Genomic DNA, 115,343 nt, shown 5'->3' on the forward strand with positions numbered 1-115,343 from the left:
CGCGCTGAAGCCGACCACGACGTTGTCGACCGTCGCGAATCGCACGACATTCTCGATCGGAATGCCGTCGGAACCGGTCACGCTCGCGGAGCGCGTGGTCACCGTGTACGCCCCCGGCGCCGGGCTGACCGCGCTCGGCACGACCTCGTACGTCCGCAGGACCTGCTCCTTCGGGCCGACCAGCCACACCCGCCGGGCGTCCAGCGCGTACACGACCCGCTGGCCCGTGCCGGAGTGCGCCGGTACCGCGGTCTCCCGCCGCTCCTTCTCCTTCGCCGAGTCCTTGGGCGCGGGGTGCCCCGACGGCGCGGGCGAGACCGCGGCGCCGCCCTTGGCCGAGCGGACCGGCTCCAGCGGGTCGGTGGCGTCCGCCGACGCCTGGAAGGCCAGGAAGCCGACCGCGGCCAGCGCGGCCACAGTGAGAGCCGTCACGATCGAGCTGCTCCTAGCGGCCACCGCCGTGCCACCTTTCCGTACGGTCCGTACGCGTCAGAAGTCCGAAGTCCCGGCACGTGGCGTGCCGGAGTCCCCGCACGCAGCGTACCGGCGAGTGCGGTACCCGGCAGGGCGGTGTCCGCCGCGCCGTAGTCTTGAGGGCGTGCTGCTGCTTGCCCTTGACACCGCGACCCCCGCCGTTTCCGCCGCCCTGCTCAGTTGCGACCCCGCCCCGGAGGGCGGCCCGGCCGCTCCCCGCGTGCTCGCCGAGGCGCGCGAGGTGGACGCGCGCCGCCACGGCGAACTGCTGCTGCCCGCCGTCGACCGGGTGCTCGGCGAGGCCGGCGTGAAGCTCGACGCGGTCACCGACATCGTCGTCGGCGTCGGCCCCGGCCCGTACACGGGCCTGCGCGTCGGCCTGGTCACCGCCGCCACCTTCGGCGCCGCCCTGGACGTGCCGGTGCACGGCCTGTGCACGCTGGACGGCATCGCGTACGCCTCCGGGATCGAGGAGCCGTTCGTGGTCGCCACGGACGCGCGCCGCAAGGAGGTCTACTGGGCCCGGTACGAAAACTTCCGTACCCGGCTGACCGACCCGGCCGTCGACCGCCCGGCCGACATCGCCGAGCAGGTCGCCGGGGTGCTGGCCGTGGGCGCGGGCGCGCTCCTGTACGCCGACACGTTCGACGGCGTACGCACGGACGGGCCCGAGTACCAGTCGGCGGCCGCCCTCGGCACGCTCGCCGCCGAGAAGCTGGCCCGAGGCGAGGAGCTGCTGCCGCCGCGGCCGCTGTACCTGCGCCGCCCCGACGCCCAGGTGCCCGCCAACTACAAGGTGGTCACCCCCAAGTGACCGCCCATGCCGACCAGCCCACCGGCCGGCCCGGGAGCACGCCCCCGGGCGCGCCGGCCGCTACAGCGCCCGCCGCCACAGCGCCGGCCGCCACGCTGCGCGAGATGCGCTGGTGGGACATCGAGCCGGTGCTGGCGCTGGAGGAAGAGCTGTTCCCGGAGGACGCCTGGTCCCGGGGCATGTTCTGGTCCGAGCTGGCACACACGCGCGGGCCCGGCGCCAACCGGCACTACACCGTCGCCGAGCGGGACGGCCGGCTCGTCGGCTACGGCGGCCTCGCCGCCGTGGACGGCACCGGCGACGTCCAGACCATCGCCACCGCGCGCGACCAGTGGGGCACCGGGCTCGGCGGCCGGCTGCTGACCGACCTGCTCACCGCCGCGAACACCTTCGAGTGCCACGAAGTGCTCCTCGAAGTACGCGTCGACAACCACCGGGCCCAGCGGCTGTACGAACGCTTCGGCTTCGAGCCCATCGGCTTCCGCCGCGGCTACTACCAGCCGGGCAACATCGACGCCCTGGTCATGCGCTACACCACCGAATCCCTCGTACAAGGAACACCGATCAATGGCTGACGAACCGCTCGTCCTCGGCATCGAGACCTCCTGCGACGAAACCGGTGTCGGCATCGTCCGCGGCCACACCCTCCTGGCCGACGCGGTCGCCTCCAGCGTCGACGAACACGCCCGCTTCGGCGGCGTCGTCCCCGAGGTCGCTTCCCGCGCCCACCTGGAGGCCATGGTCCCCACGATCCAGCGCGCCCTGAAGGAGGCCGGCGTCGCCGCCTCCGACCTGGACGGCATCGCGGTCACGGCCGGTCCGGGCCTCGCCGGCGCCCTCCTCGTCGGTACCTCGGCGGCCAAGGCGTACGCGTACGCCCTCGGCAAGCCGCTGTACGGCGTCAACCACCTCGCCTCGCACATCTGCGTCGACCAGCTCGAACACGGCGCGCTGCCCGAGCCGACGATGGCCCTGCTGGTCTCCGGCGGCCACTCCTCGCTGCTGCTGGCGCCGGACATCACCTCCGACGTGCGGCCGCTGGGCTCGACGATCGACGACGCGGCGGGCGAGGCGTTCGACAAGGTCGCCCGGGTGCTGAACCTCGGCTTCCCCGGCGGCCCGGTCATCGACCGCATGGCCCGCGAGGGCGACCCGGAGGCGATCGCGTTCCCGCGTGGCCTGACCGGCTCGCGCGACCCGAAGTACGACTTCTCCTTCTCCGGCCTGAAGACCGCCGTGGCCCGCTGGATCGAGGCCAAGCGCGCGGCCGGTGAAGAGGTGCCGGTGGCGGACGTCTCCGCGTCCTTCCAGGAGGCGGTCGTGGACGTCCTCACCCGTAAGGCCGTACGGGCCTGCAAGGACCACGGCGTGGATCACCTGATGATCGGCGGCGGCGTCGCGGCCAACTCGCGGCTGCGCGCGATGGCCGAGCGGCGCTGCGAGGACGCGGGCATCACGCTGCGCGTGCCGCGCCCGAAGCTGTGCACGGACAACGGCGCGATGGTCGCGGCCCTGGGCGCCGAGATGGTCGCCCGGAACCGCCCGCACTCCGCCTGGGAGCTGTCCGCCGACTCCTCCCTCCCGGTCACCGAGCCGCACGTCCCGGCCCCGGGCCACGAGCACCGGCACGGCGTCCCGCACTCCCACCAGCACGGCCACGATCACGTGCACGAGGTCAGCAAGGACAACCTGTACTCGTGATCAGCCGCTGACCGGTGTCGCGGGCTGTCCGACGAGCATCGTCGGGGCGCCCGCGACGCGGGTGAGGAGGACCGTGGCCGCGTTCGGGCCGCGGAGCTTCACCTTGCGGCGGATCTCCTCCGGCTCGACGGCGGAGCCGCGCTTCTTGACCGTCAACACGCCGATCTCGCGTTCCCGAAGGAGTGCCTTCAGCTTCTTGAGGTTGAAGGGCAGCTCATCGGTGATCTCGTAGGCGGCGGCGTACGGGGTGGGGCGCAGCTCGTCGGCGGTGATGTACGCGATGGTCTCGTCGATCAGTCCGCCGTCCAGCTCGGCCGCGACCTCCGCGACCAGGTGCGCGCGGATGACGGCACCGTCCGGCTCGTAGAGGTAACGGCCGACGGGACGTACGGACGGGTCCGGGAGTGGCGCCGTGGTGCCGAGCGAGGCACCCGAAGGCAGCAGGGTCGCCCGCATCGCGCCGGGCTCCGTGCCGAACCAGAGCACGGCCTCCTTCACGTCGCCGCCGTCCGAGATCCACTCCGCGGCGGCGTCCTCGGGGATCGCCTCGTGCGGGATGCCGGGGGCGATCTTCAGCGCGGCGTGCGGGGCCTTGCGGGCCGCCTCGATCGCCCAGGAGAGGGGCGGGGAGTACGCCTCGGGGTCGAAGACGCGGCCGCGGCCGCCCCGCCGCGCCGGGTCCACGAAGACGGCGTCGTACGGGCTCGTGTCGATCTCCGTGACGTCCGCGCAGCGCACCTCGATGAGGTCGGCCAGGCCCAGCACCTCGGCGTTCGCGCGCGCCACCTCTGCGGTCAGCGGGTCGCGGTCCACCGCCAGGACGCTGATGCCCGCCCGGGCGTACGCGATGGCGTCGCCGCCGATGCCGCAGCACAGGTCGGCGACGGACCGTACGCCGAGCGCGGCCAGCCGCGCGGCGCGGTGGACGGCGACGGTGCGGCGGGTGGACTGCTCGACGCCGTTCGGGGTGAAGAACATCCGGTACGCGTCCTCGGCACCGAACTTCGCGACCGCCCGCTGCCGCAGCCGGGCCTGCCCGAGTGCCGCCGACACCAGCTCTGCGGGGTGCTCGCGGCGCAGCCGGGTGGCGGTGGCGAGTTCCTGGGCGGGGTCGTGGTCGCGGAGGCCGGCCAGCAGGGCCCGGCCCTCGTCGGTGAGCAGCGCGGAGAAGGAGTCGAGAGGGTTCACCCGGCCCATTCTGGGGCAGTCACGGAACCGCCGACCGGACAGGCCACGGAACTCCTGACCGACAGGTCACGGATCTCTTTCCAAGCCACGTTGGCACTCCGCTTGACCGAGTGCTAACCGCGTCATAGTCTCGCTGCTGGCACTCACCACTGGAGAGTGCCAAACACAGCGACGGGCAGGTCCGGCACCCGCGACGACGGATCCACCTGGTCGCCACCTCAGACAGTTAACCCCGTGAGATCTCCGAAGGGGGAGGTCGGATCGTGACGACCGCCAGCTCCAAGGTTGCCATCAAGCCGCTCGAGGACCGCATTGTGGTCCAGCCGCTCGACGCCGAGCAGACCACGGCTTCGGGCCTGGTCATTCCGGACACCGCCAAGGAGAAGCCCCAGGAGGGCGTTGTCCTGGCCGTGGGCCCGGGCCGCTTCGAGGACGGTAACCGTCTTCCGCTCGACGTTTCCGTCGGCGACGTCGTGCTCTACAGCAAGTACGGCGGCACCGAGGTGAAGTACAACGGCGAGGAGTACCTCGTCCTCTCGGCCCGCGACGTTCTCGCGATCGTCGAGAAGTAAGCCGGGACCTGGGATTTCCCAGGCCGACGCTTCACCCCAGCTGTTCTGATCTGCGCCCCTGGTTCCCGCGTCTCACCACCCGGGGCAGGGGCGCATTTCGTTGAGAGTACGACTAAGGACACGTAACTCATGGCGAAGATTCTGAAGTTCGACGAGGACGCCCGTCGCGCCCTCGAGCGCGGCGTCAACAAGCTTGCCGACACGGTCAAGGTGACGATCGGCCCCAAGGGCCGCAACGTCGTCATCGACAAGAAGTTCGGCGCCCCGACCATCACCAACGACGGTGTCACCATCGCCCGCGAGGTCGAGGTCGACGACCCGTACGAGAACCTCGGCGCCCAGCTGGTGAAGGAGGTGGCGACCAAGACCAACGACATCGCGGGTGACGGTACGACCACCGCCACCGTGCTGGCCCAGGCGCTGGTCCGCGAGGGCCTGCGCAACGTCGCCGCCGGTGCCTCCCCGGCCGCCCTGAAGAAGGGCATCGACGCCGCCGTCAAGGCCGTGTCCGACGACCTCCTCGCGATCGCCAGCCCGATCGACTCCAAGGAGGACATCGCCGCCGTGGCCGGCCTGTCCGCCCAGGACAAGCAGGTCGGCGAGCTCATCGCCGAGGCGATGGACAAGGTCGGCAAGGACGGTGTCATCACCGTCGAGGAGTCCAACACCTTCGGCCTGGAGCTCGACTTCACCGAGGGCATGGCCTTCGACAAGGGCTACCTCTCCCCGTACATGGTCACCGACCAGGAGCGGATGGAGGCCGTCCTCGAGGACCCGTACATCCTGATCCACCAGGGCAAGATCGGCTCGATCCAGGACCTGCTGCCGCTGCTGGAGAAGGTCATCCAGGCCGGTGGCTCCAAGCCGCTGCTGATCATCGCCGAGGACGTCGAGGGCGAGGCCCTGTCGACCCTGGTCGTGAACAAGATCCGCGGCACCTTCAACGCCGTTGCCGTGAAGGCCCCCGGCTTCGGCGACCGCCGCAAGGCGATGCTCGGCGACATGGCCACCCTGACCGGTGCGACCGTCATCGCCGAGGAGGTCGGCCTCAAGCTCGACCAGGCCGGTCTGGACGTGCTGGGCACCGCCCGCCGCGTGACCGTCACCAAGGACGACACCACCATCGTCGACGGTGGCGGCAACTCCGAGGACGTGCAGGGCCGCGTCAACCAGATCAAGGCCGAGATCGAGTCCACCGACTCGGACTGGGACCGCGAGAAGCTCCAGGAGCGCCTCGCCAAGCTCGCCGGTGGCGTCTGCGTCATCCGCGTGGGTGCGGCCACCGAGGTCGAGCTCAAGGAGAAGAAGCACCGTCTGGAGGACGCCATCTCCGCGACCCGCGCCGCGGTCGAGGAGGGCATCGTCTCCGGTGGTGGCTCCGCGCTGGTCCACGCCGTCAAGGTGCTCGAGGGCAACCTCGGCAAGGAGGGCGACGAGGCCACCGGTGTCGCCGTCGTCCGCCGCGCCGCCGTCGAGCCGCTGCGCTGGATCGCCGAGAACGCCGGTCTTGAGGGCTACGTCATCACCTCGAAGGTCGCCGAGCTCGACAAGGGCCAGGGCTTCAACGCCGCGACCGGCGAGTACGGCGACCTGGTGAAGGCCGGCGTCATCGACCCGGTCAAGGTCACCCGCTCCGCCCTGGAGAACGCCGCGTCGATCGCTTCGCTGCTGCTGACGACCGAGACCCTGGTCGTCGAGAAGCCGGCCGAGGAAGAGGCCGAGGCCGGTCACGGCCACGGTCACGGCCACTCCCACTGAGTGTGAGCTGACTCCGCAACGAGGCCCGGCCCCCGTCCGTGACGGGAGCCGGGCCTCGGGCTTTTCCGGTACGTGAGGGCTACTGCGGCCCGTACTTGCGCCCCGTCCGGGACGTGACCCCGCCCAGCAGGTTGCGCGGGGCGAGCTTTACGACGCCCATCAGGGCCTTGTAGCGCGGGTCGGGGATGGAGAGGGACTTGCCGCGGGCGAGGTCCTTCATGGCCGCGTCGACCAGGTTGTCCGCGTCCAGCCACATCCAGTCCGGGATGTTGTCCGTGCCCATCCCGGCCCGCTCGTGGAATTCCGTACGGACGAAGCCCGGGCACAGGGCCATCAGCCGCACCCCGCTCCCCGCCAGGTCGCGCGCCGCGCCCTGGGTGAACTGCACGACCCACGCCTTGCTCGCGCCGTACGTGCCGCGCGGCACGAAGGCCGCGACCGAGGCGACGTTGACCACGCCGCCGCGCCGCCGCTCGCGCATCCCCTTCACCGCCGCCGAGGTCAGCCGCAGCACCGCCTCGCAGTGCACCTTCAGCATCGTCAGCTCGTCGGCCATCGGTACTTCGAGGAACTCGCCCTTGTTGCCGAAGCCCGCGTTGTTCACCAGCAGGTCGACCGGGTTCTTGCGGTCGGCGAGCCGTTCCTCGACGGCCGCGATGCCCTCCTCCGTCGCCAGATCGGCGACCAGCACACCGGCCTCGATGCCGTGCCGGTCGTGCAGCTCGGCCGCGTGCTCGCGCAGCTTCTCCTCATTACGGGCCACCAGCACCAGGTTGTGTCCGTCGGCCGCCAGCCGGCGCGCGAACGCCGCCCCGATCCCTGCCGTCGCTCCCGTGACCAATGCAGTCGTCATAAGAGAACGCTATCGGCACCGTGAACCGCTCACATCCGGCCCATTGTTGGTGCGATTCGCGCCGGTTGTCCGCGTCGTACGGCCGCCACAGCGCCAAAGTGGCGAGTGAATTATCCGTGCTCGCCCCAAGTGGTGCTTATGCTTGAGACATGATCGAGGCCCGTCATCTCCGCGTGCTGCGCGCCGTCGCGCGGACCGACTCCTTCTCCGCCGCCGCGCGCGAGCTCGGCTGCACTCAGCCCGCCGTCTCCCAGCAGATGAAGGCGCTCGAACAGTCGGCGGGCACGCCGCTGATCATCCGCGCCGGCCGCGAGATGCGGCTCACCGAGGCCGGCCAGGCCCTCGTGCGGCACGCCGCCGGCATCCTCGCCGGGCTCACCGCCGCCGAGGAGGAGGTCGCGGCGATCGCCGGGCTGCGCGCCGGGCGGGTCCGGCTGGTCTCCTTCCCGTCCGGCAGCTCCACGCTGGTGCCGACCGCGCTGGCCGCGATGCGGGCCGCGCACCCCGGCACGGCGGTTTCGCTGGACGAGGCGGAGCCGCCGCGCTCCATCGAGATGCTGCGCGGCGGCGACTGCGAGATCGCGCTGGCCTTCCGGTATCCGGAGGTGCCGGGCGCCGACCCGGCCGCCGAGGCCGAGTGGGACGACCTGGTCGTGCGCCCAGTACTGAGCGACCGGCTGGTGGGGCTGGTGCCCGAGGAGCACCGGCTCGCCGACAAGGGGCAGGCGGGCTTCGCCGACCTGGCGGCCGAGCCGTGGATCGCGGGCTGCCCGCGCTGCCGCCGGCACCTGGTCACGGTGTGCGAGCGCGCCGGTTTCACGCCGCGCATCGACTTCGCCACCGACGACTACCCGGCGGTGATCGGGCTGGTGGGCGCGGGCCTGGGCGTCGCCGCGCTCCCGGAGCTGGCGCTGGCCTCGGTACGGCCCAAGGGGGCGCGCACGATCCGGCTGGAGCCGGTCGTGCAGCGCGAGATCGTGGCGCTCACGCTGCCGGACCTGGCGCAGGTACCGGCGGTGGCGGCCATGCTCGATCAGCTGGCGGCCGCGGGCCGTCGCTGACCCTCAACCGCCGCGGGCAGCAGCGGCGGCAGTAGCGCAGAAACGTTACGTCTGTTCGGGTGTACGGCGTCAGCCTCTGGACAGCGTCGCCGGATTCGAGCCGCCGGCCGGTACCAGGCGGTGCCGGGCCCGGCCCATCAGCTCTTCCCGCTCGTCCTCGGTCAGTCCTCCCCATACGCCATAGGGCTCACGGACGGCCAGGGCATGAGCCGCGCATTCGGCGCGTACAGGGCAGCGCATGCAGACCTCTTTCGCGGACGTCTCGCGCGCGCTGCGGGCCGCGCCGCGTTCGCCCTCGGGGTGGAAGAAGAGCGAACTGTCCACGCCGCGGCAGGCGGCGAGCAGCTGCCAGTCCCAGAGGTCCGCGTTCGGGCCCGGAAGGCGGGAGAAATCTGCCATTGCTAGTCCCCTCGAAGCGTGGCGGTACGGGCTCCTGTTCAAGACCGTACATCTACCGTCTAAGCAGATGTAAATATGACTCATCTCGAATCTTGCCCCAGATAACTAGCAAACGGAAGAAAAGCCACCGAACAGGGCAAAGTGGACTCGCCAGAGGAAGTGGAGCACCAAGGGGCGCGGGTCTTGCTGCTGCGTGTCCGGCCCCTCACATAGAGTGTCGAAAACGGCTCCTCAGCCCGTAACTCTTTCGGGTGACCGTCGTTGAGAGTGCGGAAGCGGTTGACAGAGGGACTCCCCGGGCAGGTGTCCGAGGCCGTCAATCGCACAGGTGACGATACGTACCAGCCTGGAGGCACAACGTGACGCGCATCAGCTGCGGAGGACGGCCATGACTTCCGTCCTCGTCTGCGACGACTCCCCGCTTGCCCGAGAGGCGCTCCGTCGGGCGGTTGCGACCGTCCCCGGCGTCGAGCGCGTGACGACCGCGGCCAACGGCGAGGAAGTCCTCCGCCGCTGGGGTGCCGATCGCTCGGACCTGATTCTGATGGACGTACGGATGCCCGGCCTCGGCGGCGTCGAGACCGTGCGCCGGCTGCTGTCCGCCGACCCGGGCGCCCGGATCATCATGCTCACCGTCGCCGAGGATCTCGACGGCGTGGCGCTCGCCGTCGCCGCCGGCGCCCGCGGCTATCTGCACAAGGACGCCTCGCGCGCCGAGCTGCGCGCGACGGTCACCCAGGCGCTCGCCGACCCGACCTGGCGGCTCGCCCCGCGCCGGCTGCGGTCCGCCGAGATGGGCGCCGCTCCGACGCTCACCGCGCGGGAGATCCAGGTGCTGGAAGGCATGAGCCACGGCCGCTCCAACGCCGAGATCGGGCGCGAGCTGTTCCTCTCCGAGGACACGGTCAAGACGCACGCCCGGCGTCTCTTCAAGAAGCTCGGCGCCTCCGACCGCGCACACGCGGTGGCGCTCGGCTTCCGCTGGGGCCTGGTCCGCTGAGCAGTCGGCCGCCAGGGCACCGCGGCGCGCGCCCTCCCGCAGGGGTGGCGCGTGCCACGGCCCCGTTGTGCCGCCGTCCGGCGCCGAAACCTCACGCGATGCCGCATGCTTGAGGTGTGACTCCTCCCCGGCTCCAGGGCCGGGGCTTCTCACTCGGCCAGAAGAGACCTCATGACGGACATGCCCTGCCCGGTGCCCCAAGGCGCCGAAGAACGCCATGGGCGACGTCTCGGGGGGTCCGGCATGGGCAACACCCGAAAGGGGGAGGCGTGGGACGTGAGTGCTGGCACACCGACGCATAACACTTCGGTGCACAACTACGGGGGCGATGCCGCGAACCGCGCGGCATCAAGGCACCATGGACCGATGCGCGAGGACGGGACCCAGGAGATCGGCGGGCTCGTCGCACGTGCCGTCGAGGGGGACCGGCAGGCCACGCACGACCTCCTCGCGCATGTGCACCCGCTCGCACTGCGCTATTGCCGTACGCGGCTGTCGCGACTGCCGGGTGACGCCCGCCACTTCGTCGAGGACCTCGCACAGGAGGTCTGCGTGGCGGTGCTCTGCGCGCTGCCGCGGTACCGGGACACCGGCAAGCCGTTCGAGGCGTTCGTCTTCGCCATCGCCGGGCACAAGGTCGCCGACCTGCAGCGGGCCGCCATGCGCGGCCCCGGCAGTACGGCCGTGCCCTCGGACGAGATGCCGGAGCAGCCGGACGACTCGCTCGGGCCCGAGGAGCGGGCGCTGCTCAGCAGTGACGCGGAGTGGGCCAAGAAGCTGCTGGCCAGCCTGCCGGAGAACCAACGGGAGCTGGTGCTGCTGCGGGTCGCGGTCGGGCTGACGGCGGAGGAGACCGGGCAGATGCTGGGGATGTCGCCGGGGGCCGTGCGGGTGGCGCAGCATCGTGCGCTGAGCCGGTTGCGGGCGCTGGCGGAGCAGTAATCGGCGGCGCCCGGGGCGCGGTACGTACGAACGCACAAAGTGTGCGGGTGATCTTGCTCGTGGAATGGGACACCGGTCATTCCCGTTAGCATGGACATCCGCACTGATCAAGGCCATTGGGAAGGTGTCATGACCAACGTCGACGGAGTCCCCGGAAAATTCGCGACACTCGGGCTGACCTACGACGATGTGCTGCTGCTGCCGGGCGCGTCGGACATGGCGCCCGACCAGATCGACACCTCCTCGTACATCTCGAAGAACGTCCGGGTGAACGTCCCGCTGCTGTCCGCGGCGATGGACAAGGTCACCGAGGCCCGGATGGCCATCGCCATGGCCCGTCAGGGCGGCGTCGGCGTGCTGCACCGCAACCTCTCCATCGAGGACCAGGCCAACCAGGTCGACCTGGTCAAGCGCTCCGAGTCCGGCATGGTCACGGACCCGATCACGGTGCACCCGGACGCGACCCTGGCCGAGGCCGACGATCTGTGCGCGCGCTTCCGTATCAGCGGTGTCCCGGTGACCGACGCGGCGGGCAAGCTGCTCGGCATCGTCACCAACCGCGACATGGCCTTCGAGACCGACCGCGGCCGCCAGGTGCGGGACGTCATGACGCCGATGCCGCTGGTCACGGGCAAGGTCGGGATCTCCGGCGTGGACGCCATGGAGCTGCTGCGCCGCCACAAGATCGAGAAGCTGCCGCTGGTCGACGACTCGGGCGTCCTCAAGGGCCTGATCACGGTCAAGGACTTCGTCAAGGCCGAGCAGTACCCGAACGCGGCCAAGGACACCGAGGGCCGGCTGCTGGTCGGCGCGGCCGTCGGCGTGGCGGGCGACGCGTACGAGCGGGCCCAGGCGCTGATCGAGTCCGGTGTGGACTTCATCGTCGTGGACACCGCGCACGGCCACTCCCGGCTGGTCGGCGACATGGTCGCCAAGATCAAGTCGAACTCCTCCGTCGACGTCGTCGGCGGCAACGTCGCCACCCGCGACGGCGCCCAGGCGCTCATCGACTCCGGCGTGGACGGCATCAAGGTCGGCGTCGGCCCCGGCTCCATCTGCACCACCCGCGTCGTCGCCGGCATCGGCGTCCCGCAGGTCACCGCGATCTACGAGGCGTCGCTCGCGGCCAAGGCGGCGGGCGTCCCGGTCATCGGCGACGGTGGCCTGCAGTACTCCGGTGACATCGCGAAGGCCCTGGTCGCGGGCGCCGACACGGTCATGCTCGGCTCCCTCCTCGCGGGCTGCGAGGAGTCCCCGGGCGAGCTGATGTTCATCAACGGCAAGCAGTTCAAGTCGTACCGCGGCATGGGCTCGCTCGGCGCGATGCAGACCCGCGGCGGCAGCAAGTCCTTCTCCAAGGACCGGTACTTCCAGGAGGGCGTCGCCTCCGACGAGAAGCTGGTGCCCGAGGGCATCGAGGGCCAGGTACCGTACCGCGGCCCGCTCTCCTCGGTCGTCCACCAGCTCGCCGGCGGCCTGCGCCAGTCGATGTTCTACGTCGGCGGCCGGACGGTCCCGGAGCTGCAGGAGAAGGGCCGGTTCGTCCGGATCACCTCGGCGGGCCTCAAGGAGAGCCACCCGCACGACATCCAGATGACGGTCGAGGCACCGAACTACAACGCTCGCTGACCAGCGACGATACGAAGTGCCGGAGGAGCCCGCGGACGCCCGTCCGCGGGCATCCGCATGTCGGGGATACTGGAAACGGCAGACGAAGCCGCGAAGTAAGCGAAAGGCCACATAGTGACTGAGATCGAAATCGGGCGCGGCAAGCGCGGCCGCCGGGCGTACGCCTTCGACGACATCGCCGTCGTACCGAGTCGGCGGACCCGCGACCCGAAGGAGGTCTCGATCGCCTGGCAGATCGACGCCTACCGTTTCGAGCTGCCGTTCCTGGCCGCCCCGATGGACTCCGTCGTCTCGCCGCAGACCGCCATCCGCATCGGTGAGCTGGGCGGCCTCGGCGTCCTGAACCTTGAGGGCCTGTGGACCCGGTACGAGGACCCGGAGCCGCTGCTCGCCGAGATCGCCGAGCTGGACGAGGAGACCGCGACCCGCCGCCTCCAGGAGATCTACGCCGCGCCGATCAAGGAAGAGCTGATCGGCCAGCGCATCAAGGAGGTGCGCGACTCCGGCGTGGTCACCGCCGCCGCGCTCTCCCCGCAGCGCACCGCCCAGTTCTCCAAGGCCGTCGTGGACGCGGGCGTGGACATCTTCGTGATCCGCGGCACCACCGTCTCCGCCGAGCACGTCTCCTCCGCCGCCGAGCCGCTGAACCTCAAGCAGTTCATCTACGAGCTCGACGTCCCGGTCATCGTCGGCGGCTGCGCGACCTACACCGCGGCCCTGCACCTGATGCGTACCGGCGCGGCCGGCGTACTGGTGGGCTTCGGCGGCGGCGCCGCGCACACCACCCGTAACGTGCTGGGCATCCAGGTCCCGATGGCCACCGCCGTCGCGGACGTCGCGGCCGCGCGCCGGGACTACATGGACGAGTCCGGCGGCCGGTACGTGCACGTCATCGCCGACGGCGGCGTGGGCTGGTCCGGCGACCTGCCCAAGGCGATCGCCTGCGGCGCGGACGCCGTGATGATGGGCTCCCCGCTGGCTCGCGCCACCGACGCGCCCGGCCGCGGCCACCACTGGGGCATGGAGGCCGTCCACGAGGACGTGCCGCGCGGCAAGCGCATGGACCTCGGTGCGGTCGGCACGACCGAGGAGGTGCTGCTCGGCCCGTCGCACACCCCGGACGGTTCGATGAACTTCTTCGGCGCGCTGCGCCGTGCGATGGCCACGACCGGCTACTCCGACCTGAAGGAGTTCCAGCGGGTCGAGGTCACGGTCACTGCCTGATCCGTGGTTACTTCGTGCAAGGGGCCCTGCCGGTGCGGCGGGGCCCCTTCGCGTTACAGCCGGTGCGCCGCCCCCGTAGGTGTCGCGCCGCGCGTGTCCAGCAGTAGCTGGGCCTTCACGGCCAGGCCCTGGAGGTCGTAGGTGCGGTGGTGCTGGAGGAGCAGGGTGAGGTCGGCGGCGGAGGCGGCCTCGTACAGGGAGTCCGCGCGCGGGACCGGGCGGCCCAGTACCTGCCAGTGGGGGACGTACGGGTCGTGGTACGTCAGATGGGCGCCCAGCTCCAGGAGGCGGGAGGCGATCTCGCGGGCCGGTGAGCCCTCCTCGTCGCCGATGTCCGGCTTGTACGTCACGCCCAGCAGCAGTACGCGCGCGCCGCGCGCCGATTTGCCGTGCTCGTTGAGGAGCGTGGCGCAGCGCTGGATGACGTACCGGGGCATCCGGCCGTTGACCTCCTGGGCGAGTTCGACCATGCGGAGCGGGTAGCCGGGGGAGCGGCCCTTGTGGGCGAGGCAGTTGGGGTCGATGGGCGCGGCGTGGCCGCCGACGCCGGGGCCTGGCCGGAACGCCTGGAAGCCGAAGGGCTTGGTCTCGGCGCAGCGGATGACGTCCCAGAGGTCCACGCCGATGTCGTGGCAGAGGACGGCCATCTCGTTCATCAGGGCGATGTTGACGTGCCGGTAGTTGGTCTCCAGGAGCCCGGCGGTCTCCGCTTCCTTTGGGCCGCGGGCGCGGACGACCTTGTCGGTGAGCCGGCCGTAGAAGGCGGCGGCCGCTTCGGTGCAGGCGGGGGTGAGGCCGCCGATGACCTTCGGGGTGTTGGCGTGGCCGTAACGGCGGTTGCCGGGGTCGTACCGGGCGGGGGAGCAGGCGAGGTGGAAGTCGCGTCCCGCGGTGAGCCCCGAACCCGCTTCCAGGAGCGGGCGGAGGAATTCCTCGGTGGTGCCGGGGTACCCCGGGGACTCCAGGATCACCGTGGTGTGGGGGCGCAGATGTGCGGCGAGGGTGCGGGCGGCGTCGGCCACCGCGCGCAGATCCAGGGCGCCGTCCTCGCCGAGCGGGGTGGGGGCGCAGATGACGGCCGTACGGACCCGGCCGAGTACGGCCGGGTCGGTGGTGGTGCGGAAGCCGGCGGTGAGCAGCCGGCGCACTTCGGTGGGGGAGAGCGGGCCGTCGGCGCCGAGGCCGGCGGCGGTGTGCGGTCCGGGGGTGTAGCCGAGGGTGCCGAGGCCGGCGGCGACGGCGGCCTGGGCGAGGGGGAGGCCGATGTGGCCGAGTCCGATGACGGCGAGGTCTGCGGGCATGCTGGCCGTCCTTCCCGAGCGATTCCAGGTAGCGCATAAGTAGACTAAGCCGACATTTGACCCAGAATGGGGATTGGCGGATCAAGGGTGTGGAGTGGCGTCTTCCCGACCGGTAAGCGTGCGGAGGGTGGCTGGCCCGGCTGCCTGCGGACAGAATCAACAACGGGGTGTGGCACCGATCACAGCACCGACCGAAGCGGGAGGCAGTGGTGAGGACAGCGACACTGGGACCGGCCGAGCGCGCCGGAGCACTGGCACGGATGGCGGAACGCGAGCTGGACGTGCTGGTCATCGGCGGCGGCGTCGTCGGCGCCGGCACCGCACTGGACGCGGTGACGCGCGGACTGTCCACGGGCCTGGTCGAGGCGCGGGACTGGGCCTCGGGCACGTCATCGCGCTCCAGCAAGCTGATCCACGGAGGGCTGCGCTATCTGGAGATGCTGGACTTCGCGCTCGTACGGGAAGCGCTGAAGGAACGCGGGCTGCTGCTGGAGCGGATCGCGCCGCATCTGGTGAAGCCGGTGCCCTTCCTCTATCCCCTCCAGCACAAGGGCTGGGAGCGTTGGTACGCGGGCACGGGCGTGGCGATGTACGACGCGATGTCGCTCTCCTCGGGGCACGGGCGCGGACTTCCGGCGCACCGACACCTCTCGCGCGGGCGTGCGCTCCGGGTCGCGCCCTGCCTGAAGAAGGACGCGCTGGTGGGCGCGTTGCAGTACTACGACGCGCAGATGGACGACGCGCGGTACGTCGCCACCATCGTGCGCACCGCTGCCGCCTACGGGGCGCACGCGGCCAACCGCGCGCGGGTCATCGGCTTTCTGCGCGAGGGCGAGCGGGTGGTCGGCGCGCGGGTGCAGGACGTGGAGGCCGGCGGCGAGTACGAGGTGCGCGCCCGGCAGATCGTCAACGCCACGGGCGTGTGGACCGACGACACCCAGGCCCTGATCGGCGAGCGCGGCCAGTTCCACGTCCGCGCCTCCAAGGGCATCCATCTGGTCGTACCGAAGGACCGCATCCACTCCTCGACCGGGCTGATCCTGCGCACCGAGAAGAGCGTGCTGTTCGTCATCCCCTGGGGACGGCACTGGATCATCGGCACGACGGACACCGATTGGGACTTGGACAAGGCGCACCCCGCCGCTTCCAGCGCCGACATCGACTACCTCCTCGAACACGTCAACTCCGTCCTCTCCACCCCGCTCACCAGGGACGACGTGGAAGGCGTGTACGCGGGTCTGCGGCCGCTGCTGGCGGGTGAGTCCGACGCGACGAGCAAGCTGTCCCGCGAGCACACCGTCGCGCACCCGGTGCCGGGCCTGGTCGTGGTCGCGGGCGGCAAGTACACGACGTACCGGGTCATGGCCAAGGACGCGGTGGACGAGGCGGTGCACGGGCTGGACCAGCGGGTCGCGGACTGCGTGACCGAGGACGTGCCGCTGGTGGGCGCGGAGGGCTACAAGGCGCTGTGGAACGCGCGGGCGCACATCGCGGCGCGCACCGGTCTGCACGTCGCCCGGATAGAGCATCTGCTGAACCGCTACGGCTCGCTGGCGGAGGAAGTACTGGAGCTGATCACCGACGATCCGTCACTCGGCGCCCCGCTGGCGGCCGCCGACGACTACCTCCGCGCCGAGGTCGTCTACGCCTGCACCCACGAGGGCGCCCGCCACCTGGACGACGTACTGACGAGGCGCACCCGGATCTCCATCGAGACCTTCGACCGGGGCACCCGCAGCGCCCGCGAGGTCGCCGAGCTGATGGCGCCCGCGCTGGGCTGGGACCAGGACCAGGTCGACCGGGAGATCGAGCACTACGAGAAGCGGGTCGAGGCCGAACGGGAGTCCCAGCGGCAGCCGGACGACCTGACGGCGGACGCGGCGCGGCTGGGCGCGCCGGACATCGTGTCGCGGTAGCGCGCGCCCCGGCGGCGGGCGCGTCAGCCGCCGCCGGGGCTCGCGAGTCCTACGGGCTCCGCGGGCAGAACTCCGCCGTCAGCAGGGCCTGTATCCGCTGGGGCGCGTCCGGCTGGTCCGTGTTCAGCCGCAGCGTCAGCACGTGCCGGCCGTCCTCGGTGGCGGCGGTCTGCGCGTACGAGCCGTTGATGTCGCCGTCGTGGCCCCATACCGTCACGCCGCACGGCAGCCGCGTCCCGTAGAGGCCCAGCCCGTACACCCCGTTCGTGTCCTTTTCGTCCCGCATCTGGGCGAGCTGACGGGGCGGCAGCAGCCGGCCGCCGAGCAGCGCCGCGAAGAAACGATTCAGGTCGCCGAGCGTGGTGACCAGCTCGCCCGCCGCGCCCGCCCGGCTGGGGTCGAGCGTCGTACTGTCCACGCGCTCCTCGCCGACCTGCGAGTACCCACGCCCGTACGGCTGCGGCAGCCGCGGGTCGGTCCCGGGGAAGGACGTCCCCGACAGCCCCAGTGGCGCGATGATCCGGCGCCCGGCCTCCTCGGCGTACGAATGCCCGGTCACCGCCTCGATGATCTGCCCCAGTACGAGGTAGTTGGTGTTGGAGTACGCGTACCGGGTGCCGGGGGCGGCCTCCGGCGGATGGGCGAGCGCCGTCAGCAGCAGCTCGTCCGGGGCGTAGGTGTCGTATCGATGGGCGGTGAAGCCGGCGCCGTGCAGCTCCCGCGACAGCGCCGGGTCGGCGGTGTAGTTGTACAGGCCGCTGGTGTGGTCCAGCAGTTCGCGGACGGTGACCGGGCGCGGGTCCGTCCGGCCGGGGGCGAGATCCGGCAGCAGCTTGCCGACGGTGTCGTCCAGGGAGAGCCGGTGCTCGGCGGTCAGCTGCAGTACAACCGTGGCGATGAAGGTCTTGGTGAGGCTGCCGGCGCGGAAGTGGTCGGCGGGCGTAATGGGCCGGTCGGTCCGCAGATCGGCCACGCCCGCCGCGGCGAACCGCGAGGCATACGAACGGCCGTCACGGGTCGTCAGTGCCGCCGCGCCCGGCGCATCCCCGTCCGCCAGCGCGCGGACCGCCCGTGCGGTCGCGGGCTTCGGCGCGTGCCGGTCGGACGGCGAGGGGCGCGCATCGGGGCGCGGCGTACGGGCGGTGGGCGGCGGCGCGCCCGTTCCGGGGCCCGGCGCACCTGTTGCGGAGCGGCGCGCGCCGGGCGCATCCGCCGCCGCGGAGTGCGCCGGAGCGCGGTCACGGGCGGTGCATCCGGCCGTGAGCAGCACGCCGAAGGCAGCCGCCAGCGCCGCCGCACGGCTAAAATTCACGGATCGCAAGGTCAATCGGGACTCCCGGTCATCGGGCCCATCATGACGGGTGCCCAGCGCGTACTCCTCCTGGCCCCGGGCCTTCCCCGTTGCCGCGGATGAGGGAGAATGAAGGCTCTGCCAGGGTGGGTTGTCCGAGTTGGGGCAGTTTGGTGTTTCGGTTGCCAACTCGGCTGGATTGCAGAGGGGATTCAGTGGGCGACGAGGACGCCAAGGACGGCGAGACGGGCAGGCTGCTCGCGGGCCGTTACCGGCTGGGCGATGTCCTCGGCCGGGGCGGGATGGGCACGGTCTGGCGGGCACGGGACGAGGTCCTGGGCCGCACGGTCGCGGTCAAGGAGCTGCGCTTCCCGGGCGGGGTCGAAGAGGACGAGAAGCGCCGCCTGATCACCCGTACGCTGCGCGAGGCCAAGGCGATCGCCCGCATCCGCAACAACGGGGCCGTCACGGTCTACGACGTGGTCGACGAGGACGACCGCCCGTGGATCGTCATGGAGCTGGTCGAGGGCCGCTCGCTCGCCGAGGTCATCCGCGACGACGGCGCGCTCACCCCGCGCCGCGCCGCCGAGGTCGGCCTCGCGGTCCTGGACGTACTGCGCGCCGCGCACCGCGAGGGCATCCTGCACCGCGACGTGAAGCCGTCCAACGTCCTGATCGCCGACGACGGCCGCGTCGTCCTCACCGACTTCGGCATCGCCCAGGTCGAGGGCGACCCCTCGGTCACCTCCACCGGCATGCTCGTCGGCGCGCCCTCGTACATCTCCCCCGAGCGGGCCCGCGGCCAGAAGCCCGGCCCGCCGTCCGACCTGTGGTCGCTGGGCGGCCTGCTGTACGCCTGCGTCGAGGGCGTGCCCCCGTACGACAAGGGTTCCGCGATCGCCACCCTGACCGCGGTGATGACCGAGCCGGTGGACCCGCCCAAGAGCGCCGGCGGCCTCGAAGAGGTCATCTACGGGCTGCTGGTGAAGGACCCGGCCGGGCGGCTGAGCGACGAGGCCGCCCGCGCGCTGCTGACGGCCGCGGTCAACGCGCCCGAGGACACCGGCGCCGAGACGGCCGAGAAGCCCGCCGAGGCCACCCGCATGATGGCGCTGCCGGCCCTGCCGCCGAAGCCCGCGGCACCGCCAAGACCCTCCGCCGCCACCGCGGGCGCGGCCGCAGAGCCGGCCAGGGAGCGGATGCGCGGCGCCCTGAAGTCCGTACGCAGCGCCGCCGCGGCCGCCTCGGCCGCCCGCTCCGCGCAGAAGCCGGACGGCACGCCCGCGTCCGGCCGGCCGGTGTCGGGCACGACCCGGGCCTCGCTGACCGACGTCGTACCGAAGCGCACGCTCGTCATCGTCGCGGTGGTCGCCGTTCTCGCGGTTCTCGGTACGGTGCTGGCCATTGCGCTGAGCGAGGACGACACTCCGGGCAAGAACACGGCCCAGGGGGCCAGGCCGAGCGCCGACGCGGCCCCCGCGTCCGACGAGCCCCAGGGCGAGCGCAACGCCAGCCCGGAGGCCGACAGCGGGACGCCGGCCGAGAAGCCGAGCGCGACGCCCGAGGACGGCGCGAGCGACGGCAAGGGCGACGAGGACAAGGGCGACGACAAGGACGGCGACGCCCTCCCGGACGGCTTCAAGAAGATCTCCAGCGGCCGGTTCCACTTCACGATGGCGATGCCGCAGGGCTGGAAGCAGACCGGCACGGCGGGCCAGAACTCGGGCGGCATCTACAGCGCCTCCGGGGGCTTCCCGCGCATTCAGGTCGACTTCAACTCCAAGCCGAGCGACGACGCCGCCGCGGCCTGGCGCAGCCTGGAGCCCGCGGTGCGCGGCAGCAGCTCCGGCTACGACCTCATCGGCATCAAGAAGGCCGACTGGCGGGACTACCCGACCGTCGCCGACTGGTCGTTCACCCGTGAGCAGCGCGGCCAGAAGATGCGCATACTGAACCGCGGCTTCAAGGTCGACGGCGGCCACGGTTACGCGATCATGATCACCTGCAAGGCCGGGACCTGGCCGGACAAGGAGTGCCGCCAGCTCCGGGAGACGGCGTTCCGCACGTTCAAGGTGAAGGACTGAGGGGCTGCGGGGCTGCGGCCTTCGGGGGCTGCGGGGCGCCGGCCTTCGGGGGCGGCGGGCCCGTGGCCCTGTGCGGCAGTGGCGCGCCGGCCTTCGGGGCAGAGGGGTTGCTCTCGGCACCCGAGTAACTGCTGTCCCCCGCGTCCGTATGAGGGACTGATCATTCCGCCCGCTCCGGTGGCAGAAAGCCGCCGGGGCGGGTGAGTGCTGTTGCGCCGAGCGGTCCCCAGGCGGACCCGGGACACGTATCGTGGCCTCACATAGACCGTACGCGGCCGCATTTCGGCAGTATTGCGACTGGAACCGACCACGGACCGCTGTGCCGGGGGGTAGGAACGGTCCAGCGGTTGGCCGCGGGTATCGCGCGCACTGGGGAGGCGTCGTGGACGAGTACGCGGGGCGAGTGCTCGCCGAGCGCTACCGCCTTCCGGTGCCGCCGCCGGATGCGCCCGAGCCGGTCCTGACGCGCGCGCTGGACACGCACAGCGGACAGGAAGTGCTGATCCGTCAGGTGCCGCTCCCGGAGGTCGTGGACGCGGAGCTGGTGGACGAGTACGACACGGGCGCGGGCCGTGGGCGGCGTGCGGGCGCCGGCTCCGGCGCGGGCGCGGGCGCGGGCGCGCGGGCCGACCGCGATCCGTCCGATCCCATGGTGCGGCGCGCCCTGGAGGCCGCGACGGCCGCCGCGCGCATCCCGGATCACCCTCGGCTCGACCAGGTTTTCGACGTCTTCGCGCAGGACGGCAGCCTGTGGATCGTCAGCGAACGGATCCCGGCCCGCCCGCTGTCGGCGCTGCTCGCCGACCGCACGCTGTCCCCGCACCGCGCGGCGGAGATCGCCGCCGACATCCTCACCGCACTGCGCACGCTGCACGCGCACGGCTGGACGCACCGCAACATCACCCCGCGCACGGTCCTGGTCTGCGACGACGGCCGAGTCGTCCTCACCGGCCTGGCCGCCGGCGCCGCGGAAGAGGCCCTGTGCGGCTACGACCCGGTGCCCCGAGAGGCGACGGACCCGCCACCGGGGGCGGTGCGCCCGGGGGTTGTACGGGAGTGGCGTGCGGGGGGTGGGGGTGCGCCTATGGCTGCGCCTATGGCTGCGCCTACGGCTGCGCCTGGTGGGGGTGTGTCGGGTGGGGCTGCGCGCGGCGGCTCTTCTGGGGTGCCTGGGGCGCGTACGCCTTCGGGGGCGGCCGGAGGGCGCACGCCTTCGGAGGCCGGCGCTGCTGGCGCAGATGCGGGTCGGGGCGGGGCTCCGGGAGCGTCCGGCGGGGCGAGGCCGGGGTCAGGGCCGCGGGTGTCTGCTGCGTCCGGTGGAGGACGAGGTGGCGTGACGCAGGCGGTGCCGGGGCCTTCTGGGGGGCCTGAGCGCGGTGAGTCGGGGCGCGGCGCCCCGGGGGCCGGGGCGGCCGAGGACGATCCGCGGCGGGCACGTGCCGGGGCGATCGCCGCCTACCGGGCGGGCGCCAGGGCCGCGGCGGCGCGCACGGCCGGTACGGGGAACCGTTCCGCCTTGCCTCCGGGCCCTCCCGGCGTACCGGGCCGCCCCGGTACGCCTCAGGGGGAGCCCGCCGCTACACAGGACCAGCCCGGCTCGCCTCATGGGCAGGCCGCCGCAACACAGGGGCGCTCCGCCGTCCCGCCGGGCCCTCCGGGCGTACAGCCGGGGCCTTCGGGTGCGCCCCGCCAGGGCCAGCCCGGTGTCGTCCCGCCGCGCCCGCCCGCCGCGCCGCCCGTTCCTCGGCAGCCGGCCGCGCCGGGCAGTGCCGCGTACGGTGGCGGGCTGCCGGGCCCGGTGCGCAGGCCGCAGGGCGGCTCGTACGCGCTGCCGGCCGGCCCGCAGAACCGCCCCACGGGACCGGCCGTCCCGCCGAGCAACCCAGTCGGGCCGGCCGTTCCGCCGGTTCACCCAGCCGGCCTGGCTGGACCGCAGAGCCGCCCCGCCGGCCCGCCCGGGCCCGGTACCCGGCCCGCCGGTGCGGCGGCCGGCGTGCAAGGAGGGCCGGGCACCGGCGTGTACCCCGGCGTGGCGCCGGGGAACGCGCTGGCGGCCGAGCGGGCGCGTCAGGCGCGGATCACGATGGTCGGCGCGGTCACCGAGCGCTGGGCGCCCGAACAGGCCGGCCCCGTCCACGCGAACTGGCAGCTCGCGCCGCCCGTCGGCCCGGCCGCCGACCTCTGGGCGCTCGGCGCGCTGCTCTTCCGAAGCGTGCAGGGGCACGCCCCGTACCCGGAGGAGAGCGCCGCCGAACTGGTCCAGCTGGTCTGCGCCCGCCCGCCCGCGCACGCGGAGGAGTGCGGCGCGCTGCGCCCGGTCGTGGAGTCGCTGCTGCGCCAGGACCCCACCGAACGCCCCGACTTCGAGGAGCTGCGCGGCTGGCTGCGCTCCCTCGTACGCGCGGCACCGGAGCCGGAGGCCGGCCGCGCGGTCGTGACCGTACCGGCCCTGGAGCGGGACAGCGACCCGCGCCGGCTGCCGATCGTGCGCCGCCGCGGCGAGCTCGTACGGCGCGGCCGGCACAAAAAGCCGCGCCCGCGCCGGGATCGCCAGCACGGGCCTGCAGCGCCCACAGCGCACCCCGCACCGCCCACCGCGCACCCCGCACCGCCCCCGCCGCCCACCGCGCACCCCGCACCGCCCCCGCCGCCTTCGGCGCGCCCCGCACCGCCCCCGCCGCCTTCGGCGCGCCCCGCACCGCCCCCGCCGCCTTCGGCGCGCCCCGCACCGCCCCCGCCGCCTTCGGCGCGCCCCGCACCGCCCCCGCGCGCCAGCGACGGCTTCGGCGACCACGGCGGCTTCGGCGACCACGGCGGCACCCGCGGCCACGACAGCACCCGCGCCCACGACCGCGCCCGCAGCCACGACCGCGCGCGGCAGCCGGAGCCGCGGCCGAACCGCGACCGGACACCCCGCGACCGAACCCCCCGCGGCGGCCCCCGCCGCCTAGGCATGCTGCTGCTAGGCCTCGTGCTCCTGCTCGTCGTCGGCGCGGTCGTGGTCGCCGCGGTCTTCCTGCCCAAGAACGGCACGGACCCGGACGACTCCGGAAACGCGCGGAGCAGCGTGCCCACCGGTACCGAGACCGGCACGCCCGCGCCCGACCCGGCGCAATCGCAGCCGGACGGCGCGGACCCGACCGGCACGCACCCCCGGACCACCGCACCGGACGGCCTGGCCGACGGCTTCGAGATGCGCGACGACCCCGAGGGCTTCCGGATCGCCGTGCACAAGGGCTGGCAGCGGCACGCCAGGAACGCCGAGGGCCAGGTGCGCTACACCAAGGGCGCCTTCACGCTGCTGGTGGTGCCGGGCCGGGACACCGCGAAGCGGTTCGGCTCCGACCCGATGGCGTACCAGCAGGACAAGGAGGCCGAGCTGGCGCCGTTCCGCGACGCGAACTGGACCTCGTCCTCCGGGTTGCGGCGCACCGATGTCGGCCGGACGGCCATGGCGGAGGGCACGTTCACCTGGGGCGAGGACAGCGCCTCCGCTACGTACGCGCGCAACATGGCGCTCCTGGAGGACGGCCGCTACCACCTCGTCCTGGTGATCGGCCCGGACCGCGACCGGGCCGAGGTGGACCGCTTCTACGAGCAGGCGTCGACGTCCTTCCGCCCCTGAGCGGAGCCGGGGCCAGAGCCGTGGCCGGAGCCGGGACGGGCGGCGTCGCACGCGCCCGGCGCGAAGCGGGCGCGCAGCTCACCCTTGAGCACCTTGCGCAGCGTCGCGCCCCGGGGGAGCGCGTCCACCACCTCCACCCGTTCGGGCACCTTGTGCGGCGCCAGCCCGCGCTCCCGTAGCCACGCGCCCAGCGCCTCCAGCGTCACCGGGGGCGCGCCGTTCCGCTGTTCCACCACCGCGCACACCAGTTCCCCGCGCGCGGCGTCCGGAAGCCCGATGACCGCGGCGTCCCGGACGTCCGGATGCAGAGAGAGCAGGTCCTCGACCTCCTTGGCCGAGACGTTCTCGCCCTTACGGATGATGATGTCCTTCAGCCGCCCGGTGACGACGAGGCGCCCTTCGGGGGTGAGGTGCCCGAGGTCCCCGGTGGGCAGGAACCCGTCGGCGTCGAACGGGTCCGGCTCGCCGAGGTACCCCTGGCACACGGCGGGGCCGCGCAGCCGTATCTCGCCGTCCGCGCCGATGCGGATCTCCATGCCGGCCGGCGGGCGGCCGTCGGCCGTGGCCAGGTCCGCATCGCTGTCCAGCGGGTCGCCCATGGTCACCATCGGGGCCTCGGTCAGCGCGTACCCATGGGTGAGGGCGCAGCCCAGCTCGCGGACCACCTCGTAGTACAGCCCGGGAGGTTTGGGCGCGCCGCCGCCCGCCAACAGACGCAGGTCGGGGAGGAGCGGACCGGAGCCGGTCTGCCGCCGCTGTTCGGTAAGGAAGAGCTGGTAGAAGGCGGTGGAGCCGCCCGCGATCGTGACGCCGTGCCGGCGGTACGCGCCCAGCGCACCGGGCAGCGCGAAGTGTTCGAACAGGACGGCCGGGATGCCGTGCCGCAGCAGCATGACGGTGTAATCGGGGCCCGCGACGTGCGCGTACGGGAACGCCATCGAGCCCACGTCACGCGGGTGCACGCGCAGCGCGCGCCCGAGGTCGGTGCCCGCCGCGAGCAGCGCCCGGTCGCAGTGCAGGACGCCCCTGGGGCCCGCGGTGGTGCCCGAGGTCCAGTAGATCCAGCGGGTCTCCCCGGGGTCGGCGGGCGGCGGCGGCAGGCTGCCGGGGTCGCCGTCGGGCAGGGTGCCGTACACGTCGGCGACCGTGAGCGGGCCGGGGAGCCGGGCGGCGATCCGGTGACCCATGGCGGTGTGGTCGAAGCCGCGCCACGTACCGGGCGTGAGGAAGAACTCCGCTTCGGTGCGGCGCAGTACGTGTGCCACCTCGTGGTCGCGGTAGAGCGGGACGATCGGGCTCTGGACCGCGCCGAGCCTGGCCAGGGCGAGGCAGAGCAGGACCGTTTCGATACGGGTCGGCAGCTGCCAGACGACCCGGGTGCCGGCGCGCACGCCCCGCGCGTGCAGCCCGGCCGCGACCCGTTCCGCGCGGGCGCGCAGCGCGCCGAACCCGATGCGGCGCTCGTCTTCCGGTGTGTCCCCCGCCTGTATGAGCGCGGTGGCCTCCGGAGTGCGGTCGGCACGGTCCACGACCAGCCCCCACAGGGTCTCGCTCGCCATACATCCTCCCTGCGCCCAACAGAACTGACGAACCATCAGGTGCGTACCGGAGCGTAGAGGCGTGTGCCTTGTCGGTCCAGGGGGCGGGGGCTAGCCTGCGTCCAGTAACTGACTATCCGTCAGGTAACGAGGGGACAGGGGACTCCCATGGAGCTACCGCGCATCATCAGCGTCGACGACCACGTGATCGAGCCCGCGCACCTCTTCGAGACCTGGCTGCCGGCCAAGTACCGGGACCGCGGCCCCAAGCCGCTGACCGCCGGCATCGGCGAGCTGGCGTACGTCGGCGGCAAGTACGTCATCACCATGGACCCGGACGGCCCGCCCACCGACTGGTGGCTCTACGAGGACCTGAAGTTCCCGTACAAGCGCAACATCGCCGCCGTCGGCTTCGACCGCGACGACATGACGCTGGAGGGCATCACCCGCGCGCAGATGCGCCCCGGCTGCTGGGACCCCGCCGAGCGCCTGAAGGACATGGACCTCAACCACGTCGAGGCGTCCCTCTGCTTCCCGACCTTCCCGCGTTTCTGCGGCCAGACCTTTGCGGAGGCGCACGACAAGGAGGTCGCGCTGGCGTGCGTGCGGGCGTACAACGACTGGATGGTCGAGGAGTGGTGCGGCGACAGCGGCGGCCGGCTGATCCCGCTCTGCATCGTGCCCCTCTGGGACATCGGGCTCGCCGTCCAAGAGGTGCGGCGCAACGCCGCGCGTGGAGTGCGCGCCGTGACGTTCAGCGAGATCCCCACATACCTCGGACTGCCCTCCATCCACAGCGGCTACTGGGACCCCTTCTTCGCGGCCTGTGAGGAGACCGGCACGGTCGTCAACATGCACATCGGGTCCAGCTCCCAGATGCCGGCCGCGTCCCCCGATGCGCCGCCCGCCGTGCAGGCCGCCCTCTCGTTCAACAATGCGATGGCCTCGATGATGGACTTCTTGTTCAGCGGCATCCTGGTGAAGTTCCCACGGCTGAAACTCGCGTACAGCGAGGGGCAGATGGGCTGGATACCGTACGCGCTGGAACGGGCGGACGACGTGTGGGAGGAGCACCGGGCCTGGGGCGGGGTGCGCGACCTGATCCCCGAGCCGCCCTCGACGTACTACTACCGGCAGATCTTCTGCTGCTTCTTCCGGGACAAGCACGGCGTCGCCTCACTGGACGCGGTCGGCCGGGACAACGCGACCTTCGAGACGGACTACCCGCACGTGGACTCGACCTTCCCGCACACCAAGGAGGTCGCGCTCGACCACGTGAAGGGGCTGGACGAGGAGACCGTGTACAAGCTGATGCGGGGCAACGCCATCCGGATGCTCGGCCTCGGCCTGGACACGTGAGGCCCCGGTGGACCTCACGTACACGGACGAGGAGGAGGACTTCCGGGCCCGGCTGCGCGCCTGGCTGCGCGAGGTGCTGCCGAAGCTCCCCGACCGGCCCGCCGCCACCGACTGGCCCGGCCGCAGGGCCTACGACACGGCCTGGCAGCGGCTGCTGTACGACGCCGGGTACGCGGGGCTGCACTGGCCCGCCGACGCCGGCGGACGGGGCGCGACGCCCACCCAGCACCTGATCTTCCTGGAGGAGACCGAGCTGGCCGGCGCACCGTACGTGGGCGCGAACTTCGTCGGGCTGCTGCACGCCGGGCCCACCATCGCTGCCGAGGGCACCGCCGACCAGCGCGCCCGCTGGCTGCCGCCGATCCTGCGCGGCGAGGAGATCTGGTGCCAGGGCTTCAGCGAGCCGGACGCCGGTTCGGACCTGGCGGCGCTGCGTACGAAGGCGGTGCGGGACGGCGACACCTACGTGGTCAGCGGCAGCAAGATCTGGACCTCGCACGCCGAGGTCGCCGACTGGTGCGAGCTGCTGGTGCGCACCGACCCCGAAGCGCCGCGGCACAGAGGTATCAGCTGGCTCGCAATGCCCATGGACGCGCCCGGCATTATGGTACGGCCGCTGCGCACGCTCACAGGGACCGCCGAGTTCGCGGAGGTCTTCCTCGACGAGGTGCGGGTGCCGGTGGCGAACCGCCTCGGGGCCGAGCACGACGGCTGGCGGGTGACGATGGTGACGCTCTCCTTCGAGCGCGGCACCGCCTTCGTGGGCGAGGTGGTGGCCTGCCATCGGGTGCTGGCCGCGCTGGCCCGTAAGGCGCGCGACAACGGCCGCTGGGACGACCCGGTACTGCGGCGCAGGCTGGGGCGGTTGGCGGCGGAGTTCACCGCACTGTGGCGACTCACACAGTGGAACGTCAGTGAGGCGCAGCGCGGGGGCGGCGTTCCGGGAGCGGGTGGCTCGGTCTTCAAGCTGCGGTACTCGCACGCCCGCCAGGAGCTGTACGACGCGGCCGCCGAGGTGCTGGGCGCCGGGGCGCTCGACGCGGACCAGGAGTGGATTACCGACCGGCTCTCGTCCCTCTCGTACACGATCGCGGCCGGTACCTCCCAGATCCAGCAGAACATCGTGGCCGAGCGGCTCCTCGGCCTCCCGAAGGGACGCTGACCGTGGACTTCCACCTCTCCGACGACCAACAGGCGCTGCGCGCGGGCGTGCACGAACTGCTGGCCGGACGCTTCCCCAGAGAGCGGCTGCGCGCGGCGGTGGACGCCTACGAAGCGGCGGACGACGAGCCTGTACTGGACCGCGCCCTGTGGCGCGAGCTGGCGGACGCGGGCTTCTTCTCGCTGCTGCTGCCCGAGGCGGACGGCGGCGCGGGGCTCGGGCTGCCGGAGGCCGTCCTCGTGCTGGAGGAGGCCGGGCGGGCGCTGCTGCCGGGGCCCCTGGTGGCCGGGATGCTGCTCGCGGGCGCGGTGGACGGGGCGGCGGCCGGCGAGCGGGTCGCGGGGCTGTGCGACGCCGCCGCGACCCCGGCGCTCTGGGAGCATCCGTCCGACTGCGATGAGGTCATCGTGGTGACCGAGCACGCTGCATGCAGGTATGCGCCCGACGGCCTCCGTAGGGCCGCGGTGCGCTCGGTGGACCCGCTGACCCCGCTCGCCCGGCTCCTCGATAGCCCGTCCGGTGCGCCGCACGCGGCGGACGTCCCCCGGCTCCGCCGCGAGGCCGTCCTGCTGACCGCCGCGCAGCAGCTGGGCGGCGCCGTGCGCGCCCTGGAGGCGGCGGTGGCGTACGCGCGGCAGCGGGAGCAGTTCGGGGCCCCGATCGGCTCCTTCCAGGCGGTCAAGCACCTGTGTGCGCAGATGCTGGTACGAGTGGAGCTCGCCCGAAGTGCCGTCTATGCGGCCTCTGTCACCGAAGATCCGGTCGAGGTGTCCGGTGCGAAGCTGCTCGCCGACGAGGCCGCCGTGCGCAACGCCCGCGACTCCCTACAAGTGCACGGCGGCATGGGATTCACCTGGGAGGCGGACGTGCACCTCCTCCTGAAGCGGGCGTGGCTGCGTGCCGAGAGCTGGCAGTCGGCGGCCGCGGGCGAGGAGGCGCTGGCGGAGGCGTTGGCCGACGGTCATATCGCTGTGTGACGGCAGTTGAGCGGAATATCGGACTCCGCACGGATGAGCGGTCACGCTGCGTCGATATCGGGTTGTGTCCTTCGCGTGACTCGTTACGCGGGGGAGTCGGCGCGGCGCTCGGGTACGCTCGCTCGGGTGCGAGTGGTTCTGAGGCGCAACCGGCCCGGCGTTGCCTGCGAGGCGCCTCCGGGCTACGGGATGCGTCCCGCTCGCACCGGGCGGGGGCCCGCGAAACCCCTGCGTTCGACTCCCCGCATTGCGCGTCGCACAGTATGCAGCACGCATACTCCCTTCCGCTGGAATATGCCTGAAGCGCTTGTTGGGGTGACTGAACGTCAACCATGCTGTGCTTCGCCGGGATCACGCACCGTGATCCCGTGGAGGCGCGAGGCGATGTTTCCGCCGGTTCGGATGGTGTGAGCGGTGCAGGTGCTTCAGGTGCAGTTGGAGGTGCGGCCCGACCCCGCTGAGGTGGGGCGGGCCCGCAGGTGGGCCCGGTCGCGGCTGGCCGGGTCCGGCATAGGGGCCGACGAGCCGCTGGCGGAGACGCTGATCCTGCTGGTCTCCGAGCTCGTCACCAACGCCGTGGTGCACGCCGGCTCGCACGCCGAGCTGCGGCTGCGCTTCTCCGGTGCGGGGCCCGTGGTCGGGACGGTGCGGCTGGAGGTCGTGGACGGCAGCGCCCGCCCGCCGCGGCCGCGCCGCGCGGACGGTGACGACACCAACGGCCGCGGCCTGGAGCTGGTCGACGGGCTGGCCGACCGCTGGGGCTGGCAGCCCGAAGGGCCGGGCAAGCGCATCTGGTGCGAGGTGGACCGCGGCCGGTCGCTGCTGATGGCGACGGGCGCAGAACCGGGCGCACTGGGGGCGTACGAGCAGCCGTGTGCCGTCACAAACAGGATGTAACGGAAAAAGTCCAGACCAGGTGTTGACGTGACGTGGCACCTTGATCACGCTTGGGGCAGCGATTCGCCGCGAGGGGACGCCGAGGGTTCGGGAGACGCCCCCTTGGCGAGTGCGGGTCGCGCCCGGAGCCGGGTGGCGGTCCGCGGTGCCGCGCTCGGGGTGCGCATGAGCGCACCGCCACCTTGGCCGGGCGGCCCTTCTGTGGTGCCGCCGTGGACGGCTCCTAGAGCACCGCTACGGACGGCTCCTCTAGAGCACCGCTACGGGAGCGACCGGCGCCCCGGAGCCGCCGACGAACGGCTCCGCCACCGCCGAGAGCAGGAAGGCGTAGCGCCCCTCTGCGGCGCAGGCCGCCGACAGCTCCTCCAGGTTCCAGTTCTGCCCCTGCAGCAGCCCCATCTCCACGAGGTGCAGCGCGTGCACGGGCATCCACAGATCCGCGATCTCGGGCGGGAAGATCTCGAAGGTGAGGGTGTCATTGGCGACCGCGGCGACGTCGCGGGCGTGGAACCACTCCGGAGTACGCACCGACAGCCCCGGTGAGGGGAACGCGTACCCCTGCTTGTCGCCCGCCAGATAGCGCCGCAGCTGCCCGGTGCGTACGAGGACGACGTCACCGGCGCGTACGGCCGTGCCGGCCAGCTCCTCCGCGGCCTCCAGGTCCTCGGGGGTGACCGCGTGCGCGCCGTCCAGCGGCCGGTCGCCGCCCCCGTCCCGTACGCGCGCCACATCCAGCAGCACCCCGCGTGAGAGGACCGGAGGGGCCTTCTCGATGCCGAGCGCGGTCGCGCCCGCGTGGGCGGTGACGGCGGCGGCCGGCCGGCCGTTGTAGAGCTTCCCCGAATGCGAGACGTGCGTGAGGCCGTCCCAGTGGGTGGCCGCCTGCAGGCCCATGGTCACCACGTCGTCGCTGGTCGCGACCGTGTCCGGGCCGAACATCTCATGGTTGATCGCGACCATCGTGTGCAGCGGGTTGACCCGCCCCGGTATGGCGCCGGTCTGCACGCCGTCCTGGCGGAGCGGCAGCGCGAGCGGAATGCGCAGGCCGCTGCGGACGGTCGCCACGGCGGCGCGCACCACGTCCGCGGTGATCAGGTTCAGCGTGCCGATCTCGTCGTCGGGCCCCCACCGCCCCCAGTTGTTCACACGTCGGGCGATCTCGTGGAACTCCGGCGGCAGGGGCATGCGCCCTCCTCGGGGGATTCGGTCGTGGGGCTTGTCTTCGTTACGCGTCTGCCCAAAAATCTAACGGTCCGTCAGAAACTGCGGGAAGGGGCGCGGCATGGGGAACTTCTTGACCGGCAAGGTGGTCGCCGTCACGGGGGCGGGCCGCGGCATCGGGCGGGCCGTGGCGCTGGCGGCCGCGGCGGAGGGCGCCAAGGTGATCGTCAACGACTACGGCGTCTCGGTGGACGGCAGCGAGCCCGGCAGCGAGGTCGCCGCCGGGGTGGTGAAGGAGATCGAGGCGGCCGGCGGCGAGGCCGTCGCGGTCGCCGACGACGTCGCCACGATGGACGGCGGGCAGCGCATCGTGGACACGGCCCTCGCGCGCTACGGGCGCATCGACGGCGTGGTGTGCGTGGCGGGCATCCTGCGCGAACGGATGCTGTTCAACATGTCCGAGGCGGAGTGGGACCCGGTGATCGCGACCCACCTCAAGGGCACGTTCACGGTCTTCCGGGCGGCCGCCGCGGTGATGCGGCGCCAGAAGGCGGGCACCCTCATCGGCTTCACCAGCGGCAACCACCAGGGCAGCGTCTCCCAGGCCAACTACGCCTCGGCCAAGGGCGGCATCATCTCCCTCGTGCGCAGCGCCGCGTTGGGGCTGCACAAGTACGGCGTGACCGCGAACGCCGTGGCGCCCGTCGCGCGCACCCGTATGTCCGCGGGCGTCCCCATGGAGCTCAAGGAGATCGGCGAGCCCGAGGATGTCGCGGCGCTCGTCGTCTACTTGCTGAGCGAGCGCGCCAAGGGGGAGGGGATCACCGGCCAGGTGTACACGGTGGCCGGCCCGAAGATCGCGGTCTGGGCGCAGCCCCGGGAGCTGCGCGCCGCGTACAACGAGGGCCCGTGGACCCCGGAGAAGATCGCCGACTTCCTCCCGGGGACGGTCGGCACCGACCCCATGCCGCTGTTGGACCGCCTGGAGGCGATGGCGGCCGCGGCGGCTGCGAAGGAACGCCCCAATGCCTAGGGGGGCCACGCGCAACGGCTCTCCGGAGAGGCGGGCGTCGTGCGGGGTGTGATCTTCGATGGCGAGGCGCCGCGGGTCGTGACCGACCTGGAAGTACGGGCTCCGGGACCGGGCGAGGTCCTTGTCGGCATCCGGGCGGCGGGGCTGTGCCACAGCGATGTGTCAGTGGTCGATGGGACGATTCCCTTTCCGGTGCCGGTCGTGCTGGGGCACGAAGGCGCCGGGGTCGTCGAGGCCGTGGGGGAAGGGGTTTCGCATGTGGTGCCGGGGGACCATGTGGCGCTGTCCACGCTCGCCAACTGCGGGGCGTGCGCGGAGTGCGACCGGGGGCGGCCGACGATGTGCCGGAAGGCGATCGGCATGCCGGGCAGACCGTTCCGGCGCGGCGATACGCGGCTGTACAGCTTCGCCTCCAACTCGGCGTTCGCCGAGCGCACGGTCGTCAAGGCCGTCCAGGCGGTGAAGATCCCGGCCGACCTCCCGATGGCCTCCGCCGCACTCCTGGGGTGCGGCGTGCTGACGGGCGTCGGGGCGGTGCTCAACCGTGCCCGGGTGGGCCACGGCGAGTCGGTGGTGGTGATCGGGGCCGGCGGCATCGGGCTGAACGTCCTGCAGGGGGCCCGTATCGCGGGTGCGTCGGTGATCGTCGCGGTGGACGCGAACCCGGAGAAGGAGGCGGTGGCACGGCAGTTCGGTGCGACGCACTTCGTGGACGCGTCGGCGTCGGCCGACACGGTGGCGGCGGTGCGCGACATCCTGCCCACGGGCGCCGACCACGCCTTCGAGTGCGTGGGCAGCGCCCGGCTGATCCGGCAGGCGGTCGACCTGCTGGACCGGCACGGCCAGGCGGTCCTGCTCGGCGTTCCGCCGGCCGACACGGAGGCGTCCTTCCTGGTGTCGTCGATGTACCTGGACAAGGCGATCCTGGGCTGCCGGTACGGCTCGTCGCGGCCGCAGCGGGACATCGCGCTGTACGCGGAGCTGTACCGCACGGGGCGGCTGCTCCTGGACGAGCTGGTCACCCGTAGGTACCCGGTGGAGGACTTTGCGAAGGCGGTGGCGGACGCGGAGGAAGGGAGGCTGGCGCGCGGGGTGCTGCTCTTCTGATCTCCGGAGCCAGGTGGCCCGATCCTGAGGGATCGTGGCCATCTGGCCACTCGATGGTCGTGGATCGTTGTCCGAAGCTGATCGGGTGACGCAGATTCCCGAACTCCGAAAGGCAGCGCCCGCGGCAATACCGCCCACCCGGGGCCGCCGTCCGCACCGCGCGTGGTCCGTCGCCGCGGTCACCTTCCTCACCCTCATCGGCACCGCCGGCTTCGCCTCGTTGCCGGGCCTGCTCATCGAGCCGCTGCACGAGGAATTCAGGTGGTCGCGCGGCACCATCGGGTTCGCGGTCTCGGTCAACCTCGCGCTGTACGGGCTCACCGCCCCGTTCGCCGCCGCGCTCATGGACCGGTTCGGCATCCGCCGGGTCGTCGCCGCGGCGCTCACCGTGATCGCGGCCGGCGCCGGGCTCACGGTGGTGATGACCGCCTCCTGGCAGCTGATCCTCTACTGGGGCGTCCTCGTCGGCCTGGGCAGCGGCTCCATGGCGCTGGCCTTCGCCGCCACCGTCACCGGGCGCTGGTTCGTCCAGCGGCGCGGCCTGGTCACGGGCATCCTCACCGCCGGGGGCGCCTCCGGCCAGCTCGTCTTCCTCCCGCTGCTCTCCTGGATCATCGAGGGCCACGGCTGGCGCCCCGCCGCCGTCACGGTGGCGCTGACCGCCGTGGCCGTCGTACCGCTGGTGTGGCTGCTGCTGCGCGACCACCCCGCGGACGTGGGCGTGGCACCGTACGGCGCGACGGAGTTCGTACCGCGCCCCGCTCCGCAACGAGGCGCCGCCCGGCGCGCGCTCGGCGCGCTCGCCAACGCCGCGCGCACCGGCCCCTTCTGGCTCCTCGCCGGTACCTTCGCGATCTGCGGCGCCACCACGAACGGCCTGGTCAAGACGCACTTCGTGCCCGCGGCCCACGATCACGGCATGCCGATGACGCTCGCCGCCTCGCTGCTCGCGGTCATCGGGATCTTCGACATCCTCGGGACGGTCGCCTCCGGCTGGTTCACCGACCGCTTCGACAGCCGGCGGCTGCTCGCCGCGTACTACGGGCTGCGCGGCGTCTCGTTGATGTTCCTGCCGATGCTGCTCTCGGACACCGTCCACCCGCCGATGCTCTTCTTCATCGTCTTCTACGGCCTGGACTGGGTCGCGACCGTGCCGCCCACGATTGCGCTGTGCCGCGAGCACTACGGGGACGACGCCGCGATCGTCTTCGGATGGGTGCTGGCCTCCCACCAAGTGGGCGCCGCCCTCATCGCCTTCATCGGCGGCCTCGCCCGGGACGCGCTCGGCACGTACGACCCGGTCTGGTACGCCTCCGGAGCGCTGTGCGCGCTGGCGGTCCTGATGGCACTGGTGATCCGGCGCCGGACAGAGGCGGCGGTCAGCTCTTGACCTCCCGGAACTCCCCGAACGTTCCCCGGTGGAACAGCAACGGCCCTGCGGCCGCCGCCGCTTCGTCCGTACCGAGCGCGTCCACCCGGCCCACGACGACGAGGTGGTCGCCACCCGTGTGGACGGCCTGGACGGTGCAGTCGATCCAGGCCGGCACGTCCGCCAGCCGCGGGGAGCCGCTCACCGGCGCCGGCGCGTGCCGTACCCCGGCGAACTTGTCGGCGCCGCTGACCGCGAAGCTGCGGCACAGCGTGCCCTGGCCCGCGCCCAGGATGTTCACGCAGAAGACCCCGGCCCGGGCGATCACCGGCCAAGTTGTAGACGTGCGCGCCACCATGAAGGCCACCAGCGGTGGGTCCAGGGAGAGCGAGGCGAACGACTGGCAGGCGAAGCCGGCGGGCGCGGGCGCTGCCGCGTCCCCGGGTGCGGTGATGACCGTGACGCCGCTCGCGAAATGACCCAGCACGCGCCGGAATTCGCCCCGGTCGACCGGGGCCCGCTCGTCGTCGCGTACGGCCCGCAGAGGCGCCCTGGAGGGCGTTCCCGGGGGATCTGGCGTGGCAGGCCCGTGCATCGCCGGGGGCGAGGCCGCGGTACCGGTCGTACGCAGATAGCGCACCGCTGTGGCCGCCATGCCGGCATGTCCCATCATGCTGCGCTCCCTTCCATGCCGCCATTGAAACTGATGGACCGTCAGATAGGAAGTGCGGGGCGTGCGGGGCCGGACGGGCTGCGCGGGCGGCGCCCCGTGGCGGATCACCGGCGGATCGAATAATTGTCGGTATTCCATCGGTTGGCGGCGGATCATGCCGGGTATCTCCCTCAAGGCCGCACCCGTATCGGATTCCGGGAGAGTTCCGCCGCATGGCCGATGCGATGGCGTCGTCGTCCCTTCCGTCGCCGTCCTTCGACGACGTCTTCTGCGGGCTGCTGCCGCGGCTCTACCGCAGGGCGGTGCTGCTCGCGGGGTCCCGGCAGGCGGCGGAGGACATCGTGCACGAGGCGTACTTGAAGCTCGCCGGGCGCCCGTACCGCTTCCTGGAGCACCCGGAGCCGTACGCCCGCGCCTTCACGGCCCTGCTGAGCGTCGCCCGGGAGGCGCACCGCAGGGAGCGCCGGCAGGCGCTGATCGGCGAGGGCGGACCGGAGGACGGGCCCGGCAGCGGCGCGCTCATGCGGGAGCTGCCCGGCACCGGCTGGGACGGCGCACGGGAGCGCCGGCAGGCCGAGCTGGAAGCGGTACGGATGCTGAGCCGGCTCACGCACCGTCAGGCCGGCCTGGTCATCCTCGTCGACCTGGACGGATACACCATCGGCAAGGCCGCCCGGATCATGAAGGTGCAGCGGTGCACGGCGGCCCGGCACCGGGCCCGCGCCCTGGACCGACTGCGCGGCTACCTCGCCGCTTCGCCGTACGACCTCACGGGGAGGTGAGCACATCGTGGAGCGGGACGACTTCGGGAACACGCATGTGGTCCCCGACAGGCGGCGGAATACCCGGAGTGGTGACCGGAACGGCCTGGGGCGCCGGGGTGCCGAAACGATATTGCGGGCGCGCCTCCGGGCGGCCGACGAGGAAATCCAGCCACCGCCCGGACTGTGGACCCGCATAGCCGAGTCCGCGCCCGCGCCGGGCGCGCCCCGCAGCCCCCTGTCGTTCCTGCGTCGGCGGCCGCAGCTGATGACGGTGCTGTTCACCGTGGCGGCGCTCGCCCTGGGCCTCGTCGTGTGGCGGCTCGTAGGGACGGGCAGTGAACGCCCCGCGCCGCCCGGGCCGGGCACGGGGCTGGAGGTCACGGTGTACAACAGCGAACCGGCGTGCGAGAAGGCGCGCACAGTACGGTGCGCACTGCGGCTGGCCCGGGATCCGCACCAGGCGTACGCCGCCCCCGGGAACGCCGCGGGCCGCGTCTGGAACGGCGACCGGCTGGCCACGGAGTGCGTCCTCACCAACGGGCGCCTCGTACGGGACAAGGCGGGCACGGTCTCCAACCGCTGGTACCGGGTGACCTCCGCGGAGGGCGCCGAGGGCTGGCTGCCGGGCGTGCACACCCGCGACGTCCACCAGGTACCGCTCTGCCCCAGCGGCGAGTCCTGAGCGGCGGTGCGCGCGACTCCTGAGCGGGCGGGCGCGCGCCTACGTGGTCAGCGGCCGCGGTACTCCGGTGTACGGCGTGCCACGAACGCCGCCACCCCCTCCTGCGCGTCCGCCGTCGTCATGTTGATCTCCTGAGCGGCGGCCTCGGCGGCGAAGGCCGCGCCGCGGTCGCTGTCCAACGAGGCGTTGACCAGCTGCTTGGTGAGGGCCAGCGCGCGCGTCGGGCCGGCCGCCAGCCGGTCCGCCCAGGCGGCCGCGGTCTTCGCCAACTCGCCGTCCGGTACGACCCGGTTGACCAGCCCGAGCCGCTCGGCCTCGGCGGCCGGCAGTGCGTCGCCGAAGAACATCAGCTCTTTCGCGCGCTGCGGGCCGATCAGCCGGGGCAGCAGATACGCGCCGCCGCCGTCCGGAACCAGCCCGCGGCGCACGAACACCTCGATGAACGTGGCCGATTCGGCGGCCAGGGCCAGGTCGCAGGCGAGGGCCAGGTGCGCGCCGAGTCCCGCCGCGGTGCCGTTGACCGCCGCGATCACCGGCTTCTCGCAGTCCATGACCGCGGCGATCAGCTGCTGGGCGCCCTGCCGGATCATCCGTGCGACATCGCCGGCGACCCGCTCGCCGCTGCCGCTGCTGCTGCCGTCGGCGTCGGGCCGGGGGCGCAGGTCCGCGCCCGCGCAGAAAGCACGGCCGGTCGCGGTGATCACCACGGCGCGGACGGCTGGGTCGGCGGAGGCTTCCGCAAGTCGCGAAATGATGCGTTCTCGCTGGTCAGGGGTGAGGGCGTGCATCGCCTGCGGGCGGTTGAGAGTGATCCACGCCACGCCATTGTCAGTGGTGTGGAGTATCAAGGAATCGGAGGTCCCGCCGGGACCGACGGGGGAGGAAGTCATGATCAAGCTGCTCCAGCTTCTGGCGTCGGCGTGGAAGTCGGCGTGGAAACGGCTGCCGGTGCTGCCGGGGTATGTACGCCGGCGTTCAGTGGCAGACGGCGAGCGCGTCGAGGGCCACGGCGCCCTGGCCCTTCGGGAGGACGACCAGCGGGTTGATGTCCAGCTCGGCCAGCTGATCGCCCAGCTCCAGCGCCATCCGCTGGACCCGCAGCATGACCTCGACCAGCGCGTCGGTGTCGGCCGGCGGCGCCCCCCTGACGCCATCCAGCAGCGCGCGGCCCCGCAGCCGGCCGAGTGCCGCGCGCGCCTGGTCCTCACCGAAGGGCGGCACGGCCACCGCGGTGTCCCGGAGTACTTCGACGAGGACGCCGCCCAGTCCCACGGTCACGGTCGGCCCGAAGAGCGGATCGGGCGTGACGCCGACGACCATCTCCACACCCGGCTCGACCAGTTGGCACACCAGCACCCCGTCCAGCGCGACGTCTTCGTAGCGCGCGATGTCCGTCAGCTCGCGATAGGCGTCCCTGACCTGACTGGCCGAGGTCAGGCCGACCCTGACCAGGCCCAGTTCGCTCTTGTGGGCCAGCCGCGGCCCGGACGCCTTCATGACGAGGGGGTAGCCGACCTGCGCCGCCGCCCGGACGGCCCCCGCCGCGCTGGTCACCAGCTGCTCGCGGGGCACGCGTATCCCGTAGGCGCGCAGCAGCTGCTTCCCGGCGTGCTCGCTGAGCTGTTCGCCCGGGCGCAGCAGTGCCCGCGCCTTGCGCGCGGACGGCGAGGGAGTGCGCGGCGCCTCGTCGAAGGGGGAGCGGTAGGAAGCCGTGAAGCGGTGGTGTTCGAGGTGGGCGCGGACGGCCGTGATGCAGTTGGCGAACGTACGGAAGGTGGCCACTCGCGAGGAGCCGAGCAGGGTCCGCCGGTAGGCATCCTCGGTGCCGACCGGCGAGCCCCACACCACACACACCAGCTTGTCCGTCTGCTCCGCCGCGTACACGAGGTCCTGCGCGAGCTTGTCGCTCATCGGCGGGAAGGGCCCGGTGATCGGGCAGATCAGGACGCCCACGGACGGGTCGGCGAGGATCGCGTCGATGATCTTTCGGCCGCGCCAGTCACCCACGGGATGCCCGCCGTTGTCGATCGGGTTGGCGACGTTGAGGTAGTCCGGTATCCACTGGTGCAGCTCCCGCTGCCGCTCCTCGCCGAGCGTCGGCAGCCGCAGGCCGGCCGCCGTCGCCAGATCGGCGAAGTGCGCGCCGGTGCCGCCCGATATCGAATAGACGGCGACGCCCTCGGCGGCCGGCGGGCGGGCCCTGGCCAGCAGCGCCGCGGTGTCCTGCAGCTCGTCCAGGCCGTCGACGCGGACCACGCCGAACTGCCGCATCGCCGCGTCCACCACCTCGTCGGCGCCGGTGAGCTTGCCGGTGTGCGAGGCGGCGGTGCGGGCGCCGGTCTCGGTGCGGCCGACCTTGACCGCGACGACCGGGACCTTGTTGCGGGCCGCGCGGTCGGCGGCGAGCAGGAAACTGCGGCCGTCCTTGAGCCCTTCCACATACGCGGCGATGGCGCCCACCTCGGGACGGGAGGCGAAGTAGGAGAGGAAGTCCGCGGTCTCCAGGTCGGCCTCGTTGCCGGTGGGGGCCCAGTGCGAGAGGCGGATGCCCAGCTCCTGGAGGGCGAAGACGGGGCGGCCCTGGTGGCCTGACTGGGTGATCAGCGCGATCGCCGGCCCGTCCAGGTCCTCGCGGAACGTCTCGAACGCGTTGAGGTTGGTGTTCGGGCCGAGCAGCCGGATGCCGGAGCGGGCGACGGCCGCGGCCAGCCGCTCCTGCGCGGCCGCGCCGTCGGCGCCGGTCTCCGCGAAGCCGGCGGCGAAGGCGACCGCGAACTTCACCTTGGCGTCGGCGAGTTCCTCGATGACCGGCAGCGGATCGGCGACCAGCAGTACGGCGAGATCGACCTGTTCCGGCAGGTCGGAGACGGAGGTGTGACAGGCCAGCCCGAAGACGGAGGTGCGGCCCGGGTTGACCGGGTGCAGCCGGGCGCCGACCCGCTCGGCCCAGTCGATCAGCCGGCGGGTGATGCCGGTGTGCGGCCGTCCCTCGCTGTCCGAGGCGCCGATGACGGCCACGGACCGGGGGCGGAAGAAGCGGTCCAGGTCCGGCACGGCCGCGGACAGCGGTCGCCCGCTCACGTCCAGGTCGCCGGTGCCGTCCCGGCCGCCGCCCGTGCCGGGGGCGCCGCTGCCCTGCTCCGGGCCGGCCGTCCCGTGCACGGCCTGCGGCGTCGGCCCTCCGCAGGCCACGACCCGGGCGGGCCGCGAGTGAGTGGTGAGGGTGCCATGAGTGGATCCCAGCATCGCTGCGCCGCTCCCGTCTGACCGCCGATGCGTACCTGGCAGGCAGGTACCTGACAGGCAGTCAGATTACAGAACTGACGCCCAGTCAGGAATGGTGCGAACCGATGCGCCTCGGGGGTGCCACCCCTGCCCCACCCCTTGCGCGCGGGCCGCACCCTCCGCTGAACTGGCTCGGTCGATACCTGACGCGCCGTCAGAACAGCCCCACGGGAGGCGTGCGATGCAGACGATCTGGCTCGGTGGGCCCGAATGGCTCGCCGTACTCCGTATCGGCCTGGGGCTGTGGTGGCTGGAGAGCTGGCGGCACAAGGACAAGAAGGGCTGGTTCGAGCGTGGTACGGGCATCGCGTGGGCCGCCGGCGTGGCGGCCGACCACCGCTGGGCCGTGGTGCGCCGCGGCTTCGACGTGGTCGTACGGCCGCGCCCGAAGGCGATGGCGTACGTCGTCGTGTACGCGGAACTCGCGCTCGGCGCGGGTCTCGTCCTCGGCTTCCTCACGCCGGTCGCGCTGGTCGCGGGCCTGGTGCTGAACCTGCTCTACCTCGTACTGATGATCCACGACTGGGCCGAGCAGGGGCAGAACGCGATGATGGCCCTGATCTCGCTCGTCGCGCTGGGCGCGATGGGCTGGCAGACCTGGTCGCTCGACGCCGCGATGGGACTGTTTTGATGACCGCGAACCCGACGAACGGTACTTCGGCGCCCGGGGCTTCGATGCGCTCGGCCGCGACCCGGTACGACCTGCCCGAGGCCGATGCCTTCACCCGGCCGTACTGGGATGCCGCGGCGGAGGGGCGGCTGCTGATCCGGCGTTGCCGGGCCACTGGTTGCGGGACCGCGCACCACTACCCCCGGGAGTTCTGTCCGCGCTGCTGGAGCGAGGACGTGGTCTGGGAGGCGGCGAGCGGCCGGGCCACGCTGTACACCTGGTCCGTGGTGCACCGGAACGACCTTCCACCGTTCGGCGGCCGCGTCCCGTACACCGCCGCCGTCGTGGACCTCGCCGAGGGGCCGCGGATGATGACCGAGGTCATCGACTGCCCCGAGGCCGAGCTGCGGATCGGCATGGAGCTGCTGGTCCACTTCCGCGACATCGGTGAGGGCGATGGTGAGGGCGGCCCCGCGGTCCCGGTCTTCCGGCCCGCGTCCGGCACGTCCTGATCCGCCGGAGGCCAGCCGAGCCCCGACCCGAGCAGCGAAATCCGATGGCGGCGCGCGGCGCCAGGAGGCACCCTGGGCGGATGCTGATCAGGGAAGCAGCAACCGAGGACTGGGACGCCATCTGGCCGTTCTTCCGTGCGATCGTCGCCGCCGGGGAGACGTACCCCTACCCGCGCGACCTCGACAAGGAGGCGGGCCGCGCGATGTGGATGCTCGGCCCGCCGGGCCACACGGTCGTCGCGGTCGACGGGGACGGCACGGTCCTGGGTACGGCCAAGATGAACCCCAACCACATGGGCGGCGCCGCGCACATCGCCAGCGCCAGCTTCATGGTCGACCCGGCGCACGGCCGCAAGGGCATCGGCCGAGCCCTGGGCGAGTACGTACTGCGCTGGGCGCGCGCCGAGGGCTACCGCGCGATGCAGTTCAACTCCGTCGTGGAGACCAACACCGGTGCCGTCGCCCTCTGGCAGTCACTCGGCTTCGAGATCATGACGACCCTGCCGGAGGCGTTCCTGCACCCGGAGAAGGGCTATGTCGGGCTGCACATCATGTACCAGCGCTTCTGAGCCCCGGCCCAGAGCTCAGGTTCCGACCGCCGGGACGGGCTACGGCCAGAGCAGTTCCCGCTGCCAGCCATCGCCCGCCGCACCGCCCGCACGCCGGTAGCGCAGCCGTACGTGCCGGCGGCGGGCGTCGCCCTGGAAGTACTCCACCTCCTCGGCGCGCAACACGTACGCCGTCCAGCTCACCACCTCCGCCTCCGGCTCGCGCTGCGCCCGCGTCCACGACGCGTCCGCGGCCCGCTCCAGCTCCGCGTAGGAGTCCAGTACCTCGCTCTGGTGGCCCACGAGCGCGGCGGCCAGCGCGCCCGGTGAACGGCGGTGCAGATCGGCCGAGCTCTCCTCCGGCGTGCCCGCCGTGACCGGGCCGCAGACCCGGATCTGGCGTCCGATCAGCGGCCAGTAGAAGCACAGCGCGGCACGCGGGTTGGCGGCCAGCTCGCGGCCCTTGCGGCTGCCGCGGTGGGAGGCGAAGTGCCAGCCGTTCTCGTCGGCGTCGTGCAGCATCACGATGCGTACGGACGGGGCGCCCGCCGCGTCCGCGGTCGCCAGCGCCATCGTGTGCGGCTCCGGCACACCCGCGGCGGCCGCCTCGCCCAGCCACTGCCGGAACAGCGGCAGCGGCGCGTCAGGGGCCGCGTACGGGTCGAACGCGGGCAGTTCGCCCGGCCAGACCCGCAGGGTGCGCAGCAGGTCGCGGAAGGCGTGGGCTTCGGGGGAGTCGTCCGTCGTGGTCATGCCGGGCAGCGTACGTCCGCCGGGCCGCTCGCGTCCCTCGCGCCCCCGTCGGCAAATCGGTTGCGGTGGGCGGAGCCGGGGACGGACGCTGGTGCCATGTCTGCGATCTCGGCCGGGACGGCCGTCGCCGTGCCCGCGCCTGCCCGGCGAGGTGCCGTCCGGCTGGCCGGCGGGCGGCGGCTGGCCTGGGGCGAGTGGGGTCCCGAGGACGGGACACCGGTACTGCTCTGCCCCGGTGCGGCCACGTCCCGGCGGCTCGGTTTCGGCGCGGAGGCGGTCGAGGAGCTCGGTGTACGGCTGATCTCCGTGGACCGCCCCGGGCTGGGCGCCTCCGACCCGTCGCCCGGCCGTACGCTCACCGGCTGGGCCGAGGACGTACGGGAGTTCGCCGCGCTGCACGGGCTCTCGGGGCTGCGCGGCGTCGGCTTCTCCCAGGGCGCGCCGTTCGCGCTGGCCTGTGCCGCCGCCGGGGTGTTCACCCGGCTCGCGGTGGTCTCCGGTACGGACGAGCTCGCCGCGCCCGCATTCGACGCGCTGCTGCCGGAAGAGGTGCGGTACCTCACCGAGCGGGCCGCGGCCGACCCCGTGGCCGCCGAGCGCTCGTTCGCCGGTTTCGGGAGCCCGGAGGTGCTGTACGAACTGGTCTCCACGGGCAGCGGCGCGCGCGACCGCGCCCTTCTGGAACAGCCCGCGTTCGCCGCCGCCTTCCGGGAGGCGGTGGCCGAGGGCTTCGCACCGGGCCCGGCCGGTTATGCGCGCGACACATTGCTGGCCATGAGCCACTGGCCGTTCGACCCAGGCGTGATCCGGGTGCCGGTCGACCTCTGGTACGGCGCGCTGGACACCGCTCCCACGCACTCCCCGGACCACGGCGCCCGGCTCGCCACCCGTATACGCACCGCACGTCGCCACCTCGTACCGGACGCGGGCGGCATGCTCCTGTGGACACATGCCGGCCCGGTCCTCCGGGCGTTGCTCGAAGACTGACGCCGACCAGCGCCGCGATGGCGGCGAGCGGCACCGGCTGTCCGGTGCGGCGCCGCTAGCGGATCTCGTGCGGCGTGCGCCGGTAGGTGGAGCGCCGGTCGTCGATGGCGGCCCAGCGGTCGCCGTACACGTTCTCGGTGACCGCCGGCTCGCGCAGGAACTGATGCGGGAAGCCGAGCGGTACCGCGCTCACCTCGTCCAGCCGGGCCACCGCGTCGGCGTCCAGCTCCACGTCGACCGCGGCGAGGTTGTCCAGGAGCTGGCTCTCCTTCGTGGCGCCGACGATCGGAATGATGTTGCCGGGCCGCTGCCGCAGCCAGGCCAGCGCCACCTGGGCCGGGCTCCAGCCGCCCTGTTCGGCGACTTCCAGGACGGCGCTGAGGACCGCCTCTTCCTGCTGGTCCGCGCTGTTCTCCCCGCCAAGGGCTTGCAACCGGCCGGATTCGCCGCGGCGGTACTTGCCGGTGAGCTTGCCGGCGGCCAGCGGCGCCCATGCGAGCACGGCCAGGTCGAATGCGCGGGCTTGCGGGAGCAGTTCGCGCTCCGGCGTGCGCTCCAACAGGTTGTAACGCAGCTGCGATCCGGCGAACGCGGTCCAACCGCGCAGCTCGGCAAGGGTGTTCGCCTGCGCGATCTCCCAGGCCGGCCAGTCGGACACCCCGACGTAGAGCACCTTGCCGGCCCGCACGATGTCGTCCAGGGCCCGCATGACCTCCTCGACCGGTGTGAAGTTGTCCCGCGCGTGCACCCAGAGGATGTCCAGGTGGTCGGTGCGCAGCCGGTCCAGGCTCGCCTCCACCGACTGCACGAGGTTCTTGCGGTGACTGCCGCCCGCGTTCACGTCCCCCTTGCGGGTGGCGCAGGTGTACTTGCTGGCCAGTACGTACTGGTCCCGGCGGCCGGTGAGCAGCTCGCCGACGATCCGCTCCGAGCTGCCGCCGGTGTAATTGTTCGCGGTGTCGATGAAGTTGCCGCCCGCGTCGGCATACGTGTCGAAGATCCGCCGGCTGGTGTCCTCGGCGGCGCCCCACCCTTGGTCGCCGCCGAACGTCATGGTGCCGAGACTCACCTCGCTCACCCGGAGACCGGTCCTGCCGAACAGCGTGTACCGCATGGCTCCCCCTCTGGTTGGGTCGTGAGCCCGACGCTAGGAGCTGGAGCGCGCTCCAACGCAACCTTCGCGCGCCGTGCGGTACCGCGCCCGCGCCCTCACTCCGCCCCCAGGACCACCGTTCCGGACGAGCAGAACCACCCGCCGGTGCCCGAGGCGACCGCGAGGCGCGGCAGCCGGCCGCCCGCCTTCCGTACCTGACGGCCCTCGCCCGCCTCGCCGCGCAGCTGCCGCACCGCTTCGACCAGCAGGAACAGACCGCGCATCCCGGGATGGCAGGCGGCGAGGCCGCCGCCGTCCGTATTCGTCGGCAGCGCGCCGTCCCGGAGCAGCCGCCCCTTCTCGACGAAGGCGCCGCCCTCGCCCTTCGCGCAGAACCCGAGGTCCTCCAGTGTCACCAGCGTCATATACGTGAACGCGTCGTAGATCTGGGCGATATCGATCTCGTCCGGGCGCACGCCTGCCCGCTCGAAGGCCAGCCGCCCGGAGACGGCGGCCGGCGAGACGGTGAAGTCGTCCCACTCCGACATCGTGGTGTGCGAGACGGCGCTGCCCGAGCCGAGCACCCAGACCGGCGGCCGGGCCAGGTCCGGTACGCGGTCCTCGGCGACCAGCAGGACCGCGCAGCCGCCGTCGGAGCGGACGCAGCAGTGCAGCTTGGTGAACGGATCGGCGATCATCGGCCCGGCCAGCACGTCGTCGGTGGTGATCGGGTCCCGGTACATCGCGTCCGGGTTGGCCGCCGCGTTGGCGCGCGCCTGAACGGCGACCTCGGCGAGCTGTTCCAGCGTGGTGCCGTACTGGTGCATGTGGCGGCGCGCGGCCATCGCGTACTTGGCTATCAGGGTGTGTCCGTACGGCACTTCGAACTGCAGCGGGCCGCGTGCCCCGAAGGAGAGGTCGGCGGTGCGCCGGCGCGCCTTGAGGTCGGCGCGCGCGGTCGATCCGTACACCAGCAGTACCGCGTTCGCGTGGCCCGCGGCGATCGCGTCGACGGCGTGCGCGGCCATGACTTCCCAGGTCGAGCCGCCGACGGAGGTCGAGTCCACCCAGGTGGGGCGGAGGCCCAGGTACTCCGCGACCTCGATCGGCGCGAGCGTGCCGAGCCCGGCGGAGGCGAAGCCGTCGATCACCGAGCGGTCCAGCCCGGAGTCGGCCAGCGCCCGGCGGGCGGCCTGGGCGTGCAGGGCGTAGGGGGTGGCGTCGTCGACGCGTCCGCAGTCGGCCGGCGCCACTCCGGCGACGGCGACCCTGCGTGTACGTGACGGAGGAGTCGTACCGGTCCCGGTAGTCATGAAACTGACGGTACATCAGATAAGCGGGTACGGGCAGGCCTGCTCCGTAGTGCTGCGGATCCGGCATACGTAGGGCGCGCCCCGCCCGGATACACCTCGGACGCGGCGTCCGTATGCGCCGCGCGCGCGTCGTCCGGATACGCCTCGGGCACCGTCCGGCTCCCGATGGGAGTCCGGGCGGTGCCCGAGGTGTGTGCAGATATGGCAGGACGAAGGGCGGGCCGGTGGGGGACGCGTGCGCGGCAGGACGTGCGCGGTCCTGGCGACGCGTCGCGCCGGGGGCGGCGGTCGCTCGCCGCGCCCCGGCTACTTGGCGGGCTTCTTGCCCGTCACGCCGAGATGGACGAGCAGCGCGAGGTTCGGCTTGAGCTCGGCCTGCTTGACGCCCCAGCTGGTGAAGCCCTTCTGGTGGCCGGCGACCGCGGCGAGCATGGCGACCAGCGAGCCGGCCATCGCCGCGGGGCTGACCTCCTTGTCCACCTTGTTCTTGGCCTGGAGCTCCTTGATGGAGTCCGTAAGGGAGTTGGTGACGGCGTTCAGGATCTTCATGCGGATCTTGTAGAACCGCTTGTCGCCCTCCGCCGCGCCGAGGTCGACGACGCGCAGGATCGCGTCGTGCTTCCGCCAGAAGGAGAGGAAGCCGTCGACCAGCTCCTCGGCCGTCTGCCGGCCCGTCTTGCCGACCCAGGAGCGCCCGGCGACCAGTTCGGTCAGGCTCGCGCCCTCCTTGGCCATCTCCTCGGCGATTTCGAGGACGGCGCCTTCGACGTCGGGGAAGTACTGGTAGAACGTCGCGGGGGAAGTGCCCGCCTTGCGTGCGACGTCGATGACCTTGACGTCCCGGTACGGGGACGAACTGAGCATCTCGCTGAGGCAGTCGAGGAGCTTCTGCCGGGTCGCCTGCCCGCGGCGGCCGGCGACTCTGCCGTCGACGGTTCGAACTTGTCCTGTCATGCCGTCAGCTTACCGAGGGGTGATCGGAGCGCGATTTGGCTGCCTGCAAATGGGGATGGGGCGAATCGGGCCGGTAATCGGCTTTCGCCGCACGGCTTCGGGGTCGCGGAGCCGCCTCGACGACACTGGCCTGATCAAGTGAATCGTCTTATCAACAGCCTGTGGACAACTTCGGTGGACAACCACCCGGGGGTATGCGCAGGGGCGCGTGTACGGGGTGATGTGCGGAAGTGCGCGCGGGGGCATGCGCCGGGCGCGTGCCGGAAAGCCCGGTTACTTTGTCCGTATGACGGCTTTTGCGGAGGGTGCCCCCTGCTGGGCGGACGCGATGCTGCCGGATCTCGAAGCGGGCAAGCGCTTCTATGGAGAGCTGTTCGGCTGGACCTTCTCGGACAGCGTTCCCGAGTTCGGCGACTACACGACGGCCCTGCTCGACGGGCGCAAGGCCGCCGGCCTGCTGCCCAAGAAGGACGGCCGGATGCCCACCGTCTGGGGCGTCTACTTCGCGACGTCCGACATCAACGGGACCGTCGCCAAGGTCCGGGAGGCGGGCGGCCAGGTGATCTCGGGCGGCACGCCGATCGGCGACCTGGGAGCGATGATGCTGGGCGTCGATCCGGGCGGCGCGGTCTTCGGTGCCTGGCAGGCCGGCCGGCATCAGGGCTTCGAGGTGCAGGCCGAGCCCGGCGCGTACGCATGGATGGGTCTCAGTACGCGCGAACCGGAGGCTGTCGACGCCTTCTACGGGGACGTCTTCGGCTTCGAAGGGGTGACCGAGGGGCCGATGGCGAGCCCCACGTTCCTGCCGTGGCGGATCGCCGGGCAGGAGCGCGAGATCGGGTGCCGGATCGTGCTCGACGCGCGGGCGCCGGCCGAGCTGCCGGCGCACTTCACCGTCTTCTTCCTGGCCGAGGAGATGGAAGCGGCCCTGCGGACGGCGGTCCGGCAGGGCGGCAAGGTCCTCAGCGAGCCCCAGGGGACGCCGGGCGGCCCCCTCGCCCTGGTGGTCGACAATCAGGGTGCGGCCTTCGGGCTGATGGCGCCGAAGTAGTCCCGCGGAATGCCTCATCGTCCCTCGCGCCTCTCTCGCCCCACACGTTCAAGCTTCCCCCTTGCCTTTTGCGGTGCATTTGGCGTCACCTCGGCCCAAAACGGCCCTCCTCTTGCGAAGCAGGCGTACCGATCCGCCAATTAGTTCGTGGTCATGGCCCCCGAACGCCGTTCGGCACAGCAGAATTGGGGCGAGGCAGCTCCCGCTGCCGGGCCGCGGGCGGCGCGGCCCGGCAACGGGTCCGTGGGCTCGGCGGCAGGCCGGCTGAGCACGCGGGGCGAACAGTACGTACGGGGATGGGAATGGCGACGACGGACCGCACACCGGGGCGCGGTTACGCGCTCGGCACGTACCGGCGGGTGCGCCGGGCCGTGACGTCGGCCACCCGGTGGTCACCGGACATATGTGCGGTCGGCGCATGAACGGGGCCCGACGCGCTCCCGTATACGGGGTGTAACGGCAGGTAACGAGCCCTGCGTGTACCACTCGGCGGGACACGGGACACGACGGGAAGCCCCCGGGTTCGCAACCGTCGGCTTCGCCAGGAAGAATCAGCACGCGTACGGCCGAATCGGCCAGGCGGTGAGACGCTGCTCGGGGCGGTGGCTCTCGGTGGCTCTTGGCTTTTGAGAGTCTCTTTGACGCCCCACGGGGAGGTGGCAGGCAAGTGGTGGAGCAGCTGACGCAGCACGATCCCCGGCGGATCGGCCCGTTCGAGGTGCTCGGCCGTCTCGGTGCCGGCGGTATGGGGCTGGTGTATCTCGCGCGTTCGGCCTCCGGCCGGCGGGTGGCGATCAAGACGGTCCGTACCGAGCTCGCCGAGGACCAGCTGTTCCGGGTCCGCTTCACGCGCGAGGTGGAGGCGGCGCGCGCGGTCAGCGGCTTCTACACCGCGGCGGTGGTCGATGCCGATCCGCGCGCGGCGGTGCCGTGGCTGGCGACCGCGTACGTCCCCGCTCCCTCCCTGGAAGAAATAGTCAATGAGTGCGGGCCGCTGCCGGCCCAGGCGGTGCGCTGGCTGGCGGCCGGTGTCGCCGAGGCCCTGCAGTCCATCCACGGCGCGGGCCTGGTGCACCGCGACCTGAAGCCGTCGAACGTCCTGGTCGTCGAGGACGGGCCGCGAGTGATCGACTTCGGCATCGCCAGCGGTGTGTCGAACACGCGTTTGACGATGACGAACGTCGCCGTCGGCACGCCGGCGTACATGTCGCCCGAGCAGGCGCGCGACTCGCGGAGCGTCACGGGGGCCAGCGACATCTTCTCGCTCGGCTCCACCCTGGTCTTCGCCGCCACCGGGCACGCCCCCTTCCACGGCGCCAACCCGGTCGAGACGGTCTTCATGCTGCTGCGCGAGGGACCGGACCTGGAGGGCCTGCCGGACGAGCTGCGGCCGCTGATCGAGGCCACGATGCAGATGGCGGCCGAGCACCGGCCCAGCCCCGCCGACCTGCAGTCCCAGCTGGCGCCGCACCTCTTCGGCTCCGGTACCGACGACAGCGGCACGGCCTCGGCCTGGCTGCCGGGGAACGCCGTGGGGCTGATCGAGAGCCGGCGCGGCGGCCGGGTGGCGGCCGCCCGGCAGCCCGCCCAGCGCGCCGCGGCCTCATCGGGCCGCGCCGCCCGGGGCGGGTACTCCGCACCGCCGGAGCAGCCGCCCGCAGCCCCGCCCGTACCGTCCGCGCCGCCCCCGGCGCCGCAGCGCCAGGAGAGCGCGCCGATGCCCGCACCTACTGGCGACCCCGGATGGGCCGCTTCCGCGGCGATCGGGCCGGGTGCACGCCGGATCGGCGACCCGCGCGGCGGCGCACCGCGTGCGCAGGCGGCGCCCACCGGGCCGGTCGCGCCTGCGCCCACCGGCCCCGTCGCGCCCGCGGCCACCGGTCCCGTTGCGCCCGCGCCGCCCCAGGAGGTGGAGGGTCCGGACGGCTCCGTACGGCTCGGCGGTGCCGCGGCCCCGATAGGGCCCGGTCCCCGGCCGGCGGAGGGACACGCCCCGCAGGCGCAGCCCGCCCCCACGACGAACTGGGTACGGCCGCCGGCCGGCGTGCCGGCGCCGGGGCCCGCGGGCCCGCCGCCCGCGGTGCCTCCGCAGCCCGCACCGGGCCCGCAGGGCGCCCACGGCGCGCCCGCGACGGGTCAGCCCGGCGATCCCGCGGCGCAGGCCGGACACGGCCGCTGGCGGCCCTGGCGCTTCCGCATGTCCAACGACGTGTGGGGCACCCCGGTCGTCTCCGGTGACCTGCTGTACGTCACGTCCTTCGAGGTGCACGCGCTCGATGTGGCCAGCGGGCGGCGCCAGTTCAAGACCCGCGAGGTCGCCTGGGCGATGGCCGTCGCGGACGGCCGGATCCACGCCTCGGACGGCCCGAGCCTGTACGCGCTGGACGCCACCGACGGCTCCGAGCTGTGGCGGCTGAACACCGAGGGCTGGGTCTACAGCCTCGGAGTCGACCGCGGCACGGTCGTCACCGGCACCCGCGGCGGCGGCGTGCAGGCGTGGGAGGCGGCCAACGGAGAGCTGCTGTGGGAGATCGGCGGCGCACAGACCGACTTCGAGACCGCCGAGTCAGGTCCCGTCGTGCACGAGGGCACGGTGTACGTCTGGGCGGACGCCCGGCTGAAGGCGCTGGAGGCCCGTACGGGCGCCGAGCGCTGGTCGTACCCCATCGGGGACGCGGCGTCCTGCGGCGGGGTGCCCGTGCGGCTGCTGACCGCCCCGGACGGCGTGGTCTACGTCGCGGCCGGCACGCGCATCCTGGCCATCGAGAGCAACCGCGGCGACGTCCGCTGGCACTTCGAGGCGCCGGCCGTCTTCCTGGCGCCGCCCGCGTACGCCCCCGGTCCCGCCGTCACCGGCGGCGGCATCTACCTCGCGGACTACCTCGGCACGGTCTACGCGCTGGACGCGAACGACGGCCGGGACCGCTGGCGGATCGCCACCGAGGCGCGCCAGTCGACCGAGCCGGTACTGGTCGCCGACGGCGCGGTGCACCTGGGCAGCGGCAACGCCCTGTACACGCTGGACGCGGTCTCGGGCACGCCCCGCTGGCGCTTCCAGGCGGGCGGGGAGGTCGTCGGGGCACCGGTGGCCGCGGACGGCCGGGTGCACTTCGGGTCCGCCGACCACTGCCTGTACACGCTGGACGCGATGGGCGGCCAGCTGCGCTGGAAGCTGGCGACCGGCGGCGAGATCACCGGTACCCCGGTGGCCGCAGCGGGCGTCGTCTACGCCTGCAGCAAGGACCGCTGTGTGTACGCGCTGGACGCCGCGAAGGGTACGGGGCAGGCGCGGCGCTCCTAGGGGCGCCGCGCGGGCCTGTCGGCGGGGGCCTGCGCCGGCCCTAAGGGGGCCGGACGGCTAGCGCTCCTCGGGCGGGCGGCCCTTTCCGGTCTGCCGGTCGCCGAGGACGGGCGGCAGCGGCTGTGTACGGTCGGCCGGCGGGGTCGGCGGGGTGGGGTGCGCGTCTTCGGTCGGCGGCTCGCTCCGGTACGGGCGGTCCTGGTCCGGGTACGGCCTCTCGCCCTGATACGGCTGCTGGGACGCGGCTGTCGGTGTACCGGCCGCGGGGGTGGTGCCGTCGTGCGTCGTCGGGGGCCACGGCTCCGGTGCGGGGCCGCCGGCCGAGGACCCGCCGGCGCCCGGCCACCGGACGGTCTGCTGCGCGGGCTGCTCTTCATAAGGGGCGATGGGCGGCTGTCCGTAGGGGCCGTCCGGAGGCGGCGCATACGGGCGCTGATCCGGCTGCCCCTCATAGGCGTACGGCGCGCCCCCGGGCCCGCCTTCGTACGCGTACCGGTCGTCGGGCTCTCCTCCGTACGGTGCGGGCGCGTACTCCTCCTCGCGCTCCCGTGCCTTCCGGCGCCGACGGGCCCGGCGGCCGCGCATCAGCAGCGCGCCCAGCAACAGCAGGACGCCGCCGCCCAGCGCCACCGCGACTCCCAGGCCCAGGCCGCGGCCCCCGTTCCCTACGGTGAGGCTGCCGGCCGCCTGGCCCTGCCGGACCATCCACAGGATGGTGAAGCCGAGCACCACCAGCCCCGCGAGTGTGATCACCAGGCGGGACCGCAGCACCACGCCGATCAGCGTCAGCACGGCCGCGACCAGCATCGGCAGCAGGAGCGAGCGCATGACATCGGCGCCGCTGCCGGTGATCCCGTTGAAGAGGTCCGCGATACGGATGTCCTCGCCATGACGGCCGTCGTACCAAGGACGGAAGGGGCTCCATACGGCGGCCGCCGCTCCGATGAGGGCGATCAGGGAGCCGATTACGTTGCGCACCACAAGCGTCGCCTCGCTTCGCATCGTCCTGATGCCTCCACAGCCGACGCTACGCCGTGCCGCCGCGGGCCGCCACGGCAATCCGGCCCCGGTATCGTGACGTGCGCTCGTCAATGAACCGGGGGAAATTCTCATGTCACGCCGTCATCTGCGGCTCACGGCCGTCGTGGCCGTCGTCCTGCTCACGCTCACCGGCTTCCGGCCGCACGGCCGTGGCAGTGACGGAGGCGACGGCGGTGGCGGCGGCTGCAGCGCCCACTCCAGCAGCGGCTACCACGGCAGCAGCCACTATGACGATGACGACGACTACGACGATGACGGCTACTCGGGCAGCGGCGGCTCGGACAGCAGTCCCAGCGCGAGCGCGGCGCCTCAGGGCACCGTCGTGGAGTGCGTCTCGGAGCACGCGAAGGCGGCCCATCCGGGTGCGAAGGTCCGCCTGACGGGTGACGGCCTGTACGACGAGGTGACGATCACGGTCGAGTTCCGCGGTGCCAATGGTGCCGTCGTGGACACCGGCAAGAAGAAGGTCGACCCGATCCTGGACGGCGAGGACGACGCGCACGGGGACCCGGTCTTCCGGATTCCCATGGCCCATCCCGACCGGGCCGGCAAGGTCGCACGCTGCGAGGTCCGCAGCGTGCGCTGACCCCGTAGGGGCTCATCTCACCCGAGGGGCGCCGGCCTTCCGTCGCTCCTCGAAGAGCTTCGTCTGCCGCTCCGGAGGCAGGTTGCCGAGCGCTACAAGGTGTGGGGCGTGCGCCAGCGCCTGAGTGCGGGCCGCCTCCTTGGCCGCCCAGAGGGCCCGTACGGTCCCCTGTACGGCTTCCGTGGGCTGGGCGGCGACGGTCTCGGCCGCGCGCAGGGCGGCCGGCAGTGCCTCGCCCGCCGGCGTCAGCTCGGAGACCAGCCCCACCTCGTACGCGCGGCGGGCGCCGAGCCGCTCGGCGGTGCCCATCAGCGCGAGCCGGGCGATCTCCCCGTACGGCATCCGCTGCGCCATGAGGACCGACTCGTACGCACTGACCATCCCGTAGGTCGTGTGCGGGTCGAAGAACGTCGAGGTCTCGGAGGCCACGATGAACTCGCACTCGCCCAGCAGGTAGAACGCGCCGCCGCAGGCCATGCCGTCGACCGCGGCGAGCACCGGTTTCCACAGGTCGGCCGCCTTGGGGCCGATGCGCAGCAGCGGGTCGTCGAGGGAGTACGGGGAGGCGGGCTGCGGCACGTGCACCGAGCGGTCCACGCCGGTGCAGAAGGCGCGGCCACCGGCGCCGGTGACGACCGCCGCGCGCACGGTGTCGTCGAAGCGCAGGGCGCGCCAGGCGCCCGCCAGTTCCTCGGCGGTCGCCAGGTCGATGGCGTTGAGGCGGTCGGGCCGGTCGAGGGTGATCAGGGCGACGCCCTCGGTGGCCCGGGTGTCGACGCGTACGGTCACGGGCGCTCCAGCAGCCAGCGGGGCACGGTCACGCCGTCCGCCATGTCGTGGAAGGTCACCTTCACCGCCGCGCCGATGCGCAGCCGTTCCGGGGGCACGGAGTTCAGCGCGGCGTCCGGCGCGCTGACGAGGTTGCCGACCAGCCGGATGCGCGGCGCTTCGGCCAGCTCGACGACGATCGCGTTGTACGGCGCGAGGGCGGCGTACGCGGGCAGCAGCGGCGGGTGCGGCCGGACGTAGGACCAGATGCGGCCGCGGCCGGACATCCGCCGCCACTCGCTCGCGAAGGACTGGCAGTGCGGGCAGCAGGGGCGGGGCGGGAAGCGCAGTTCGCCGCAGTCGGCGCAGGCTTGGACGCGCAGTTCGCCGCGGTCCGCGTACGCCCAGAACGGCGCGCCGTCCTCGTCGGGGACGGGAAGCAGAAAGCCGTCGGCGGTGGTGGTGCCGGTAGCGGCGGGGGCGGTGGCCGTGGCGGGAGTGACGGAGTTTTCCACCGCGGCGGTGTTGTCCACAGGCCTGGCGGACGCGGTGCGGTTGTCAGTGGCGGCTGTCACACTCGGTTTCATGAATTTCACTGACAGTCAACTCCTCAGCAAAAGCGCGGAAGTCGGGACGCCCTCGCCCGCGGTGACGAGGCAGGTCGTGGCGTCCGGCACCTGTGCGGTGCTGGTGCCGCGCAGCTGCTTGACGCCCTCGGTGATCAGGTTGAAACCGTGGACGTATGCCTCGGAGAGGCCACCGCCGCCGGTGTTCAGCGGGAGCCGGCCGCCGATCTCCAGGGCGCCCTTCTCGGTGAAGGCCGCGCCCTCGCCCCGCCCGCAGAAGCCGTAGCCCTCCAGGGAGAGCGGTATGAGCGGAGTGAAGGCGTCGTAGATCTGCGCGACGTCCACGTCCTGCGGGCCGAAGTCGGCGGACTTCCACAGGTGTCGGGCGGCGGTCCAGGCGGGTCCGGTGAGCGGGTCGTCGTTCCAGTAGTTGACCATGCCGTGGTGCTGGGCGGGCAGGCCCTGGGCGGCGGAGTGGACGTAGACGGGGGTGCGGCGGCAGTCGCGGGCGCGCTCGGCGGAGACCAGGACGCAGGCCAGCGCGCCGTCGGTCTCCAGGCAGTTGTCGAAGAGGCAGAGCGGCTCGCTGATCCAGCGCGCGGTCATGTACATCTCGCGCGTCAGCGGGCGGTCGTACATGACGGCCGCGGGGTTCTGGTTGGCGCGATTGCGGCAGGCCAGCGCGACGTTGAACAAGTGGTCGCGGGTGGCTCCGTACTGATGCATGTAGCGACGGGCGAGCATCCCGATCTCGTCGGCCGGGCGCAACAGGCCGAAGGGGCGGGTCCATTGAGCGGGGGTGGGAAGTTGAACGGCAGTGTTTTTCCAGGGGCGAGGGCCGGAGCCGCGCTTGCGCGAGCGCCAGGCGACGCCGACGGTGGCCTGGCCGGTGGCGATGGCGGCGGCCAGGTGCGCCACGGTGGCGCAGGAACCGCCGCCGCCGTAGCCGGCCTTGGCGAAGAAGGTGACGTCGCCCGCGCCGATGGCCTTGGCGACCTCGACCTCGTCGGTCTCCTCCATGGTGTAGGAGGCGAAGGCGTCGACCTCCGAGGGGGCGATGCCGGCGTCGGCCAGGGCGGCCGTGATCGCGCGGCAGGCCAGCGTCTTCTCGGATTCGGGAAGGCGCTTGGCGAAGGGTGTCTGTCCGATGCCGGCTATCGCCGTAGCGTCCTTGAGGGTCGCCCCCATCGCCACCTCCGTGGTCGGTCGTCCGGCCGGTCGTCCGTACTGCCATCCGTACTGGCATCCGTGCTGACAGCCGAGGAGGCTACCGCTAATCTGACGACCAGTCAGCTAACTGGCACAGGGTTCTCCCGGCCGGTACGCGCCGCACGGCTCCCGGGCGGGCTCCCGGACACCCCGTACGGCCCGCCCCGGCGCCGGGGGAGAAAGGCAGGCGCGATGCCCGGCGAGGTGCGGCGGCAGAGGGGCGGGGAGGGCAGCGGCGCCCCGGGGGAGCTCGGGGGTCCGGACGGACCGGCGGATCCGCGGGCCGACCTCGAGTTCGGGACCATTCCGCGGCTGGTGCGAGCGGCCGCCGCTCGGTACGGGGGGCGTGAGGCCGTGGTCGAGGGGCGGGACCGTGTCTCGTTCGAAGAGCTCGGGGCGCGGGTCGAGCGCGCGGCCGCGGCCTGTATCGCCGCCGGCGTCGCGCCCGGCGACCGGGTGGCGGTCTGGGCGCCGAACACCGCGGACTGGATCGTCGCCGCGCTCGGCGCGGTGTCGGCGGGCGCGGTCCTGGTGCCGGTCAACACTCGCTTCAAGGGCGCCGAGGCCGCCTACGTGCTGCGCCGCACCCGCGCCCGGCTGCTCTTCGTCACCGGCACCTTCCTCGGCACGTCGTACGTCGCCTCGCTGCGCCGGGCCACCGCGGAAGGCACGGGGCGCGGCCCGTTGCCGGGCCTGCCGGACCTGCGGGACGCGGTGATGCTCGCCGACGACGCGCCCGTCGGCTTCCGTACGTGGCGGGAGTTCCTGGACGGGGGCGACCGGGTGCCGGCCGCGGCCGTACGGGAGCGTGCGGACGCCGTGGCGCCCGACGCCCCGTCGGACATCGTCTTCACCTCGGGCACCACGGGACGGCCCAAGGGCGCCGTGATCACTCACGCCCAGACGCTGCGTGCGTACGGCGTCTGGAGCGAGCTGGCGGGGCTGTGCGAGGGGGACCGCTATCTGATCGTCAACCCGTTCTTCCACACCTTCGGCTACAAGGCAGGAGTGCTGGCCTGCCTGCTGCGCGGCGCGACGATGGTCCCGCAGCCGGTGTTCAGCGCCGACACCGCGCTCGCCAACATCGCCGCCGAGCGGATCACCGTACTGCCGGGGCCGCCGTCGCTGCACCAGCAGTTGCTGGACCATCCCGCGCGCGGGCGGCACGACCTCTCGACGCTGCGACTGGTGGTGACCGGGGCCGCGGTGGTGCCGTTGCAGCTGGTCGAGCGGCTGCGCGGGGAGCTGGGGATCGCCACCGTACTGACTGCGTACGGCCTGTCGGAGAGCTCGGGGGTGGTCACGATGTGCCGGCGCGGCGATCCGCCCGAGGTGATCGCCGGCACGTCGGGCCGGGCGATACCGGGCACGGAGCTGGCGGTGGTCGACGCCGAGGGGCGCCCGGTGGCCCCGGGGCGGCCCGGCGAGGTACGGGTGCGCGGCTATCACGTCATGACGGGCTACTTCGAGGACCCCGAGGGCACCGCCCGCGCCGTCACCCCGGACGGCTGGCTGTGCACGGGGGACGTGGGGGTGCTGGACGAGGCGGGCAATCTGCGGATCACCGACCGGATCAAGGACATGTTCATCGTCGGCGGGTTCAATGCCTATCCGGCCGAGATCGAGCAACTGCTCCTGTGCCACCCGGACATCGCCGACGCCGCCGTGATCGGGATACCGGACGCCCGGCTGGGCGAGGTCGGCCGGGCGTACGTGGTGCGGCGTCCCGGCGCGACCGTGTCGGCGGACGAAGTGCTCGTCTGGTCGCGCCGGGAGATGGCCAACTACAAGGTGCCAAGGGAGGTGATGTTCCTGCCCGAGCTGCCGCGGAACGCCAGTGGCAAGGTCCTCAAGGGGAAGCTCCGGGTGCTCAGCGGGCGTTGAGGCGGACCGGGAGCGACTGGACGCCGTTGCCGATGAACGAGCCGGTGGCCTGCAGCGTGTCGGGGGAGGCGGCGAGCTGCAGGTCGGGGAAGCGGTCGAGGAGCGCCGGAAGTGCGGTGCGGGCCTCCATGCGGGCCAGCGGCGCGCCCAGACAGAAGTGCACCCCGTGCCCGAAGGCGAGGTGCTCCCGGTCGGCGCGGCGCAGCTCGAAGGAGTCGGCGTCCGCTCCGTGCCGCTCGGGGTCCCGGCCGGCCGCGGCGTAGGCGGCGAGGATCGGGTCGCCCTGGGGGATGACCGTGCCGTCCGCCAGCGGAATGTCCTCGACGGCGTACCGCAGCGGCAGGTTGGCGATGCTGGGCGCCCAGCGCAGCGTCTCCTCGATGACGTCGTCCCAGCCGGCCCGGCCGGAGGCCAGCAGGGCGCGTTGCTCGGGGTGGGTGAGCAGGGCGTGGACGGCGTTGCCGATGAGGTTCACGGTCGTCTCGTAACCGGCGCCGATCACCAGCAGGAGGGTGTCGAGCAGTTCCCGCTCCTCCAGGCGGGAGCCGTCGTCGTCCCGGGTGGAGACCAGCACGCTGGTCATGTCGTCGCCGGGCTCCCGCCGCTTCAGGGCGATCAGGTCGCCCAGTACGGCGGTGATCTTCGCGGCGGTGGCGGACGCCTGCTCGGGGGTGGCGGTGGTGTCGAAGACCTCGGCGATGACCTGGCCCACCTCGGCCCTGGACTCCTCGGGGATGCCGAAGAGTTCGCAGATCATCCGCATCGGAAGGGGGTGCGCATACGAAGAGATCAGATCGACCGGCTCGCCGGCGGGCGCCGCGTCCAGGTCCGCCAGCAGCTCCTTGGTGATCCGCTCGACGCGCGGGGCCATCGCCTCGGTGCGCCGCCCGGTGAAGGCGGGTGCCACGAGCTTGCGCAGCCTGCGGTGGTCGGCGCCGTAGGCGGTGAACATGTTCGTGACGCCGACCCAGGACTGCAGCCAGCTGTCGTGGTGTTCGCCGTTCTGCCAGGCGGGCCAGTGCTGCCGGGGGTCCTTGCTCACCCGGTCGTCGGCCAGCAGCCGCTTGAGGAGGGCGTGGCCGCCGATCGACCAGGCCCGTATGCCGCCGGGCAGTTCGACGAGCGCGGCGGGGCCTATCGCGCGGAGGCGGGCGGCCTCGCCGGGGAGGTCGGTGCCGGCCGGGTCGATGGCGACGGGCTGCTGTCCCATGGGGTGGCTCCTGCCTGATCGGGGGTGAGGGGCGTGAAGCGGGCCGGGAGCGCGGCCAGCGCGCGGTGAAAGGCGCCGACCCGCCACTCCAGCTGATCGAAGGGCACGGTGAGTTCGATGTCGGAGAGCCAGGCGGTGAGCCGCTCGATGGCGGTGGTCGCGATGAGCAGCGCGGTGGTGCGTACGGGGCAGGCGTGCGGTCCGGCGGCCCAGGACAGGTGCGCGCCGCCGCCCGCGCCGGGCTGCTCCAGCGGGACGGTGCCGAACTGTGCGTTGGCCGCGGCGTACGAGACCATCGTGAGCTGGCCCGCGCGGATCCAGGTGCCGTGGAAGAAGACGTCCCGGCGGGGGAAGTGCGCGGAGTAGTTGCCGAGCGGCGGGTCGTTCCACAGCACGTCGTTGATGGCGTCGCGCGCGGTGAGCGCGCCGCCGGACAGGGTGCTGTAGTAACGGTCGTCGGAGAGCATGCGGGCGAGCGCGTTGCCGATGAGGTTGGTCGTCGGCTCGTGCCCGGCGCCCATGGTGAGGACGATCTGGTGAATCAGTTCCTCGTCGGTGAGCCCGGCGGGGTGGTCCATGAACCAGGAGGTGAGGTCGGGGCCGCGGCGCTCCTTCTTGGCGGCGACCAGCTCCATGACGTACCGCTCGTACTCCGCGTTGGCCCGCGCGGCCTCTTCGGGGCTGCGGCCCTCCAGCATCCCGGCGAGGGCGGAGATCAGCCGGTCGCTGTAGGAGTCGGGGAGCCCGAAGACCCGGTTGAAGATCATCAGCGGCAGCACGCGCGCGTACTGGGTGATCAGGTCGGCCCGGCCCTCGGCGCCGAACCGGCTGATCAGCGTGTCGGCCGCGCCCTGCACGTATCCGCGCAGCTCGTACGGTTCGAGCAGGGCGAAGCTGTCGGTGATCACCTTGCGGTAGCGGTCGTGCGCCTCGCCGTCGCTGAAGAAAACATTGGGCCGCCAGGCGAGCATCGGCATGACCTGCGAGTCCGGGCGCACGGTCGGCATCCAGGGGCGGGAGTCCTTGGACCAGGTGGCGTCGTCGTGCAGCAGCTCCAGCGCGGCGCGGTAGTCGGTGACCAGCATCGCGGGCACGCCCGGCGCGATCTCGACCTGCGCGACGGGCCCCTGCCGCCGCAGCTCGGCGTAGATGCCGTGCGGGTCGGCCGCGAAGTCGGGCCCGTACAGCCGCACGGCGTCCTGCGCCGCGGCATAGGGCGCGGCGTGCGGGGAGGCGTGCGGGGGCGCTGGAGCAGACGTCGGCGGGGCCGGTTCGGCGGCCGCGTGGGCATGGGCTGGGCAGCCCGGAGGCGGCATGGCCCCGGGCCGGTGGGGGGAGGTCACGGGTTCTCCATGGGCGTGTGGTCCAGGACGTGCCGGACGAGGGCGATCAGCGCGTCGAGCGACTGGTCGCGGTCGCGGGCGTCGCACAGCACCAGCGGGGTGTCCTCGTGCAGATCGAGGTGGTCGCGCAGGGTCTCGACGGTGTGGTCGGGGGCGTCGGGGAAGGTGTTGACCGCCACCGCGTAGCGCAGCCCGGCCTCCTCGATGATGTCCATGACCTCGAAGGAGTCGGCCAGCCGCCGGGTGTCGGCCAGTACCAGCGCGCCGACCGCGCCGCGCGCGATGTCCTGCCACAGCGGCCGGAACCGCTTCTGGCCGGGCGTGCCGAAGAGGTACAGCACGAGGTCGCCCGCGAGCGTGATCCGCCCGAAGTCGACGGCGACGGTGGTCGTGGTCTTCTCGCGGACCCCGGCGAGGTCGTCGACGAGCGCGCCGGTCTGCGTCATCACCTCTTCGGTGTGCAGCGGCGGGGTCTCCGACAGGGCCCGGATGAACGTGGTCTTGCCGACCCCGAAGGGCCCCGCGACCAGCAGCTTCACCAGGGTCTGGTCGGTACCGGACAGGTACCTGGCGCCGGCGTCGGCGCCCTCGGCGGCGCTGCGCGTGCCGCCGGCCGCGCTAGGACTTGAGAGTACGGAGTCCATCGAGGACCCTCTCCAGAATCTGCCGGTCGATCTGCTCGGCTTCGGGGATGGGGGAACGGGCGTGCAGGTGCCCGGCGTCGACGAGGTCGGCGACCAGTACCTTCACGACACTGACCGGCAGTCGCAGGTGGGACGCGGTCTCGGCGACGGTCAGCGCGCCCGGCCGCAGCAGCGCGAGGACGCGGAGCGCCTCGGGGCGCAGCCCGGCGGGCGCGGTGACGGTCGCGCCGTACAGGACGGTGAGCCGGTCCAGGGTGTTGCGGCTGGGGCGGGCGCGGCCGCCGGTCGCCAGATAGGCCGGTACGAGACGCCGGTTGCTCTGGCGGGGCGTCATGCGGGAGAACCCGCTTCCCGCGGCGGCGAGCCCATCGCCTTCGCGCCCAGCGTGGCGACCTGGACCTGCATCTGGTGGGAGACCACGCCCATGTTGACGTCGGGTCCGGCGAAGACCGCGAGGCAGGTGTTCTCGCCGGCCGGGATGGCGATCACCCAGCCCTCCGCCGACTCCACGACGGTCTGCCGCAGCCGGGCGTCGTCCTGGCCGGTGAACGCGGCGGTCACGGCGCGGCCCGCGCCCTGCAGCGCCGACATCATCGCGGCCACGCCCTCGGCGGCCTCGCGGGCGAGGCCGGGGGAGGAGCCTTCGATGAAGCCGTCGCCGGAGATGACGGCCGCGTGCAGGACGTGCGGCAGCTCCAGCAGCGGTGCCAGCACCCAGGACTGGTCCTGTGTGACGCGGCGGCGGACGGGGGTGCTCATGCTCGGTCGTTCCCTTCGGAGCGCGGAATTCGGTACTCGGCTTCGGTCCGCCCGGAGGCTTCGGCCCGCCCGGAGAGGGTGCCGCTCTGCAGGGCGGCCCAGCGGGTGGCGGACTCCTGCGGGCTGCGCTCGGCGACGGGTTCCGTACGGGGGAGGGCGGGCGCGGGCTCGGTGGCGGGCCGACGGCGTCGGCGGCGCGGCAGGTGCTCGGTGCTCCCCGCATCGGGCGCGGACTCCGGCGTGCGAACGGTCTCGGACTCCGGCGTACGCGCGGCCTCGGGCTCGGGCGTACGAGCGGGCGCGGACTCCGGCGTACGAACGGTCTCGCGCTCGGGCATACGAACGGGCGCGTGCTCCGGCGCGACCTCGGCCACCGGCGCGGCCGGCGCACCCGGCCCCGCCACCGGCGCGGCCGGCACACCCGCCACCGGCGCGGCCGCTGAACCCGCCACCGGCACCGAGCCGACCGCCGGCGCGGCCGGCGAACCCACCGGCACCCCCAGCGGCGTCGAATGCGCCCGCACCATCTGCGGCGGCAGCGGGGCCATGGCCGACATCGGCTGCGCCGTCTCGTCCAGCAGCGTCAGCAGCGGATCGCCCGGGATGTACACGACGGCCCGGACGCCGCCGTACGGCGAGGACTCGACGTGCACCGTGAAGCCGTACTGGCGCACCAGCTGCCCGACGGCGGCGAATCCGGACCGCGGCGGGTCGCCCAGCTCCGTGAACAGCACCTGCTCCCCGCCGCCCAGCAGCCGCGTCGCGTGCGCGATCTCATCGGCGTGCATGCCGATGCCGTAGTCGTCGACGATGACGGACGCGCCCCGATTGCCCTGCTGGAGCGTGACGACGACGGGCAGTTCGTGGTGGGAGTGGTGCAGCGCGTTGGCCAGCAGCTCGGTGAGCGCGATGGCGACCGGCTCGACGGCGCGCGCGACCACGCCCACCGGGTCCCGCAGCAGATTGCTGACCTGGACGCGCTCGTACCCGCGCAGCCGCGACATCGCGCCGACGACGAGGTCGGCCAGGTGCGAGTCGTCGCGGGTCAGTCCCGGCCAGGCGCCGCAGACCACGCCGGTGGTCTGCACCCGGCGCAGCGCCTGCTCGTTCAGGAAGTCGGCCTGCAGCAGGTCCTGGGCGACGGCCTGGTCGTCGTACCGGTGCTGCATCTCCTGGAGCAGCGTCTGCAGCCGGTACAGCAGCGCCTGGATGGTCGTCGTGGCGCCGCGCATCGTGGCCTGCGCCGCCTCGTCGACCCGGGTCCGTTCCTTGGCGACCGCCTGCGCGAGCTGGTCCATCGCCGAGGTCAGCGAACGGTCCACGTCGGTACCCGTGAAGCGGGGGTCGCGCAGCCCGCGCACGGCGACGTGCGGGTGGCCCAGCGAGGTGGCGAGGTCGGGCAGCCGGGCCTCGGCGAGATGGCGGAGTTCGTCCTCCGTGGCACGCAGTTGGGCGGCGAGCTCGGCGTGGCCGCGCTCGGCGGCGGCGCTGCGGGCCTCGGCCGTGGCCAGATGCCGGCGCAGGGCCTGGGTTCCCTGCCGGGCCCGGACCAGAAAGAGGATCATCACCACCGCGGCGGCCGTGCCCGCGCTCAGGCACCACAACAGTGTCGCCGGTATGGAAGTCATCAAGGTCCTTGTGTGGGGGGTGGGTTGGCGGCGGCGAACGAACACCTGATCGTCGCCGCGATGTTACCCACGAAGCCACCTTTCGCACGCCCAAGTGGGAAAGCCGCATTCCGTGTGGACAAGATCACTCCACTTTGCCGGCGCTCGCGCCGGATACACCCGGAATGTCGTTCATCAATTGTGAACTACCCCTGCATTCCCTTCAGTTATCTCGCCCGGCTCTCGTACCGCTCCCGCAGTGCCCCCTTCAGTACCTTGCCCAGCGGTCCGCCGCGCGGCAGCTCGGCCGTGATCTCCAGCTGCTCCGGCAACTTCTGCGTCATCAGCCCGGATTGCCGCAGGTGGTCCGTCAACTCCCGCAGCGTGAGGGCCGGTCCGCCGGGCGACGCGAGCGTGACCACCGCGCACACCCGCTCCCCCCGCTCCCGGTCCGGCAGTCCGATGACCGCCGCCTCCGCCACGGCCGGATGCTCCCGCACCAGATCCTCGACCTCCTGCGCCGAGATGTTCTCGCCCTTGCGGATGATGATGTCCTTCAGCCGCCCGGTCAGCACGAGGTGCCCGTCCGCGCGCAGAAACCCCAGGTCACCGGTGTGGAACCAGCCGTCCGCATCGAACGAAGCAGCCCTCAGCGCCGGGTCCGTGTACCCCTGGCAGACCATCGGCCCCTTGAGGGTCACCTCGCCCGGCTCCCCGGCCGGCAGCGCCCGCCCGTCCGGCCCGGCGATCCGCACCTCCGCACCGGCCACCGGCCGCCCCACCGTCCGCGACAGCTGCTCGTCGGTGTCGTACGGGGTGCCCATCGCGATCATCGGGCACTCGGTCATCCCGTATCCGTGCAGCACCGCGCACTCCAGCTCGCGCCCCGCTTCGAAGTACAGCTCGGGCGGCAGCGGCGCGCCCCCGCCGGACAGCAGCCGCAGCGAGGGGATCAGCTTCCCGCCGTGTGCGCGCCGCCGCGACTCCTCCAGGAACGCCTGGTAGAAGGCGGTGCTGCCGCCCGCCATGGTGACGCCGAGCCGCGCGTACGTGTCCGCCGCCGCGCCCGGCGCGAACGTCTCCAGCACCACCGCGGGAAAGCCGCTCACCAGCATCGCGATGACGTAGTCGGGCCCGGCGATGTGTGCGTACGGGAAGGCGATCGACCCGATGTCCGCCGCCGACATCTCCAGCGCGGTCGCCAGGCCCACGCCGCCCGCGATCAGCGACGCGTCCGTGTGCCGCACGCCCTTCGGGGCGGCCGTCGTCCCGGAGGTGTAGTAGATCCAGCCGCCCTGCTCCCCGTCCGCGGGGAAGCCCGGAAGCGTGGCCGGGTCGCCGTCCGGAAGCCCCGCCCCGCCGCCCACGGTGACCACCCGCGTCCCGTCCGGCGCCACCTCGCGGGCCATCGCCGTGAAGTCGACCTCCCGCCACACCCCCGGTACCAGTACGAACTCCGCCTCCGAAGCGGCGAGTACGTACCCGACCTCGCGCTCCCGGTGCAGATGGACGATCGGTATCTGCACAGCGCCCAGCCGGGCCAGGGCGAGCGAGGCGAGCACCGTGCCGACCCGGGTCGGCAGCTGCCACGCGACCCGCGTACCGGCGCCGATACCCAGCTCCCGGAAGCCTGCCGCCGCGCGCAGCGCCCGCTCGCGCGCCTCCCCGAAGGTGACGGTCCGCCCGTCCGGTTCGTAGAACATGACCGCGTCCGCCGACGCGGCGGCCCGGTACTCGACCAGCTCCCAGAGCGTACGTATCCGACCGGACTCATACACGGCGCGCCTCCCGGCAATGGGCGGGACGGAACGGAACGGGATGTGGCGCGACTGTAGCAGCGAAGCTGACGGCCCGTCAGCTACCTGCGTCCCACCGTTCCCGACCGGCCCCATCCTCGGACCCGTTCCCCGGACACGCCGCAGGGACCGGCTTCGACGGCATCCCCTCCGTGCCATCGAAGCCGGCCCCTGCGATCCCCCGGGTGTGGCTCAGCGGACCGTGCGCCGGCTCAGTGCTCCAGCTTCGGCTCGGCGATCGGCCGGTGGCTGTCCTGCGGCGCCATCGTGCCGTCACCGGCAACCGGCCGCTGGCCCTCCTGCGCGGCCAGGACCTCGTCGCCGATGACGGGCCGGTGGCTGTCCATGGTGACGATCTCGTCGCCGATGATCGGCCGGTGGCTGTCGAGCGGCTTGATGATGTCCTGGTCGTCGGTCCGCGGAACCTTCTTCTCGGTGCTCACAGTGATCAACTCCCGTGTGTGGGCGCTTGCGGTCCACCGCCCGGCGACTCCCCCGTGGGTCGCCGGACGCGTGGACCAGGCCGAACACCATTACGGTGGGGCCGCACCGAGCCGCTTGCCCCCCGAGGCGGCGGTTCGGTACGTAGAAGAGTGACGCGCCGCGATGAACGATCGATAAACGGCGACGATTACCTCGCCGACCTGCGGCGATGACGTCGCCGAGCGACCGGTGACGGCCTCGTCGGCTCCCGGTGACGGCTGGTCAGGCGACCGCGGCCGGCGTCAGCAGCTGCTGTACCTGGGCGCTCTCCGCCGCCCCGAGCCGCTCGTAACTGGACAGCGCCTCCTGCCAGCAGACCCGGGCCCGTCCGGTGTGCCCGACCTGGCTCAGCGCACGCCCCAGCGTGGTCAGCGCGTTGGCGCGCCAGAGCTCGCCGCCGACGCCGCGCAGCGCGGTCAGGGCCTGCTCGGCGTAGTTGGCGGCGCGCGCGGGGCGCTGGCCCGCGAGGTCGACCTCGGCCAGCCGGAAGTACGTCATGCCCTCCCAGAACGGCTGCCGACTGTCCTGGAAGATGGTCAGCGCGGCATTCAGCTGCTGCGCCGCGTCCTCCAGGCGCCCGGCCGCGGTGAAGGCGAGCGCCAGCGCGTACATCCCGTTGGCCAGCCGCCGGGTGGCGCCGATTCTGCGGTAGATCGCGACGCCTTCCTCGGCCAGCCCGATGGCGCTGTCCACCCGGCCGGTGTCCAGATGGACCCGCGAGAGGTTGCACAGCGCGCTCGCCTCGGACTGCTGGTTGCGGTCGTCGCGGAACGCGATCAGCGCCTGGCTGAGGTACGCCTCGGCGTCCGCGTGCCGCCCCTGGGCGCCCGCGATGATGCCGCGGTCGTTGGGCGCGTAGGACGAAGAGATCGGGTCGTCCGTCGCGAGGCCGAGGAGCATCGCCGACTTGGCGTGCTCGTCGGCGTCGTCCAGCCGCCCGGCGAGAGTGCGGATGTAGGCGAGCGAGGTGTGGATACGGGCCTCGGCGTGCTGGTCGCCGAGGGCGCGGGCGGCGGCGAGCAGCGTCGTATTGGCCTGGTCGTGCTGGCGCGCGTCGGCGCCGGACTCGGCCAGGTCCTTGGTGAGCAGCAGCAGGTCGGCGGCGCGGCGCACGGTGTCGGCGCCGGTGGACTGCTGGGCGCAGGCCAGCAGGCAGCCCGCCTCGCTGAACAGCCACTCCAGCGCCACCGCGCGGTCCTCGAACTCCAGCCCCGGATAGCGGGTGTTCTCCATGTGGTCGACGAGGCGGTCGCCGGGACGCTCCAGGGCGTACATGCGGGCCGCCGAGGCCAGGTAGAAGTCCAGCAGGCGGGAGAGGGCCGCGGTGCGCTCGGAGGGCGGGTGCTCGTCGCGCTCGGCGCACGCGCGGGCATAGAGGCGTACGAGGTCGTGGAAGCGGTAGCGCCCGGGGGCCGCCGATTCCAGGAGCGAGGCGTCGACCAGCGACTCGATCAGCTCTTCGGCCGCGTCGACGTCCATGTCCAGCAGCGCGGCGGCCGCCGCGAGCGAGATGTCGGGCCCGTCGGCCAGCCCCAGCAACCGGAACGCGCGGGCCTGCGCCGGCTCCAGCTGCCCGTACCCCAGCTCGAAGGTGGCCTTCACGGCCAGGTCGCCGGCGCGCAGCTCGTCCAGCCTGCGGCGCTCGTCGGCGAGCTTGCGGGCCAGTACGGACACGGTCCACGTGCGGCGCGAGGCGAGCCGGGAGGCGGCGATACGGATGGCCAGCGGCAGGAAGCCGCAGGCGCCGACGACGTCCATGGCGGCCTTGCGCTCGGCGCCGACCCGTTCCTCGCCGACGATGCGCGTGAAGAGGGTGAGGGCTTCCTCGGGGCTCATCACGTCGAGGTCGATGAGGTGCGCGCCGGCCAGGTCGATCATGCGGGCGCGGCTGGTGATCAGCGCGGCGCAGCCCTCCGTACCGGGCAGCAGCGGCCGTACTTGGGCGGAGTCCCGCGCGTTGTCCAGCAGCGCGAGCACCCGGCGCCCGGCGAGCGTGGAACGGTACAGCGCGGCCCGCTCCTCCATGCCGTCGGGGATGGAGGAGTCCGGCGTGCCGAGCGCGCGGAGGAACGCGCCGAGCACGGCCTCCGGCTCGGCGGGGGTGTGGCCCGCGCCCTGGAGGTCGACGTAGAGCTGGCCGTCGGGGAAGTGCTCGCGCGCCGCGTGCGCCACATGGACGGCCAGCGTGGTCTTGCCGACGCCGCCGATGCCGGTGAGCGCGGAGACCGCCATGACGCTGCCCTCGGCCGTGGCGAGCTGCTGGCCGAGCTCCGCGACGAACGCGGCGCGCCCGGTGAAGTCCGCGACGGTGGCCGGGAGCTGCTGGGGGCGCAGAACGGTGGTGCCCGCGCCGGCGTGCTCCTCCTCCGGCGGCGGGCTCGGCGCCTCCAGCCCGGCGTCGGCCTGCAGAATGCGCTGGTGCAGCTCGGCGAGCGAGGCGCAGGGCTCGACGCCCAGCTCGGCGTCGAGCAGACGGCGGGTATCGGCATAGACGGCCAGCGCCTCGGCCTGCCGTCCAGAGCGGTACAGCGCGAGCATGAGGAGCTCGCGGAGCCGTTCACGCAAGGGGTGGGCGGCCGTGAGGGCGGTCAGTTCGGAGACCGCCTCGGCGTGATTGCCGAGATCCAGGTCGAGGTCGAGGCGGGTCTCGGTGAGGGAGAGCCGCCACTCCTCCAGGCGGGTGCGCTGATTCTCCGCGTACGGGCCGGGAACGTTCGCCAGCGGTTCGCCGTTCCACAGGACGAGGGCGGCGTCCAGCAGGTCACGGGCGCGGCAGCGGTCGCCGCTCGCGCGGGCCTTCTCGGCCTCGGCCGCGAGGGCCTCGGCGCGATCCAGGTCGAGGTCGAGCGCGTCCGGACGGGCGGACCGCAGGGCGTAGCCGCTGGACTCGCTGACCAGCGCGTCCGCGTCCTCGCCGAGCGCCTTGCGCAGCCGGGAGGCGTAGGTCCGCAGGGCCGCGAGCGCGGCGTGCGGGGGCTCGTCGCCCCAGATGGCGTCGACCAGTTCGGCGGCGGTGGCGGTGCGGCCGCCGCGCAGCAGCAGGGCGGCGAGCAGGGCGCGCTGCTGCGGGGTGCCGGCCGCGAGCGGGGTGCCGTCCCGCCAGGCCCGTACGGGACCGAGCACGGTGAAGCGGAGCTGCCGCGGCCCCTGCCCCGGACTCTCGTCCATGGTGTCCCCCTGCCTGTGCATCTCGTTCGCATCGGCCAGTCTGCCTTGTCGGCGGCCCCTGCGTCAGTAGGGGCCAGGTCTGTGCACAATCCCTCCCCCTGTGATCCGGTGGCCAGTACGGGCGACCCCGGAAGGTAATCATCCGTTTCTGTGTTGCTCACGCTGTTGCCGACAGCTTTACTGACGACCCGTCAGATCGGCGCTACGGTAAGGCGCATGGCGATGGACACGGAGACCACGCAGCCGTCGGGCGCCCCGGCCTCGGACGCGGCGGAGCCCTTCCCCAGGATCATCTCGGTGGACGACCACACGGTGGAGCCGCCGCACGTCTGGCGGGACCGGCTGCCCGCCAAGTACCACGACACCGGGCCGCGCGTGGTGCGCGCGCCCCTGAAGGAGATGACCTTCGTGGGCGGAAAGTTCGCCCCGAAGATGGGCGCGCCGGGTGACGACGGCCCGCTCGCCGACTGGTGGATCTACGAGGACCTGCACCGCCCGCTGACCCGGCTGGACACCGCGGTCGGCTGCTCCCGGGACGAAATCAGGCTGGAGGGGATCACGTACGAACAGATGCGACCCGGTTCGTACAGCGTCCCGGAGCGGCTGGCGGACATGGACGTCAACCACGTCCAGTCGGCACTGTGCTTCCCCACCTTCCCGCGCTTCTGCGGGCAGACGTTCACCGAGGCCAAGGACCGTGAACTGGGGCTGCTGGGGGTGCGCGCGTACAACGACTGGATGGTGGAGGAGTGGTGCGGCCCCGAGGCGCGCGGCCGTCTCATACCGCTCACCCTCATCCCCCTGTGGGACGCCGAACTCGCCGCCCAGGAAGTGCGGCGCAACGCGGCCCGCGGCGTGCGCGCCGTCTGCTTCAGCGAGATCCCGCCGCACCTCGGCCTGCCCAGCATCCACACCGACTACTGGGACCCCTTCCTGCGGGCCTGCGACGAGACCGGCACGGTCATCGCCATGCACATCGGCTCGTCCTCGAAGATGCCGTCCACCTCGGCGGACGCGCCGCCCGCCGTCGGCTCCACGATCACCTTCGCCAACTGCTGCTTCTCGATGACCGACTGGCTCATGAGCGGCAAGTTCGACCGCTTCCCGAACCTGCGGATCATGTACGCGGAGGGTCAGATCGGGTGGATCCCGTACATCCTGGAGCGCGCCGATGTGGTCTGGGAGGAGAACCGCGCCTGGGGCGGCGTCGCCGACAAGGTCACCCGCCCGCCCTCCGAACTCTTCGCCGAGCACGTCCACGGCTGCTTCTTCGACGACGCGTTCGGCCTGCAGAACCTCGACGCGATCGGGGTGGGCAACGTCCTGTACGAGACGGACTACCCGCACTCCGACTCCACCTGGCCGAAGTCCAAGGAGGTCGGCGAGGCACAGATGGGGCACCTGGCCCCGGACGTGATCGACCGGATCGTCCGCGGCAACGCGATCGAGCTGCTGGGGCTGACGGCGGCCGGCCGGTGGGCGGGGGCGGGCGCCTGATGGTGTGGGCGCCGGAGGCGGGCCGGCTCGTGTACGGCATGCAGCTGCCCGTCCAGTCGCAGAGCACCCTCTACGCCGAGCCCTGGGAGGCGGGGGCCGGGCCGCGCGACCTGGTGGAGATCGCCAGGGCCGCCGACCGGCACGGCTTCGCGTACGTGGCCTGTTGCGAGCACGTCGCGATCCCGCGCCGGCTGGCCGGGGCGATGAGCACGGTCTGGTACGACCCGGTGGCCACGCTCGCGCATCTCGCGGCCGTGACCGAGCACGTACGGCTGCTGAGCCATGTCGCCGTGGTCGGACTGCGGCATCCGCTGCTCACGGCGAAGCAGTACGCCACGCTGGACGCGCTGTCCGGCGGGCGGCTGATCCTCGGGGTCGGCGCCGGGCATGTACGGGAGGAGTTCGAGGCGCTGGGGGTGAACTTCGAGCGGCGGGGGGCCGTACTGGACGAGACGGTGGACGCCTTGAAAACGGCCCTGGGGCCGGAGGAGTTCCCGTCTTTCGCGGGGGAACGGTTCTCCTTCGAGGGGCTGGGCCAGGCCCCGCGGCCCGTACAGACGCCGCGCCCGCCGCTCTGGGTCGGAGGCTCCTCGCCCGCCGCCGTGCGCCGCGCCGCCGAGCGGGGCGACGGCTGGCTCCCGCAGGGCGACCGCAGGGACCGGCTGCCCGGGCAGATCGCCAGGCTGCGGGCGCTGCGCGAGAAGGCGGGCGTGCGCGAGCCGCTGGTGATCGGCGCCATCGCCGAGCCGCTGTACGTCGGCGAGCCCGGCTGGGACACCGGCAAGTGGACGCTCACCGGTTCCCCCGACCGCATCGCCGACTCGCTGCGGGAGTACGCGGCCATCGGCGTACACCAGATCCAGGTCCGCTTCCGCAGCCGCAGCCGCGCGGAACTCACGGACCAGATGGCGGCCTTCGGGGCGGACGTCGCCCCGCTGCTCACCAGTTGACCCGACCGAGGCGTACCGAGACGTACCGACGCGTACCGAGGAGTGCACGCATGGGCAAGCTCGACGGGCGGGTCGTGGTGATCACCGGCGCCGCACGCGGACAGGGCGAGCAGGAGGCGCGGCTGTTCGCGGCCGAGGGCGCCCGGGTCGTCCTCGGCGACGTACTGGACGAGCAGGGGCGGGCGCTGGCGGACGAGCTGGGCAAGGACACCGCGCGGTACGTGCACCTGGACGTGGCCCGGGAGGAGGACTGGACGGCCGCCGTGGCCGCCGCCAAGGACGCCTTCGGCGGGATCGACGGGCTGGTCAACAACGCCGGCATCCTCCGCTTCAACGAGCTGGTCTCCACACCGCTCGACGAGTTCCAGCAGGTCGTCCAGGTCAATCAGGTCGGCTGCTTCCTCGGGATACGTACCGTCGCGCCGGAGATCGCGGCGGCCGGCGGCGGCACGATCGTCAACACCGCCTCGTACACCGGCCTCACCGGCATGGCACTCGTCGGCGCCTACGCCGCGAGCAAGCACGCCGTGCTCGGGCTGACCCGGGTCGCGGCGCTGGAGCTGGCGCCCCGCGACATCCGGGTGAACGCGGTGTGCCCGGGCGCCGTGGACACCCCGATGACCGACCCGGCCGCGCTCGACCCGGCGGCCGACCCGGCCGCGTCCCAGCAGGCGGTGGACGAGCTCTACCGGAAGCTCGTACCGCTGGGGCGGGCCGGCCGGCCCGAGGAGGTCGCGGCCCTGGCGCTCTTCCTGTCCTGCGCGGACTCCTCGTACATCACGGGGCAGCCGTTCGTCGTGGACGGCGGGTGGCTGGCGGGCGTCGGCTTTTTCTGATGGGGCGTCAGCTATTGACGGCCCTGGTGGCTACTGGGACAGTCGATCGCATTCGAATCTGACGGTACGTCAGAAAAATTGGGATGGTGAACCCCCTTGGAATTCGGGCTCTTTGTACAGGGATACGTCCCGGCGGCACGCGCCAAGGCCGACCCCGAGGCGGAGCACAAGGCGCTGATCGAGGAGACCGAGTACGTCATCCAGGCGGACCGCTCCGGCTTCAAGTACGCCTGGGCCTCCGAACACCACTTCCTGGAGGAGTACTCCCACCTCTCCGCCAACGACGTCTTCCTCGGCTACCTCGCGCACGCCACCGAGCGCATCCACCTCGGCTCCGGCATCTTCAACCCGCTCGCCCCGGTCAACCACCCCGTCAAGGTCGCCGAGAAGGTCGCCATGCTCGACCACCTCTCCGGCGGGCGCTTCGAGTTCGGCTCCGGGCGCGGCGCGGGCAGCCACGAGATCCTGGGCTTCATGCCGGGCGTCACCGACATGAACCACACCAAGGAGCTCTGGGAAGAGACCATCGCGGAGTTCCCCAAGATGTGGCTCCAGGACGAGTACGTGGGCTTCAAGGGCAAGCACTGGGAACTGCCGCCCCGCAAGGTCCTGCCCAAGCCGTACGGGAAGGGCCACCCGCCCATGTGGTACGCCGCGGGCTCCCCCTCCTCGTACGCGATGGCCGCCAAGAAGGGCCTCGGCGTCCTCGGCTTCAGCGTGCAGAAGGTCTCCGACATGGAGTGGGTCCTGGAGTCCTACAAGTCGGCGATCAAGGACGCCGAGCCGGTCGGCGCGTTCGTCAACGACAACGTGATGGTGACGTCGACGGCCATCTGCGCGGAGACGCACAAGAAGGCCGTCGAGATCGCCGTGAGCGGCGGCCTCAACTACCTCCAGTCCCTCCTCTTCCGCTACCACGACACCTTCCCGCGGCCCGAGGGCATACCCGAGTGGCCCGAGCTGCTCCCCGAGTACACCGAGGAGCTCATCGAGCTGCTGATCGCCGAGGAGCTGATGATCTGCGGCGACCCGGACGAGGTGCTGCGGCAGTGCAAGCGCTGGGAGCAGGCGGGCGCCGACCAGCTGTCGTTCGGGCTGCCCATCGGGATCTCGCCCGAGGACACGAAGAACACGATCAAGCTGATCGGCGAGCACGTCATCCCGAAGATCGACACGGACCCGGTGCACCGCACCACGCGCTTCCGCCGGGCGGCCGGCTGACGAGCCCGTCCCCGATCCGACGAGCCCGTCTCTGATCCGTCTCTGAGAGGAGTACCGGCACCATGCTCGACCACCTGATCAAGGGCGCGACCGTCGTGGACGGCACGGGCGCACCCTCGTATGCCGCGGACGTCGGCATCCGGGACGGCCGGATCGCCGTACTCGCCGAGCCGGGCGCGGTCGCCGAACCGGCACGTACGACAGAGGACGCCGAAGGACTCGTCCTCGCACCGGGTTTCATCGACCCGCACACGCACTACGACGCGCAGCTCTTCTGGGACCCGTACGCCACCCCGTCCCTGCACCACGGCGTGACGACGGTCGTGGGCGGCAACTGCGGCTTCACCCTCGCGCCCCTGCACCCCGACCGCCCCGAGGACGCCGACTACACCCGGCGGATGATGAGCAAGGTCGAGGGCATGTCCCTGGTCGCGCTGGAGGAGGGCGCGCCCTGGGACTGGCACACCTTCGGCGAGTACCTCGATGCGCTGGACGGACGGACCGCCGTCAACGCCGGCTTCATGGTCGGGCACTGCGCGCTGCGCCGCCACGTCATGGGCGCCGACGCCATCGGCGGACAGCCCACCCCCGAACAGCTCCAGGAGATGCTGCGGCTCTTCCACGAGGCGATGGACGCGGGCGCCTGGGGCCTGTCCACCACCCAGTCCTCCTCGCACTCCGACGGCGACGGCGCGCCCGTCGCCTCCCGGCACGCGGGCCCCGACGAACTGCTCGCCCTCTCCCGCGCGGTCGCCGACCATGAAGGCACCCAGCTGGAGGCCATCGTCGCCGGCTGCCTCGACCATTTCTCCGACGCCGAGATCGACCTCTTCGTCGCCATGTCCGCGGCCGCCGGACGGCCGCTGAACTGGAACGTCCTCACCATCGACGCCGCCGTACCGGAACGCGTACCGCGCCAGCTCCTCGCCAGCGAACGGGCCCGCAAGGAAGGCGGCCGGATCGTCGCCCTCACGATGCCCATCCTCACCCCCATGAACATGTCCCTGGGCACCTTCTGCGCCCTCAACCTCATCCCCGGCTGGGGCGAGATCCTGGGACTGCCGGTGGCCGAGCGGATCGCGAAACTCCGCGACCCGGACGTACGCGCCGAGATGCTCCGCCGCGCGCAGAGCAAGGAGGCGGGCGTCTTCCGGCGGCTGGCGGACTTCGGGCGGTACGTCATCGGCGACACCTACTCGGCGGAGAACGAGGGCCTCACCGGGCGCGTGGTGCGGGACATCGCCGCCGAACGCGGCCAGGACCCCTTCACCTGCCTCGTCGAGATCTGCGCCGCCGACGACCTCCGTACCGTCCTGTGGCCCATGCCCCCCGACAACGACCCGGCCAGCTGGGAGCTGCGCCGGGAGACCTGGGAACACGAGGACGTGCTGCTCGGCGGGTCCGACGCGGGCGCCCACCTGGACCGGATGTGCGGCGCGCCGTACACCACCCGCTTCCTCGGCGACTGCCTGCGCGGCCGCAAGCTGGTCGGCCTGGAGCGGGCCGTGAAGATGCTCACCGACGACCCGGCGCGCCTCTTCGGGCTGCGCGACCGCGGCCGGATCGCCGAGGGGTACCACGCCGACCTGGTCCTCTTCGACCCCGAACGCATCGACGCCGGGCCCGCGACCCTCGTCCACGACCTGCCCGGCGACAGCCCGCGGCTCGACTCGCGCGCGCTGGGCGTGGTGAGCGTGCGCGTCAACGGCATACAGACGCTGCGCGACGGCGAGCCGACCGGGGCCGTACCGGGCACGGTGCTGCGCTCGGGGCGGGACACGGAGACGGTGAGTACCCGGTGACGCGCGACGAGCATCCTGGGACGCGCGGGGAGCGGCTGTTCATCGGGGGCCGGTGGGTGGCCCCCGAGCTGGGCCATTACGAGGTGATCGACCCGGCCACCGAGGAGGTCGTGGGGCTCGCCCCCGAGGCCAGCCGGGAACAGGTGTACGCGGCGGCCGCGGCGGCCCGCGAGGCGTTCGGCCCCTGGTCGCGCACCGCCCCCGAAGAGCGGGCTCGCATTCTGGCCCGTACCGCGGAGATCATCCGGGCGCACGCCGGGCCGTACGCCGAACTGGCCCGCGCCGAGTCCGGCGCCACCACCGCCACCGCACGCGGCATGCAGGTCGCGGTGGGCGCGGCCCGCTTCGACCGGTATGCGCGCGGCGCCCTGGAGCCCGTCGAGGAGGCCCTGCCGCCGCAGATCAACGAGGCCGGGCCGATGGGCAGGGCAGGCATACTCGGCGCGCTCGCCGTCCGCCGCCCGGTCGGCGTCGTCACCTGCATCACCTCCTACAACAACCCCTGGGCCAACCCGGCGGGCAAGATCGCACCCGCCCTCGCCATGGGCAACACCGTCGTCGTCAAGCCCGCGCCGCAGGACCCGCTGTCTGTCTTCCGGATGGCGGAGGCGCTGGAGGGGGCGCTGACGGAGGCCGGGGCGCCGCCGGGCGTGGTGAACGTGGTGACCGGCGCGCGCCCCGAGGTGGGCGAGGCCGCGGTCGACGCGCCGGACGTGGACATGGTCAGCTTCACCGGCAGTACGGCGGTCGGCCGGGCCATCGCGGAGGCGTGCGGCCGCGGCATGAAACGTCAGCTGATGGAGCTGGGCGGCAAGGGCGCGGCCCTCGTCTTCGACGACGCCGACCTGCCGGCTGCCGTGGCCGGCATCGGCACCACCTTCTCCTTCTACAGCGGCCAGATCTGCACCGCGCCCACCCGGGTGCTCGCCCAGCGGGGCGTGTACGAGCGGCTGGTCGAGGGGCTCGCGCGGTACGCCGGGGCCCTGAAGGTCGGCGACCCGCGCGCCAGGGACACGGTCGTCGGCCCGGTCATCTCCGCGGCCCACCGCGACCGCGTCGAGGCGTACCTCGCGCTCGGCCGCAAGGAAGGCGCCCGGCTGGTCACGGGCGGCGAGCGGCCGGGGCTCGACCGCGGCTGGTACGTCGCCCCCACCCTCTTCGCCGACTGCACCCCCGACATGCGCATCGTCCGCGAGGAGATCTTCGGCCCGGTCGTCTCCGTCCTCCCCTTCGACGACGAGGAGGAAGGCATCGCGCTCGCCGGCGACAGTGAGTACGGACTGATCGACTACGTCTGGTCCGGCGACGTGGCCCGCGCCTTCCGGGTCGCCGGCCGGCTGCGCGCGGGCGGCGTCGGCATCAACACCGTGGGCCGCAACATGGAGGCCCCTTTCGGCGGCTTCAAACAGAGCGGAGTGGGCCGGGACGTCGGCTCCTACGCCCTGCGCGCGTACAGCGAGCTCCAGTCGCTCGTCTGGCCGGGGTGAGCCGTACGAGGACTCGCCTGCGGCTCCCGTGCGACGCCTCGCTCACGACTCGTCAGTCCGGATAGCGGACAGCCAAGGGAAATTTTTGAATCCCATCAAAACGGACACGGCTGCGGTTCCCGTAATCCGGATCTCAACTATTGGACCTTGCTGTTGTGTGACGGCGGCGCCACAGTGCCTGCTATTTGGCGAGTGTTAACGGCGGTTTCCCTTCGCATGCAAGGTTCAAGCTGCGGAGTTCGATCATCCGGATACGAATACAGCAGGGCTTAACGTCCTGTTCATGGTTCAGGTAGACCCCCGGCCGCCGGCCGGAGACACGGTGACGGGCGTCAATGGCGACGCATCGGACGGCACTCGCAGCAAGGGCCTCAGCGGTAACTCCGTAGGCCTGCTCGGCAGCGCCGTCATCGGTGTGTCCACCGTCGGACCCGTCTACTGTCTGACCTCGACCCTCGGGCCCACCGTGGGTGAGGTCGGCCTCCAGATGCCCGCCGTCTTCCTCGCGGGCTTCCTGCCGATGCTGCTGGTCGCGTTCGCGTACCGCGAGCTCAACAAGGCCGTGCCGGACTGCGGTACCTCCTTCACCTGGACGGTGAAGGCCTTCGGTCCCCGCATCGGCTGGATGTGCGGCTGGGGCCTGGTGATCGCGACGATCATCGTGCTCTCGAACCTCGCCGGCGTCGCCACCTCCTTCTTCTATCTCCTCCTCGGACAGCTCACCGGCAGCGAATCCATAGCGGCGCTGGACGGCAACAAGCCCGTCCACGTCCTGACCTGCCTGGCCTTCGTCGCCATCGCCACCGCGATCAGCTACCGCGGCGTGACCACCACCAAGGGCCTGCAGTACGCCCTGGTGGGCCTGCAGCTCGCCGTGCTCGTCGTCTTCGTCGCGATGGCGATCGTGAAGGCCCGGACCGGCGACTTCGCCGGCTCCATCGACTTCCAGTGGTCCTGGATGAACCCCTTCGAGGTGAAGTCCTTCGCGTCCTTCACCGCGGGGCTCTCCCTCTCGATCTTCATGTTCTGGGGCTGGGACACCTGCCTCACCGTGAACGAGGAGACCTCCGGCAGCGAGAAGACCCCCGGCCGCGCCGCGATGCTGGCCATGGTCGTGCTCATCGGCTCCTACCTGACCACCGCGGTGGCCGCGCAGATGTTCTCCGGCGTCGGCACCAAGGGCCTGGGCCTGGGCAACCCCGACACCTCGGACAACGTCTTCGCCGCCCTCGCCGGGCCGGTCATGGGCTCCGCCCTCGGCGTGCTGCTCTTCGTCGCCGTGCTCGCCTCGGCCGCCGCCTCCCTGCAGACCACGTTCATCCCGGTCGCCCGCACAGTCCTGGCGATGTCCACGTACGAGGCGCTGCCCGCCTCCTTCGCCCGGGTCCACCCGCGCTTCCAGTCGCCGGGCAAGGCCACCATCGCGGCGGGCATCGCCACCGGCCTCTTCTACGCCGTGATGACCTTCCTCAGCGAGAACGTCCTCGTCGACACGATCTACGCGCTCGGCCTCATGATCTGCTTCTACTACGCGATCACGGCCTTCGCCTGCGCCTGGTACTTCCGCGCCGAGCTGCGCAACTCCGCCCGCGACCTGATCTTCAAGGGCATCTTCCCGTTCCTCGGCGGCCTGCTCCTGACCGGCGTCTTCGTGAAGACCCTCATCGACATCTGGGACCCGGCCTACGGCACCGGCAGCTCCGTCTACGGCATCGGCTCGGTCTTCGTCATCGGCGTCGGCCTCCTCGCCCTCGGCCTGGTCATCATGCTGATCATGCAACGCCGCAGCCCGGCGTTCTTCCGGGGCGAGGTCCTTACTCGGAGTACTCCGGCGCTGGTGGTGGAGGACTGAGGCTGGGGGGCTGTGAGGCTGGGGGGCTGGGGGGCTGGGGGCTTTCCCCGCCACGCCGGGTGGGGCCTCCCCTCCCTGCCACGCCGGGTGGGGCCTCCCTTCTCCCCGCCGCCCCCGGGGGGCCTCCCCCCCCACCCCTCCCCCTCCCGTTTGTCGAGCGCTCCTCAGTCGTCCCCCAAGAACACCGGATTGGTCATGGCTGCCATCGGGCCCGGGAGGGCCCGATTCGTGGCTGGGTGACGGACCTCCGCGCGTATGTAGGCGGCGTTGTCGGGCGTGGTCTGCCAGGTGAGCGTGCCGGAGCCGGAGGGCGGCAGCGGTGCGGTGTGCCGCGTGCCCTGGTCCGTGACGAGGGAGACCGTGCAGCCCGGGGCGCCGGTGACCTCCAGACGGGCGGTCACCCGCGACGTACGGCCCACGCGGAGGCGTTCGCCGATGCCGGCATGGGCGCCGCGCTCGCCGGTGACGGAGAAGGCGAGGCCGACCCGGGCCGACTCGGCGATCCAGACGCGGCCGGCCCGTATGCCCGCCAGGATCGCCTCGCGGGAGAGGTCGTCGGCGAGGACGACGGTCTGCGGCAGGCCCACGACGTCCGGGTCGCGGTGGGCGTCGCTGTGGCCGACGGCCGGGAGCCAGGCGCCGCGGCCCTGGGCGTGCGCGACCAGCGTGTTGTCCCACTCGGCGAGGGTTACCTCGTCATCGGGGGTGTACGGGCCGTTCCACACCTCCACTGCGTCGGCCTCGTTCAGCCCGAACTTCCAGTTGCAGCCGATGCACGTGGCGTGCGGATGGGCCGGGATGACCAGGCCGCCGGCCCGGCGGACGGCGCGGGCGTACTTCCCGAAGGCGTTGTCCCGGGCGCGGTACCGCCAGTCCAGGAAGACGCCCGGGTCGGTGCCCATCGCGACGACATGGCCGTTGCGCGTAGTGATCTCCTCGCCGGTGAGGATGAGCAGGTCGTCTCCCCACAGGCCCTCCCACGCGCCGTGCGCGGAGGTGGTGTTGTGCTCGGTGGTGGTGAGGAAGTCCAGCCCCGCGGCGCGGGCGAGCGCGGCGATCTCGGCAGGGGTGCGCCTGCCGTCGGAGTGGATGCTGTGGAGGTGGTTGTCGCCTCTGTACCAGGCCCGGCCGCGGCCTTTGGCGCGCTGCGGTGGGTACACCGGCTTCGGCGTCTCGCCGGAGGCGCCGTACCGCAGGGTGACCGTGATCTCGTACCGCAGGCCCTGAGGAGCGACCGTGTACGGACCGAGGGCGATGTGCCACGTGCCGGGCCGGATCGGCCCCGGGAGATAGCCGGGCGTCGCGGCGTCGGCGCGGAGGAAGAACTCCGTGCGCGCGCCGCCGGACCAGCCGCGGAAGCCCGCACCGCCCAGCTCCGTGCCGCGCTGGTCGAAGATGCCGATGTCGCAGGCGTTGCCATTGGTGCCCTCGGGCACGGGCGGCTTGTCGTACGTGTACGAGACGGCGATCTCGCGGACACCGGGCGGGACTTCCACGGGGACGTACACGAAGTCCGGCGCGCCGGTCGGGAGATGGCCGGAGACGGTCCGGCTCTCGTCCGCCGGTCCGTCCGGTCCACCCGGTCCGCCCTGTCCACCCGCGCGCCCCTCGGCGCCTGCGAAGCTCACGGGGCCGAGCGTAAGGGCTCCCGCCGCGCCCGCGACGGCGCCGAGTCTCAAGATGTCTCGCCGGTCCATCGCCCCTCCTCCGCCAGTGTCTTCGGACGTTTTTCGCGTCATGTGAAAACTGTTGTACGCGGGTGTGACACGACGCGAAAGGCCTGTGGATAACTCGGCGACGGTGCGGCAACATGCGCCCACACGCCCTTGAACGGGGCTGCCGACGCGGAGGGACGGACCATGCGGATCGCGACCACGATCTTCCTCACCGACGAGACGATCCGGCCGGTGCGGCTGGCCCGCGAGCTGGAACAGCGCGGGTTCGCCGGGCTGTACCTGCCCGAGCACACCCACATCCCGGCCTCCCGCGACACCCCCGCGCCGATGGGCGAGCCGCTGCCGCGCGAGTACGGCCGCACCCTCGACCCGTTCGTCGCGCTCGGCCAGGCCGCGGCCGTCACCGAGCGGCTGGCGCTCGGCACGGGCATCACGCTGGTCGCCCAGCACGACCCGATCGGCCTCGCGAAGCAGGTCGCCACCCTGGACTTCCTCTCCGGCGGCCGGTTCACGCTGGGCGTCGGCTTCGGCTGGAACGTGGAGGAGGCCGCCGACCACGGAGTGGAGTGGTCCTCGCGGCGGGCGCTCGCCCGGGACAGGATCGCGCTGATGCGCGCCCTGTGGGCGGACGAACCGACCGCGTACGAGGGGACGTTCGGCTCCGTACGGGCGAGCCACGCGTACCCGAAGCCGACGAAGGGCGCGCCGCGCATCCTGGTGGGCGGCGGGGCCGGGCCCACACTGTTCGCGCACGCCGCGGAGTACGCGGACGGCTGGCTGCCGATCGGCGGGCGGGGGCTCACGGAGGCGCTGCCGGAGCTGCGCCGGGTGTGGGCCGAGGCCGGGCGCGAGGGGGAGCCGGTGGTCGTCCCGTACGGTGTGCGGCCCTTGGCCGGGAAGCTGGCGCACTTTCAGGAGCTGGGCATCGACGAGGTGGTGGTCCAGCTGCCGGCGGCGGGCGAGGGTGAGGTACTGCGGGCGCTGGACGCGTACGCGGAGTACCTGTGAGGCGCGGGGGGCGGGGCGCGACGGTGCCCGGGTGCCCCCGGATGTCTGCCCGGACGGTAGTCGGAGGGAACCTCCGTATGGCGTGATCATCCGCACACAAAACGGTCTCCGCGGTCCGTCGGCCGCCCCGGCACCCGCTCGTATCCTCGGAGGATGACTTCCAGCCCGCAGGGATCCGAGCAACCGCCGCAGGGACCCGAGCAGCCCCCGCAGGGAAACCGGCGCCCCGCGCCGACCGCGAACGCCATGCGCCGGGCGCTGAGGCGCGCGCGGGACGGCGTGGCGCTGGACGCGGCCGAGGCGGCCGTCCTCCTCCAGGCGCGCGGCGAGGACCTGGACGATCTGTGTGCCTCCGCCGCCCGGGTACGGGACGCGGGGCTCGACGCCGCGGGCCGCCCCGGCGTCATCACGTACTCCAAGAGCGTCTTCATCCCGCTCACCCGTCTGTGCCGCGACAAGTGCCACTACTGCACCTTCGCCACCGTGCCCGGCAAGCTGCGCCGCGAGGGGCACGGGATGTTCATGTCCCCGGACGAGGTCCTGGACATCGCCCGCCGCGGCGCCGAACTGGGCTGCAAGGAGGCCCTGATCACCCTCGGGGACAAGCCCGAGGACCGCTGGCCCGAGGCGCGCGAGTGGCTGGAGGCCGAGGGGTACGACGACACGCTCGCCTACGTGCGCGCGATGGCGATCCGCATCCTGGAGGAGACCGGGCTGCTGCCGCACCTGAACCCGGGCGTCATGTCCTGGACGGACTTCCAGCGGCTCAAGCCGGTCGCGCCCTCCATGGGCATGATGCTGGAGACCACCGCCGAGCGCCTGTGGAGCGAGCCGGGCGGCCCGCACTACGGGTCGCCCGACAAGGAGCCCGCCGTACGGCTGCGCGTCCTGGAGGACGCCGGCCGCAGCTCCGTGCCCTTCACCAGCGGACTGCTGATCGGCATCGGGGAGAACTACGAGGAGCGCGCGGAGTCACTGTTCGCGCTGCGCCGCGTCTCCCGTGCGTACCACGGCATCCAGGAGCTGATCATCCAGAACTTCCGCGCCAAGCCGGACACGGCGATGCGCGGGATGCCGGACGCGGAGCTGGACGACCTGGTCGCCACCGTGGCGGTCGCGCGGCACATCATGGGGCCGAGTGCGTGCCTTCAGGCGCCGCCCAACCTGGTGGACGCGGAGTACGGGCGGCTCATCGGGGCCGGCATCGACGACTGGGGCGGCGTCTCGCCGCTCACCCCGGACCACGTCAACCCCGAGCGCCCCTGGCCCCAGATCGAGGAGCTGGCCGCACGCTCCGCCGAGAGCGGCTTCCAGCTGAAGGAACGCCTCGCGGTGTACCCGGAGTTCGTGCTGCGCGGCGAGCCCTGGCTGGACCCGCGGCTGCTGCCGCACGTGCGGGCGCTCGCCGACCCCGAGACGGGCCTCGCGCGCGAGGACGCGGTGGTCGAGGGGCACCCCTGGCAGGAGCCGGACGAGGAGTTCTCGCTGCACGGCTCGGGCCGGACGGACCTGCACCGCACCATCGACACCGAGGGCCGCACCGGCGACCGCCGGAACGACTTCGACGAGGTGTACGGCGACTGGGAGGCGCTCCGTGAGGCCGCGGCGCCCGGGATGGCGCCCCAGCGCATCGACACCGACGTACGGGCCGCCCTGAAGCAGGCGGCCGACGATCCGACGAAGCTCACGGACGACGAGGCGCTGGCCCTCTTGCACGCCGACGGGCCGGCCCTGGATGCGCTGTGCGGCATCGCCGACGACCTCCGTAGGGCGACGGTCGGCGACGACGTGACGTACATCGTCACGCGCAACATCAACTTCACCAACGTCTGCTACACCGGCTGCCGGTTCTGCGCCTTCGCGCAGCGCCGTACGGACGCCGACGCGTACACCCTCTCGCTGGACCAGGTGGCCGACCGCGCGCAGCAGGCGTGGGACGTGGGCGCCACCGAGGTGTGCATGCAGGGCGGCATCCACCCCGATCTGCCCGGCACCGCGTACTTCGATATCGCGCGGGCGGTGAAGGAACGTGTCCCGGGGATGCACGTGCACGCGTACTCGCCCATGGAGGTCGTCAACGGCGCGACCCGTACGGGCATGTCCATCCGGGAGTGGCTGACCGCCGCCAAGGAGGCGGGGCTGGACACCATCCCCGGTACGGCCGCCGAGATCCTCGACGACGAGGTGCGCTGGGTGCTGACCAAGGGGAAGCTGCCCACCGCCACCTGGGTCGAGGTCATCAAGACGGCGCATGAACTGGGCATCCGCTCGTCCTCGACGATGATGTACGGGCACGTGGACCAGCCGCGTCACTGGCTGGGCCACCTGCGGCTGCTGGCCGACATCCAGAAGTCGGCGCTGGCCAAGAACGTCGAGGGCTTCACGGAGTTCGTGACGCTGCCGTTCATCCACACCAATGCGCCGGTTTACCTCGCCGGCATCGCCCGACCGGGGCCCACCTCGCGCGACAACCGTGCGGTGACCGCGATGGCACGGTTGCTGCTGCACCCGTACATCCCGAACATCCAGACCAGCTGGGTCAAGCTCGGCACCGAGGGTGCGGCCGAGATGCTGCGCTCGGGCGCCAATGACCTGGGCGGCACGCTCATGGAAGAGACGATCTCCCGGATGGCCGGGTCGAGCTACGGCTCCTACCGGTCGGTGCGCGATCTGGTCGCCATCGCCGAGGCGGCCGGGCGCCCGGCCCGGGCCCGTACGACCACGTACGGGCCGGTGTCCGAGGAGCGCCAGGAGGCGGCCCGGCGCTCCGACGGCCACCTGCCGGAGCTGCTGCCCGTACTGGACTAGCCGGCGCCCGTACGGAAGCGACGACGCGAGGGGCCTCCGGAGACGCTCCGGAGGCCCCTCGTGGCTCGTTCTCACCCCTCCCCGCTGTGCTCCGTCTCGTGCTGGAGGATGCACTGCTGCCAGCGTGCGAGGGCCTCGGCCCGGTCGCCGCCGGCATCCTCCGCCGCGGTGATGAGCGCGTCGGCGGCCATCGCCGCGAGCCGTACGGCGATATGGCAGGTGTCGCGCTGGGGGAGCGGGCGCAGCAGCTCCACCGCCCCCTCGCTGTCCCCGGCCAGCGCGCACGCGACGACGGCCATGGTCGTGCGGTCCCACTCGTACTCGGACATGGTCGGAGCATGCCCACACCAGGGGCGGAGGATGACTCCTGGGCCGATATTGCACAGGTGACCGGAAAGTTCCGGTAACGATCAAAAGCCGCCTCTGGGGCGCCTCTTCGCATTCCCTTCCTGCCCGTTAGTGGCCGAAACCCTGTCGATTACAGTGCCCTGCGTCAGCGAGCGTCAGAAGGGCGTCGGGAGCGGCAGCACGGGTCCAGGAGGGCACAGTGCCAGGAGGGACACAGTGAGCGCAGCGGGCGGCGGGAACGCCATCTGGGGCCGCGCCGAGCAGCAGGACTTCCGCAGCCGGGTGCGTGGCTGCCTGCTGGGCGGCGCGATCGGCGACGCGCTCGGCGCGGGCGCCGCGCACGCCTCGCTCGACGCCCTCCGACAGGCACACGGCGCCGAGGGGCTCACGGACTACGCCGTGGTTTTCGGTCAGCGCGGCGCCATCACGGACGCCACCCAGCTCACCCTCTTCACCGTCGACGGCCTCATACGGGCCCAGGTACGCCGCGACACCGGCGCCTGGCACCCGCCCACCGACCTGTACCGCGCCTACCGGCGCTGGGCCGTCACACAGCACGACTGGGGCCCGGACGAGCGCCGTACGGACGACGGCTGGCTGGCCCGCGAGGAGTGGCTGTACGCCCGCCGCGACCCGGCCCGCGAGTGCCTCACCGGCCTCGGTGACGGCGTCATGGGCACCCTGGACGCGCCCCGCAACCCGCAGGCGAACGGGGGCGGCGCCGCCATGCGCTCGGCCCCCTTCGGGCTGCTCGTCGGCTGGGAGCCGCAGCTGGTCTTCCAGCTCGCCGTGGAGTGCGCGGCGCAGACCCACGGCCATCCCACCGGCTATCTCGCGGCCGGCGCGCTCGCCGTCATCACCCACTCCCTCGCCCGCGGCGAGGACCTCGACAGCGCCGTCCAGAAGGCGCTGGCGCACCTGGCCACCCGTCCCGGCCACGACGAGACCACCGACGCGCTCAAGCGGGCGCTGGGCGCCGTACGGCAGGGCATGCCGACCCCCGCCCGGGTCGAGTCGCTGGGCGAGGCCGGACACGCCGCCGGCGCGCTGGCCATCGCCGTGTACTGCGCGCTGGTCGCGGAGGACATCCGGCACGGGCTGCTGCTCGCGGTCAACCACGGCGGCGCCTCCGACCTCACCGGCGCGATGTGCGGCAACCTCCTCGGCACTCTGCACGGCGAGACGGCGCTGCCGCCGGTCTGGCTGGTCGAGCTGGAGGGCCGCGCCACCGTCCTCCAGCTCGCCGACGACTTCGCCATGGAGATGACCCAGGGCCCCGCGCTCCACGGACCCGGCAACTCGGCACCGGGGTGGCTGGCGCGGTACCCGAGGGCGTGAGCCCGAAGCGCTGCTCCGTTACGGGCACAGCGGCGCGCCCCGGGTACGGCGGCTACACCGGCTTCTTCTGGTCCTGCGGAGCGGCCTGCTCGGGTACGGCGAGCGCCGCCGCACCGGGACCGTCGTCGTCCCCGTCGGAGTTGATCCGGGCCAGTACCGCGTCCCGCTCCGGCGTGGCCTCCGGCTTCACCAGCCCGATCAGCACGAAGAGGACGAGCGAGACGGCGACCGGCGAGACGATCTGGATCTGCAGCGAGACGTCGGCGATCCCGTAGTTCGTCAGCCAGAAGGCGAAGAGGCCCGCCGCCCAGGAGGTCAGCGCCGCGACCGGCCCCGACCTGCGGAAGACCGGCAGCATGCCCAGCAGGAACGGGATCGAGATCGGCCCCACCAGACCGGCCACCCACTTGATCACGACCGAGATGATGCCGGCGAAGGCCGGCGAGTTCACCTGCGTCGCGATCGCCATCGACAGCCCGAGGAAGGCCAGGGTGGACAGCCGCGCGGCCACCAGGCCCGCCCGGTGCGACCAGTCGCGCGCCTTCGCCGAGACGGCCGGCGCGATGTCCCGGGTGAACACCGCGGCGATCGCGTTGGCGTCCGACGAGCACATCGCCATCGTGTGCGAGAAGAAGCCCACGATGACCAGCCCCAGCAGCCCGTGCGGCAACAGGTGCTCGGTGAGCAGCGCGTACGAGTCCGACGCGTCCGGCTTCTGCGCCTTCACGAGCAGCGGCGCGACCCACATGGGGAAGAACAGCACCGCAGGCCATACGAACCACAGCGCGGCCGACAAGAGGGCCGAGCGCCGCGCCTCACGGGCGCTGCTCGTCGCCATGTAGCGCTGCGCCTGGTTCCACATGCCGCCGCTGTACTCGAAGGTCTTGATGAACAGGTACGCGAGCAGGAAGGTCAGCGTGTACGGGCCGACGGTCGGCTGCGTGTGGGTGTCCGGCAGGTCGTCCCACACCGTCCACAGCGCGCTGACGCCGCCCAGCTCGGCCAGCACGGTCACCAGCATCGCCACACCCGCCAGCAACTGGATGACGAACTGCCCCAGTTCGGTGAGCGCGTCCGCCCAGAGCCCGCCGACCGTGCAGTAGACGGCCGTGACCGCACCCGTGATCAGGATGCCCTGGTTCAGCGACACCCCGGTGAACACGGACAACAGGGTCGCGATCGCGGCCCACTTGGCGCCCACGTCCACGATCTTCAGCAGTACGCCGGACCAGGCGAGCGCCTGCTGTGTGGGGAGGTTGTAGCGGGTCTTCAGGTATTCGAGCGGCGAGGCGACGTGCAACCGGGAGCGCAGCCGGTTGAGCCGGCCGGCGAAGAGCCTGGCCCCGATGGCGATGCCGATCGCGATGGGGAAGGACCAGGTGACGTACGAGGTGATGCCGTACTGGTAGGCGATGCCCGCGTACCCGGTGAACATCACGGCGCTGTACCCGGACATGTGGTGCGAGATGCCGGACAGCCACCAGGGCATCCGGCCGCCCGCGGTGAAGAAGTCGCTCACGTTGTCGACGCGTTTGTGCGACCACAGGCCAATGGCGACCATGACGCCGAAGTATCCGATGAGTACAGCCCAGTCGAGACCGTTCATGCCCCCTCCAAGGGGTCCGCCTTGTGAACGTGCAAGAACGCAACAGCACTTCGCCTCGGCGGCGCCCCCGTGCGGGAGTTGGGGACTCCGGGGATTGAATCGTTCGTACGGGGGCCGGTCAAGAGGGTTCGCGGGTCATGGATATGAACTTCAGTCACCTAACCGAACATTTTTACTCTCTCTTGACCCTGTGCCTCGTTGTCGTGCCCGCGGCGGCGCCCGCACCATGAGCGGACACTTCGCCGGGCTCTGCACAGCAAAAAGCACCGCACGGGAGCGGGATCCCGTGCGGTGCATGAGAGGAGGGCGTATACGGAGCCGTATACGGAAGGGCGTCAGCGCAGGGCCGCGCCCAGCCGTCGCAGCCCCTCCCGGATCTCCTCCGGGGAGTGCGTCACGAAGGACAGCCGCATCGTCGCCGTGTCGGCCTGCCCCGCGAAGAAGGGCGCCCCCGGGACGTACGCGACGTCGTGCTCGATCGCCGACGGCAGCAGCTCCGCCGCGTCGTACCCGGCCGGCAGCTGCGCCCACGCGAACATGCCGCCCGTGGGCCGGTTCCAGCGCGAGCCCTCGGGGAGCGCGTCGCCCAGCCCCGCGAGCAGCGCGTCCCGCCGCTCGCGGTACGCGACCCGCACCCGGTCCAGGTGCGCGGCCAGGTCGGCGTGCGCCAGATAGTGCGCCGTGGCCGCCTGGTCGATGGTCGAGGTGTGCAGGTCGGCGGCCTGCTTGGCGATCACGCAGGCGCGCCGCAGTGCGGCGGGCGCGCGCAGCCAGCCCAGCCGCAGCCCCGGCGACATGATCTTGGAGAACGAGCCGAGCAGCGCCGTACGGTCCTCGGCGCCCGGGTAGGTCGCCACCCACGGCACCGGCTCGCCCTCGAAGCGCAGCTCCCCGTACGGGTCGTCCTCCACGATCCACAGCCCGCGGCGCGCCGCCACCGCGCCGATCGCGGCACGGCGCTCGGCGGGCAGCGTGCGCCCGGTCGGGTTCTGGAACGTCGGCACGGTGTACAGCAGCTTCGGCCGCTCCCGCGCGACGATCTCGTCCAGCGCCTCGGGGTCCAGCCCGTCGTCGTCGCACGGCACGGACACCACCCGGGCGCCCGCGAACGAGAAGATCTGCAGGGCCGCGAGGTAACAGGGCGCCTCCACCACGACCGTGTCACCCGGCTCCAGCAGCGCGGTCGACAGCAGCGTGAGGCCCTGCTGCGAGCCGGTGGTGATCAGCAGGTCGTCGGGGTCGGTGGCCAGGCCGCGCGCCGTGGCCCGCTCGGCGACGATCCCGCGCAGCGCCGGGTCGCCCTCGGAGGTCGAGTACTGCAACACCTGCTGCGGACGGTCCGCCAGTACGTGCCGAAAGGCGTCGGCGATGCCGTCCGCGTCGAACAGCTCCGGAGCCGGCAGCCCACCGGCGAACGAGATCACCTCGGGCCGCGCCGTCAGCGCCAGAATCTCCCGCACGGGCGAGGCCCCGGTCCGCGACGCCCGCCCGGCGAGCCCGGGGACAGGCGCTGCGGGTACGGAACCGGCGGCGAATTCGGCGGAAGCGGCCAGGGATACGGCCGTGGAGGCGGTCGTGGCAGTGGCGGATGCGGCTCCGGGCATGGTGGCTGGCTCCAATCGCTCGTCTCGCGCTCACGCCGTTAACCGGCGTTAGCTGCAAGGTGCAGGGAGCTTATGTCTCCGGATATACGTCTCGCACAGGTATCCGCATTGTGGGCACTCCTGGGGCTCCTGCGAGCTCCAACTTCCCCCGGGGGAGGCGGCGTCGGGGGAGGTGCGACGCCGGACGGGGAAGGCCGAGCCCCCTCGGCCGGGACGGCGATCCAGTCGAGAGGGCCCGTTGCGGTGGTGCGGTGTGGTGAGGCGATGGAGCTGTGGAGTTGTGTGGATCTGGGTGCGGAATGCGGACTTCTGAGGGGCTGGACGGCGGGCCGCTCAGGCCACGTCGTACGTACCGGCGCCGACCTCCGCCACGAACGTGCTCCAGGCGGCGGTGTCGAACGTCAGCCGGGGGCCGTCGGGGTCCTTGGAGTCGCGCACCGCGATGGCCTCGGCGGCCGGCACGGCGATCTCGACACAGGCGCCGTTGCCGCCGGAGTACGAGGACTTCGTCCAGGAAAATGCGGAATTGGGCTTGGTTGCCATGTTTACTCCGACTCGCTCTGGGTTGCCGCGACTTGGCGCGGATTCGGTATGCATGACGCTACGCGCCAACATCACCGACGCCAGAGGGGTATCACCCATCTGTATGGCATATTCCTTGATCTCTTTTCAAGGGGGCCGGCGCAGGTGTACTGTGCCCGCTTCCTTTCCGGGAGGCCCCTGGGAAGCTCCGGGAAAGCCGCTACCGCGTGCTGTCGGCGTGCTGCTTGGCGGCTTCGGCGATGAACTCCCGGCTCTGATCGGCGTTGAGCGCCTGGGCCCGCAGATGCTCGTACATGATCGTGTACTTGTGCACGTCGTTGGTCTTCTCCAGGTACAGGTCGCTCGTGACGCCCTCGATGTAGACCACGCTGGAGTCGGCCGCGTCGTCGAACTCCAGGATCGAGAACGTGCCGGACATCCCGGCGTGCGCGCCCGTGTCGTACGGCAGCACCTGGACCGTCACGTGCGGCAGCTTGCTGATCTCCACGAGGTGTTCCAGCTGCTCGCGCATGATGAGGTGGCTGCCGACGACGCGGCGCAGCGCGCTCTCGTCCAGCACGACCCACAGCCGCAGCGGGGTGTGCGGATCACTGACCCGCTCCTGGCGCCGCATGCGCACCTGGATGCGCTTCTCCAACTGGTCCGGCGCCAGCTCCGGGACGGTCCCCGGGATCACCGCCTCCGCGTAACCGGGGGTCTGCAGCAGGCCCGGCACGAGCAGCGATTCGTACACCCGCAGCGAGGCGGCCTCGGTCTCCAGGCCGATGTAGACGCTGTACGGGATGTCGCCGAAGGCGTGCCACCAGCCTTGCTGGCGCGAATCCTTCGCCATCTGCATCAGCGAATCGACGATGCGGTGATCCTCGACTTCGTACACCCCGCAGAGGTCTCGGACGTCGCGCTGGCTGATGCTGCGGCGGCCGTTCTCGAGCCTGCTGATCTTCGATTGCGAGACCAGCAGCCGCTCCGCGACCTCCTCCGCGGTCATGCCCTTGAGCTCCCGGAGCCTGCGCAGCTCCTGGCCCAACCGGCGTCGCCTGACGGTGGGATTCACATTGGACGCCACGGGACGTGCACCTCCGGCTCCGGACTGCTGTTTTTTCCTGTTCAGCAGATTGCCACCACCGGTCGGCGCCGCGCTGGGAAATGGCCGGACAAGGTAGGCACAGGTACGAGACGCCCTACGGGATGCGCGGGGCCGGACGGCGCCCGCTGCTACGTACGGGCGGATACCGGGAGGGCGTACGGGGGCGTGTACGCGGGCGTGTACGGGCGCGGAAGCGGAATCGGCGTCCGGGGTCGTGGGCCGGGGACCTGGAAGGCGGTGTGCGGCCCGTACGCGCCTGCTGGGGGGCCGCGGGAGCGCCGCTGGGGCGCCGGGCCTGCAGGCGGCCGAGGAGGGCCGGAAAAGGGCTCGAAAAGGAGCGCGGGGTGGCGGGCCCGCCGTCGTCCAGAACGGCAGGTCCACCACCCCGCGCCTGTTGCGGCTCCCGGACGGGATCTGGGGACGGTGCTGCGGTGTGTTGCCGGGTGCTGCGTTGCCGGCTGTTCGGCCGCCGGGTACTGCGTGTTGGCGGTCGGTTCGGCGCCGGGCGCTACGTTGTCGGTACTGCGGTCGTGCGTGAGGGGTGCTGCTGCGGACGGGGTGGGTCGGCGCGGACAGCCGTCGCGCGCTGCCTGCCGCGCGAGCGCTGCTCGTGCCGGTGCCGCCCTGGGGTCGGCGGCGTCCTGCTGCTGTCCCGTCCTGTGAGGCGCGTCCGGTTCCTGTCCGTCCCGGTTCTGTCCGTACCGGTCCTGTCTGCCCCGGAAGCTGTCCGTTCTGCCCCGGGAACTGTCTGTCCCGGGGGCCTGTCCGTCCGGTCCTGTCCGTACCGGGGTGCTGTCCGTACGGTGCTGTCCGTACAGGGTGTGCTGTCTACCTGGCTAACGGGCGCCGACGCGGGCCATGCTGCCCCGCATGGGCTGCGCCGGAACGCCTGGCGTCCCGTCCGTGGCCCGGGCGGCCGGCTGCCGGCCGGCTCCGGGGCCCGGCCCCGCTGCCGTTGCGCGCCTCGGCTGCGCCGCGACGCCGTTCTGCACGTCCATGACGGCGTGCGCGACCAGCCCGCCCATGGGGTCGTGCCGGATGAGATCCCGGAGGCGGGAGCGCGATGAACGCCCCTCGTTCCCGGGGTAGAGGTGCTTGCCGAGGCCGACCGCGTGGGCCAGTGCGGCGAGCGCCGCGGTCCGCGGGTCCGGTGGTACGCCGGTGCGGATCGCGTTGTCCAGCCGGGCCCTGATTTCCCGGCTGATGGCCGTGTCCGTCGCTTGGTAGCGAGTCGTCGGCAGTACTCCGCACATCTGACCCGCCACGGCATGCACCATGCCGCACCGCTCCAGATGCGTGAGGTAGGTCTGGCGCAGCCCCAGTCGGGGCCCGCCGATCCAGTGGACCGCGCGCACCGGGCTGCCGCGCCGTCGCAGCAACTCGAGCGCCGAATCCAGTGTCGGATCTCCAGTCGGCCGTGGCAGTACCACGGCGATACGATCCCCGTCAGGGGCTATCCGTCCCGCCAGAGCCAGCTCCACTAGCTGGGCCCCGGCCAGACCGAGGTCGAGCGACTGCGGCTGCGCTGTGGTTCCCGTGGCCGGGTCCAAAGCGAGCAGCAGAAGCTCCTCCGGAATTGTTCTGCGGCTCCTGCCCATCCATGCCTCCCCGCGTGGATGAATGACAGGGTGACCCCTCTCACATTCATCTGTCGAGAGTGCGTGGGTGATTCGGCAGGGAACCGGTAGGTATGTCGTTCTCGTCTACTGCGTGGGCGACAGCCTCCGAGGGCGGGGCGCGAGCCCCGGACAGCGCGGCGGCGCAGCCGCGCTTCTCGCACACAGGACACTTGGCAACACTGGGCAGATCAGCAGCGCGACGTATGAAGGAGATACCGGTGGCGGGCGAGTCCCCCGACAGGTCGGAGCAGAAGCAGTCGTCGGGGGAGACGGCGGAGAGCGAACGCGATCCGCGGCTCGCGGTCCTCCGTGATGCACCGACGGATACGGAGACGTCCGGGAAGGCATCCGAGTCCGGCGAGGCATCCGAGGAGGCGTCCACGGAACCGCCCACGGAGACGCCCGCGGAGCCGGATTCGGTTGCGGCGACCGGGGAGAAGAGCGATTCCGATTCCGAGGGCGACCGGGACGGCCGGGAAGGCGGCCGGGACGGCGGCGAGGAAGGCGGCCAGGGCGGCGAGGGCGGCGAGGGCGGCGATGCCCGGCTGAAGGCGGCGGTGGCCGCTTGGGTGGCCGGCAAGGACGCCTCGGACGCCCCGGGTGACGCGGGTGACGCGGAGAGCGCGGAGTCGAGCGAGGGTGCCCCTGAGGGCGCTTCTGACACCTCTGAGGCCTCTGAGGGCGGCGATGCCGCCGAGGGCAAGAGTGAGGGCAAGGGCGAGGGCGAGGCCGGCGCGGAGACCGGTGGCGCGGCCGAGGCCGACCCCGAAGCGGAGTCCGCGCTGCCCGTGCGGAAGCCCGGCGGCAAGGCCAAGAAGGGCGCCGCCCAGCCGGACCAGCCGACGGCCGTCTTCGGCACCGTGGCCCCGAAGCCGGCCCCGGCCGATGACGCCACCCGAGTGTTTGCTGCCGTAAAGCCGAAGGGTGAGAAGAAGGCCTCCGCCGAGGCCACCGAGAAGGCCGCCGAGAAGGACCCGGAGAGCGGCGCCAAGAAGGACGCGGAGGCCCGTAAGGCCACCGCGGCTGCCATCCCCAAGCGCTCCGAGATCGCGAAGAAGGCCGAAGCCGCCGCCACGTCCAAGGACAAGGACACCGAGTCCACCGGCAGCGAGGCCAAGAAGGACGCGAAGGCGGACGCCAAGACGGGCGCCGCCAAGAAGGACGCCGAGGACAGCAAGGCATCCGAGGACAACAAGGCGCCCAAGGCCGCCGAGAAGCCCGGTAAGGAAGACGCCAAGCAGCCCGGCAAGGAAAAGGACGACGCCGAGAAGTCCGGCAAGGGCAAGGGCGCCCTCGAGCGGGACGCCGAGCGGACCAGCCAGTTCGTCGCGCTGAAGTCGGCCGACGAGCGGCCGGTCAAGCCGCCGAAGCCGGTCGGCAAGGAGGTCGCCAAGCCGTCCGGCAAGCCCGGCGCCGCCCCGCTCCCGCCGGCCGCCGAGGCCCCGGCCCCGGCGAGCCCCAGCCCGCAACCGGCCGCACAGCCGTCCGCCGCCGCTCAGCCGCCCTCCGCCGCCCCCGAAGGCGCCCCGCTGCCCGAATCCGAGCGGACGAAGCAGCAGCCGCTGCCCCCGCTCGACCTGCTCGCGCAGCTCACCAACACCCCGCCGCCGCCCGAGACTCCGATCCGTACCATCGTGCGGCGGTTCAAGATCTGGACCCCGCTGGTCCTGCTGCTCCTGCTGGTCTTCGTGATCGTGCAGGCCGTGCGCCCGCTCCCGGACCCGACGCTCGCGCTGACCTCGGACGCCACGTACTCCTTCGACGGCGGCAAGCCGTCCCTGCCCTGGCCGACCGAGGGCCAGGCGTACGTCGAGGTGTCCGGCCTGGGCCCGATCGGTTCGTACGGCGAGCAGAAGCCGATCCCGATCGGCAGCGTGGCCAAGACGATGACCGCGTACATCATCATGCGCGACCACCCGCTGAAGCCCGGCAAGAAGGGCGACATGATCCGGGTGGACAAGCAGGCCGAGGAGGACGGCAAGAAGGGCGCCGGGCACGGTGACGAGTCGGTCCTCGACACCGTCAAGGAAGGCGATTACATCTCGCAGAAGGACGCGCTGTCCGCGGTCATGATCCCCTCCGCGAACAACATCGCCCGGCTGCTGGCCCGTTGGGACGCCGGTTCCCAGGAGGCGTTCGTCAAGAAGATGAACGCCACCGCCAAGGACCTCGGCATGAAGAACACCACGTACACCGACCCCAGCGGTCTGATCGAGACCACCGTCAGCACCGCCCAGGACCAGGTGAAGCTGGGCAAGAAGGCGATGGAGATCCGCTCGCTGGTGGACATCACCAAGCTGCCGACGTGGACCGACCCCTCCGGCAAGACCTGGCGGAACTTCAACACCCTGCCGCCGTACAACAACGCCATCGGCCTCAAGACCGGCTCCACCTCGAAGGCGGGCGGCAACCTGCTCTTCGCCGGTACGCAGCAGGTCGGTGACACGACGCAGCTGATCGTCGGCGCGGTGCTCGGCCAGCACCGGCCGCCGATCATCGACACCGCCAACGCCATCAGCAAGGACCTGCTCACGACCACCCAGGGCGCCCTGGAGGACCGTACGGTCGTGAAGGAGGGCGATGTCGTCGGCGTGGTGGACGACGGTCTCGGCGGCACCACGCCGGTCGTGGCGACCGAGGACCTCAAGGCGGTCGGCTGGAACGGCCTGACGGTCAAGCTGGGGCTGACGGACAAGGGCAAGGCCATCCCGCACACGGCGAAGGCCGGCACGAAGGTCGGCGTGCTGACGGCGGGCAGCGGTCCGGGCCAGGCCACGGTCCCGGTGGCACTCCAGAAGGACCTCGCCGAACCGACCTTCGGCGCGAAGCTCACCCGCGTGGGCTGATCGCCGGATCGTCCCGTACGCACCGCAACGCCCCGGTTCCGCCGGGGCGTTGCGCGTACCGTGGGGCGGGCGGTCCATCCGGGGCGCCAGGCCCGATTCCGACCGCTCGGGAGCCCGCCATCGATACCGCGCTGAACGTCCGGACCACCGCCACGGGGCACGTACGCGCCGAGCCCGCGCCCTGGACGAGGGTCGTGCCGGCGCCGTGCGCGCTGGCGCTGGCGCTGGGCCTGTGGGGCATCCGCCGCCAGGGCAGCATCTGGCGCGACGAGGTCGTCACGTACGACATGGCGCACCGCAGCCTCCCCGAGCTGTGGGGCACGCTGCAGAACGTCGACGCCGTGCACGGCCTTTACTACCTCTTCATGCACGCCCTCTTCGATGTCCTCGGCGGGGGCGTGGTGACCCTGCGGCTGCCTTCCGTACTGGCGATGACCGCGGCCGCCGCGGGGGTCGCGCTCCTGGGGGCGCGGGTGGCCGGGGAGCGCGCGGGCGTGGCGGCGGGGCTGGTCTTCCCGCTGCTGCCGCTCGTGCAGGAGTACGCGCAGGAGGGGCGGTCGTACGCGCTCGTCTGCGCGCTGGTCACCTGGTCCACGTACTTCCTCGTCCGGGCGCTCGCCGAGAGCCCTGCCGCCGTGGACTCCGCCGTGGACGCGGGGCGGCTCGGGCTGTTCCGCGTGCCCGGTGCCGCGCGGCGCTGGTGGACCGCGTACGTGATCGTGACGCCGGCCGCCTGTCTGCTGCACGAGTTCGCCGTGCTGGTGCTCGCGGCGCACGGTGTGACGGTGGTGCTGGCGGGCGTGCCGTGCGCGGTGCGCCGCGCCGTCCGCCGTACCTGGCTCGTCGCCGCCGGGGTGGTGACCGCCGGCCTCGCGCCGCTCGCGCTGTTCAGTACCGGGCAGTCGGCGCAGCTCAGCTGGGCCCTGTGGCCCGATCCCGTGCAGTTGATGACCTTCGGGGCGATGGCGGGGGTGGGCGTGGTCTGCGCGCGCGTACCCGTACGGACGCGGGGGCCGGTCCGGCTGCGGCCGCTCGCGCTGCCGCTGCTGATCGTGCCGCCGGCCGCGCTGATGCTGCTCTCCCAGCTCCAGCCGATGTTCGTCGACCGCTACGTCCTCTATTGCGTTGTCGGTTTCGCCCTCCTGATGGGCGCCGCCCTGGACCGGGCGCTCCGGCCGCTCGTGGGCGACGACGGCCGGGCCCACAGGCGGCACGCGGTGTGGGCGCTGGTGGCCGTACTGGTGGCGCTGCTGCCCGCCACCGTGTACCTCCGTACTCCGGAGAGCCGCAAGGACGACGCCACCGCCGTCGTCCAGGCCGTGCGGGCGGTGGCGGAGCCCGGTGACGGGCTGCTCTTCATGCCGGCCAGGCGGCGGGTGTGGACCCTGTCCGAGCCGGAGCGGTTCCGCGACCTGACCGACCTGGCGCTGTCCCGGGCGCCGGACTCCTCGCGCTCGCTGTACGGCACGGAGGTGTCCGCCGAACGCATCCGGCACCGGATGCTCGGCACCGAGCGCATCGTCGTACTCAGCGACCCGAGCGGCGAGCCGGAGGACGACATCTCCCGGGAGGCCACCAAGCGCACCACCCTCCGCGACGCCTTCACCCCCTGCCGCACCCAGGACGTCACCGGCGCCCGCATCACGCTGTACGCCCGCCCGGGGCACTGCGACGACTGACGCCTGACCACGGTGTGGGCACGTCCGTGGCGGCCTTCGCCTCCTACCAGTCGTCCATAGGAGGCTCTTCCATGTCCCAGTCCCAGGACTCGTCGGCAGCTGAGGGGGCGACGGCCGCCGCACCGGCCGGAACGGCCGCGCTCGCGGCCGGGCCACCATCCGGACCGCTGCCGGACGCGCCCCCGTCCCCCGCCGGGCCATCGGCGAGGACCTCCAGGATCGACTCGCCGTACTTCGCGAGCTTGTTCTCGCCGACGCCGTTGACCGTGCCCAGCTCGGCAGTCGTGGACGGCCGGGCCGTGGCGATCTCGCGGAGCGTGGCGTCGTGGAAGATCACATACGCCGGGACGCCCTGCTCCTTCGCGGTCGCCCCGCGCCACGCCCGCAGCGCCTCGAATACCGGCAGCGCCTCCGCCGGCAGATCGACCGGCGCGCGCTTGCTCTTCGCGGCCTTCGCCCTGGCCGCCCGGGCCGGCTTCTCCGGCTCGCGCCGCAGCAGGACCTGGCGGTCCCCGCGCAGCACCTCGCCGCTCGTCCCGGTAAGCACCAGCGTGCCGTAGTCACCCTCGACCGCCAGCAGCTGCTGCGCCAGCAACTGCCGTACGACGCCCCGCCAGTCGGCCTCCCGCAGGTCGGCCCCGATCCCGAACACGCTCAGCGCGTCATGGTCGAACTGGATGACCTTGGCGGTCTTCCGGCCCATGAGGATGTCGACGATCTGTCCCGTGCCGAACTTCTGCCCGCGCTCGCGCTGCAGCCGGACGACCGTCGACAGCAGCTTCTGCGCGGGCACCGTGCCGTCCCAGGACTGCGGCGGCGCCAGGCACGTGTCGCAGTTGCCGCAGGGCTTGCTCTCCTGGCCGAAGTACGCGAGCAGTCGCACCCGCCGGCACTCCACCGTCTCGCACAGCGCGAGCATCGCGTCGAGATGCGCGGCCAGCCGCCGCCGGTGCGCCTCGTCGCCCTCGGAGCCGTCGATCATCTTCCGCTGCTGGACCACGTCCTGCAGGCCGTACGCCAGCCAGGCCGTGGACGGCAGGCCGTCCCGTCCGGCGCGGCCGGTCTCCTGGTAGTACCCCTCCACCGACTTCGGCAGGTCGAGGTGGGCCACGAAGCGCACGTCCGGCTTGTCGATGCCCATCCCGAAAGCGATGGTGGCGACCACCACGAGGCCGTCCTCGCGGAGGAAGCGCGACTGGTGGTGCGCGCGCGTACGCGGGTCGAGACCGGCGTGGTACGGCACCGCCGCGATGCCGTTGTCCACCAGGAACTGGGCGGTCTTCTCCACGGAGGCGCGGGAGAGGCAGTACACGATGCCGGCGTCCCCGACGTGCTCCGTACGCAGCAGGTCCAGCAGCTGCTTCTTCGGCTCGCTCTTGGACGCGATGCGGTACTGGATGTTCGGCCGGTCGAAGCTGGCGACGAAGTGCCGGGCCTGCTCCATCCGCAGCCGCGACGTGATCTCGGTGTGGGTGGCTTCGGTGGCCGTGGCGGTGAGCGCGATCCGGGGGACGTCGGGCCAGCGCTCGTGCAGCATCGACAGGGCGAGGTAGTCGGGGCGGAAGTCATGGCCCCACTGGGCGACGCAGTGCGCCTCGTCGATGGCGAAGAGGGAGATCTTGCCCCGGTCCAGCAGGCCGAGCGTCTGCTCCACGCGCAGCCGCTCCGGCGCGAGATAGAGCAGGTCCAGCTCGCCGGCCAGGAACTCCGCCTCGACCAGGCGGCGCTCCTCCAGGTCCTGCGTGGAATTCAGGAACCCCGCGCGCACGCCGACCGCGCGCAGCGCGTCGACCTGGTCCTGCATCAGTGCGATGAGGGGGGAAATGACGACGCCCGTGCCCGGGCGCACGAGCGAGGGGATCTGATAGCAGAGCGACTTGCCGCCGCCGGTCGGCATGAGGACGACGGCGTCGCCGCCGCCGATGACGTGCTCGACGATCTCCTGCTGGCTGCCGCGGAAGGCGTCGTACCCGAAGACCCGGTGCAGCACCTCCAGGGCCTCACCGCCCAGCGCCCCACCGGTCCGCGCACCCTCGCCTCCGCCCGAGCCGGCGCCTGCGCCCGCGCCACCCGGATCTTGGTCCAGCCCACCGTCCACGTCGTTCATGCCAGGCAGCTTACGAGCCCGACCCACCCCGCCGCTGAGCCTGTGGATAACTCCGCCCGAGCGAGGCGGTCAGGGAGCGGGCGGCCGCCGGACGGCGTGGGCGAACTCACGCGAAACAGCCCCGGCACAGCCCCCGGCACCGGCCGGGATCACGGCTCGCGCGGCTCGCAGGCCACGCCGTCGCTGTCGCGGTCCAGGTGGTCCGCGTAACCCGGTTCGCCGGAGTGGATCGGGGCCGCGTCCGCGTCGCGGGCATCGGCGCAGACGTCGTAGTACGGCGACGGCCCGGAATCCTCGGGCACCGACCCGGACTCCTCGGGTGTCACCCCGGTCTCCTCGGGCGTCACCCCGGGCTCCTCCGGCGTAGATCCGCCGACATCCCGGATCGACGCCCCGGTGATGACGCCGTCGGCCACGGTGTAGGTACCGGCGAAGGAGCGCACCGAGCCGTCCGTCTGCAGCGCGTCGAGATGGACGCTGACCACGCCGCCGTCGACGCCGAGGATCTGGACGGTGTCCTGCACTGTGTCGGCCAGCCCCTCGACGAACGCGCTGTACGAACCGCCGAGGTTCTTGCCGCCCAGCGCCCACGCCTGCGCGTAGTCGCCCGCGTTGATGGCGTCGAAGTACGCCTCGACGGTGGCCGCGGCGTCGCGCACGGTCGCCGGGGCCGACGACCCCGGCCCCTCCCGCGACTGCGGCGCAGGCGCATTGGGGGAGCCGTGGTCGGGCGGTGGCGAGGAGCCGGGACGGGTGGTGACCGTCGCCGTGCTGGTCACCGTCTTGGAAGTGCTGCCGGGCGACTCCCCCGAGGAGCAGCCGCCGAGGACCAGGGCGATCACGGCCGACCCTGCCAGCAGACCTGCGGCACCCCGTGCGCGGGCTGTACCGAATGTGCGGGACCGGTGCCCCATGAAGATCACCACCACTACGGGTACGGGGCACTGCTCAGTGGGAACTGCATTGGCGCACCCTGTGCGTCGGTCCGGGTGCCCGTTGGCTTCATTGTCCGCCGCACGTGGCCGCTGCGCCTGGGGAGCGAGTAGGGGGCGCGGGGGTGCGACGGGTGGCCAGCTTGCGGTGGATGACCGTGTAGAAGGTGAGCAGGACGAAGGTGGCGATCTGCAGCAGGCCGGAGAGGCCGGTGGCCACGTCGACCGGCAGCAGGTAGATCATCGGGAGCCTGAGGACGGCCTCGGCCAGCAGGCCGATGCCCCACACGCAGGTCATGATCGTCACCGTGCGCCGGAACGCGGGCTCACCGTCCCACCGCTGGTCGAGCTCCACCCGGGCCCGCGCCGTGCGGCCCTGCGTGCGGCGAATGACGGCGAAGATCATCGGCCGCCCGGCCACCGCCGTACCGAGGAAGATCTGTACCGCGCCCACCCGGGTGCTCGCCCAGCGGGGCGTGTACGAGCGGCTGGTCGAGGGGCTCGCGCGGTACGCCGGGGCCCTGAAGGTCGGCGACCCGCGCGACCGGAGCACGGTCGTCGGCCCGGTCATCTCCGCGGCCCACCGCGACCGCGTCGAGGCGTACGTCGCGCTCGGCCGCAAGGAAGGCGCCCGGCTGGTGGCGGGCGGCGAGCGGCCGGGGCTCGACCGCGGCTGGTACGTCGCCCCATACGGAGAGCCTGAACGCCGCGAACACATCGAAGCGGCGCGGGAGCAGTGCCACGTATGCCACGCGGAGCGCGGCCACGTATGTGGCGCCGCGGACGGCCTCGCGGAGGTCGTCGAGGAGGGCGCGCGCGGCCGCAAGACGTACGCGATCACCGAGGCCGGCCGCGCGGACCTGCGGCAGTGGCTGCTGAATCCGCCCCGTAACCCGGTCGTGCGCAACGAGTTCGTACTCCGGCTCTTCCTCCTCTTCGCGCTGGACCCGAAGGAGGCGCGCGCCGTGCTCTCCGATTACGCCGCGGCCGCCCAGCGTGATCTCGACGCCCTGACCGCCCTGGTGGAGTCCGCGGACGTCGACTCGACCGACGGCGCACTGCCCGATCCCCTCGCCTTCGGCCACCTCGCGGCCGGCTTCGGCCTCCACATGCTCCCCGCCTCACGCGACTGGGCCCACTGGGCCATCGCTCAGATCGACAACCTGGGGGAGAAGAAGAGCGAGGGCGAGGACGGGACGCGCGGCGTGTGACCGTCAACGTCGGACAACTTCTGCCCTGTTAGGGGGTAATGCTTGCCAGGGGCATGTAGGTAGCGGGCGCCCGACGGTAGCCGTTGCAGGATGAGGGCCGTTCGTGCCGTCGTCGTCAGCAAGGGCAAGAGGTGCTGTTCATGGCCATGACCGTCAACGAGATCGATCTTCCGCCGATCTTCTGCCCCCTCGAATCCGCCCGGCACCCGCGGGCCCACCTCGTCGACGAACGGGCCAGGGAATGGATCCGGAGCAGTCCCATGTGCGCGACGGACGAGGAGCGCACGTGGGTCATCGCCACGTGCAGCACCGACTTCTTCGCCCGCTTCGCCCCCGATGCCGCCACCGACGACCGCCTGCTGTGGACCTCCCTGTGGGTGTACTGGGGCTTCGGCTTCGACGACAACCGTTGCGACAACGGGCCGTTCAGCACCCGGCCCGCCGCGTTCAGCGCGCTCGCCGGACGTGTACAGCGCGCGCTGGAGGCGCCGTCCGCGCGGGACGAGTCGGACGGGTTCATCCCGGCCCTGCAGGAGATCGCCGCGCAGTTCCGGTCCTTCGGTACGCCCCTCCAGGTGCGGCGGTTCGCCGCCGCCCACCGCGCCTGGCTCTCCGGCGTGACCTGGCAGATCGGCAACGCCGCGGCCGGCCGGATGCCGGGCCTGGACGAGTACGTGGCGATGCGGTTGCTGTCGGCGGGCGGCGAACCGCCGTTCGCCATGCTGGAGCTGGCCACTGGCCAGGAGGTGCCCGCCCAGGACATGGAGCGGCCGGCCGTCCGCGCGCTCACCGAGATGGCCATCATGGTCGCGGCGCTGGACAACGACCGGCACTCCCTCCGCAAGGAGTTGGTCCGCGGCCAGACCGATCAGAACGTCTACAGCGTGCTGATGCACGAAACAGGGATGCCGCTTCCGGAGGCCGTCGCGGCCGCCACCCGGCTGCGGGACCGGGTACTGCTGCGCTTCATGGCCGTGCACGACCGGGTGCGTCCGGGAGCCGGGCTGGAGCTGAGCACTTACCTGCAGGGGCTGCGGTTCGGCATTCGGGGCAACGCGGAGTGGGGACTTCGGGTGCCGCGTTATCTGAGCCTGGGGCGCGTACCGGACCCCATGGACGAGGCGCCCTTGGAGTGGGCCGAATCGCCCGCGGACGACGACCGCTCGGCGCCCCGGGGACTGCCGACGGTGGCGTGGTGGTGGGACGACGCGTTGCTCGGATTTTGAGGTCCGGCCTTCCCTTTCAGTTTTTCACGAAAATTGATTTTCTACTGTCCGGCGAACTTCCCTTGTTTTCCGGCCCCGTCATACCCCGCGGAGTACCCCTTTGAGGGAAGAAACGCGGAAACTCCGGGAACCCCGTGATTGCGACCGGCGCCGCTATTAAGGTTTCGGTGTCCGGCAGAAATCCCGCCCCATACAAGGAGAATTCATGTCGTTCCTGCGACGTGCCGCGGCCGCATCCGTGATCGCTGTCGCCCTCGCCACGTGCGGAGCCGCTCCGTCCGCGCTGGCTGCCCCGTCCACGCCGGCCGACTCGTCCGCGTCCGCCGCGGTTCCCTCGGACGGGGAGCCCGGCGGCGCCCGCCCGATCCAGATGGGCCCGTTCACGTTCCCCTCCACGGGCCAGCTCCAGGGCGGTTTCGGCTGGAACACCACGGGTGGTGGGTACTGAGACGCCGGTACCCGTACCGGCAGGACGCGGTGAGGTGGGTCCGGCAGCCGCGCCGGACCCACCTCACTGTCGTATCCGCCCGGCTCCGCCGAACCGCTCAGCGTTTGAGCGTGGCCGCGCTGGCCAACAGTACGGCGATCACGCACCCCAGGATCAGCAGCGCGTCCCGTACGAAGAGGCCGGTCACCCCGTCGTGACGGGCGGCCTCGCCCGCGGCCTGGACCGCGTACGTCATCGGCATCACCTTGGCCAGCGCCGCGAGTCCGTCGCTCATCTCCTCGCGCGGCACGAACAGCCCGCATACGAGGAACTGCGGCAGTACCCCGGCCGGCAGGAACTGCACCGCCTGGAACTCATTTCGCGCGAAGGCGCTGACCAGGAGGCCGAGCGCCAGCCCGAGCAGCGCGCCCAGCATCGCGATGATCATGAGCAGGTACGGCGGCCCCTTGATGTCCAGCCCGAGCGGCCCCACGGAGAGCAGCGTCGCCAGTACGGCCTGGAGCAGAGCCAGGAAGCCGAACGCCAGGCTGTAACCCAGCACGATGTCCAGCCGCTGCACCGGCATGGTCAACAGCCGCTCGGCGGTCCCCGAGGTGCGCTCGCGCAGCGTCGAGACCGAGGCGACCAGGTACATCACGATGAGCGGGAAGATCCCGAAGACCTGCGGACCGACGCGCTCGAAGGCGCCGTCCGCGTCGTCGAACATCAGCTTGAGGATCACCATCAGCATGCACGGGATCGCGAGCATGAGGGCGACGCTGCCGCGGTCGCGGACGATCTGCTGCAGCACCCGATGCGCGGTGGCAAGGGTGATGCTCGGGGTGAGCGGCAGGGCACGGGCGGTGCGGACGGCTCGGGACACGACCGACGGCCGGTACTCGGTTCTCACGTTATGGACCTCGGCACTCGGTTGCGAAGAATGACGCGTGGGGGTCGGGGAGCAGGTCACCGTCGAAGAGCGGCTGAGCGAAGAGCGGTTGCTCGAAGAGCGGCTGGGCGGGGGCCGGGACGGAGTCCGGGGGAGCGGGGGCGTGCACCGCTTCGGAGGGCGTTTCGGGGGGCGTCGGCCCGGGTGCGGCTCCGGAGGCCGTCTCCGGCCGTACCAGCCGCATGAACGCGCCCTCCACGCTCGTGCAGCCCGTGTGCGCCAGCAGTTCCGACCGTTCGCAGGAGGCCAGCAGGCGGCCGTCGCGCATGAGCAGCAGCCGGTCGCAGCGGTCGGCCTCGTCCATGACGTGACTGGAGACGAGCAGGGTGGTGCCCTCCTCGGCCAGCCGCCGGAAGACGGTCCACAGCTCCTGCCGGATGAGCGGATCGAGGCCCACCGTCGGCTCGTCCATGACCAGCAGCTCCGGCGAGCCGAGCAGCGCGACGGCCAGCGAGACGCGCGAGTACTGGCCGCCCGACAGCCGGCCCACCGGCTGATCGGCCCAGTCCGCCAGGTCGACCTCCTTCACCACCCGGACCACGGCGTTCTCCCGGCGCCACCCCCGCAGCCCCAACGCGGCCGAGAAATACCGCAGATTCTCGAGAACCGTCAGGTCGGTGTAGACGGACGGCGCCTGCGTGACATACCCGACGCGGGTCTCCAGGGCCGCGGCACCGGCCGGATGGCCCAGTACCTGGACATGTCCCTCCGCACACCCCTGAATTCCGACGACGGACCGGAGCAGCGTGGTTTTTCCGCAGCCGCTGGGGCCGAGCAGGCCGACGATCGCACCGCGGGGCGCGGCGAAACTGATGTCGTCGAGCAGGTTCCGGTCCCCGCGCGCGACCCGGAGGCCGTACACACTGATCGCCGGAGGCCCGTCGGCCGACGCCTTTTTCGCCTGAAAGGTGTGCTGTCTCTGTTTCAAAAATCCGCCGCCCCCCGGCTGGGTCCCGCAATATCCGCCAAGAAAGCGCAAAGCGCAAAGCGCAATGGCCACTAGAAGAAACGGCTGCGGGCGTTATGAGTTACGTCCCCGCCCGGTCATCAATGATTCCGGCGTCCGGTCATCAGTGATCCCGCCGCGTCATCAACAGCGCGAGATCGTGCAACTGCCGGTACACCGACGGCACGGGCTCCGCGCGGGCCAGCGCCCGCATCGCGGCGCCCACCTGCCGTCCGGCCTCCACTGCGGTCGCCTCGCGCCCGCCGGCCTCCTCGATCAGCTCGGTGGCCGTCACGATGTCCGCGGCCGACAGCGGCTCCGTACGGTCGTACAGCTCCGCCAGCCGCCGCCCGGCGGGCCCGGTGTCGGCGAGCGCCACGACCACCGGCAGCGACTTCTTCCGGGCCGCGACGTCCGCGCCCACCGGCTTTCCGCTGCGCCGAGTGGTGCCCCAGATGCCCAGCAGGTCGTCCACGCACTGGAAGGCGATGCCCAGGTGCCGGCCGAAGTCCCGCAGCCCGGCGGTGCGCGCCTCGGACGCGCCGGCCAGCAGCGCCCCCAGCGCACACGCGCAGCCCATCAGCGCGCCCGTCTTGCCCGCCGCCATTGCGAGGTACTCCTCCGCGCGCACCCGGGGCGTGCTCTCGAAGGCCACGTCCTGGCTCTGGCCGCGCAGCAAGTCGTCGAGCGTGCGCGACAGTTCCTTGGTGGCCGCCGCGGCGTGCGGGGTGGAGTCGGCGGCCAGTACGGCCAGGGCGCTGATGAGCAGGGCGTCACCGGTCAGCACCGCGGCCGGCGTACCGTACTGCCGCCATACGGCGGGCCGGTGGCGGCGCAGCGGGTCCGCGTCGATGACGTCGTCGTGCAGCAGCGAGAAGTCGTGTACGAGTTCGACCGCGACGGCCCCCGGGACCACGCTGTCGGCGGGCGCGCCAACGGCCAGCGCGGAGAGGAAGACCAGGGCGGGGCGTACGGCTTTCCCGCCGCGCTCCGTGGCCGGCGCGGCGGCCGCGCCATCGGCCCCGTTCCAGCCGCGGTGGTACCCGGCGACCTCCCGCTGCGGCGCGGGCAGCTCCTCGACGACCCGGCGCAGCGCGGGAGTGACGAGCTCCCTCGCCCACCCGAACAGGGCCGCGTCGGCGCCGCCTCCGACGCCGTCGGCCGCGCCGGGCGCGCTCCGGGGCGTGGCGGCGGCCATACTGCTCAGCGCGGACACGTGGTCCCCCCGTCCATGGTCGTCGTGCACGATCCGGCGAACGAGCGCGGGCGCGTGAAAAGTTCGTATGGCACGCATCCCAGCTAATCGCGCCCGCCCACGCGAATCCCCCCGCTGCCCACCCCGCCACCCCAAGATCACTGAAGCGGCGTAAGAACTCCCGTACCGGCGCGCTCATCACATAGTCCCCGGCCCTCAACTTCACATGGGCACAAGGAACTTGACAAAACGTTCCGCCGCGACCCCTGTCGGATGCGGAGATGGTGCCGTCAGAGGCCGCCGCGCCACACGTTGTCGAAGGCGGCGTCCTCAATGGCCCGCCGCTGCCGCACGGCCTCCAACTCCCGCAACGCGTCCTGCACGACGGCCAGTACTGTCCCCACCGCATCGTCGCCCGCGCTCGGCGACTCCTCGCTCTGTCCTTCGTGAATGCCGACGGCCGAGGCGAGGGCGGCGAGGACGGGCTCCCTCGATGCCCAGCGGTCCGCCGCCAGGTCGCGCTCGGGCGACTCGGCCGGCACCGCCTGACCGGCCCGAACCGGCATCCAGCGGTGCCGCTGCCGAGTGACCTGCCCTTCCGCCTCAAGGGCGGCCAGATATGCCGAGTACAGCCCCCGCCCCCGCCGCCACAGCCACTCCTCGACCGACTCGTACGGCGCCTGCCGGACGAGCGACGACGCGGCCTCGTCCAACAGTCGATCAGCTGTCGCCGACCCGTGCCCCGGCACGATGTCCTCACCGTCCAGCCCGACGGCCCGGTCGGCCAGCAGATCGATCAACTCGGCCCCCGCCAGCGCCAGCGACAACTCGCCTTGCTGCAGCGGACGACTGGACGGCACATCCAGGGCAATGATCACCAGATCCCGTGCTGTGCTCATGGACGACTCCATCCCAGGCGCACCCGCAAGCCAACGACCCCCGTCCCGCCCAGGCTAGACAAGGACCACAAGCCGAAGGGCCAGTTCGGAGGAGGTGTCTCCGAACTGGCCCGTCATCGTGTGCCCCCGGCAGGATTCGAACCTGCGACACCCGCTTTAGGAGTTTTCCTTGTGTAGGACTGTGGCCTCCGGAAACGTCAGCGGCGGGAACCTGGAGAAACTCCCCTCCGTAGTTCTCATGTTTTCACGGAGTCTTCCGGCCTCATGTGTGCTGAATCCGTTTCTGGCAGGTCCTGCTTCGCAGGCAGTCAGCCACCAGCGAGGTCGTCGGTAAGTGAGTAGGTGAGGGCGTCGGGCACTACGGACTGGTTACCGTCTTCGCTGATCACAGCCGGCCACGGGGGGAGGGGTGGCCAGTGCGTGGGTTGGGGTCGCACAGGTGATTGCCGCCCGAGCGGGGCAGCTGCGCCAGAGCGAGCCTGGCCGCCTCGAGGTGATCGCTCGCGGTTTCTGGTCTGCGGCGGCGAAGGCGTCGATCAGGCGGGAAACGGTCGGGTTGTAGGCTACCTGCCCGAACACGGCCGGCTAGGCCCGCAGCCCCCGACGTCGGCCAGGCAGTCCCCGCCGAGCGCGACCGACAGCGCCGGATCGCACAGCATCCTCCCCGGATCATGCACGGCCCCGGGGACGCGCCACGGCGCCAGCGCAGTCGGTATCGCCCGATCCAGGCCGGTCTTTTGAACGGTCTCGACCAGCAGCACACCGCCGGACTGGGAGACCACGCTCCCGACTGTCGCCCTCGACGCGGACAGGAGGGTAGGACCGGCTACCTTCATCACCTGAGAAGTGCTTCTTTCCTCGCGACGTACGGGTCTTTCGACAAGCCCTATCGTTGCAGGTCAGGGGCGCTTCTTGCGTTTTTGATCAGCCCTCTGACGGTCCACCTCGCGAAAGCGCGAGGCTAGCGGTTAGGGCTGTCGGCCAAGTGCCCGATGCAGCAGGGCGAAGATCAGGAAGCGGTTCTGTGGAAGCCCCGACTCTGCCTACCTGGACGTTGTGTATCGTCGACTAGCTGCCGAACGGAACCTCGGCAGGGGTGTGGCCACGGGGACAGCTCACAGGCTGGCCCTACTCGCCTTGGGATGGCGGCGCATGCTACCTCCGCTCGTGGGACACACTTGGACAAGTACACCCGAGTGCAAGGAACGCGTTGACCACTTTCACGGACGACCAGAAGGTCTACACGACACCCCACGGCACCCAGTTGCATGGGGACTCCCTGAGGCTGCTCCAATGCCTCGACGACGAGAGTGTGGACCTGATCGTCACGAGCCCGCCCTTCGCCCTGCAACGGAAGAAGGCATATGGCAACGAAGACCAGGATGCATATGTCGACTGGCTCGTCAAGTTCGGTGCGGCCGCAAAGCGCGTCCTGAAGCCAACCGGGAGCCTCGTCGTTGACATCGGCAACGCTTACCGCAAGGGCAGTCCGACTCGATCTCTCTACCCTTACCGTGTTCTGCTGAAGTTCGTTGACAAATTGGGATACCACCTCGCGGAGGAGTTTTTTTGGTACAATCCGGCGAAGCTCCCTAGTCCGCTCGAGTGGGTGAACAAGCGCCGGATCCGGGTCAAGGATGCCGTAAACACGGTCTGGTGGTTCTCGAAGACCGAGTGGCCGCAGGCTGACGTCAATCAGGTGCTGCTGCCGTACTCGAAGAACATGGAGCGTCTCCTCAAGGACCCGGAAAAGTACTACAAGGTGACCCTCCGTCCCAGCGAGCACTCGATCTCAAAGCACTTCGGCAACGATAACGGTGGTTCCATCCCGCCGAACCTGCTGCAGGTCTCCAACACGGAGTCAAACTCGAACTACCTACGACTGTGTCGCGTGCTTGAAATCAAATCGCACCCTGCCCGGTTCCCGAGCGAGCTGCCGCGATTCTTCATCGAGTTCCTCACCAAGCCCGGTGACGTCGTCGTCGACATCTTCTCGGGCTCGAACACCACGGGGATGGTCGCGGAACAACTTGGTCGTAAGTGGTACTCATTCGAACTCAGCCGGGATTACGCAGCACTCTCCATCATGCGGTTCCTGCCGGGGGTGAGTCCTCAGGACGCTCAGGTCCTCTATGAGAAGGCACGGACAGGGACGGTGTCCTTGCCGGAGGATGGTCAGCCGCTCGTTGCCGCTGCCGTGCAGTCTGCCGTCGCAGAAGCGTCACTTTCCGTAGAGTCTGCGGAAGCGGCTCTGGATGCCGCCGAGGCAGAGTTCCTGCGTGCGGGCGAGAACCTCGCGGAAGCCAAGTTCGCCGCCGCGTGGGATCCTGATGCAATTCTCGATGCGAACGCCGAGAAGACTCCGGCTGCTGCGCTGGAACGCGCGAAGGCGTGGGCTGACGACGCTGCCGCAGCACGTCGTGACGCGAAGCGCCGGCTCAACAAGGCGAGGAAGCTCGCGGATCAAGCGCACGCCGCGCTCACAGAGTTCGAGGCGTTCTACAGGGTGAACCTCGCGGCAGAAGACGCCACGGTGGAGTAGGCCGTGACAGCGCACGCTGGGGATGACCTCGGCCTGTTTCCGAAGTCGTTGGGCACACTGGCACCCATGGTGATGCGGTCCAGAGCTGGTGCGAGCACTCGCCTTGCAAACCGGCTCTTCGCCGCGTCCCTCGCAGACCGCTGCAGCCCCGGCGACACTATGGAGCTTGATAAGAGGCCGTTCGACCTGCGCGCATCAGCTCCGTTACCTCCTCTCATGCGCGTTTACTTGTATACGATGACGACCCATCCGTCGGAGCGGCAGCAGGGCGCTTACCGCATTCAGATCATCCTGCCCAACAAGGGTCGACACTTTGACACCGCCGACGATGCGTATGTCATCCTCGCTGGTTACGACCCGAACCTGGAGGTCTTTGCCCTGTGGGACGCGGACGCCCACGACATTGGGAAAGGTATCTCCCACTCAAAGGGGGTACAGATCCTGGAGGACACCTTGCTCGAGGCGATGTCTCTCGGAGTGGCTCGGCAGGCGAGGAAGCTCCGCGGCACTGACGAGTCGGAGACCGTGGTCGCGTCACGTCCGGACACCTTGTCAAAAGCGCTAGAGCTGCGTTGGCAACTCTCAATCGAGAGGCTCATCTCGTGAGCGGCGACGGCTGGGGCGAGTCAGGATGGACCCCCGAACCGGAGTATGCGAGCGACAGGGAGGACATCCTCAGCGAATTTTACCTGCGCGCTTTAAGCGAGGCTGTCGCTTATGACCGGATTACCGGTTTCTTCGCCAGCAGCGCTCTGGCGCTGTACTGGGACGCGCTGCCTGAGTTCGTGGACCGCGGTGGAAAGATCCGCATTCTCTGCTCGCCCCGCATCACTGAGAAAGACGCACAGGGTATCGAACGTGGCTATGAAGCTCGCGACGAAGACTCTCTTGCTGCCGTACTGAGGGCTGAGTTCGGCGCGTTGCTTGCTACCGACCAGCTTCGCAAGCCAGCGCTCGCTTTGGCCGCATTGATCTCAGAGGGACTTCTTGATATCCGCCTTGCTCGGGTCGCCAACGCCTCACTCGACGATCGGCGTATGTTTCATGATAAAGTAGGATTATTTACTGACAAGAACGGACAGCGCATAGGCTTCCGTGGGTCTCTGAATGAGACGCGATTTGGTATCGCCTCGGACGGCAACGTCGAGTCGTTCGACGCATGGACGAGCTGGACGGGCCGCAACGACCACATCAGGGTCCAGCGATCTACCGAACGGTTCGAAAAGCTCTGGGCTAGCAAGAGCGACGGGGTTGAAGTCCTCGCCCTCCCCGCGCCCTTCCGGCACTGGCTAGAAACTCAGGCAGAAGGCGTTGACTGGCGCGAACTCGCAGCTGAGATCACTGAGGGTACGGAGCCGGACCTCGTCCTCCGTGCTGCGCCAGATGGTCGACCACTCCGCGAGCAGCAGATTGCAGGACTCGACGAGTGGGAGCGCCACGGTAAGCGAGGCATCCTTGCCCACGCGACCGGGTCAGGCAAGACAGTCACGGGCATCACCGCGATCGTCGGTCACGAAGGGCCCGCTCTCGTGGTTGCCCCTTCGCGTTTGGTTGCGCGCCAGTGGAAGGAACAGATCGAGGACACGGGGCGCCGTGTGCATCTGTGTGGCGACGGTGAATCTGCCTGGAAGACGAGGCTTCACAGCTGGCTGACACAGCCTGCCTCGGAGCGCGTGGTCGTTGCCCTTGCTCCCACGGCAGCTCAGAGGTCGTTCGTGAACCAGGCTTCGCGCGCGAAGGGCCTCCTGCTCGTCGGCGATGAGGTTCACCGTTTGGGGGCTGCGTCGTACCAAAAGGTTCTGGAGATTGATGCCGCAGCCCGTCTAGGGCTATCGGCGACGCCAGAACGTGCGGGAGATCCGGAAGGTACCTCGGCGATTCTCGACTACTTCGGTGGGGTCATCCACCGCTACACGCTCAGGGACGCCCTGAAGGCCGGCGCTCTCTGCAACTACCTTTATCACCCACAGCTTGTCCGGCTCAGCCCCCAGGAGCAGGAACAATGGGATGAATTGAGTAAAAAGATTGGACGGCTCGTCGCGCAGTCCCAAAACTCGTCTGGTGGTGCCACCAGCAGTCAGCGGGAACGCATCAGGGCGCTGACGATGCAGCGAGCTCGGATCGCCAAAAAGGCTACTGGCAAGACGCCCCTAGCTCGGTCGGTGGTGACCAAGAGCTACAAGCCTGGACAGCGTTGGCTCGTCTATTGCGACGATAAGGGCCAGATGCAGGACATCACTGACAGCCTTCGTGCCGCCGGCATCGACGCGTACGAGTACTGTTCGGACATGCCGGGAGACAAGACTGCAACGCTGCGGCACTTTGACGAGAACGGTGGCGTGATCGTCTCGATCAAGTGCTTGGACGAGGGCGTTGACATCCCCAACGCTGACCACGCTTTGATACTGGCATCATCCAGAAACCCTCGAGAGTTCATCCAGCGTCGCGGACGCGTGTTGCGCAAGGCCGAAGGGAAAAGCCTCGCCACCGTCTACGACGCGATCCTGGAGCCCGAGACCCTTGAGGGGGCGTCGGGGGCGTCGCTCCTACAGGGTGAGCTTGCCCGCGCGGGCAACTTCGCCCGAGATGCCCTGAATAGTGATGCTCGCGACCCGCTGGAGCGGCTAGTTGTAGGACTTGGCGGCGATCTCGAGGCGCTCTATGAGTTCCTGAGTTCCGGTGAGGAGACGGACGACTAGCCTTTGGTTTCACGTACTTCGTTCGGTGCTGTGAACACAAGTACTTCTGTTGTAGGGGGAGAGTTCATGCGAGACAACCTTTCCGAAGTGGTCGAGTCGGTGCGGTCACGGTTCTATGGCGACAGCGTCGATTCAGGGCTGGTTCAGCACATCGTGGAGATCGAGAAGCGGTACGTTGAGGATCGACTCCGCGCGCAGGAGGCCGTGGCCCGCGTCATCCAGGAGCACCTGGACAGGAGCGTTGAGGTTTGAGGTACCAGAAGCTCACCGTAGAGAATTTTCTCGTCTTCAGAGGCGATCAGGAGATCAACATCCCCGACAAGGACGGCGTGGTCGTCATCTACGGTCGGAATGGCAAAGGTAAGACGTCGCTGCTCAACGCTTTCCGCTGGGCTTGGACTGGGGAGGTTCGCAAGCGGAGTACCCGCCCACTGCCACCCGAGGACGTCACCAACAAGGTTGCCCTTGCGGAGGCATCCGGTGACTCAGTCCGATGCCGTGTCCGCCTCGAGTTCGAAGCGGACGGCACGCAGTGGGATCTCACTCGTTCTCTCATCCGCAAGGGGGACGAATACTCCACTGAGCTCACGCTACGCCGTGATGCAGTCGCTCTGAGCATCGCCGATGCTGAGCGCAAGGTGACTGAGCTGATGCCCAAGGAGATTGAGCAATTCTTCCTGTTCGACGGAGAGCTCCTCGACCAGTACGAAAAGCTCCTCGATGACGACAGCACCGCTGGCTCCACACTCCGGGATGCCATTGAACGCATCCTGGGACTTCCCATTCTGGAGAACGCGGCACGAGACAGTGCTCGGGTGGCTGAGCGCGCTGGCGAGCTGGTCGCTGCTGCTGCGAAGCGGGACTCGAAGACGAAGAAGCTCGGCCAGGCTCTTGATATTGAGCAGACTCGTCTCCGTGCGTTCCGTCAGAACTATGAGTCGGAGGATCAGAAGGCCAAGGACCTGGAGGCTGAGTCAGCCCAGCTCGACCAGCAGCTGGCGGAGCAGTCAGGCAAGCTCGAGATCAAGACCCGGCGCGACGAGACTCTCAAACGCCTCAAGGAGGCAGAGGCCCAGCGCGACGCGGCTAAGGAAGAGTTCGAAAACCTCCTCGCCGAGTCGTGGAGGGCGGTGCTCGTGGAGCCGATCGAGGCCCGCATCGAACAGGACACCAAGGAGCTGGAGGCCATCGAGAAGCAGCTGGATGAGCTGCGCTTCGCGACCATCCTCGCCCGCCATTACAAGGCCATGGGTGCGGATACCTGCCCGGTGTGTGAGTCCCACCTGGATGCCAACAACCGCGCTGCCCTCGAGCAACACATCCAGAGCTCCGACTCTAGCGAGCTAAGTGCCGCAGAGGACAAGGCGGCAGCTCTCAAGGCGAGCCTCAAGCGGCTACGCGAGTCCGGCCGCGGGCATGAACTTCGGGCTAATTTGAAGACCGTCGAAGACAACTATCTGAACTTGCAGCAGGAGATTGAGGACTACCAGGAAGATCTCGAGGACTTCGAGGACAAGCTGAAAGGTCAGGACACTGGGCTAACGGAGCTCGTTCAGCGCTTCAAGAACGTCAGCGTTCTCCTGCAACGAGCGAAGGCTGCTTACAAGGCCGAGCGTGAGAAGTACGAGCAGGCTAAGCAGAACGTAGCCAAGGTCGAAGATCAGATCCGCAAGACAGGCGCGGGTCAGGCCGACCCGGGCGTTTACGAGCGGCAACGGACTGCGGAGGCCCTCGCGGACCTCTACCAGAAGGCGATCGTGATCTATCGCGACCAGCTCAAGGAGAGTATCCAGGAGAAGGCCACCGAACTCTTTCGGGGCATGCGATCCGAGAGTGACTACGTGAAGCTTGCGATAAACGAGTCCTATGGTTTGCGCATCCTTGACCGAGCCGGAACCCCCGTAAAGCACCGGAGTGCTGGCTACGAGCACTTGGTCGCGCTGTCACTCTTGGGCGGACTGCAGGCCAGCTCCCCCATCAGCGGGCCACTCGTCATGGACTCCCCATTCGGACGACTCGACGACCACCATGTTGACGGCGTCGTCGCCAACCTCGACAAGCTCAGCTCTCAGGTGTTCCTTCTGGTTCACGAGCGCGAGCTCCCCCGCGAGACTGCCCGAGACCTGCTCCGAGGTCGAATGCTAGCCGAGTTCGAGTTGTCTCGAGGAGCGTCCGCGCACGAGACCAACATTCAGGAGCTTCGCAGTGTCTGAAACCACCACGCACGGACGCGTGAACATTGCCCTCACTGGCCGCGCTGAGATTGCGCGAGACGAGATCAGCGCCCGATACCCATTCCGAGAGAAGCAGCAGTTGGTCCGCCTAGGTCTTGCCTACGCCCTTCGGCTCGGCCTCGAACCGGTACGCGGAGGTGACTTCGGTCGCGCCGGCGATGGGCAGAACATGAACGTCGGTTCCTTCGACCCAAGTGGTGAGCTCTTCGGCCTAGTGCGTGCATTCCACCCGGAATGCGATGATCCGGCAGAGGTCGCTGAGACCCTCATGAGTCTCGGGCTGGTCAAGCTCGCCGAGGACATCCAGAACAGCGAAGTCACTCGCATCGCCGACATCCTGTACGCGAATGACGGAACCGACTGACGGGGTGCTTCCGAGGCGGGAGCTGCTGTGCATCCTCGCCAATCCGCCTTTGGGGAGCGGCGAGCGCACCAGAGCGCGGCTTGGGCTGGCCCGTGATCTTCTCGGCTTCGAGACGTTGACGATCAGGAATCTGTTCGCCGTGCCCTCGGGCGCCGTTACGGACATCTCGACACTCGGTGCGACCCCAGCCGGATGGGCCCAGGCTAGACAGCAGATGGAACCAGCTTTCTCTGCCTGTGATGGAGTGCTGCTGGCCTACGGCATCTCCGAACCGACCGGCGCGGCACGGAAGTACCACCGCGAACAAGTGGAGTGGGTTGCTGAAAGGCTCGTCACCTCAGGCTGTCAGACGTTCCAGGTTGGCGATGGGCCGAGGCACCCGTCCCGCTGGCAGCGGTGGACTTCTCGGCATCACGGAGAGCTGAAGTTCGCCGCCGCTTTGGAGGCGTCCCTCGAAGCCGTCAGCTTCGGTCGGGCCCCAGTTCGTGCAGCCAGGACTGCCCGATGACCTGGCCACGCATGTGCTGCCCGTCCTCGGCAACGTGGTCGGCCGAGCCCCGGAGTGGGCCAAGTCCGTTGAGAACGGCCGCCTCGGCATGCCCCGCCGCTGTTGCTCTACGTTTCGCGGACATCCTCGGCATGCACAACCTTGCCGAGATGGCCGGCGACGACCGATTGGCCGTCGCTACCGCTACGAAATCCGCCCCCGACGCTCCCCGGTGGTTCGGTAAGCGCTGAGACCACTTACCGGCTGCCCGGTAGAACGAAGAAACCCGAGTCGGCCGACGCCCTGGCGTAACGCGTCAGGCAGGCATGGCAGATGTGGGCACGGTAGGGGTGGGCTCCGCAGCTGCGACGTCTCCGTGCTGCGGCACACGCTTGGCAACCTCCAGCACCCCGCACGCGTCATCGAGGGCCTCGACCGGCGCCGCGCGCTGGTCGCACTGGCGGAAACCTAGGATCTCGCGCAGATGCACCTCATCTTCCAGCCAGTGCCGGAGCTGTAGTGGGGACTGATGTACGGGTAGGTGGCAGGCCAAGATGTCACCAGACCGTGCATCAGTCCCAGCCGACCGGGAGCAGCGTCTCGCTGTATGGGAAAGCCGACTGGACAAGCGGGCCCGGTGGCTGATGGAGGCCAGCCGCGATCGATTGGACCGGAGCGAAGCGGCACTGCGCCGCACAGATGCGCACGATAAGAGGGAACAGTGCGTCGTCGAGCGGGAAATGGCCGCCTCAAGCGCTACAAGCCGGCGAGGAACCTACACCGCCGGAACTCCTGGAGCCAGGGTGCGCCGCCTGCAGAGGCAGTTAGCTGCAGTAGCGTCCATGCTGAGCGCTGCCCAAGGCGCCCTGGCTGGCCAGTACAAGCGGCTCGCCCTGGAGCGCCGCAGCAGGCCGCTGAGTACCGAAGAGTCGCTCGCCCATGAACTTGGTGATCGGCTTCCACCCGAGGCGTCGGCCGGCCTCGCGTGCCGCACGGCGGACGTCGTCCAACTCGCCCAGTTCCGCGAGTTCGTCGCTGCTGAGGATCAGCTGACCGTAGTAGCCTCCGTACTCGGGCTTCAGCCCGGCGCGCATCAAGCCCTCAAGGTAATCCACGAGGTTCCGGTACCGGCGCTGGGACAGCTCATCCTTCTTGGGCATCTCGCGCAGCTCCCAAGGGGCGGGCACAGTCAGTGTGTGCCGTATGTGTGCCGCAGGTCAGAGGCCCCTCCGCCCCTGGGGCAGATGGGCCTCTGACCTGGTGTTTCGACGTGCCCCCGGCAGGATTCGAACC

At 71.5% G+C, this 115,343-nt stretch carries 93 protein-coding genes and 3 pseudogenes (1 of these 96 running past the window's edge); 52 read left to right on the plus strand and 44 right to left on the minus strand.

Annotated features, from left to right (window positions below; genetic code table 11):
- Positions 1–456: the 5' portion of a hypothetical protein gene (locus AB0I82_RS26225; RefSeq protein ID WP_363259788.1), read on the minus strand. The gene continues 135 nt to the left of window position 1, outside the view; only the first 456 of its 591 coding nucleotides appear in the window; the start codon lies at positions 454–456; its stop codon lies off the left edge, out of view.
- 142 nt (positions 457–598) lie between these two features.
- Between AB0I82_RS26225 and tsaB the strand changes: the two genes are divergently transcribed.
- The 3 genes from tsaB to tsaD all read left to right on the plus strand — a co-directional run bounded on the left by tsaB (position 599) and on the right by tsaD (position 2,989).
- Positions 599–1,288, plus strand: a complete 690-nt coding sequence (gene tsaB / locus AB0I82_RS26230) for a tRNA (adenosine(37)-N6)-threonylcarbamoyltransferase complex dimerization subunit type 1 TsaB (protein ID WP_363259789.1) — start codon at positions 599–601, stop codon at positions 1,286–1,288.
- A 104-nt stretch (positions 1,289–1,392) separates the two neighbouring features.
- On the plus strand, positions 1,393–1,863 hold the full coding sequence (gene rimI / locus AB0I82_RS26235; RefSeq protein WP_363260008.1) for a ribosomal protein S18-alanine N-acetyltransferase: 471 nt from the start codon (positions 1,393–1,395) through the stop codon (positions 1,861–1,863).
- Positions 1,856–2,989, plus strand: coding sequence for a tRNA (adenosine(37)-N6)-threonylcarbamoyltransferase complex transferase subunit TsaD (tsaD, locus tag AB0I82_RS26240; RefSeq protein ID WP_363259790.1), 1,134 nt, complete (start codon positions 1,856–1,858; stop codon positions 2,987–2,989). Before rimI ends, tsaD begins: the two co-directional genes overlap by 8 nt.
- Here the strand turns inward: tsaD and AB0I82_RS26245 are convergent, their stop codons facing one another.
- Positions 2,990–4,177 (minus strand): methyltransferase domain-containing protein, encoded by a 1,188-nt coding sequence (locus AB0I82_RS26245; protein ID WP_363259791.1) that lies wholly within the window; start codon positions 4,175–4,177, stop codon positions 2,990–2,992.
- Between the two features lie 263 nt (positions 4,178–4,440).
- Here AB0I82_RS26245 and groES point away from each other — a divergent pair, with 263 nt between their 5' ends.
- Positions 4,441–4,749 (plus strand): co-chaperone GroES, encoded by a 309-nt coding sequence (groES, locus tag AB0I82_RS26250; RefSeq protein WP_019329594.1) that lies wholly within the window; start codon positions 4,441–4,443, stop codon positions 4,747–4,749.
- A 129-nt stretch (positions 4,750–4,878) separates the two neighbouring features.
- Positions 4,879–6,507, plus strand: a complete 1,629-nt coding sequence (groL, locus tag AB0I82_RS26255; RefSeq protein ID WP_363259792.1) for a chaperonin GroEL — start codon at positions 4,879–4,881, stop codon at positions 6,505–6,507.
- Between the two features lie 79 nt (positions 6,508–6,586).
- Here groL and AB0I82_RS26260 read toward each other — a convergent pair whose 3' ends face one another.
- Entirely contained in the window at positions 6,587–7,360 is a 774-nt protein-coding gene (locus AB0I82_RS26260; protein ID WP_363259793.1) for an SDR family oxidoreductase, read from the minus strand.
- A gap of 149 nt (positions 7,361–7,509) precedes the next feature.
- Between AB0I82_RS26260 and AB0I82_RS26265 the strand changes: the two genes are divergently transcribed.
- Positions 7,510–8,421: a LysR family transcriptional regulator gene (locus tag AB0I82_RS26265; RefSeq protein WP_363259794.1), complete on the plus strand. Its 912-nt coding sequence runs from the start codon at positions 7,510–7,512 to the stop codon at positions 8,419–8,421.
- A 69-nt stretch (positions 8,422–8,490) separates the two neighbouring features.
- Here AB0I82_RS26265 and AB0I82_RS26270 read toward each other — a convergent pair whose 3' ends face one another.
- On the minus strand, positions 8,491–8,820 hold the full coding sequence (locus AB0I82_RS26270) for a WhiB family transcriptional regulator (protein WP_031051039.1): 330 nt from the start codon (positions 8,818–8,820) through the stop codon (positions 8,491–8,493).
- A gap of 388 nt (positions 8,821–9,208) precedes the next feature.
- Between AB0I82_RS26270 and AB0I82_RS26275 the strand changes: the two genes are divergently transcribed.
- The 4 genes from AB0I82_RS26275 to AB0I82_RS26290 all read left to right on the plus strand — a co-directional run bounded on the left by AB0I82_RS26275 (position 9,209) and on the right by AB0I82_RS26290 (position 13,615).
- Entirely contained in the window at positions 9,209–9,820 is a 612-nt protein-coding gene (locus AB0I82_RS26275; protein ID WP_003948568.1) for a response regulator transcription factor, read from the plus strand.
- Positions 9,821–10,186: 366 nt separating this feature from the next.
- Positions 10,187–10,762 (plus strand): sigma-70 family RNA polymerase sigma factor, encoded by a 576-nt coding sequence (locus tag AB0I82_RS26280; protein ID WP_030262963.1) that lies wholly within the window; start codon positions 10,187–10,189, stop codon positions 10,760–10,762.
- Positions 10,763–10,891: 129 nt separating this feature from the next.
- Positions 10,892–12,391: an IMP dehydrogenase gene (guaB, locus tag AB0I82_RS26285; protein WP_363259795.1), complete on the plus strand. Its 1,500-nt coding sequence runs from the start codon at positions 10,892–10,894 to the stop codon at positions 12,389–12,391.
- A gap of 114 nt (positions 12,392–12,505) precedes the next feature.
- Entirely contained in the window at positions 12,506–13,615 is a 1,110-nt protein-coding gene (locus AB0I82_RS26290) for a GuaB3 family IMP dehydrogenase-related protein (protein ID WP_363259796.1), read from the plus strand.
- A gap of 53 nt (positions 13,616–13,668) precedes the next feature.
- Here AB0I82_RS26290 and AB0I82_RS26295 read toward each other — a convergent pair whose 3' ends face one another.
- Positions 13,669–14,916 carry a nucleotide sugar dehydrogenase gene (locus tag AB0I82_RS26295; protein WP_363259797.1) on the minus strand — a complete coding sequence of 416 codons (1,248 nt, stop codon included), beginning with the start codon at positions 14,914–14,916 and terminating at the stop codon, positions 13,669–13,671.
- A 209-nt stretch (positions 14,917–15,125) separates the two neighbouring features.
- Between AB0I82_RS26295 and AB0I82_RS26300 the strand changes: the two genes are divergently transcribed.
- On the plus strand, positions 15,126–16,832 hold the full coding sequence (locus AB0I82_RS26300) for a glycerol-3-phosphate dehydrogenase/oxidase (protein ID WP_363259798.1): 1,707 nt from the start codon (positions 15,126–15,128) through the stop codon (positions 16,830–16,832).
- Between the two features lie 49 nt (positions 16,833–16,881).
- Here the strand turns inward: AB0I82_RS26300 and AB0I82_RS26305 are convergent, their stop codons facing one another.
- Positions 16,882–18,144, minus strand: coding sequence for a serine hydrolase domain-containing protein (locus AB0I82_RS26305; RefSeq protein ID WP_363259799.1), 1,263 nt, complete (start codon positions 18,142–18,144; stop codon positions 16,882–16,884).
- A gap of 194 nt (positions 18,145–18,338) precedes the next feature.
- On the opposite strand from AB0I82_RS26305, the gene AB0I82_RS26310 reads away from it, so the two are divergent.
- Together AB0I82_RS26310 and AB0I82_RS26315 are read left to right on the plus strand one after the other, a co-directional pair.
- Positions 18,339–20,207: a serine/threonine-protein kinase gene (locus AB0I82_RS26310; RefSeq protein WP_363259800.1), complete on the plus strand. Its 1,869-nt coding sequence runs from the start codon at positions 18,339–18,341 to the stop codon at positions 20,205–20,207.
- 382 nt (positions 20,208–20,589) lie between these two features.
- Positions 20,590–23,832: a protein kinase gene (locus AB0I82_RS26315; RefSeq protein ID WP_363259801.1), complete on the plus strand. Its 3,243-nt coding sequence runs from the start codon at positions 20,590–20,592 to the stop codon at positions 23,830–23,832.
- Here AB0I82_RS26315 and AB0I82_RS26320 read toward each other — a convergent pair.
- On the minus strand, positions 23,799–25,391 hold the full coding sequence (locus AB0I82_RS26320; protein WP_363259802.1) for an AMP-binding protein: 1,593 nt from the start codon (positions 25,389–25,391) through the stop codon (positions 23,799–23,801). The genes AB0I82_RS26315 and AB0I82_RS26320 overlap by 34 nt on opposite strands.
- Positions 25,392–25,538: 147 nt before the next feature.
- Here AB0I82_RS26320 and AB0I82_RS26325 point away from each other — a divergent pair, with 147 nt between their 5' ends.
- The 4 genes from AB0I82_RS26325 (at position 25,539) to AB0I82_RS26340 (ending at position 29,765) form a co-directional block, all read left to right on the plus strand.
- Positions 25,539–26,729, plus strand: coding sequence for an amidohydrolase family protein (locus AB0I82_RS26325; RefSeq protein WP_363259803.1), 1,191 nt, complete (start codon positions 25,539–25,541; stop codon positions 26,727–26,729).
- A gap of 7 nt (positions 26,730–26,736) precedes the next feature.
- Positions 26,737–27,891 (plus strand): acyl-CoA dehydrogenase family protein, encoded by a 1,155-nt coding sequence (locus AB0I82_RS26330; RefSeq protein ID WP_363259804.1) that lies wholly within the window; start codon positions 26,737–26,739, stop codon positions 27,889–27,891.
- A 2-nt stretch (positions 27,892–27,893) separates the two neighbouring features.
- A complete protein-coding gene (locus tag AB0I82_RS26335) occupies positions 27,894–28,868 on the plus strand; it encodes an acyl-CoA dehydrogenase family protein (RefSeq protein WP_363259805.1) in 975 nt (324 codons plus the stop codon).
- 414 nt (positions 28,869–29,282) lie between these two features.
- On the plus strand, positions 29,283–29,765 hold the full coding sequence (locus tag AB0I82_RS26340) for an ATP-binding protein (protein ID WP_363259806.1): 483 nt from the start codon (positions 29,283–29,285) through the stop codon (positions 29,763–29,765).
- Positions 29,766–30,014: 249 nt separating this feature from the next.
- On the opposite strand, the gene AB0I82_RS26345 is transcribed toward AB0I82_RS26340, so the two are convergent.
- Entirely contained in the window at positions 30,015–30,950 is a 936-nt protein-coding gene (locus AB0I82_RS26345; protein ID WP_363259807.1) for a cyclase family protein, read from the minus strand.
- Positions 30,951–31,047: 97 nt separating this feature from the next.
- On the opposite strand from AB0I82_RS26345, the gene AB0I82_RS26350 reads away from it, so the two are divergent.
- From AB0I82_RS26350 to AB0I82_RS26360, 3 genes are all read left to right on the plus strand, one after another.
- Positions 31,048–31,959 (plus strand): SDR family oxidoreductase, encoded by a 912-nt coding sequence (locus AB0I82_RS26350; RefSeq protein WP_363259808.1) that lies wholly within the window; start codon positions 31,048–31,050, stop codon positions 31,957–31,959.
- Positions 31,960–31,998: 39 nt separating this feature from the next.
- On the plus strand, positions 31,999–33,066 hold the full coding sequence (locus AB0I82_RS26355; RefSeq protein ID WP_363259809.1) for a Zn-dependent alcohol dehydrogenase: 1,068 nt from the start codon (positions 31,999–32,001) through the stop codon (positions 33,064–33,066).
- 94 nt (positions 33,067–33,160) lie between these two features.
- Positions 33,161–34,456, plus strand: coding sequence for an MFS transporter (locus AB0I82_RS26360; RefSeq protein WP_363260009.1), 1,296 nt, complete (start codon positions 33,161–33,163; stop codon positions 34,454–34,456).
- Here the strand turns inward: AB0I82_RS26360 and AB0I82_RS26365 are convergent.
- Complete coding sequence (locus AB0I82_RS26365; RefSeq protein WP_363259810.1) at positions 34,446–35,108, minus strand: flavin reductase family protein; 663 nt, start codon at positions 35,106–35,108, stop codon at positions 34,446–34,448. The genes AB0I82_RS26360 and AB0I82_RS26365 overlap by 11 nt on opposite strands.
- Before the next feature lie 212 nt (positions 35,109–35,320).
- Between AB0I82_RS26365 and AB0I82_RS26370 the strand changes: the two genes are divergently transcribed.
- Both AB0I82_RS26370 and AB0I82_RS26375 read left to right on the plus strand, forming a co-directional pair.
- Positions 35,321–35,890: an RNA polymerase sigma factor gene (locus tag AB0I82_RS26370; protein WP_363259811.1), complete on the plus strand. Its 570-nt coding sequence runs from the start codon at positions 35,321–35,323 to the stop codon at positions 35,888–35,890.
- Positions 35,891–36,002: 112 nt separating this feature from the next.
- Positions 36,003–36,554, plus strand: coding sequence for an anti-sigma factor (locus AB0I82_RS26375; RefSeq protein WP_363259812.1), 552 nt, complete (start codon positions 36,003–36,005; stop codon positions 36,552–36,554).
- A 47-nt stretch (positions 36,555–36,601) separates the two neighbouring features.
- Here the strand turns inward: AB0I82_RS26375 and AB0I82_RS26380 are convergent, their stop codons facing one another.
- Both AB0I82_RS26380 and AB0I82_RS26385 read right to left on the minus strand, forming a co-directional pair.
- A complete protein-coding gene (locus AB0I82_RS26380) occupies positions 36,602–37,444 on the minus strand; it encodes an enoyl-CoA hydratase-related protein (RefSeq protein WP_363259813.1) in 843 nt (280 codons plus the stop codon).
- A gap of 85 nt (positions 37,445–37,529) precedes the next feature.
- Positions 37,530–39,800, minus strand: coding sequence for an acetate--CoA ligase family protein (locus AB0I82_RS26385; RefSeq protein WP_363259814.1), 2,271 nt, complete (start codon positions 39,798–39,800; stop codon positions 37,530–37,532).
- A 220-nt stretch (positions 39,801–40,020) separates the two neighbouring features.
- Here AB0I82_RS26385 and AB0I82_RS26390 point away from each other — a divergent pair, with 220 nt between their 5' ends.
- The 3 genes from AB0I82_RS26390 to AB0I82_RS26400 all read left to right on the plus strand — a co-directional run bounded on the left by AB0I82_RS26390 (position 40,021) and on the right by AB0I82_RS26400 (position 41,530).
- Positions 40,021–40,470, plus strand: a complete 450-nt coding sequence (locus AB0I82_RS26390) for a DoxX family protein (RefSeq protein WP_363259815.1) — start codon at positions 40,021–40,023, stop codon at positions 40,468–40,470.
- Positions 40,471–40,514: 44 nt separating this feature from the next.
- Positions 40,515–40,961, plus strand: a complete 447-nt coding sequence (locus AB0I82_RS26395) for an OB-fold domain-containing protein (protein WP_363260010.1) — start codon at positions 40,515–40,517, stop codon at positions 40,959–40,961.
- Between the two features lie 80 nt (positions 40,962–41,041).
- Positions 41,042–41,530, plus strand: coding sequence for a GNAT family N-acetyltransferase (locus AB0I82_RS26400; RefSeq protein WP_363259816.1), 489 nt, complete (start codon positions 41,042–41,044; stop codon positions 41,528–41,530).
- 39 nt (positions 41,531–41,569) lie between these two features.
- Here the strand turns inward: AB0I82_RS26400 and AB0I82_RS26405 are convergent, their stop codons facing one another.
- A complete protein-coding gene (locus tag AB0I82_RS26405; protein WP_363259817.1) occupies positions 41,570–42,262 on the minus strand; it encodes a pyridoxal 5'-phosphate synthase in 693 nt (230 codons plus the stop codon).
- Positions 42,263–42,358: 96 nt separating this feature from the next.
- Here AB0I82_RS26405 and AB0I82_RS26410 point away from each other — a divergent pair, with 96 nt between their 5' ends.
- A complete protein-coding gene (locus AB0I82_RS26410) occupies positions 42,359–43,249 on the plus strand; it encodes an alpha/beta hydrolase (protein WP_363259818.1) in 891 nt (296 codons plus the stop codon).
- A gap of 55 nt (positions 43,250–43,304) precedes the next feature.
- On the opposite strand, the gene AB0I82_RS26415 is transcribed toward AB0I82_RS26410, so the two are convergent.
- The 3 genes from AB0I82_RS26415 to AB0I82_RS26425 all read right to left on the minus strand — a co-directional run bounded on the left by AB0I82_RS26415 (position 43,305) and on the right by AB0I82_RS26425 (position 46,609).
- Positions 43,305–44,363 (minus strand): aldo/keto reductase, encoded by a 1,059-nt coding sequence (locus tag AB0I82_RS26415; protein WP_363259819.1) that lies wholly within the window; start codon positions 44,361–44,363, stop codon positions 43,305–43,307.
- A gap of 95 nt (positions 44,364–44,458) precedes the next feature.
- Positions 44,459–45,655 (minus strand): acetyl-CoA acetyltransferase, encoded by a 1,197-nt coding sequence (locus AB0I82_RS26420; protein ID WP_363259820.1) that lies wholly within the window; start codon positions 45,653–45,655, stop codon positions 44,459–44,461.
- A gap of 306 nt (positions 45,656–45,961) precedes the next feature.
- A complete protein-coding gene (locus AB0I82_RS26425) occupies positions 45,962–46,609 on the minus strand; it encodes a TetR family transcriptional regulator (RefSeq protein ID WP_363259821.1) in 648 nt (215 codons plus the stop codon).
- Positions 46,610–46,895: 286 nt separating this feature from the next.
- Between AB0I82_RS26425 and AB0I82_RS26430 the strand changes: the two genes are divergently transcribed.
- Both AB0I82_RS26430 and AB0I82_RS26435 read left to right on the plus strand, forming a co-directional pair.
- A complete protein-coding gene (locus tag AB0I82_RS26430) occupies positions 46,896–47,660 on the plus strand; it encodes a VOC family protein (RefSeq protein WP_363259822.1) in 765 nt (254 codons plus the stop codon).
- 667 nt (positions 47,661–48,327) lie between these two features.
- Positions 48,328–50,961 (plus strand): PQQ-binding-like beta-propeller repeat protein, encoded by a 2,634-nt coding sequence (locus AB0I82_RS26435; protein ID WP_363259823.1) that lies wholly within the window; start codon positions 48,328–48,330, stop codon positions 50,959–50,961.
- A 57-nt stretch (positions 50,962–51,018) separates the two neighbouring features.
- Here the strand turns inward: AB0I82_RS26435 and AB0I82_RS26440 are convergent, their stop codons facing one another.
- Positions 51,019–51,942 (minus strand): hypothetical protein, encoded by a 924-nt coding sequence (locus AB0I82_RS26440; RefSeq protein ID WP_363259824.1) that lies wholly within the window; start codon positions 51,940–51,942, stop codon positions 51,019–51,021.
- A gap of 130 nt (positions 51,943–52,072) precedes the next feature.
- Between AB0I82_RS26440 and AB0I82_RS26445 the strand changes: the two genes are divergently transcribed.
- On the plus strand, positions 52,073–52,588 hold the full coding sequence (locus AB0I82_RS26445; RefSeq protein WP_363259825.1) for a hypothetical protein: 516 nt from the start codon (positions 52,073–52,075) through the stop codon (positions 52,586–52,588).
- A 12-nt stretch (positions 52,589–52,600) separates the two neighbouring features.
- Here AB0I82_RS26445 and AB0I82_RS26450 read toward each other — a convergent pair whose 3' ends face one another.
- The 3 genes from AB0I82_RS26450 to AB0I82_RS26460 form a co-directional block, all read right to left on the minus strand.
- On the minus strand, positions 52,601–53,377 hold the full coding sequence (locus AB0I82_RS26450; RefSeq protein WP_363259826.1) for an enoyl-CoA hydratase/isomerase family protein: 777 nt from the start codon (positions 53,375–53,377) through the stop codon (positions 52,601–52,603).
- The gene (locus AB0I82_RS26455) at positions 53,374–53,799 is read right to left on the minus strand and encodes an OB-fold domain-containing protein (protein WP_363260011.1); all 426 of its coding nucleotides are present in this window, start codon (positions 53,797–53,799) and stop codon (positions 53,374–53,376) included. The genes AB0I82_RS26450 and AB0I82_RS26455 overlap by 4 nt, the downstream gene beginning before the upstream one ends.
- Before the next feature lie 159 nt (positions 53,800–53,958).
- Positions 53,959–55,110 (minus strand): lipid-transfer protein, encoded by a 1,152-nt coding sequence (locus tag AB0I82_RS26460; protein WP_363259827.1) that lies wholly within the window; start codon positions 55,108–55,110, stop codon positions 53,959–53,961.
- 324 nt (positions 55,111–55,434) lie between these two features.
- Here AB0I82_RS26460 and AB0I82_RS26465 point away from each other — a divergent pair, with 324 nt between their 5' ends.
- Positions 55,435–57,015: a FadD3 family acyl-CoA ligase gene (locus AB0I82_RS26465; protein ID WP_363260012.1), complete on the plus strand. Its 1,581-nt coding sequence runs from the start codon at positions 55,435–55,437 to the stop codon at positions 57,013–57,015.
- Here the strand turns inward: AB0I82_RS26465 and AB0I82_RS26470 are convergent.
- The 9 genes from AB0I82_RS26470 to AB0I82_RS26510 form a co-directional block, all read right to left on the minus strand.
- Positions 57,002–58,225: a cytochrome P450 gene (locus tag AB0I82_RS26470; RefSeq protein WP_363259828.1), complete on the minus strand. Its 1,224-nt coding sequence runs from the start codon at positions 58,223–58,225 to the stop codon at positions 57,002–57,004. The two genes, AB0I82_RS26465 and AB0I82_RS26470, sit on opposite strands and share 14 nt — an antisense overlap.
- The gene (locus tag AB0I82_RS26475) at positions 58,150–59,568 is read right to left on the minus strand and encodes a cytochrome P450 (protein WP_363259829.1); all 1,419 of its coding nucleotides are present in this window, start codon (positions 59,566–59,568) and stop codon (positions 58,150–58,152) included. Before AB0I82_RS26475 ends, AB0I82_RS26470 begins: the two co-directional genes overlap by 76 nt.
- Complete coding sequence (locus AB0I82_RS26480; RefSeq protein WP_363259830.1) at positions 59,565–60,212, minus strand: ATP/GTP-binding protein; 648 nt, start codon at positions 60,210–60,212, stop codon at positions 59,565–59,567. Before AB0I82_RS26480 ends, AB0I82_RS26475 begins: the two co-directional genes overlap by 4 nt.
- Entirely contained in the window at positions 60,187–60,546 is a 360-nt protein-coding gene (locus tag AB0I82_RS26485) for a DUF742 domain-containing protein (RefSeq protein ID WP_031051121.1), read from the minus strand. The genes AB0I82_RS26480 and AB0I82_RS26485 overlap by 26 nt, the downstream gene beginning before the upstream one ends.
- Positions 60,543–60,971 carry a roadblock/LC7 domain-containing protein gene (locus AB0I82_RS26490; RefSeq protein WP_363259831.1) on the minus strand — a complete coding sequence of 143 codons (429 nt, stop codon included), beginning with the start codon at positions 60,969–60,971 and terminating at the stop codon, positions 60,543–60,545. The genes AB0I82_RS26485 and AB0I82_RS26490 overlap by 4 nt, the downstream gene beginning before the upstream one ends.
- Positions 60,968–62,599, minus strand: coding sequence for an ATP-binding protein (locus tag AB0I82_RS26495; RefSeq protein ID WP_363259832.1), 1,632 nt, complete (start codon positions 62,597–62,599; stop codon positions 60,968–60,970). Before AB0I82_RS26495 ends, AB0I82_RS26490 begins: the two co-directional genes overlap by 4 nt.
- Before the next feature lie 206 nt (positions 62,600–62,805).
- Positions 62,806–64,356: an AMP-binding protein gene (locus AB0I82_RS26500; protein ID WP_363259834.1), complete on the minus strand. Its 1,551-nt coding sequence runs from the start codon at positions 64,354–64,356 to the stop codon at positions 62,806–62,808.
- 230 nt (positions 64,357–64,586) lie between these two features.
- On the minus strand, positions 64,587–64,817 hold the full coding sequence (locus AB0I82_RS26505; protein WP_363259835.1) for a hypothetical protein: 231 nt from the start codon (positions 64,815–64,817) through the stop codon (positions 64,587–64,589).
- A gap of 262 nt (positions 64,818–65,079) precedes the next feature.
- Entirely contained in the window at positions 65,080–68,025 is a 2,946-nt protein-coding gene (locus AB0I82_RS26510) for a BTAD domain-containing putative transcriptional regulator (protein WP_363259836.1), read from the minus strand.
- A 222-nt stretch (positions 68,026–68,247) separates the two neighbouring features.
- On the opposite strand from AB0I82_RS26510, the gene AB0I82_RS26515 reads away from it, so the two are divergent.
- From AB0I82_RS26515 to AB0I82_RS26545, 7 genes are all read left to right on the plus strand, one after another.
- Complete coding sequence (locus AB0I82_RS26515) at positions 68,248–69,522, plus strand: amidohydrolase family protein (protein ID WP_363260013.1); 1,275 nt, start codon at positions 68,248–68,250, stop codon at positions 69,520–69,522.
- Entirely contained in the window at positions 69,522–70,472 is a 951-nt protein-coding gene (locus AB0I82_RS26520) for an LLM class F420-dependent oxidoreductase (protein ID WP_363259837.1), read from the plus strand. Before AB0I82_RS26515 ends, AB0I82_RS26520 begins: the two co-directional genes overlap by 1 nt.
- Before the next feature lie 50 nt (positions 70,473–70,522).
- A complete protein-coding gene (locus AB0I82_RS26525) occupies positions 70,523–71,308 on the plus strand; it encodes a glucose 1-dehydrogenase (protein WP_363259838.1) in 786 nt (261 codons plus the stop codon).
- 96 nt (positions 71,309–71,404) lie between these two features.
- On the plus strand, positions 71,405–72,529 hold the full coding sequence (locus tag AB0I82_RS26530) for an LLM class flavin-dependent oxidoreductase (protein WP_363259839.1): 1,125 nt from the start codon (positions 71,405–71,407) through the stop codon (positions 72,527–72,529).
- Positions 72,530–72,591: 62 nt separating this feature from the next.
- On the plus strand, positions 72,592–74,331 hold the full coding sequence (locus tag AB0I82_RS26535; RefSeq protein WP_363259840.1) for a D-aminoacylase: 1,740 nt from the start codon (positions 72,592–72,594) through the stop codon (positions 74,329–74,331).
- A complete protein-coding gene (locus tag AB0I82_RS26540) occupies positions 74,328–75,818 on the plus strand; it encodes an aldehyde dehydrogenase family protein (RefSeq protein WP_363259841.1) in 1,491 nt (496 codons plus the stop codon). The genes AB0I82_RS26535 and AB0I82_RS26540 overlap by 4 nt, the downstream gene beginning before the upstream one ends.
- 283 nt (positions 75,819–76,101) lie before the next feature.
- Positions 76,102–77,670, plus strand: coding sequence for an APC family permease (locus AB0I82_RS26545; protein WP_363259842.1), 1,569 nt, complete (start codon positions 76,102–76,104; stop codon positions 77,668–77,670).
- A gap of 164 nt (positions 77,671–77,834) precedes the next feature.
- Here the strand turns inward: AB0I82_RS26545 and AB0I82_RS26550 are convergent, their stop codons facing one another.
- Entirely contained in the window at positions 77,835–79,367 is a 1,533-nt protein-coding gene (locus AB0I82_RS26550; RefSeq protein WP_363259843.1) for a CehA/McbA family metallohydrolase, read from the minus strand.
- A 162-nt stretch (positions 79,368–79,529) separates the two neighbouring features.
- Between AB0I82_RS26550 and AB0I82_RS26555 the strand changes: the two genes are divergently transcribed.
- Positions 79,530–80,354 (plus strand): TIGR03619 family F420-dependent LLM class oxidoreductase, encoded by an 825-nt coding sequence (locus tag AB0I82_RS26555; protein ID WP_363259844.1) that lies wholly within the window; start codon positions 79,530–79,532, stop codon positions 80,352–80,354.
- 153 nt (positions 80,355–80,507) lie between these two features.
- Positions 80,508–83,162: a bifunctional FO biosynthesis protein CofGH gene (locus AB0I82_RS26560; RefSeq protein WP_363259845.1), complete on the plus strand. Its 2,655-nt coding sequence runs from the start codon at positions 80,508–80,510 to the stop codon at positions 83,160–83,162.
- A gap of 71 nt (positions 83,163–83,233) precedes the next feature.
- On the opposite strand, the gene AB0I82_RS26565 is transcribed toward AB0I82_RS26560, so the two are convergent.
- Positions 83,234–83,491 carry a hypothetical protein gene (locus AB0I82_RS26565; RefSeq protein WP_030261803.1) on the minus strand — a complete coding sequence of 86 codons (258 nt, stop codon included), beginning with the start codon at positions 83,489–83,491 and terminating at the stop codon, positions 83,234–83,236.
- Positions 83,492–83,726: 235 nt separating this feature from the next.
- Between AB0I82_RS26565 and AB0I82_RS26570 the strand changes: the two genes are divergently transcribed.
- A complete protein-coding gene (locus AB0I82_RS26570) occupies positions 83,727–84,848 on the plus strand; it encodes an ADP-ribosylglycohydrolase family protein (protein WP_363259846.1) in 1,122 nt (373 codons plus the stop codon).
- A gap of 52 nt (positions 84,849–84,900) precedes the next feature.
- Here AB0I82_RS26570 and AB0I82_RS26575 read toward each other — a convergent pair whose 3' ends face one another.
- The 5 genes from AB0I82_RS26575 to AB0I82_RS26595 all read right to left on the minus strand — a co-directional run bounded on the left by AB0I82_RS26575 (position 84,901) and on the right by AB0I82_RS26595 (position 91,286).
- Positions 84,901–86,454 carry a sodium:solute symporter family protein gene (locus tag AB0I82_RS26575; RefSeq protein WP_363259847.1) on the minus strand — a complete coding sequence of 518 codons (1,554 nt, stop codon included), beginning with the start codon at positions 86,452–86,454 and terminating at the stop codon, positions 84,901–84,903.
- A gap of 335 nt (positions 86,455–86,789) precedes the next feature.
- The gene (locus AB0I82_RS26580; protein ID WP_363259848.1) at positions 86,790–88,058 is read right to left on the minus strand and encodes a PLP-dependent aminotransferase family protein; all 1,269 of its coding nucleotides are present in this window, start codon (positions 88,056–88,058) and stop codon (positions 86,790–86,792) included.
- 333 nt (positions 88,059–88,391) lie between these two features.
- Positions 88,392–88,601 (minus strand): DUF397 domain-containing protein, encoded by a 210-nt coding sequence (locus AB0I82_RS26585; protein WP_223734877.1) that lies wholly within the window; start codon positions 88,599–88,601, stop codon positions 88,392–88,394.
- Positions 88,602–88,800: 199 nt separating this feature from the next.
- A complete protein-coding gene (locus tag AB0I82_RS26590) occupies positions 88,801–89,667 on the minus strand; it encodes a helix-turn-helix transcriptional regulator (protein ID WP_030261813.1) in 867 nt (288 codons plus the stop codon).
- 857 nt (positions 89,668–90,524) lie between these two features.
- Positions 90,525–91,286, minus strand: coding sequence for a GPP34 family phosphoprotein (locus AB0I82_RS26595; protein ID WP_223734875.1), 762 nt, complete (start codon positions 91,284–91,286; stop codon positions 90,525–90,527).
- A 224-nt stretch (positions 91,287–91,510) separates the two neighbouring features.
- Here AB0I82_RS26595 and AB0I82_RS26600 point away from each other — a divergent pair, with 224 nt between their 5' ends.
- Together AB0I82_RS26600 and AB0I82_RS26605 are read left to right on the plus strand one after the other, a co-directional pair.
- Complete coding sequence (locus tag AB0I82_RS26600) at positions 91,511–94,153, plus strand: D-alanyl-D-alanine carboxypeptidase (protein ID WP_363259849.1); 2,643 nt, start codon at positions 91,511–91,513, stop codon at positions 94,151–94,153.
- A 194-nt stretch (positions 94,154–94,347) separates the two neighbouring features.
- A complete protein-coding gene (locus AB0I82_RS26605) occupies positions 94,348–95,832 on the plus strand; it encodes a glycosyltransferase family 39 protein (protein WP_363259850.1) in 1,485 nt (494 codons plus the stop codon).
- Between the two features lie 43 nt (positions 95,833–95,875).
- On the opposite strand, the gene recQ is transcribed toward AB0I82_RS26605, so the two are convergent.
- The 3 genes from recQ to AB0I82_RS26620 form a co-directional block, all read right to left on the minus strand.
- Positions 95,876–97,939 (minus strand): DNA helicase RecQ, encoded by a 2,064-nt coding sequence (recQ, locus tag AB0I82_RS26610; protein WP_363259851.1) that lies wholly within the window; start codon positions 97,937–97,939, stop codon positions 95,876–95,878.
- A gap of 149 nt (positions 97,940–98,088) precedes the next feature.
- Positions 98,089–98,781, minus strand: a complete 693-nt coding sequence (locus tag AB0I82_RS26615; protein WP_363259852.1) for an excalibur calcium-binding domain-containing protein — start codon at positions 98,779–98,781, stop codon at positions 98,089–98,091.
- A 160-nt stretch (positions 98,782–98,941) separates the two neighbouring features.
- Positions 98,942–99,277: a hypothetical protein gene (locus AB0I82_RS26620; RefSeq protein WP_363259853.1), complete on the minus strand. Its 336-nt coding sequence runs from the start codon at positions 99,275–99,277 to the stop codon at positions 98,942–98,944.
- Positions 99,278–99,305: 28 nt separating this feature from the next.
- Here AB0I82_RS26620 and AB0I82_RS26625 point away from each other — a divergent pair.
- From AB0I82_RS26625 to AB0I82_RS26640, 4 genes and pseudogenes are all read left to right on the plus strand, one after another.
- Positions 99,306–99,560: pseudogene (locus AB0I82_RS26625) on the plus strand (aldehyde dehydrogenase family protein); the annotation flags it as partial.
- Positions 99,561–99,782: 222 nt separating this feature from the next.
- Positions 99,783–100,082, plus strand: a pseudogene (locus AB0I82_RS26630) (hypothetical protein); the annotation flags it as partial.
- Positions 100,083–100,222: 140 nt separating this feature from the next.
- Entirely contained in the window at positions 100,223–101,308 is a 1,086-nt protein-coding gene (locus tag AB0I82_RS26635) for a terpene synthase family protein (RefSeq protein ID WP_363259854.1), read from the plus strand.
- Positions 101,309–101,513: 205 nt separating this feature from the next.
- Positions 101,514–101,756 (plus strand): hypothetical protein, encoded by a 243-nt coding sequence (locus tag AB0I82_RS26640; protein WP_363259855.1) that lies wholly within the window; start codon positions 101,514–101,516, stop codon positions 101,754–101,756.
- Positions 101,757–101,853: 97 nt separating this feature from the next.
- On the opposite strand, the gene AB0I82_RS26645 is transcribed toward AB0I82_RS26640, so the two are convergent.
- The 5 genes and pseudogenes from AB0I82_RS26645 to AB0I82_RS26665 form a co-directional block, all read right to left on the minus strand.
- The gene (locus tag AB0I82_RS26645) at positions 101,854–102,645 is read right to left on the minus strand and encodes an ABC transporter permease (protein ID WP_363259856.1); all 792 of its coding nucleotides are present in this window, start codon (positions 102,643–102,645) and stop codon (positions 101,854–101,856) included.
- 1 nt (position 102,646) lies between these two features.
- The gene (locus tag AB0I82_RS26650) at positions 102,647–103,552 is read right to left on the minus strand and encodes an ATP-binding cassette domain-containing protein (RefSeq protein WP_363260014.1); all 906 of its coding nucleotides are present in this window, start codon (positions 103,550–103,552) and stop codon (positions 102,647–102,649) included.
- A gap of 202 nt (positions 103,553–103,754) precedes the next feature.
- On the minus strand, positions 103,755–104,846 hold the full coding sequence (locus AB0I82_RS26655) for a polyprenyl synthetase family protein (protein ID WP_363259857.1): 1,092 nt from the start codon (positions 104,844–104,846) through the stop codon (positions 103,755–103,757).
- Positions 104,847–105,115: 269 nt separating this feature from the next.
- Positions 105,116–105,724, minus strand: coding sequence for a GPP34 family phosphoprotein (locus tag AB0I82_RS26660; protein ID WP_363259858.1), 609 nt, complete (start codon positions 105,722–105,724; stop codon positions 105,116–105,118).
- A 483-nt stretch (positions 105,725–106,207) separates the two neighbouring features.
- A pseudogene (locus AB0I82_RS26665) lies at positions 106,208–106,546 on the minus strand (transposase); the annotation flags it as partial.
- 388 nt (positions 106,547–106,934) lie between these two features.
- Here AB0I82_RS26665 and AB0I82_RS26670 point away from each other — a divergent pair.
- From AB0I82_RS26670 to AB0I82_RS26695, 6 genes are all read left to right on the plus strand, one after another.
- A complete protein-coding gene (locus tag AB0I82_RS26670) occupies positions 106,935–108,266 on the plus strand; it encodes a site-specific DNA-methyltransferase (RefSeq protein WP_363259859.1) in 1,332 nt (443 codons plus the stop codon).
- A gap of 66 nt (positions 108,267–108,332) precedes the next feature.
- Positions 108,333–108,872 (plus strand): hypothetical protein, encoded by a 540-nt coding sequence (locus tag AB0I82_RS26675; RefSeq protein ID WP_363259860.1) that lies wholly within the window; start codon positions 108,333–108,335, stop codon positions 108,870–108,872.
- Positions 108,869–110,965 carry a DEAD/DEAH box helicase family protein gene (locus AB0I82_RS26680; protein WP_363259861.1) on the plus strand — a complete coding sequence of 699 codons (2,097 nt, stop codon included), beginning with the start codon at positions 108,869–108,871 and terminating at the stop codon, positions 110,963–110,965. The genes AB0I82_RS26675 and AB0I82_RS26680 overlap by 4 nt, the downstream gene beginning before the upstream one ends.
- Positions 110,966–111,031: 66 nt before the next feature.
- Positions 111,032–111,217 carry a hypothetical protein gene (locus tag AB0I82_RS26685; protein ID WP_363259862.1) on the plus strand — a complete coding sequence of 62 codons (186 nt, stop codon included), beginning with the start codon at positions 111,032–111,034 and terminating at the stop codon, positions 111,215–111,217.
- Positions 111,214–113,178 carry an AAA family ATPase gene (locus tag AB0I82_RS26690; protein WP_363259863.1) on the plus strand — a complete coding sequence of 655 codons (1,965 nt, stop codon included), beginning with the start codon at positions 111,214–111,216 and terminating at the stop codon, positions 113,176–113,178. Before AB0I82_RS26685 ends, AB0I82_RS26690 begins: the two co-directional genes overlap by 4 nt.
- Positions 113,171–113,563 carry a hypothetical protein gene (locus AB0I82_RS26695; protein WP_363259864.1) on the plus strand — a complete coding sequence of 131 codons (393 nt, stop codon included), beginning with the start codon at positions 113,171–113,173 and terminating at the stop codon, positions 113,561–113,563. The genes AB0I82_RS26690 and AB0I82_RS26695 overlap by 8 nt, the downstream gene beginning before the upstream one ends.
- 1,311 nt (positions 113,564–114,874) lie before the next feature.
- Here AB0I82_RS26695 and AB0I82_RS26700 read toward each other — a convergent pair.
- The gene (locus tag AB0I82_RS26700; protein ID WP_363259865.1) at positions 114,875–115,210 is read right to left on the minus strand and encodes a hypothetical protein; all 336 of its coding nucleotides are present in this window, start codon (positions 115,208–115,210) and stop codon (positions 114,875–114,877) included.
- Positions 115,211–115,343 lie beyond the last annotated feature (133 nt).

It is taken from the genome of Streptomyces sp. NPDC050315 (genome assembly GCF_040655775.1).
Classification (GTDB): domain Bacteria; phylum Actinomycetota; class Actinomycetes; order Streptomycetales; family Streptomycetaceae; genus Streptomyces.

What these genes read in the sequence shown, in the direction of transcription:
- AB0I82_RS26345 (WP_363259807.1), bottom strand. Translation starts at nt 30,950, where the DNA reads ATGCCCCTGCCGCCGGAGTTCCACGAGATCGCCCGACGTGTGAACAAC.
- AB0I82_RS26415 (WP_363259819.1), bottom strand. Translation starts at nt 44,363, where the DNA reads ATGCGGTACACGCTGTTCGGCAGGACCGGTCTCCGGGTGAGCGAGGTG.
- AB0I82_RS26520 (WP_363259837.1), top strand. Translation starts at nt 69,522, where the DNA reads ATGGTGTGGGCGCCGGAGGCGGGCCGGCTCGTGTACGGCATGCAGCTG.
- AB0I82_RS26700 (WP_363259865.1), bottom strand. Translation starts at nt 115,210, where the DNA reads ATGCCCAAGAAGGATGAGCTGTCCCAGCGCCGGTACCGGAACCTCGTG.
- AB0I82_RS26395 (WP_363260010.1), top strand. Translation starts at nt 40,515, where the DNA reads ATGCGCTCGGCCGCGACCCGGTACGACCTGCCCGAGGCCGATGCCTTC.
- AB0I82_RS26365 (WP_363259810.1), bottom strand. Translation starts at nt 35,108, where the DNA reads ATGATGGGACATGCCGGCATGGCGGCCACAGCGGTGCGCTATCTGCGT.
- AB0I82_RS26410 (WP_363259818.1), top strand. Translation starts at nt 42,359, where the DNA reads ATGTCTGCGATCTCGGCCGGGACGGCCGTCGCCGTGCCCGCGCCTGCC.
- AB0I82_RS26595 (WP_223734875.1), bottom strand. Translation starts at nt 91,286, where the DNA reads ATGGGCAGGAGCCGCAGAACAATTCCGGAGGAGCTTCTGCTGCTCGCT.
- groL (WP_363259792.1), top strand. Translation starts at nt 4,879, where the DNA reads ATGGCGAAGATTCTGAAGTTCGACGAGGACGCCCGTCGCGCCCTCGAG.
- AB0I82_RS26270 (WP_031051039.1), bottom strand. Translation starts at nt 8,820, where the DNA reads ATGGCAGATTTCTCCCGCCTTCCGGGCCCGAACGCGGACCTCTGGGAC.
- AB0I82_RS26565 (WP_030261803.1), bottom strand. Translation starts at nt 83,491, where the DNA reads ATGTCCGAGTACGAGTGGGACCGCACGACCATGGCCGTCGTCGCGTGC.
- AB0I82_RS26400 (WP_363259816.1), top strand. Translation starts at nt 41,042, where the DNA reads ATGCTGATCAGGGAAGCAGCAACCGAGGACTGGGACGCCATCTGGCCG.
- rimI (WP_363260008.1), top strand. Translation starts at nt 1,393, where the DNA reads ATGCGCTGGTGGGACATCGAGCCGGTGCTGGCGCTGGAGGAAGAGCTG.
- AB0I82_RS26535 (WP_363259840.1), top strand. Translation starts at nt 72,592, where the DNA reads ATGCTCGACCACCTGATCAAGGGCGCGACCGTCGTGGACGGCACGGGC.
- AB0I82_RS26600 (WP_363259849.1), top strand. Translation starts at nt 91,511, where the DNA reads ATGAAGGAGATACCGGTGGCGGGCGAGTCCCCCGACAGGTCGGAGCAG.
- AB0I82_RS26260 (WP_363259793.1), bottom strand. Translation starts at nt 7,360, where the DNA reads ATGACGACTGCATTGGTCACGGGAGCGACGGCAGGGATCGGGGCGGCG.
- AB0I82_RS26550 (WP_363259843.1), bottom strand. Translation starts at nt 79,367, where the DNA reads ATGGACCGGCGAGACATCTTGAGACTCGGCGCCGTCGCGGGCGCGGCG.
- AB0I82_RS26510 (WP_363259836.1), bottom strand. Translation starts at nt 68,025, where the DNA reads ATGGACGAGAGTCCGGGGCAGGGGCCGCGGCAGCTCCGCTTCACCGTG.
- AB0I82_RS26350 (WP_363259808.1), top strand. Translation starts at nt 31,048, where the DNA reads ATGGGGAACTTCTTGACCGGCAAGGTGGTCGCCGTCACGGGGGCGGGC.
- AB0I82_RS26385 (WP_363259814.1), bottom strand. Translation starts at nt 39,800, where the DNA reads ATGCTGGGATCCACTCATGGCACCCTCACCACTCACTCGCGGCCCGCC.
- AB0I82_RS26485 (WP_031051121.1), bottom strand. Translation starts at nt 60,546, where the DNA reads ATGACGCCCCGCCAGAGCAACCGGCGTCTCGTACCGGCCTATCTGGCG.
- AB0I82_RS26460 (WP_363259827.1), bottom strand. Translation starts at nt 55,110, where the DNA reads ATGGGGGCGACCCTCAAGGACGCTACGGCGATAGCCGGCATCGGACAG.
- AB0I82_RS26325 (WP_363259803.1), top strand. Translation starts at nt 25,539, where the DNA reads ATGGAGCTACCGCGCATCATCAGCGTCGACGACCACGTGATCGAGCCC.
- AB0I82_RS26275 (WP_003948568.1), top strand. Translation starts at nt 9,209, where the DNA reads ATGACTTCCGTCCTCGTCTGCGACGACTCCCCGCTTGCCCGAGAGGCG.
- guaB (WP_363259795.1), top strand. Translation starts at nt 10,892, where the DNA reads ATGACCAACGTCGACGGAGTCCCCGGAAAATTCGCGACACTCGGGCTG.
- AB0I82_RS26390 (WP_363259815.1), top strand. Translation starts at nt 40,021, where the DNA reads ATGCAGACGATCTGGCTCGGTGGGCCCGAATGGCTCGCCGTACTCCGT.
- AB0I82_RS26580 (WP_363259848.1), bottom strand. Translation starts at nt 88,058, where the DNA reads ATGCCCGGAGCCGCATCCGCCACTGCCACGACCGCCTCCACGGCCGTA.
- AB0I82_RS26370 (WP_363259811.1), top strand. Translation starts at nt 35,321, where the DNA reads ATGGCCGATGCGATGGCGTCGTCGTCCCTTCCGTCGCCGTCCTTCGAC.
- AB0I82_RS26280 (WP_030262963.1), top strand. Translation starts at nt 10,187, where the DNA reads ATGCGCGAGGACGGGACCCAGGAGATCGGCGGGCTCGTCGCACGTGCC.
- AB0I82_RS26295 (WP_363259797.1), bottom strand. Translation starts at nt 14,916, where the DNA reads ATGCCCGCAGACCTCGCCGTCATCGGACTCGGCCACATCGGCCTCCCC.
- AB0I82_RS26555 (WP_363259844.1), top strand. Translation starts at nt 79,530, where the DNA reads ATGCGGATCGCGACCACGATCTTCCTCACCGACGAGACGATCCGGCCG.
- AB0I82_RS26585 (WP_223734877.1), bottom strand. Translation starts at nt 88,601, where the DNA reads ATGGCAACCAAGCCCAATTCCGCATTTTCCTGGACGAAGTCCTCGTAC.
- AB0I82_RS26470 (WP_363259828.1), bottom strand. Translation starts at nt 58,225, where the DNA reads ATGGGACAGCAGCCCGTCGCCATCGACCCGGCCGGCACCGACCTCCCC.
- recQ (WP_363259851.1), bottom strand. Translation starts at nt 97,939, where the DNA reads ATGAACGACGTGGACGGTGGGCTGGACCAAGATCCGGGTGGCGCGGGC.
- AB0I82_RS26545 (WP_363259842.1), top strand. Translation starts at nt 76,102, where the DNA reads ATGGTTCAGGTAGACCCCCGGCCGCCGGCCGGAGACACGGTGACGGGC.
- AB0I82_RS26575 (WP_363259847.1), bottom strand. Translation starts at nt 86,454, where the DNA reads ATGAACGGTCTCGACTGGGCTGTACTCATCGGATACTTCGGCGTCATG.
- AB0I82_RS26620 (WP_363259853.1), bottom strand. Translation starts at nt 99,277, where the DNA reads ATGATCTTCGCCGTCATTCGCCGCACGCAGGGCCGCACGGCGCGGGCC.
- AB0I82_RS26405 (WP_363259817.1), bottom strand. Translation starts at nt 42,262, where the DNA reads ATGACCACGACGGACGACTCCCCCGAAGCCCACGCCTTCCGCGACCTG.
- AB0I82_RS26425 (WP_363259821.1), bottom strand. Translation starts at nt 46,609, where the DNA reads ATGACAGGACAAGTTCGAACCGTCGACGGCAGAGTCGCCGGCCGCCGC.
- AB0I82_RS26495 (WP_363259832.1), bottom strand. Translation starts at nt 62,599, where the DNA reads ATGACTTCCATACCGGCGACACTGTTGTGGTGCCTGAGCGCGGGCACG.
- AB0I82_RS26320 (WP_363259802.1), bottom strand. Translation starts at nt 25,391, where the DNA reads ATGGCGAGCGAGACCCTGTGGGGGCTGGTCGTGGACCGTGCCGACCGC.
- AB0I82_RS26380 (WP_363259813.1), bottom strand. Translation starts at nt 37,444, where the DNA reads ATGACTTCCTCCCCCGTCGGTCCCGGCGGGACCTCCGATTCCTTGATA.
- AB0I82_RS26640 (WP_363259855.1), top strand. Translation starts at nt 101,514, where the DNA reads ATGTCGTTCCTGCGACGTGCCGCGGCCGCATCCGTGATCGCTGTCGCC.
- AB0I82_RS26265 (WP_363259794.1), top strand. Translation starts at nt 7,510, where the DNA reads ATGATCGAGGCCCGTCATCTCCGCGTGCTGCGCGCCGTCGCGCGGACC.
- AB0I82_RS26525 (WP_363259838.1), top strand. Translation starts at nt 70,523, where the DNA reads ATGGGCAAGCTCGACGGGCGGGTCGTGGTGATCACCGGCGCCGCACGC.
- AB0I82_RS26675 (WP_363259860.1), top strand. Translation starts at nt 108,333, where the DNA reads ATGGTGATGCGGTCCAGAGCTGGTGCGAGCACTCGCCTTGCAAACCGG.
- AB0I82_RS26515 (WP_363260013.1), top strand. Translation starts at nt 68,248, where the DNA reads ATGGACACGGAGACCACGCAGCCGTCGGGCGCCCCGGCCTCGGACGCG.
- AB0I82_RS26445 (WP_363259825.1), top strand. Translation starts at nt 52,073, where the DNA reads ATGTCACGCCGTCATCTGCGGCTCACGGCCGTCGTGGCCGTCGTCCTG.
- AB0I82_RS26635 (WP_363259854.1), top strand. Translation starts at nt 100,223, where the DNA reads ATGGCCATGACCGTCAACGAGATCGATCTTCCGCCGATCTTCTGCCCC.
- AB0I82_RS26490 (WP_363259831.1), bottom strand. Translation starts at nt 60,971, where the DNA reads ATGAGCACCCCCGTCCGCCGCCGCGTCACACAGGACCAGTCCTGGGTG.
- AB0I82_RS26430 (WP_363259822.1), top strand. Translation starts at nt 46,896, where the DNA reads ATGACGGCTTTTGCGGAGGGTGCCCCCTGCTGGGCGGACGCGATGCTG.
- tsaD (WP_363259790.1), top strand. Translation starts at nt 1,856, where the DNA reads ATGGCTGACGAACCGCTCGTCCTCGGCATCGAGACCTCCTGCGACGAA.
- AB0I82_RS26420 (WP_363259820.1), bottom strand. Translation starts at nt 45,655, where the DNA reads ATGACTACCGGGACCGGTACGACTCCTCCGTCACGTACACGCAGGGTC.
- AB0I82_RS26660 (WP_363259858.1), bottom strand. Translation starts at nt 105,724, where the DNA reads ATGAGCACAGCACGGGATCTGGTGATCATTGCCCTGGATGTGCCGTCC.
- AB0I82_RS26685 (WP_363259862.1), top strand. Translation starts at nt 111,032, where the DNA reads ATGCGAGACAACCTTTCCGAAGTGGTCGAGTCGGTGCGGTCACGGTTC.
- AB0I82_RS26480 (WP_363259830.1), bottom strand. Translation starts at nt 60,212, where the DNA reads ATGGACTCCGTACTCTCAAGTCCTAGCGCGGCCGGCGGCACGCGCAGC.
- AB0I82_RS26560 (WP_363259845.1), top strand. Translation starts at nt 80,508, where the DNA reads ATGACTTCCAGCCCGCAGGGATCCGAGCAACCGCCGCAGGGACCCGAG.